This window comes from Candidatus Methanoperedens sp. (genome assembly GCA_027460535.1).
GTDB lineage: Archaea > Halobacteriota > Methanosarcinia > Methanosarcinales > Methanoperedenaceae > Methanoperedens.
The window spans coordinates 169,825-284,686 of the sequence record JAPZAR010000027.1 but is presented as its reverse complement, the minus strand read 5'-3'; the positions used below and the strand labels follow the sequence as shown (position 1 = coordinate 284,686).

The following is a 114,862-nucleotide window of genomic DNA, read 5'->3' as shown; positions in this document are numbered from 1 at the left end:
CGGGGGCATAAGCCACCGACGCTGTGGCAATATAGGGAGATCCATGAGCCGCTATGATAGCAGGCATATTTTTCTTATGCTGGGGATTGCCGAACGATACCTTTCCAGAAGGGCTGGTGGTCGTGCTGGCATAAAGCGGGGTCGCACTGCTTCTCTGGATACCGGTGTTCATGTAGGCTTCGTTATCCACGCAAATATAAGTGAAATCATGCCCGCGCTCAAACGCTCCGGAGATGGCCTGCAGGCCAATATCCAGTGTTGCACCGTCACCACCGATCGCGATTATCCTGGTATTGTTCTTTTTACCCATTGCCTTGAGCGCCGCCTCAACGCCAGATGCAACGGCCGCAGCATTCTCAAAGAGAGAGTGTATCCAGGGCACGCCCCAGGCAGATTCGGGATAGGGGGTGGTGAAGACCTCCAGGCAGCCTGTGGGACTCACAATAATACAGTCCTCGCCGATAGCATCAAGAACGAACTTCCCTGCGAGGGCATCGCAGCATCCAGCGCACCCGCGGTGACCGGGTTTAAGAAGGCTCATATGAAATCCTCCCTCAGGTCTGCGAATTCGCTTTCAATGAATATCCCCTTTTCAACCAGCTTGGCTTTATTTATGATCTTCTTGATGGTATTCATGGAAATATCCCGTCCTCCATGCCCGAGCATGAAACCGATAACAGGAGTGCGAAGATCGGTATTATGGAGGCATGCCTTGACCTCGGTGCACAGTGCGCCTTCGTTCTTTCCTATGGAGATATTCTTATCAAGGGTAACAACGACTTTGGCGTTCTTCAAAGCCGCGCGAATAGCATCTGCGGGGAAAGGCCGAAATGCCCTTACTTTGAGAAGGCCGACCGATTCCCCCTTGCTTCTGAGCTCGTCTATCGTGTCCTTTATCGTACCGATGACCGAACCCATAGCCATTATAACTATATCGGCGTCATCAAGCGCATAACCGTCGATCAGCCCGCCGTAATATCTCCCATACACGTCCTTGAATTCACTGGCGACTTCCTCTATTTTCTTAAGTGCAACACCCATGGCTTTCTCCTGATTGTACCTGAACTCCGTGTATGTGCTCGGGTCTGCGAAAGCCCCGAATGACATTGGGTTTTTGGGGTCAAGCACGAATTCCGGGGAATAAGCTGGCAGGAATTCATCCGTCAGGCTCTGCTCAAGCAGGATCACGGGCTCATAAACATGGGAAAGGATGAACCCGTCCATGCATGACATCGCAGGCAACAGAACCTCAGGGTCTTCCGCGATCTTATAAATCTGTGGTACCATATCAGCAGACTCCTGGACATCCTCTGCATAGAGCTGGATCCAGCCGGCATCTCTCTGCGATATTGAGTCCTGCTGATCGTTCCATATATTGATGGGGGCACTCAGCGCCCGGTTCACCACGGTCATAATAATAGGCAGTCTCATGCCGGAGGCATTGAATAGCGCCTCATGCATCAGCGCAAGTCCCTGCGAGGTCGTTGAGGAATAGGTCCTTGCCCCTGTGGCGCTGGCTCCTATCAGGGCAGAGATCGCTGAGAACTCTGATTCCACGTTCATGTACTCGCAGTTCATTTCACCGTCTGCAGCGAACTGTGACAGGTCTTCCACGATATGTGTCTGAGGGGTTATAGGGTAGGCTGATATCACATTGGGCCTGCACACCTTGACCGCGTGCGCGACTGCGTAAGAGCCTTCCACGACTTTCATCCTGTTCCTCATTTTCCCTCCAGCACCATTTTTATTGCTTTCTTAGGGCACTCGTTCGCACATATGCCGCAGCCTTTACAGTATTCATAATCAGGCTCAAAATAGCCGTTCTCCAGTTTGTACACGATCCCCTCCGGGCAATACATGGCGCAGATGCCGCACTTACTGCAGAGCTTATGATCAAAAACAGGCATGAATGAACGCCATGCTCCGGTCTTGTTCGCACGTGTGCTCCCGGGTTTGACAACAGTCTTAATAATAAGTTTCATCGCTGCGCCTCCATGAGATCGTAAGCCACCTGAATAGCCGCGGCGTTCTTTTCTCCAACTTTTCCCGGGAACCTCTCCATCACCGCGTTTTTTATGGACTCCGGATTTATGAGACCAGAGACTCCGGCAAATGCTCCGATCAATGTAGTGTTAACAATTGGTTTCCCGATGAAATCCATTGCCAGTTTCGTAGCATCAAGTGTCTTAACGGCTGCCTTTGTCTCAAGGTTGAATGATTCAGGGCTTTTTTCAGTATTAATGAGAATTATCCCTTCAGGTTTGGCTCCCGCCGCAACGTTGACAACATCGACGAGTGTCGCGTCCTGCACTATGACATAATCAGGTTCGTATATCTGGCTTCGAAGGCGTATCGGTTTATCGCTCAGGCGCACGAAGGCCGTTACAGGAGCGCCTCTTCTTTCAACGCCGAAAGCAGGGAATGCCTGGCTGTATTTCCCGTCTTCAAATGCTGCCACTGCCAAAAGCTCGGCTGCGGTAACAGAGCCCTGCCCGCCGCGGCCGTGTATTCGAATTTCCTTCATTTATCTTCTCCGGAATAACTGTTTAATATATATTTTATTTTTTTAATAATTAATCGTGATGGATGCAGTCCACAATTGCATTATGGTATTTATTCTTTGCGGGAGATGACCGTATGAAACATAATTTCCAGCACGCGTCTTGAATGGCTGGCTTTTGCCGGCGCTGAAGGCCGATTTCTCATGTCCACGGGGGTAGTGCATTGAGCGAGAATCAATGCATGGAATTGGGGAAAAATGAGGATAATAAATTATTTCTTGAATTCAGTATAACCGCACTTCCCGCATGCGTACCTGTTATTGTGCTCTCCGAGAAATACGCCCGGACCGCATCGCGGACATGACTGCCTGATCTTTTTTGCTTTATTTCCACTTACTTCGTAAAATTCATGTACTGCCATTGAAATCACTTCTTTTCAGGTTCTTTCTTTGCTTCAGCCTTTGTTTCCTTTTTGGCTTCAGGTTCCTTCTTTGCTTCTGGCTTCGCTTCCTTCTTGGCTTCAGGTGCTGCTGCCTCTTTAGGTGTGGCCTCTGCTGCGGCACCCTCAGCAGCTTTGGGCATCCCTCTTACAACGAGATGCTGATGTGCCAGTTGCTTCAGTCTCTCTTCACTCTGATAAATGCTGGCCGCCCCAAGAACTTCATGTCCCCCGAATTCCGTGTCAAGATGCTCTATGACAATCAATTCGGGTTTGGAATTAGCTAATGCGGCAAGCTTATTCTTTACTTCTATCCTCGAGGGTGTTCCCTTGTTCTTAATTCTTAAAGAGATCTCTCTTCTGTTCAAAAAGGGATTTGTCTTGTCTTTAATGATTTGAAGTTCCATTATTTTTCCTCCTTGCATTTCATTCTATCAAGTAATGATTGGATTTCTTTTTTCTTTTGATCTGTTACTCTGACCAATACCGCCCCTTCCTCCGGCAACCCATATATAACTACTGATGAAATGGGTGCCATCGCAATCGCGGGTAAAGCAGCCAGATCCTCCTCGCCCTTGACAAATATTCTTACGGGATTTTCGGATTCCATAGCTTTTGATACTTCCTGCAATAGTTCTTCCGTTATCGTTCCCGGCGGGTTTTCGACCATAATGGTTTGAAAACGGGGATGCTTCGTACCATGCGTTACTTCATCGGAAGCGCGGCTTCGCTTTGTCCTGTCATCCACGAAGGATATATTCGGAACCAGCCCCGCGTTCAGGAGATTGAACGTCACGATATCTCCAACAGTGATTATTTTAGTGGGGTGTATCAAATCTCCGATGATCCGTCTTGCGGTTTCGATCCCATCCCCCCGGTAAAGTTCCCCATGGAGTTTCCGGAGTTCGGTCCTTAATTCGCTCGGGAGGCAGTATCTTTTCAAACTATCGCACCTTTAATGCGTACTTCCCTGGTAACGTAACACTCAGTCTTTTTGCGATCTGGGATTTTGCAGGGTCGATGATCACTACATAGCCGCTCCAGTCTGAGGTCAGGGATGTTGAATTGCAGACCTGGCATACCTGCCCTGTGACTATCCTGTGGCATTCTTTGCAGACGTTCTCGGCCATTATGCTTCACCCTTTTTGGACTCTTCCACTTTCTTTATCTCTGTTTCTTCTTTCTTTTTCTTCTTTGGTTTTGCTTTTTCTTCAGGACCTTCCTTTGGTTTACGTGCTTCTTCAAGCCAGTCCAATTTTCCAAGGGCATGCTGGCGCATGGTGAGACCGATCTTGCTGTCCCTAGGCTCACGCTCGTTGAGGCTCACTGCGACTATCCTTGCTCGAACGCGATCCCCAACGGTAATTGAGCGGCCGGATTCCTTGGTTATCAGGCGGGAATTTTTCTCATCGTAGCTCACGAACTCATCTGTAAGCTGGCTGACATGGACAAGACCGTCAAGCGGACCCAAACCCACAAATATGCCGAACTCAACGACCTCGAGAACGCTTCCTTCTATGATTTCCTGAAGTTCGGGCATGAAGGTCACTGCATCGAAGACCGTATCATAATAAACTCCGGCATCCCCGCCCAGTATATGCCCTTCTCCCACTTCTATGACATCTTTTATTGCCACTATTGCCCCGATTTTTTTATCCACGAGGCCTTCAAGTTTGTCGCGCAACGCGAGCTTGACTGCTTCCTCTACAGGTTCACCAAGTAATTCAGGTGCAATCCTAACCGTGTCTGCCAATCTCATTTTTTTATACATTTGAATCCTCTTAATAAAAGATATTATAAACTTAAATGCGTCTTGTCCCGAAGGTGTACAATAGTAACTCCCTTACTACATAATCTTTTCTTTAATTCTGCATCACTGGTAAGACAGGCGGCTTTTGTTTCAAGGGCCATTTCAAGAATCACTTCATCTGCAGATCCTTCTTTTTCAATAATCGTACACCTGTCCAGCAGGGAAAGGCCGATCTTGGCCGCGGCCCTATCCTTTCCTCTGGCCTGTGCATGAATTCCTTCAAGCTCTCTGACCGCAGCCCGTGGGACAAGATACGAATCGAAACCCAATCTTCCCAGTTCCGAAAAAATGTCCACCCCGAACTGGCCAGGGATCATCAGTCCGTTGGTATCCAGTATCACTTTCCTCTTCATTTAAATTCTTTCAACGTGCCTGAACCGATAAGCCTCCAGCGTGCCCCAACACGGCGGCTGATGGCTATCTTCGCACCTTTGTCGGCACATACGGGTCTTTTGAGTTTGACCTCGGCGTCATTGGGCCGGGCGCTTGTGACAACCCCTATGGTCGTGGCCGTGCCAATATTGAGCATCAATGGCTCATTCGAACGTATGGGATCGACTTTGTATTCATCGCTCACCCCTACAACTCGGGGGAGGAGTTTTGTCTCCATGACGAAGCCTTCTATAGTGGGCGGGATCTTGCCGGGGATACCCGCGACCTGCCCCACAAGGGCATCGCTCTTAGTTAAAAACGGATCAAGATTGGTTCCGACACCGATGAGCCCGCCCGGTATTGCTTCATCCACTTCCTCGCTGCCGGAGAGTATCGTTGTGACTTTGGTTTTGATCGGTACCCATTTTACTGCCCCACCCGCTTCGACTTTCCTGCCAGGGCGGAGCTCTATCGCATCACCGGGATGGAGACGGCCGCAGTTTAATGTACCCCCGATAACTCCGCCAACCAACTCGTCCGGCGTGGCACCGGGTTTGTTGACATCAAAGGAACGCGCCACGAACATCAGCGGCGGTTTTTCCAGGTCGTGTTCAGGTGTGGGTATATATTTTTCGATAGCCTCTATGACAAGATCTATGTTCGCATTCTGCTGGGCTGAAACCGGGATTATGGGAGCATCTTCAGCCACAGTCCCTTTCACGAAGGTTTTTATCTGGTCATAATTTTCAAGCACTTTTTCGCGTGTAACAAGGTCTATCTTATTCTGGATGATTATGATATTTTTTATGCCAATGATATTCAATGCCATGAGATGTTCTTTGGTCTGGGGCTGCGGGCATTGTTCATTCGCTGCAATGACAAGAAGGGCGCCGTCCATGAGCGCTGCCCCCGATAACATGGTGGCCATCAGTGTCTCGTGACCCGGCGAATCAACGAAAGAGATCGGTCGAAGGACTTCGGTTTTCGCCCCGCATTTTTCACAGATCTCTTTTGTGGTATATGCATCGGGTTCGGGGCAGCTGGGACATTTTCGGAGGACGATATCTGCATAGCCGAGCCTTATCGAAATTCCTCTTTTTATCTCTTCGCTGTGCCTGTCCGTCCAGACACCCGAGAGTGCCTTGACAAGGGTGGTCTTTCCGTGATCAACATGTCCTACGATGCCTATATTTACAACAGATTGCAATTAAATCCTCCGAAAATAATGTGCTTACATTAGACTCTTTGTATTTAACCGCTTTGCGCATGAATCCGACGTTCAAGAATGGCGAAAGTAAAAGGGGATTGGGCAATGGTGCCGGATCATTGTGGGTGATGAGCGCCCCGACTGGGACTTGAACCCAGGTCTTAAGATCCGCAATCTCAAAGGATATCCGCTACCCCATCGGGGCCCGGCTCAAAATTCATTTCCAAGCTATTAAAGGTTATTGGCCTTCCTTTCCTCAAGTTCGAGCAAACGGGTCTTGATATCCAATCCTGCGGAATAGCCTCCGATTCCGTTTTTCGCCACCACCCTGTGACAGGGAATAATGATCGGTATGGGGTTATTTGCAAGCGCATTGCCCACTGCGCGGGCAGCCCTGCTGCCTATCCTGTTCGCGAGCTCTGAATAGGTGATCGTCTCTCCATACCTGATTCTTGCTGTTTCGCAAAGCACTCTCTTTGAAAACGTCGATAGCTCCGATATGTCGAAACCGCACGAGAACTCGGTCCTCTCTCCCCTGAAATACTCATCCAATTCAAAGCTGACCTTCAAAGTTTTCTTCACAGGTATGCCCTTTTTGCCCCTGACAAATCTTATTGAGCTCAATCCGGTATTATATTCAATTTCAACATAACAATCAAGCGGCTCTGCAAAGATAATATCCATGGTCATTTTTCAACAAGAAGGACAGGAATTTCCAGGTTCTTAAGCAGCTCTTCTGTTATGCTTCCCATTTTGGGTCTCTTAAATCCAGATTTTCCATGCGAGGACATAATTACCAGGTCGATTTTTTCTTTATTGACCGCCTCCTTCAGAACATTCACCACTGTCTTGGCGGAGATCCTCTCATCCCGCAGGACACTTTTCACGCTTATTTTTTGTTTCACGATGGCTTTCTTCAGGATCTCATGATATGTTTGCATCAGATATGTCAAAGGCATTTTTGATATGTCCCCCGCCAGTTTCGGGTTCATTTCCTGAATTCTTTTCTTAAACAGGCTGTCTTTGTCCTTTGATGAAAATACCGATACAAGCACAATACCTGCACCATACTTACCGGCAATGCTCACCCCATACTTTAGTGCGTTCTCTGAAATCTTTGATCCATCGAGCGGGATCAATATGTTCTCGAATTCCCAGAGTGAGTCTTTTTCCATTGTGGTCAATATTGGCGTCTGTATATTAAAAAGTTAGCAGGCTGCCCACCAAAGCATTTATCGGGTTTGTTACCAAATCTAGTGTGGATGTCAGACCAATTATACAATATCCTCACGGAACTGCTTTCGCAGAAACAGATGTCCATCAGCAGCATAGCGCGGGAGTTAAAGAAAAGCGGCTATGACCACCACAGGTTGATCCTCACGGGATACCTGCGAGCGCTTCACGATATGGGATTTCTTGAGGAGATCGATATACCGCCTTCAAAAGTATATACCTTCAAGGCAGGAATGAAACGCGATATATACGGTATCGTGAAAGAGCACCTTAAAGATGTTGATATCTCTGAGAGGCTTGAACTTGCTGTTTTTATCCTGTCATCGCTTTTCCACAGGCCATGCTTCAAATATGAACTCGCACTTCTGGGGATAGAGGCGCAAAAGACAAAAACTGTTAAAGAATCAAAGGACGCAAGGCTCAAAGAGCACAGGAATGCAGTAACACGCATTAAGATACCACCTGATGACCCTGCTTATGAGATCAGCGGAGATGAGAGCAGTATTCTGGGTCGGGGAACAGAGATGCTGATTGATATTATTAATGAATTGATCGACCTTGATGGGTTGAAGGCAAAATTCCAGCAGACCAAACTTGCCTGAATTTTAAATACTATTAATAACAATAATTCATTGGGTGTATTTATGGAGTGCATGGAAGCTATCAAGGAGAGGCGGTCTGTCAGAAGATTTAAAGATAGTGCCGTTGGAAGAGAGCTAATCGAGGAATTGCTGTACGCAGCGCAGATGGCACCATCTGCGGGTAACCTTCAGGCACGGGATTTCATAATCGTTTCGAACAAGACCACAAAACAAAAGTTAAGAAAAGCCGCCCTTGACCAGCCCTCCGTAGAGCAGGCCCCTGTTGTTATCATTGTGGTGGCGAACATCGAACGTTCGTCCCGCATATACAAGTCACGGGGGGAACTCTATGCCCTCCAGGACGCCACGGCCGGCGTGATGAACCTTCTCCTTGCCGCACACTCAAAAGGGCTTGCCACGTGCTGGGTGGGTGCATTCGATGAATATGCGGTAAGCGACCTTCTCGGGATTCCTTACAATACAAAGCCGATAGCCATTATTCCCGTGGGATACCCTGACGAAGAACCGGTCGCACCGCCCAGGATGGGGATGGATAAAGTCGCCCACTGGGAAACCTGGTGACTATTGTTCAACCTGGTCAATCCAGCTGATCTTCCCGGGTAAGAATTCCTGCGGGGTATTTCCGGCTTTTAGAGATTCTATTATTGAAATGACGGATTTTACAACAGACTGAAGATTCCTGTCAGTTGTATCAACCTCAAAGACATTCGTGTTCCTCTCAACAGATTCCACAAGTATAACATCCAGGGCCTCGGCATTGGCATTCTCCTTTACTTTTTCAAAAGAATATTCCCTTCTTTTACCGAGGCGTTTCCTCAAAGCCACAGGATGAGCCCTCAGCACAATAACAGCATCTGCAGGAAGGAAATGCGAGAGATGCCCTTCCATTATGATATCCATTGATCCCGGCATCTGGCTGATTATCTGTTCAACCCGCTCCTCCAGTTTTTCAAGGTCTGCCTCATACGAATTCCGTTTCTCATCCTTCCCGGTGTAGAGCTTCTCATCCATAACGAGTTTATTAAGGTTGATAATGCTGTACTGCTTCCTGTACCTTGAATGCTCACTTATGAAGCCGCAGACTGTGGTCTTCCCTGTCCCCGGTGTTCCTGTCAAGGCGATTATCATGAGCCCACGCTCTGTACTTCATGGTGTTTCATCGTAGGATCGAACCCATAGCGGCTATGACTTTTTCGTTCTGGAGTTCAGTGCCCACGGTTATTCGTATAAGCGAGTTCCCGGCACCCCTGAAGGATGTGCAGTCGCGTACTATTATTCCCTTCTCCAGGAGCAATTCAGAAATCTCTTTGGCCGTACGCGGTGATACGTCTATCAGGATAAAATTCGCATCCGAAGGATATACTTTGCACAGGGATTTAAGGCCCCCGGCAAGCTGCATTCTCCCTTTTCTCACGGTCTGTATGCTTTTCTGAAGATGTTCTTTGTCATTGAGAGCCGCGAAACCGGCAGCGGATGAAAGCACGTCCATCGAGAAAGGTGTCATGACCTTCAAGTATTCCTTGCATATCCATTCGGGCGCGAGCGCATAACCCATACGCATCCCGGCTAATCCGAACGCCTTTGAGAAGGTTCGCCCGACTATGATGTTGTCATATTCCCTGACCAGTCCGGTCAGGCTTGTTTCGGAGAATTCCACATACGCTTCGTCTATGAACACAATCGCATCAGCCGATTCCAGGATGTTTCTTGCGGTTTCCTCGCTGACACTGTTACCCGATGGGTTGTTTGGCGAGCACAGAAAGATCATTCTTGTATTCCCATTAACATTTTTGAGGATCTTCTCGGTATCGATACTGAAATCAGGCTCCCTTTCCACAAAAACGGGTTTCCCGCCGTTCGCGAGCGTGGCGATTTCATAATACGAGAATGTGGGTATCGGTATCACCGACTCTGCCTCCTGCGACATGAATAGCCTCATCACAGTATCAAGGATGCCGTCCATGCCGTTACCTGAGACTACGATATTGTTCACAGGATAGCCCGTGTATGAGGAGATCGCATTTCTCAAATCGCGTGCACCTGGATCGGGGTATATGTGGATCCTCCCTGCCTTTTCCTTGATCGCTTTTACCGCAAGGGGAGAAGGGCCGAGCGGATTCTCGTTCGATCCGAGTTTTATTATTTTGTCCGGGTCAAGTCTGTATTCTTTGGCGATCTCTTCGATGGATCTCCCCGGCACATACTCCTTGATATCTTTGATACGAGGACGGAGCAGTTCTTCAAATCTCATCCAGCACCGACACCGCCCTGTCCAGCTGTTCTTTCGTGATGGTGAGGGGGGGAACAAATCGCAGAACGGATTCGGATGTGCAGTTAAGCAGCACCCCGCGTTCCCTTGCCCCGTTCACGATATCATCGCACTTTATGGAAAGTTCCATTCCAACCATCAATCCTTTGCCGCGTATCTCTATAATATAATCCTTATCGAGTGCTGCGAGTTTTTTCATGAGGTAATTACCAAGTTCGTCCGATCTCCTGACCAGCTTTTCTTTTTTGATCACATCTATGTTCGCAAGCGCCGCGGCGCATGAGAGTGCATTACCTCCAAAGGTTGATGCATGGTCGCCGCGCTCGAATCTCGCTGCAACATCCTCCCTTGCCAGCATCGCTCCCATGGGGAAGCCCCCGCCCATGGCCTTGGCAAGTGTCATTATATCAGGTACGATGCCCGAGTGTTCTCTTGCGAACCATTTTCCCGTTCTGCCAAAGCCGGTCTGGACCTCATCAAGTATCAGCAATGTTTCATTTTCGTCGCAGACCTCACGCACTTCCTTCAGGTAATCCTTTGAAGGTATTATCACGCCGCCTTCCCCCTGAATGGGTTCCAGTATCACGCCCGCAGTATCCTCATTGATCGCCTCTCTTATGGCATTTGCGTCATTGTAAGGCACGAATATCGCCGGAGCAAGCGGTTCAAAGGGTTTTCGGTATTTCTCCTTATGAGTGACGGAAAGCGCTCCCCGCGTTCTTCCATGAAAGGCATGTTCTGCTGCGATGAACTCCTTTTTGCCGGAAGCTTTGCGTGCAAGTTTCAAAGCGCCTTCGACCGCCTCAGTTCCTGAGTTGCAGAAAAAAACGCGATCCATCCCGGTGAGGTTGACGAGTTCTTCTGCAAGGAGCGCCTGCTGCTCCGTGTAATAGAGGTTTGAGACGTGTATCAACTCTTCAGCCTGCCTTTTGATCGCGGAAACTACAGCAGGATGGCAGTGCCCCACGTTATTAACAGCGATCCCAGCCACGCAGTCTATGTATTCTTTCCCGTTCACATCTGTGACCACGGCCCCGTTCGCTTTCTTTATTGCCAGGGGCTGGCGTGTGTATGTCGAGAATATATATTTCTCGAATTTCCCGACTATCTCATCATAATTAAGAGCCATTTCAATCCCTATTATCATTTTGCGTTCGTGTTGAAAAGGCTTATCTCATCGTTCATCACGGTTTCGGTCGGATGGACAATGATACCCTTTTCCTGGATCTCATACGGATGCAGAGTTTCATCATGCTTGACGCCTCTCATCTTTAATATTTCTATTGCTCTGATGCGGCTCCCCCCCACCCTGAACACATGGAGCCTGACCACACCAGATGAAAGGTATTCTTCCACGCTGAACGCTTCCTTCCCGTATATCTCGCTTGTCATAAGGGTTGTGCAATCAAGATATTCCAGGTTTTTGATGAATTCGGAAACTATCTGCCTGACCTCTTCGGATTTCTCAGCGGACATTTTAAGCGATGTTATGGAATCGATAAATACCCTTTTTGCTTTTATTGCCTCTACATCCGTCTGGATTTGCTTGAAGATGTCACCGACATTTTTATTTGCAGCGATAATACTGACGGGGCCTTTGTCCTCTGTTTTCACGAACTTTGTGTATTTGAAGGGATTCGCATATATTATTTTGATTTTTTTCTGGGCTACCAGTTTCTCTATGTCCCAGCCGAATCTCCACGAGTCCCTGATTATCCTTGAAGGGGTTTCTTCCATCACCACAAGAACCCCGGGTTCGTTAAAATTCATCGCCCCCCCTACAAGGTACTGTACCCCGAACGTTGTTTTTCCTGCACCCGGGCCTCCGGTTATAAGGATTACATCGTTCTCGATGTAACCACCTTCGATTAGCTCATCTAGTCCAGGAATCGCAGTCTTTACTTTACCCATTCGTTTCTAACGAGAACATTATGAAAGTATCAATATATATAATTGACTGTAAAAAATATCAGGGATGCGCAAGGAATCTATTTTTTGTGTACTCATTGCGAACCAGCTCTTTTGCCGGGATATCCTCCTCTTTGCATTTTTCCTCTTTCCATGCTTCTATAGAGCGGAAAATAAAGAATACCCCGTCCCTGTCCTTCGATGCTTTGAGATTTTCGTCATCGGATTTTTCAAGGAATGTCCGGTATCCGTCCAGTACTTTCATCACAGGATAAAGGGTCTGAATATTAATGAAACTTCCGCTCTCTTTGCCTGTAAATTGCATGGGAGGACATTGTTTATCAGCATACGAACAGAATATGCAGCAGTCCCCAACTTTAGGTGTCATCTGCCGGAAGGCTTCGCGGCTCGAGTAACCGCACTTCGGGCAGTATGGCTTCATAAGAGATTTCAGTCATGTACAGGGTCTTGCCATATATATCCCATCCACCACCCTTTCCATCCTCACAAATACCTCGGCCCCGACCGGGATTCTTTCAGCGTTCACGATCGTGATAACCCTGTCATGCGCCACTGCAAGTTTCTCTCCCTTCATCCAGCCCGGGCCGACCACATTGACTTTCACTTTTTCATATCTCTTGAATACACGAGGCAGGGGCTTGCATTCAAAACTCCCGAAATCCTCTGGTTTCAGGATAAGCTTTGTTTCATATATCCTCTCCCATTTTTTGAGCTGCGAATAGAAGAATTCCCAGCCCATTCCCGTGATATCTGGTTTCCTTCCATACTTGTGGGGCAGGAATTTCTGGATCCCGAGAGCAGGCCATTTTTTTCCTGCGCCTATCCTGAGAGCGAACTCGATCAATCCGGGAATCTCGGCATCGTTAATACCTGGCAGCCAAACGGGCGCAATGAGAAGGTCGATGTCCGTGCTCCCGGCAATATATTCAGCGCTTTCGATGATCCTTTCTATGCTGTAACTTTCAGTACCCGCTATCCTTTTCGCGAGGTCAGGGTCAAGCGATTCGATGGATATATTGATGCGTGAAAGCCCTGCTGCATCCAGTTCATCTATGAGTTTTCTGTTCAGCAGAGTCCCATTGGTCTGCATGGAAACGGTGCTCACGTGCTTATTCCCCGATAACCTCTCCACAAGTTCCGAAAGTTTAGGGTACATAACAGGTTCCCCAACCGTGTCGATATGAGCTTCTATTTCATCTGTTTCCTTGTATGCTGCAGCCCATTCGAATGCGGAAACCAATTGCTCGAGGTCTACCATATACTCAGATATCCTCCGTCCCGAGCGTGGCCCGGCGTCCGTGGAACAGAAAATGCATGACAGAGGGCACTCACTTATTGGGCGGACCTGGAGCACATTCGTACCTCGGTCGATGATACCGAACGCGATGCAGCCAAAAAGAGGTATATTCCTTATGAGGATATTGTTACGTTTTGCCATTTTCTACCGGTTACCCAATAATATTTCAATCCTTTTTAGACGGGTTCATCAAATATGCACTCATCACATCGTTTTTTCCCGCAGAACTGCTTTCCGTACTCGACTATGAGGGCGTGGAATTCCTTGTACAGGGGAACTTCCTGCGGGATGGAATTTTCAAATATGGATTGCAATTTCATATAATCGCCTTCAACTCCCACGCACCTGCATAACCTCTTTGTGTATGCATCGATAACGAATTTCGGCTTGTCTGCAGCATACAAAATGATACTGTCCGCCGTCTCTTCTCCAATGCCGTTCAATGCAAGGAGAACATCCCTGAGTTCATCTTTCGGTTTTCGGAGTATATCGGGATTCTCCGAAAAAAATGCTGAAATATCCTTCAACCTTCTTGCCTTCTGCCTGTAAAATCCCGTGCACCTGACAAGTTCTTCCAGTTCTCCTGATTCAATCCTGGAGAGGGATTCAGCTTCGAGAAGCCCTCTATCCTTTAAATTCTTAATCGCCCTCTCGACGTTCTCCCACTTTGTCTGCTGTGTAAGTATGGCGCCTAAGACCACTTCAAAAGGAGTTTCAGCCGGCCACCAGTTCTTAGGACCGAGTTTGTCAAGTAATTTATTATATATATCTATCATAAAGGCCCCTTTATGACGTATAGGGGATGTGAAACATCCCCTTCCCGAGTCACGCCTCGGGAGGGCGTGTCCGGGTATGGCGTGCCATACCCGTCGTTTGATAAACCTTTTTCAAAGGTTTTTGATAAAACTTTCCTAAAGTTTTTCATAAAGGGTTACGCCCCTTTATGACGTATAGGGGATGTGAAACATCCCCTTCATTTGATAAAACTTTCCTAAAGTTTTTCATATGAACTTTACGCCAAGATCGGAGAGGTGGTTCCTGATCGCGAGGTTAATCAAAAAAGGCGTCAGGGACTCGATCATGTAAGACGAAGAAAGGCCTCCGCCGTCCAGGGGGCGCAGGTTCTTGATCTCCTTTGTCAGTTCCATCACAGTGCTCTTTGCATCTTCATCATCCCCGCATACCACGACATCATAATCAAGGCTCAATTCGATATTTGCCAGCTTCTTCGCGGATACATTATGGTATGCTGAAACCACTTTCACGCTCGCGGGAAGAATGTCTTTGATCTCAAGGGCCGCGCTTCCCTGCTTAGGTGGCGTGTATTCAAACCAGCGGTTCTTTTTCATGGGTACCACCAGTGAGATCACGATCTGGTCTTTAAAATAAGGCTTGAGATTTTTCAAGAGGTCTATTACGCCATGATACGGCACGGAAAGCACAACAACATCCACATCCTTAATTCCTACCTCGTTCGTGCATCCGGTAATTCCGCAGCAAACCATACTTTTGCTCAAAAGCGTGTCGGTATACTCACTCGCTGCGCTGACGGCCCTGTCGACTTCACGCGAACATAACGATATGTCGTGTTTTTCCGCCCACCGGAGTGCAAATCCCTCCCCGATGCTGCCTGTGCCTCCCAGTATTGCTATTTTCATAAATTCTCCTTTTCCTTCAGGACCTTGCGCATCATATGCATGTTCTCTTTGTGCACAGAAACGATCAGGTCGCTCAGGATTGCGAAAATGAACATCTGGATCCCTATCACAATGAGAAGCGTGGCAAGGATGGTCAGGGGTATATGAGTTATGTCTCTGAGCCATTCATCCACGACATAGATACCAACGGCCACGCCGATGATCAATAAGAATGCACCAATAATGTTAAAATAAAAAAGGGGATTGTGCGTCTTTGCGAGCAGGTATATAGTTGATGCTATCCTGAAGCCGTCCCTTAAAGGTTTGAGCTTTGTCGCCGCCCCGCTGGTTCTTGCCAGATAGGTTATCGGGACTTCGATCGTTCTTATATCTTTTTTTACACACTCGACCGTAATTTCCGTTTCGACCTCGAACCCTGTCCTGTTCAGTTCGATCTGTTTGACAGCTTTGCCTTTGAACGCCCTGTAACCTGAAAGTATATCTTGAAGCCAGACACCGTATGCAAATCCGAATATCTTGTTCAATATCTTGTTCCCGAAAAGGTTCAAGCGGGTGAATGCACCTTTCTGGTAATTCGCGAACCTGTTCCCTATAACGTGATCTGCAATGCCCGTGGTAACGGGTTCTAGAAGCTTATAAATCTCTTCCGGAAGATACGTCCCGTCGCCATCGATCATTACGATATATTTACTGGTGATGGACTGGAACGCCTGGCTCACAGCCTGTCCTTTTCCGGTGCCGCTCTGTATTATCACCCTGGCACCTGCGCTTTCCGCGTTCTTTGCGGTATTATCGGTGCTGTGACCGTCGATGACCAGGATATCAGAAAAACCCATGGATTTGAATTCTGTGACCAACCCACCTATTGCTTTTCCCTCGTTAAGGGCGGGAATTAATATGCAGACGTCCTGTTTATTCATTTTCTGTCCTTATTCTCTTGTCTATATTTAAGAGTTAGCGAGCCTTATTTGACTCCTGTGTAAACCGTGACTATTCCGAATGTGAGGTCGTAAAATCTTATATCTCTTAATCCTGAATCTTTCATGTATCCCGCGAACTCATTCCTGTTAGGGAAAGCCATGACAGAAGAAGGAAGGTAGCTGTACGGGCCCGTATTTTTCGATATCAACGCACCTATGAAAGGTAACATTTTCTGGAAATAGAGATAGTATGCCGCTCTGAAAACCCGGTTTTCAGGCTGGGAGAATTCCAGTATAACGACCTTCCCATCTTTCTTGACAACACGCCGCATCTCAGACAATGCCTTTTTTATATCAGCAACGTTCCTGATGCCAAAAGCAACGATAGCACCATCAAATGTTTCGTCCCTGAAGGAAAGGGTTTCGGCATCGTTCTGGATGCATTGGACTTTCTTATTATCCAGCTTTTTGAGTTTCAAGGTGCACAGTTGCACCATCTCTTTGCAGAAATCAGCAGATACGACCTCGCTCTTGTTCGAAACTTCGATTGCCACATCTCCGGTTCCCGAACATACATCCAGGATGAGACCTGGCGGCAATTTAGAAACTGCGAACCGCCGCCAGCGCATATCACGCCCCAGGCTCAACAGGTGATTGAGAAAATCATAGCGGCGTGAAATGCCAGCGAACATCTTCTGGATGTATTCTTTTTTCATAATATAAATAATGAGTAAATAAGGATATGGCGAAATGCTAAGCGTACATGCCGATCTAACTATAAATAATTCGTGTAGAAGCGAGAATGCACATCAATTCCTCAAAATTTTCAAAAGTGGAAAGAACCTGAAGAAAAAGGCGAAATGCTCGGTACGGAGCCATGGGGCTTACAGTAGCATATATTTTAAAAATTGAGCAAAACTAGTATCTGAGCTTTAAGATACCATTTTCAGTAAACAACTCCAATATCACATTGCCTGCCCTGTTTTCTTTCTGCTCTTTCTCTCCCTCCATTTTCACCTTTATTTCCGTTTCATCTTTCTTGGCATTGTACTTTGTCTCAGCTTTCAGGAGTTTATCGACTTCGATCTTCTGCTCCAATTCCTTGAACATGCCATTCTTCTCTTCAGAGTACTGAGCCTGTATCGTATTCTTTGCTGTCTCGATTATTGCTTCGCTGTTGTACTGCATGCTGACGATTTCGATCTTTGTTTCCTTTCCCTCCGTCTTGTGTTTTAAAACAAGCACAAGCGAGTTATCGGAAATATCTTTGAGCGTATACTGTCTCAGTTCCCAGCCTTTATCATCGGCCTTATCCTGTTCTTTCTTATCATTCTTTTCTTTCTTCGATGGCAATATGACGTAGCTTACCTCGCTTCCAGTTCCGTTGTTATACACATTGATATCCTTCGATGCCGTGTCGAACATGATGACCGCTTCTGCATGCGCCTCTTTTGGCAGTGTGCTACCAATTATGAAGTCAGTCGATGCTGAACCTGTATTTCCCGCCGAGTCCATTGCATATACAATTAGTCTATGGTTGCCGTTTGTCAGGTCTGTTAATAGACTACTTCCGCTGATCGTTACATTCTCTGCGCCGTCCAGGCTATAACCTGTCCACTCTATATCGCTTGTATCTTCTATGCTAAAGATCAGAGGTACTGAACTCGTTGTGTATTCAATATTCTGAGGCGAGGTTATTGTGATCAAAGGAGGCACATGATCCACTACATCAAAGTACTCTTCTCCAGAGGCGAGGAGTACAAGAGAATGACCTGGTATATCGGCATACACACCATATGCTACTGAGTGAATGCCAGACCAGCTTGTATTTAAAGTCCTGTTAACCTCTACCCTGTTCTCACCTTTTACAAATTCCCTGCTGAACTCAAAGCTGTCCTCAGCGCTATTGCCATACACCCACATCTTTACAGTGCCTGCGAAGTCCTTGTTCGCATCCACAAGCATTTTCATGTTCATGGTATCGCCGATATCATAGATTTCTTTATCCAGAGTGAACTCAAGTATCTTTGCTGAATAGCCGTCAACATCAAATGGATAGGATGAAGAGAAGTTTCCAAATGTATATTCGATGTAGTATGTGCCAGACTTAAGCTCAGGCAGGGTAAAGCTAATTACTGTAGAATCGCCTGCTGTCAATGACCTTGTGGTACTGAAGCCCGGTGCTGTCATGTTTAATGTACCGTCTCCGGTGACGTTGACAAACACATTTACAGTTTCACCTGTTAAGTATACCTGCTTGTCTGTATAAAGGGTTATACCGCTGTCATCTTTTGGCTTTTCATAGGCATACATGGAATTGATATAGAGAGATCTTCCCGAAGCCATGTAAACGCTGTAGAATATCTTATCTCCAGTGAAATGAACGGGAACATTAAAGGTCAAAGTCTCGCTGCCTGAGCCTGAGAGCTTGAAATAGGTGATATTATCATAGTCATTGAATTTCACTCTGGAGAATAAAGGCAAGTCAAAGTCCTGGTTGTTCTTAACAGGTAATGTTAAAACCGCAGTATCGCCTTCGTTATAAAAAGGCTTATCAAGCGCAGCTTCAACCGAAATGCTGGCGCCCTTGACAAAGAAGCTTCCTTCCTGCATGTCACCGTTAAAGCCATATAAGAATTTGTAGCTCTTTTCTTCAAGGTCTTCAGGCAGGATGAAGCTAAAGCTCAAGTTCTTCACTTCACCGGGCGCGACCCAGGAATTATTGTTATTCTCGTAGATGCCCGGGATAGTCAGGTTGAGTCCTGCTGTACCTTCCATACCTCCGGTGTTTAAAACACCAAAGCTCATAGTTACATTCTCCCCAAGCCTGTAGTTCAGGTTTGTGGGCGCGCTTGTTACTGTAAATTCAGGGCCGAGAACTTCAAACTCTCCAACTTTTTCCTCTATGATATTGCCATTGTGAAGCAGTCTTACAGTAGCATTGAACACGCCCGGGATTAATGTTGGAACTTTTAAAATCAGACTTCGTTTCTCACTGACATTGAGGACCAATAAACTATTATTTGAATAAAAGCCTGTGTCTATCTCAATATTTCCTGTAAAGTTGTTGGCACCCATATTAGAGACATTAACCACAACAGCAAGAATATTCCCGATTGCCTTCTCAGGAATCGTAGCATTCATTCCTGCAATATCCATCTTTGCAACTCTAAAGCTGACGTTTCCTGTCTCGAAGGGCGTTGTATAATTTAAAATATAATTGCCTTCAGAAAGATTAAAAATCAGGCTTCCTGAGAAGTTTCCACCCACAGGAAGATATACTGCTTTTTCAATTATTTTATCTTCAAGGCTGAAGTTTGCATTGAACTCTGTCTCCAAACTGCCAGTATTCTCAATATTGTAAGGCACCTCAAAATGTCCAGGGGAATATATTTCTGGTGATACCTTCAGGCTTGCATTTTCCCCGAATATTACGAATCGGGAAAGTGTGAGATCAACATCGCCAAGCAAAGTTATGTTGATTGTTTTATTCTTGTTTATAATAAAAGGAGTTTCTATTAGTTTACTCTCTCCTCCATGAATGCTTACATTGTAGATATTTCCTTCAACGTCCAGAGTCTCATTAATGACCAGTTTGCCGGGATTCTCAAGGAGAGCGGCAACAATAAATTCCCCTCTGCCAGCGACATCTGGCGAAGTGATGTTAACCACAAGAAGAGGCGCTTCAACCTCAACAGGCTGGGATATTTTAATATCACCAATGCCTGCATTGATATTAAATGAAGTATTAGAGGAATAAACCGAACTGAAACTTCTTGTTTCCCCAGCAGCGAGCAGGAAAGTTTCAGTGAGAAGTTCATTACCATCGGCATCCAGCACAAAATTTAGATTGGATGTAGGAGCATCTGCCCAGTTCTTGATCTCCCCGCTGATAACCACAGATTCCCCGGGTCTATAAACTTCTTTATCTGTTTCAAGCGATATTGTGGTATTTGTATCGAATACGTAAAAAGTGTAATTGGAAGAGCTTAATACCTGGCTGGAATTAGAATATAGCACTGCCTCCAGCACAAGCCTGCCAGTGGTTTTATTCAAAGCTGAAGCAATATTTACACTTACCGGAATGGTCATGCCTTCAGGTGGGATGTCAACGGGGATGGTGGTATTCCAGACGAAATAACTTTGGTTTGGATTTGTACTGGGGGGAACTGTAATTCTTTCAACAATACCTCGACTATTGCCTTCTTCTGGTAAATCATTCCAGCTATCTCCGTCTGTACCCCAGTTCATAACTGCGGCATTTTCTCCTACTCCATTATTGTTTGGCTCTCCTTGAGCCCAGTTTGTATAAGTTACAGGTTCTCCGCTAACCCATTCCCAATTCCCCTCTCCCTGTATGTCATTAAACCCTATCCAAAAATCCTCCTCTCCAAACTGATTTTTCAACCATAATTCCTCTTCTCTGTCATTTATAGTAACAAGATGCCCTCCCCATGTCACTGCCTGGGCTTCTGCTTCTGACCAATTCATGGACGTTATTATTTTATAATAGTGCTCGTTCGCAGGATTTTGTATCCAAACGTCCGCTGGTGGTGTTGGGAGGGGTGTATAAGTAGGTTCTGCCGTTGAGTATTCGCCTGGTAATGTCGGTTCATGTGAGGTATATTTACGAATCCTGACATTATCTACATAGCGGGGCGCAGATTCATATCCTGCAAGGTCTATTTTTAACTTTCCTAAGTATGAACTTGCTGGATAATCGTCTGTGACCAATGAAACGCCATTTAAGTCAGTGTATTTGAATTTATAGTTCCCCCCTTCTGCAAATAAAGTTATATTTCCTTTGTTTGGATTAGAGGCAGGAATATTATATTCATTCCCACAGTTATTACCAATACTTATTCCATCAACTCCATCTTGATCGAATCTTAACGCACCTTGTGCATTATTACCATTCCATTTGAGATGAAAGTCCCAGCACCCACTATTCGCGATTGAAACTTTTTCAACATCTACTGTTACTGCCAGATTTCCTGAAAACTGTTGTAAAGTCTCTATAAAATCACAATTGCTTGTTGATTTAACTCTTCCTTGCTCGACAGTTATTGTATTGCCATCACATATATCACCTGAAACCCATGTATCATTCAGATTACCATTCTCGAAATCATCAAAAAACACAAATGTGGCTTTTCCATTACTTGAACTCGTTGCGACTGGATTCTCATACCACATTCTTATGGTCGTGCTTCCACTCGCAGGTATGCTCGTGACATTCACCCAGATTTTGGCGCGTTTGTTTGCATAATCCCAGCTTTCAATCCAGTAGCTCAACTCAGCACCGTTTGCATCTGTGAACCTGATGTCTGCGCCGCTGTTCTGCACATTTGTTGGGAAACTGCTGCCGTTGAGACTAACTGGCACCTGGTAAGCGCTCAACGCACCGCCTGTGTTGTTTATCGTTATATCTGCATAAAACTGCCAGGTACTGCCACCGGAGTTGGAGAGCGCGGCGGTGAGTGTTGGGGTTGATGTCGATCCATAGTACGTAGATCTCACAGTTTCATGATCCGTATTGGGGAGACTTGTTCCTATTGTTGTTGTTCTTGCAACACTATTGAGCCATCCGATAACTTCGTAGTCATTGACCCATATACTCTGCCACGAATTAAAGATGTTTGTTGATGCAGAAATAGAACTTACATGCTCTGGAAGCATAGAAGAAGGTATTTCTGCAGTAAATCCCAATCCTCCGGGTACATTGACATGGGAATAACCCATATCGATATTGAATGATGGTTTATAGAATACTACTGTCCTCTCGTTTGGAGGCTCTACTCTAATGATAACGGAGAAGTTGTATGTAACTCCAGTTTCGATTCGTTGTTTATCGAACTCAATCATGACATTATTTTCCCTTTCAACGACGTTGCGTACAGGGGCATCAGTGATGAATGTACCGGGAACAATAGATGCATTTACTCCCCAACCGACTCCGGGCCAGATATTACCATTAACCCACATAAAGTCAGTATCCTCAAAAGTAACATTAAACATCGCAAGCTGATAGCCAGTTGAACTAAATTCTGTCTGGTTCATCCATCTACCCATGTTGACATTCAAGTATTTCGATTCTGGATAATTAACATCAAAACCCGTGCTAAAACCATCGTTTTCCTGTATGACTTGGTCAGGAGGAAATATCCAGTCCACTGATGTCTCATTCCATGTTGCATACTGCTGCGATCCGACATTCGTAATATTATCTGCTCGCACGCTGAACCTGAGACCAGACAGAATTGTGTCGCTGGAATCGTCGATATTGTTCATATAAATATGATAATTAAAATTGCGATAATACCAACCGCTACTCAATGTGTCATTATCAACTTGTACTATGAAATTCTTGTTGAGTCCGATGTCAGCGGATGCTGAATATGGGATTGGAGTAACTATTTTATCAGGAGAATATATCCTGAGATTCAGCGTACCATTAATGTTAGTCTTATTGAGATTTGTAAGATTTGAAAGTGACTCAATAACATTATCAGTTAAATAAATTCTTCGATCATTTGAGACTTTTACATCTCCTTCAACCCCATTTACATGCACCTGTTTTTTCAAGTAATCCCATGTTCCGGTTCTTGAATTCTTATAAGTCAAAGCAAAGATATAGTTTCCATTTTTCAGACCCGAATGAAGTGGTAAATTAACATTACTTGAAACATTTGCCAAAACCGTGATACTGCCGTTTGTAGAGTTGTAGTAGCCATTTCCATTCAAAGTAAGAGTATAATTTACAGTAGTATCCACGCCTCCGGTATTCTCTATGTTTACGCTCAAGTTTTCTCCTGCGGACACATTGAGGACTTCAAACGATGCTTTCAGGTTAGACTCAGGTATATTAAAAGTGAAGGCTTTAGAGAATGTATTATTGAGGGCAAGTGTGACATTTACAGGATAGTTTCCAAGTGTTAAATTATCTGGCAGTGTCAGATTTAGATCATTTGTTAAAGTCTTGCCCGGCTGAATTTCGAACGATTCATTTTTTGAGAAATTGGCATCAGGTATCGAGATGTTCACGGAAAGATTCTGGTAAAATAACCCTTTATTAACTATGCTTAAAACTGCACCGAGATCATCTCTTATTCGATAAGATGGCTTATCGAAATTAAGTGTAATGATGTCGGAATTTTGCAGAGGTATTTCACCTTTTATGTCCAGTTTTTCTTGATTCAACGAGTATTTTAATACATATTTCCCGAAGTCAATTTCATTCACAGGAACATCTATGGAGTATATGACGCTCTGATTTATCGAAATATTGAGAAACGTGCTGTTGCTGAAAATAGCATTTCCAGCAGGATTCAATAATGTTATATTCAGCCTGCTATCAGATGCATTTCCTAATCCAATGTTGGTTATATTGAAGAAAAAGGTGTTGATTGCCCCTGGAACTATCATCTCAGGCTTTGAAATATTAATTTTTAAATAAGCAGATCCAACCTCAAAATATGTTGAGCCGTATCCGATCTTTTCGTTATTCCTGAAGACCTCAACGTTTATCACATGAAAACCTGATTTTGATTTATTTGGAAGAGAATAATTAAAATATAATGATTTTGTTTCATATGAGGAAAGGTTCAAATCAGTAGTATTTTCAAAAATAATACTATTATCCGGATCAAGAATCTTGAAATTGGCAGATAAGTTATAATCAGAGCCTTGCTTATTAATGAAGTCTGAAAATATAAAAACCTCATCTCCTTTCCCGTACTGGCTCATATCAGTTCGCAATTCAACATCAACAAGCGGATTAAAAACCCATACTCCTTTTTCACTCGATGCAATTGAACCTGAATGGAACCACTGGTTTTCATAGTTAGCGCCCTGCCTGTAAAGCCCGAAATAAAAGCTCGTGGACAACATGATATCATATGTATAGGTAAACTCCCCAACAGAATGAGGAGGTACTGAAATGTCGCGCAATGCGGTGTAATATCTCCAGAAGAGACCTCCCTGTTCATGACCGCCTATAGCGATATTTCCTTTGAATTCAGTTTCTTCATCATTTCGCACATATATGCGGAATAATATCTCAGACCCTTTTGCAGCTTTTTCAGGCGCATTTGCCCATATCTGGAGTTTACTGCCCTGATTCGTAAAGCCGGATGGATTGGATTTGAATTTTGAAACTGAAAAGCTGGCTGCGTCAAATTCTTCCTGCACCATCGCTCCTGATTCATTGCTCAGCAAGTAATCGATAGTGTAAATTCCAAGTTTAGAAGGCGCAATGTAGGTGAAGTTAACAGGCACGGTATCCCATGATGCTATAAAAACAGAAGCATTGACTGTCCCGACAAATTTTCTTTCAGGATCGATCAATCTCAAGCTCACATTGCTGACATTTGAATCCAATCTATTTGTAACATTTACAGTTATGTTAACCATGTCAGAAGGCGCATAATCTACAAGTTCCACAGGATTTTTCGCCCAGGTCACAACGTCCCTGATAAGATTCATTCCATCATTTGTGGCTCCTGATGTGCCATATGCCCAATCATCATACATTGCTGACGCAACGACATGCCCTCTTCCATAGTCGTACATTATCATTGCAGGCATACCGTTTTTAGTTCTTGTGAGCAGTATTTTGGAATTATTAGGCCATTTTGTGAAGTAACCATCAATGTTGATGCTCGGCGTGGTTGATTCCTGACCAGAGAGTACAGAATGATAAGTGTTCAGAGAAACCGACTGGTATTGACAGCTCTGATCCTCGTTCCACCCATATCCCGAAACCTCCCCGCCCGGCAGCGCATTGAACTCATATCCGTTCTGGCTCGTAAGCGCTACAAGCGTGCCTCCGTTATCGACAAAGTCTGCAAGCTTCTTCCTGAAAGTTGGAGAACTATCAAGACCGGTGAGACCTGCTGAGCCGACGAGCAGCACTTTGAGATCATTAAGCTCGCGGTATGGCTCATTAAGGATTGTGAGATCTGGTTTGACAATGGCAGTGCTGATGTTATATTTGCCCAGCACATGACCCATTCCCTCTCCCCATCCGGTCTTGAGGATGCCTGTGCTGGATTCGGTGTCAACAAGCCAGGGTGTGGGGTAGTTGGAACCGGAGATTATGAAGCTGTCGTCGGGGTGGTCGGCGATGTGGTCAGTGGCAGGGGTTCCATCGTATAATTCATATGTGCATGAGAAGCCGTTGGCATCTCCTTTGATTGTCATATCAAGGTCGTGCGATGCTCCATTGTTTGTTACAACGATAGGATATTCTTGGGATTCTTGACCGATAGGAATGTTTACTTGCTGACCATTAACTCCGTCAATTACAGTCCATTGACCGGCATTATTGATGACTGTACTAAGAGTTATGGGCAGTTTTGCTGAAGGAATCCCTTCATTTTTAACTTTTATATGATGAGTCTGAGTTTGACCATCTGGAATATTATAAAATGGATGGTCTATTTTTATTGTACAGGTAGAGGTTTTAAATTTAAACTCATATGATGGACCTTCGTTTCCATTCTTATCCCCATCAATACTTTTACTCACAGTATCCTTGCCATCCACTTTCACAGTATACTCAGTTGCTGGTCGGAGTTCTACAGTTGGTTCGAAAACCAGATTTCTATTATTATTGCTCCAACTGAAAGTTCCAGCAATGTTGGGAGAAATTGATAGAGATATCGAATTTTTATCCATTTCTTCATCAAATGTTATTTTAATATCTGCATCAACAGGAACATTGATTTCATTTGAATCTGGATATGTATTTTTTATTTGAGGTGGAAAGTTATCCACTCTTTTTTCGATATTATCTACATCATCCTTCCCACTTATATCCCGTGCATCTACCCATATCCAATAGACGTCATCAGGAAACTTAGCTTCCTGATTATTTTGGGCATCATCCGTTTCGCTTCCGCTCAATTTTTGCTTTGTATTCCAAAATTTGTTTTCATAAGGAGTGTTTGTTACCCAATAAATATATTTAGAACTAGTAGATCCACTATCATAAATTAAATCAAGGTTATAACCAGATATTTTATCAAATTCAATATTGTATGTCCAATCCTGATTGATTTGATATGTATTGGAATTCTGAATAAGATATCCAATCTTGTAAACACCCACTGTTTGACTGCCTCCACTAATTGAGTCCTTAGCATCTGCTTTGATGTCAACTTTGCCATAAATTGAATTTCCAAGAGCATTACCACTCCCTTGTTCTACTATCTCAATATTATTGATTTTGGGTTTTGAAGTATCTGAAAAAGATTGTAATCCCCCAATCCTTAATGGATTTAATCCCCCTTCGTTTTCTTCAAAATGTAGATGATCTCCTGCCGAGGTGCCCAGATTTCCATTTGAATCTGGATAATCTCTGGTTACTGCAATAGGTTGAGTAATTGGAACATAAAAAATCTTATCTGATTCATAGAGAGTTGGTAAACCTTTTTTGAGTAATCCAGAATTAGCGGCTACAATTTCCACGTCATTTTTATGACTCGAATCAGTTTGTATTTTTATCGATGTTCCAATATGATATTCCTCTTCACTTCCATCCGATAAAACCTCTACAAAATCTTTATAAATATATTCTTTAATATGTTGATATTTGAAATTGCCTATTGTGATATATGAGTTTTTATCAGCACTAATCGATACTTTTGTAACTTTGCCAGTTTCTACAGAATATACTTCTGTACCTTCAGCTCCTCCAATATCAATTCCCGTATGCAAATGTTTAGGAGGTCCAGTCCTATACTCTCCAAGAACAGCAGTTATTGGATGAGCATTCTTAATAGGCCAGTCATAACCGTAGGCATTTCCAGAACTTAATAGAATAATCGTAAATATCAAAAATAAAATATATATTATTTTAGGAAATCTTTTAGTTACGATTTTCCTATAATTTTTAGATATCATTAACTTCAAACTTAATTTCATCGACCCCTTATTTCCTCCCATCATCTCAGCCCCCCGCATACCCATCCCGCGCCCCAGCCCCGCGCATAATATTGCCATCACCCTTATTCTTAAGCTTACGCCCACTGAGTATGTTATTAGTTACCGTTATTACCACCATAATCCACTGCACGGCTCGCTCTTTTTGAACGATTACAATTCATGACGAGTTTATAACAAATATAAAAACATTTCTATTTTATCCAACACAGATTAATTATAATTATTAATTATTTGAGATACGTAAACCAACCCTGCGCCACCTCCCTACATCCTTGCGATCGCTGCACTTATCTCCGTCCCTCTCGTCAGTGTAACTAAATCTGCTAGTATGCAAGTAATGTCATCAAATATCGATAGTTTCTTTTAATAAAAAGCCAATAAGTATTCCCATGGCAATCCACCCTATCGAGTACCGCTACGGGCATCCTGAAATGAAAGCGGTATGGACCGAAGAGAACCGCCTCCAAAAAATGCTTTCTGTTGAAGCAGCACTGGCAAAAGCTGAGGCGCTCGCAGGTTATGTCCCCAAAGGAATAGATGAGAAAATAGCCCCGGGCGCAGGAAAAGTAAAACTTGAGAGGGTGAAAGAGATAGAGGATGAGATCCACCACGACGTGATGGCGGTGGTACTCGCGCTGGCAGAGCAATCCGGGGATGCGGGGAAATGGGTTCATTTCGGCGCCACTTCCAATGATATCCTGGATACTGCCACGGCTCTTCAAATAAAAGATGCAGTTTTGATCCTTAGAAAAGAGACGGTAAAATTACGCTCGCTGCTTCTTGATATGGCGTTATCCCATAAGAACACGGTATGCGCAGGCCGCACTCACGGGCAGATCGGTATTCCTACCACCTACGGCCTGCGTTTTGCGATATGGGCATCCGAGATCGACAGGCACATCGAGCGCCTTGACCAGTTAATGCCGCGGGCCACAGCTGGCAAGATGAGCGGGGCCGTGGGAACCCAGGCAGCTTTTGGGAAAAAAGGCATTGAGATACAGAAAAAAACAATGGAATTCCTGGGGGTCCATGCCGCGGATGTTTCGAATCAGATAATACAGCGGGACAGGCATGCGGAATTCGTGATGTGGATGGCGAATACTGTCACAACCCTTGATAAGATATGCATCGAGATAAGAAGCCTTGCACGGAGCGAAATAGCTGAAGTGGAAGAGAGTTTTGGCAAGAAGCAGGTGGGTTCTTCCACGATGCCGCATAAGCGCAATCCCATAAAGTCGGAACAGGTCTGCGGGCTGGCAAGAATTGTGAGGGCGATGGTAGAACCTGAACTCTGCAATAACACCCTCTGGGATGAACGGGATCTCACCAATTCCTCGTGCGAGCGTGTGGTATTTCCTGAATCCTGCATCCTTACTGACCATGTGATACGCCTGACTTCAAGCATTATCCAGAACCTGCGCTTCTACCCCGGGAATATCAGGAAGAACCTGGACCTGCTCAACGGCCTGAACATGGGTGAGGCAATAATGATGGAACTGGGCAAGAAAGGCGTGGGAAGGCAGGAAGCCCATGAGATCGTACGGCAATGCGCCATGTCGGCCCGTGAAACGGGAAGGCACATGAAAGATATTCTGGCCGAAAATGAAACTGTGTCGAAATACATGTCCGGGAACGATATAATCAGGATAATGGAGCCGGATAACTATATAGGTACGGCAGTAGAACAGGTGGAATCCCTTGTCGAAAAGCTTAAAAAAAGAGGATAATATTTGTTAAGAAAAGCCACCATCAAAGACGTTGAAAAGATATGGAAACTTGTCAACAATTACGCCGATAAGCGCATAATGCTTCCCCGCTCACTTAGCGAATTGTATGAGAACCTGAGAGATTTTTACGTGGTCATAGAAAATGACCAGATGGTGGGCTGCGGGGCGCTTCATATAACGTGGGAGGATTACGGTGAGATCCTCTCCCTTGCGGTCGAGCCTTCAAAGGTGAGGCAGGGGATAGGTTCAAAGATACTCAAAGCATGCGAGGAGGAAGCACGGACCCTTGGATTGAATAAACTTATCACTTTGACCTATGCGCCGGAGTTCTTTGAAAAGCAGGGTTTTGTAAGAGTAAAGAAGAGCACGCTGCCGCATAAGATTTGGAGCATGTGCATCAAATGCCCCAAGTTCCCCGAATGTGATGAGATACCTCTCGTGAAGAAAATAAATTGACAAACGAACTGAGACTCTTTTTATCCTGGTGATCGATGCTGGAAAAATTTCTTCATTTCAAAACACTTGCTTCATCCCAGAACCAGAGAGATGAACGAAGGATGGTGGAAGAACGCGGGGAATTATCCCAGATAGTGAACGGGGAATGTTTCAGGCACCTGGTTTTTATAGATATCAAAAAAGGGTTTTTCAGGGGGAAGCATTATCATATCAATCACGAGGAAACTTTTTACGTTATCAGCGGGACTGTTAAAGCGGTATTCGAGCATACCGGCACAAAAGAACGCCTGATAAGAATAATGAAAGCAGGCGATAAGGTCACAGTGCTCCCGGAATGCGCCCATGTGATTTTAGCACTTGAGTACTCACAGCTCGTTCACTTTTCCAGGGATGAGTATGACCCTGCAGACACATATCCTTATGATTTCGAAGGGCTATGACCCCTCTGATACGATCCGTTCAGATGTTTTGCCGTACAGATACAGGGAAAGGAAATACGTTATTATCAGGACAGCCGGTCCTCCTATAAACCAGATCGAGCCGGCGATAGCGAAAAAGTTGTTCAAAAGATGCAGTAACGCGGCGATGAGATAGAATAACATCGGTTGTCTTGTGGCTATCCCGTAGGCAGTAATGGATGTGCTGGATGCATGGAACAGTACGGCAGGTAATCTGACATATACCGAAGCCCCTGAACCGAAAACATAGAAGAAAAACTCTGTGATTCCGAATCCCAGGCCGGTCAGGAATCCAAGAGTAAAAATTGATCTTTCGGTTTCCCCATGGCGGTAGAAAAGAGGGTAAGCTTTTGCAAATTCTTCAATAAATGGTACGAAAATGGAAGATGTACAAATTTCAGAATAAATTATTGGGATAAAGAAGCATAGATGGCTTGAGAATGCATCAACGAAGAGTGTGAGAGGTATGCTCACGATAATACCTGAGAAAACGAAAAAAAGTTTTTCTTTAAGACCGGGTCTGTGAAGTGGTATTATAGCTTTGTCATTTCCGACCATTTCTTATATCCCCATTATACACTTATTAATGACTATTATTTCCGGGTAACATTGGAGGTTGCATTCCCACTCGCATTGCCAGGTGATATTGGACCCGATGGCGGGGCAAGGAAATCCGCGATATTATAGACCAGCCTCTTATTATCCATTACATCATAAGGCTCGGACATAAAGGTTGCATCCCCTATTGCAAGGACATTCTTTTCATCGTTCATTGCTGCGACCGAGTATCTCCCCTTTTCTCCCTTGCTAGAAGAATACGTGTTGTTATCAGTAAATATTATACCTTTCCCGAAAACAGAACCCGACGTGAAAAAAACGACCTTATGCAGACCTCTCGTGATATTGTTCCCTGCGAATTCCGTGAGATAGATATTTTTGAAATTCCCTTCATTCTCTTTCAGATTGTACAGATAATCGTTCCAGAACAACATACCGAATTCGGTGGCGAGAGAGTTTATTTCACTTTTCTTTATCGGTTCTGAGATCATAAGCATCCGGCCGCCTCCGGCTACGAAGTCTTTTACCGCCTTTACATCTGACGATGAAAATGGAGTTGAGGGTGAGATGATCACAAAGGAAGCGGAATTCGACAGGTTCTTTGCCAGGTTGGAACCATCTTTGACATATTCAATGCTGTATCCTCTCTCTATTATCCCGGAAAAGAGAAGATTCAAATCCTCTGCATTGAGGTTATTTCCGTGGGATAAATCTATTAGAACTGTCCCGCTGCCTTTCGTGAAGTTCTCCTTTATCTCGACCGGAATGGAAGAAATCACATTGATGCTTAAAAAATCAGGTTCCTTGACAGGGGGCGGGAGATATATGCCCCTGTAGAAGAACAAAAGCTGCGCCAGGAATACAACAGCGATAACCACAAGGGCAAAGCGTGTCTTATTCATGACTCCTCTGTCTCCTCATATATGTAGTAATTAACAGGAGTTACGGTTTTATTCAGTCCGGCAAGACCGTGGAAATTCCCGCTGAAAGAGATGTTCATAGCCTTGTTTATGTTCAGGGTATCGTAATTTGCGATGCCTGCCATGCTTGCGGCTTTCCGGATTGCGTCTGACCCTGTTCCAAGCGAATCAGCGAGGCCGTATTTTACTCCCTCAGATCCGAGGAATATCTCGGCGCGGGATAAGCGCTCCGAATCAACGTGCAGTTTATCCCCGCGCTGCGATATCACCGCCATCAGGAATCCTTGTTTTATGGTCTCCACCTGGGCAGTATAATCTTTCTGGGACTTTCCTGATATCTTGAATGGGCCTGTGGTTATTTGCACACTGTCGGGTTTCCAGGGCTCAGGCAATGTCGAAATTACGCCAATGTTGCCTATCTCCGATGACGGTTTGACATAGATGAAGTTTGCCGCAGATGAAATATAATATCCTCCGGACAATGCGCTGCTGTCCACAGAGACCACAACTGGTTTCTTTGCCCTTAATTTCAGGGTCTCAAGATATATTTCCTCGATCTTAGAAACTTCGCCCCCCGGAGAATCCATGTTAATAACTACGGCTTTAATAGAAGGATCGTCCCCCGCGTACTTCAGCATACTGACTATATCGCTCTTTGTATCTTCCGCCATGAATGGAGTGTTGAGTGTGATTATTCCCACTTTTGGGATCCCGATGAATATATTGAATAGAACAATGCCCACAACCACAGAAATGACCAACAGAAAAGGCCTTGAATCGCTCAATTTTCCGGCATATTCACGGATTTGCATACAGATAGTTATAGTTCTTGAATATTATATACCTATCAGCGTTCTCGCCCAATCATTTGAAACATTATTATTAATAAGACGTTTATTGTGGCTCTCCAATGCGTTCCCGCAGATGGTGCAAAGACCGCAAAGATGGCGGTGCGAATTTTTGTAGAAAAGTATATAAAAGATAAAATTATCTCATTACTTATGAGTGAAAATATCAAAATCTACGAAAAAGATAAGCACGTATTCGATATGCTTCAAGCTGAATTAACGCTCAAGACTGGTAAGAAAATAACCCAGCAGGAGTTGTTCTCGTGGCTCATCGAATTTGTGAGGTCAAAAAAGGATAATTTCTTTGGCAGGCTCTCTAAACTACCTTTATCAGAGAAAGAAAAAAAGAAAATAAGAAGTCTCCAGTGCGACATGGGCGTCGAGACGAGTGAAGAAGAAATAGACATGGTAGTTTACGGGGCCAAAAGATGAGCATTTTCATCGATGCAGGCATATACATTGCCTATGTAAATGAGAAGGACAAGCTTCATTCTGAAGCCTCTGACCTTATTGACGGTATTATGGAAAATAAGCATGGAGCTGCATTTACCTCGAATGCGGTTTTTGATGAAGTCGTGACTTTCCTGCTTTACAAAACGGGAGATGTCAGGAATGCTTCAAGAGCCAGGGATTTGATACTGGGAGATAAAGAGAAGGGCATGCCGCAATTCATGAACTTGCTTTTTGTGGATAAAGAAGTGCTTAACAAAGGATGGAATATTTTTGTGAAATATGCCAATAAGAAGCTGAGTTTTACAGACTGCACAACCATAGAACTGATGAACAGCAGGGATATCGAACACCTGGCAAGTTTCGATGGCGGGTTTGATGGGATAGTGGCCAGGATCATAGAGTGATTTTCGAAGTCCCGATCATTATTTTCTTTTCCCTGACTGCCAGCTTTATCTATAATTTGGTTTATTTCAAAAAGCAATTATACCATGACCTACTCTAAGCTTCCTCGATACTTATGCCAAACAGAACAGCAGTATTGGAAACAGTAAAAGGAACGATAAAATTCGAACTTCACGAAAAGGAAGCCCCCATCACCACAAAGAATTTCATAGACCTGGCAGAAAAAGGTTTCTATAACGGCCTTATTTTCCACCGTGTCGAGCCGGGATTCGTTATTCAGGGCGGCGACCCGAAAGGGAATGGTACCGGAGGCTCGTCGAAGACGATTCCTCTTGAAATCTCACCCTCGCTCACGCATAAGAAAGGCGCTGTGGGCATGGCGCGATCGCAGGACCCGAACAGCGCAAGTTCGCAGTTCTATATCTGCCTCGAGGATGCAAAGTTCCTTGATAAGAATTATGCGGTCTTCGGACAGGTTATCGAAGGCCAGAGCGTTGCCTCGAATATCAGGAAAGGCGATAAGATCCTGAAAGCTACGATACAGTAGCTAATATTTTTTATTGAATAGAGGATAGGCGAACTCCCATGTTGTGGGGTCTTTGTCCCCGGCATCATCGAAGTAACGGTACACAGTAACTTCTTTGACATTTTCACCCAGATTCCGGTTGAGCACCTGTGAAAGCGTCTCCGGTGTCATCAGTTTATTGGTCTGAGGTTCAAAGAAATACCACGAGGTTGTTCCGAAGACAGTTGATTTGAACGATACAAGCGCATGTCCCGTGCCATCCGAAAATGTCACCGCTGCGAAATACGCCACAAAGCCTGCTTTTTCTGAAGCGTTAATCATGTCTACAGTATACTGCCCGCAGACATATTCTTCCGGTGTATAAGCCCTGATATTTACATTAATATGAGTGAACCAGTCGACGTAATTTCTGTAATTGACTTCTGCCGCAACGGAATTATTCTTGAATCCCTGGACCGTCTCGTCAGGTTTTGGAACTGTCGTAGTCGGCTGGACAGTCGCGGGTGGAAGGTTGATCGAAGTTGGAGATGGGGCGGGGGTTACTTCAGTTACCTGTTGTTCAGCTACCGGTTGAGCGACATTGGCCTCATCTATACATCCTGAAAACAGCAAAAAAGCCGAGATTACCAGAATATAATACTTTCCCAAATCCTATTCACCAAGCATTTTCGCAGCGTCTTTGGCGAAATACGTCAGGATCATATCCGCTCCTGCTCGTTTTATGGACAGCAACGACTCAAGCACAGCCTTTCGCTCATCCAGCCAGCCCTTCGCAGCGGCGGCTTTTATCATGGAATATTCACCGCTGACATGATAGGCCGCAGTCGGCATCCTGAACTTCTTTTTCACACGGTAAACAATGTCCAGGTAAGGCAGCGCTGGTTTGACCATGATAATATCTGCGCCTTCTTCGATATCAAGCGCGACTTCACGCATTGCCTCATCCGCATTCCCGGGGTCCATCTGGTATGATGCCCTGTCCCCGAAGGAGAAGCCCGAGCCGGCTGCTTCCCTGAAAGGGCCGTAGAATACAGAGCAGTACTTTGCTGCATAGGACATTATGGGCGTGTTCGTGAAACCATTCCCATCGAGTGCACGGCGTATGGCACCCACCATGCCGTCCATCATTCCGGAAGGTGCGACGATATCCGCGCCCGCTTTCGCATGGCTCACTGCGGCCATCCCCAGGATCTCAAGCGTGGGGTCATTGAGGATCTCATGCGTTTCGCTCACCACTCCGCAGTGACCATGCGATGTATATTCGCACAGGCACAGGTCGGTCATAATAATAATATCCTCCCCGTCCTCCTTCCTGATGGCACGGATCGCTTTCTGGATTACGTCATTTTCGCCATAGGCATGAGTCCCGGTCTCGTCTTTCTCTCCGGGTATGCCAAAAAGGATGATTGACGGAATTCCCAGATCCAGGATGCATTGAGCCTCATCCGCAACCATATCAAGCGGAAGGCGATAATAGCCAGGCATGGAATTTATTTCAGATGGTTCCGTTATGGTCTCATCCACAAAAACAGGGCATATCAAATCCTTGACTTCAAGCTGCGTCTCCCTCACAATGGGGCGGAACTTTGATGAGCGCAATCTTCGCATGCGCGTTGTCGGGAACATACCTGATTTTATTGGATGGATAGTACTTAATGATTATCCAAAGACCGGATTCATATTTTTAAAAAATATTCCTTATTTTTCATTAAACTCATCTAAATTTGCAGTAATCAGTTCAAATTCAAAGGAGATAAACCGTGATGTAATTTGAGCAAGCCAGGCATAGAAAGGCAGACTTGCTGAATCTTGAAGTTTAAGGCAAAATTCAGGAATCCATTGTATCAGGTGTCGTTCCAGAAAATCCTTCTGCGCCATAAGATATCCTTTGAGTTTTTCGCCCTTGCCTTCTCCTAAGGCTTCCTTAAAGGTCAGGAAATGCAGGAATTCAAGCTCTGCACAGATATGATCGGGAAATTCCCGTTTACCTTCTTCCTGGCTCATGTGCAGGCCGAAAAAATTGTAGAATTCACTTACCTCAAGCATGACCATGCTCCTTGGCTTATCGCAATAATGGCCCTCGTACGGTGAACATAGGGGTATGGGTGTACCAGCGTCGAATGTCCGGGTAAATTTTATCTCGAATTCAGCCAGGGTCATTCCTTTCATAGCATCTTTTTCACGACCTGCCATGGGAGAGCTTTCCAGGATAAGGTTATTGAGCCCGGGAATTGAGGATATGTTATGCATGAGTTCATCTAAGAATCTTCCATTCTGAAACGTTTTGAAGAGTAGGGGCGTAGGATAACGGAAGCCGATCGAGAGTAATTTGTATACGTTGCTTCGAATAATGGGGTCTGTATGGGTATTAATGGATGTCTGAGACATATTGATCGAATCACTGGATAGAAAGATTTTGCCACTCCGAAACTATTTTGTGCCCGCCCCTTTCTGCATACACTCCGCCTTTCCAATTAGCAAAGGCTATCCTGTAACTTCTCCCGCGGATAAAGGAGACCTGGTTTTCTGAAGCTTGGGCCATCGGCCGGGTTATGATCAAGCTCCAGGTTTCATTTTCCCATTTCTGGTAATGCCTGATGTTCTGGGAAGCTTCATCAGGGCTGATTTGGGTGGTCCCCATTCCGCCGGCGACAATATTCTCGGGCCTCGGCAGATCGGCTCTCCAGAAAATGATGTTGACAGGTTTGTCCATGGCACCCATCCAGAGAGGACTATCTTCTGTGAAGAGAGGGATCTCCATGGCAAAAGCATCCGCAAAGATGGGATAATCAGCTACTGAATTATTTTCTGTAACAGCGTTCCATTGATAGAAGAAAAAAATATCAGTTCCGTTATGCACCGCTTTCACTTTTGCATGCCTGATCTCATCCGGCCCGAATGTGGTTCTTGCACCAGCTTCGTTGAGCCTCCTGCTGAAATCTATTGTGGCTTCAGGAGCAACTGCCCAGGCTGGATCCACCGGATCAAGAGCTTTCGACCCTGATACAAATGCGACCGTAATTGTTGAAGATGTCTCGCCTGGCGGCATGAACCTCCTATGGATTTCTAAATGAAGGATAAATTTTCATATTTCGTTCACACCTGGATCCTATCAGCTTCAGAATGCGGAATTAATAGGTCTATCAATTCCGAACTTTCACCTTTTGCCACTTTTTCCCGTTCGGTCTGGATGATGTAAAATATCTCTGTAATTCTCTCTGCGCGCTTATCGAGGGTCTGGTCTGGCGTGTCACCGAACAATTTTGCAAGCATCTCAACAGGAATGCGTGGCTCTTCTGCAAGCTTGCCTGCCCTGGTATAAGCAGGCGGAGAAAGAGGTGGAATATAAAATACGTTAGGTTCGGTTTTAAATTCAGGATGCAGCCTCAAAGCCACTTTCCATGTATTCACAAGTTTATACACGCTGCTGGCAGTATCGTCTGCAAAGCCTACATAATGTATCCGTCCAACACACTGGGTTGCGCATAAGTTACCTTTATGCTGCTCGATCCTGGGATAGCAGAATATGCACTTCTGGGCTATTTTTTCATCCGGATTATAGTATATTTTTTTATAGGGGCATCCTTTAATACAATAACGGTAACCCCTGCATCGTTTCTGATCAACAAGGACGATCCCGTCTTCCTTGCGCTTGTAGACCGCCTGGCGCGGGCAGGCATCCACGCATGGGGGGTCGCTGCAGTGGTTGCATATGCGCGGAAGGTAAAAATAATAGGAATTGGGGAAGGTTCCATCGCCCACATCCTCGTCCCAGTTGCTTGCGTATCCTGAAGGTTTGGGTTTTGGGATCAATGCCGATGCTGAGGCATCTCCTCCATCGGTTTTCAATACATCGCCATAGTTATATTCCCAGGGCGCGCCGTAGCCTTCGTTAATACTTGGAAGCGGTATGCTGTTTTTGTCCTTTGTATCAAACCATCCTCCCTGGGTTTCCCAGTTCTTCGGGTAACCATTGCCGGGCCGGGTTTCCACATTGTTCCAGTACATATGCATCTGGCCGCTGTTCCTGTCAGTCCACATGGTCTTGCATGCCATGGTACAGGTATGGCAACCAAGACACTTGTTAAGGTCAGCCACCATCCTTATCTGTTTTTGTACGGGCATCACTGAACCTCCATGGATTTTCGGATTTCCACGCGGGTATCCTTCTGGTTCCCGGTAGGCCCCCAGTAATTTGGCTTAAACTTTAGCTGCCCGTAACCTCCCACAAGCTGGGTCGGCTTGATGCGGATAGTCATGGGGCTCTGGAAGCCGCCCTCATTGAATGTGTAGCGCTCCCAGCCCTGATACATTAATGCCAGGCCTTTCGGCATCCGCGGCGAAATGCACAGGTGTGCAATCATTGTCCCGCAGTCGTTGTAGATTTCAACAGGATCGTTGTCCGAAAGTCCGCGGGCCGAAGAATCATCCGGGTTTAAGTACACGATGGGATAACCCCTCTGCAACCTCAGCTGATATTTTGCATCCCGCCACAGGGAATGAATGCTCCACCGCCCGTGCGGGGTGAGAAAGCGAAGCGGGTATTTTTTCCCGTCCACAGGCGGTTTGTATACGGGCAGTTCCTCATGGAACTCTCTCAAAAACCAGTCATGGTCGATATAGAACTGCTGCCGTCCCGTAAGTGTGCTAAGAGGTCGTTTCAATTCGTACATCCTCTGGAAAGCGTAGTAGGCTTCCCCTTCTTTTATATCGCTCGTCCACCCTTTATCAGTAGCCACAAAACGCCTGGGCTGCTCGTTCAGCATATCCATTGTCATACCTTTTGTTTCCAATGAATTATCCAGGATGAACTGCCCTGCGTTCTTGTCTTCCGCAAGCGTGTCATTTGCAGTGAAATCATTCACAAGTGATGAAAAATCACGATTGGTGATGGAACCATCGGGCATCGTATCTGTAAAAGAGAATTTTGTGTCAGAAAGTGCACGGGCAAGATGCGAAAATATCTGCCAGTCTGTTTTGCTATCAAGCTGCGGAGGTATTATTGGAGTGAACGGGTTGATGTAGGAGTGAAGGTCAGTTGTACTCAGATCCCATTTCTCGAACATGCTTGCAGAAGGCAGTATCACATCCGCATATAAACCTGTCGTGTTCATGCGAAAGTCAATATCCACTACAAGGTCAAGCCTGGGCCAGAGGTTGGCCAGTATGGATTCTGCACCTTTGGCCTGGTTAAGAAAGTTGGCCCCCCATACGATAAGGACGCGGGGAGTGTTACCGTTGTCAAGAGTTCCTCCGGGATATAACGGCATCCAGCCATTATCCACACTTTCGCGTATGTATTCTTTGATGGGGCGCGGCCAGAGGTCATGGCTTTCCGGGTCTGCTTCTATGTTCGAGTGTACGTATGTCCACAGTGTGGTTGGCTGGAATCTTTGCTTTTTATTGCCAAGAGGAAAAGCAAGTTTGAAAAATCCCTCCTCGCACCAGAATTTTTCCTGGCCTACATAGTGATCAAACCCCCCGCCGGGGATGCCGACATTACCTGTTAGGGCAGCAAGCAGGATCATGCTCCTGTTGATAAGATCATTGTGATAATAGTGGTTTACACCTGCACCCTCGATGATCCTGGCAGGTTTTGCACCTGCAAACTCGCGGGCCACCTGGATGATGAGGTCAGCGTCAACTCCTGTAATGCTGGAAACGCTTGCGGGTTCGTAGTCATTGAGTTTCTGTTTGAGAAGTGAAAAAACAGTTGTTACTTCTACATTCCCTGAAAGTGTATCTACCATGAAAGTTCCAACAAGTGCAGGATTTATTGCGCCAAGGTCAAGGGTTTTTTCCAGGCAATCAACTGTACCGGGAGCCAGTTCAGGTTTTTGTGTGTTTTCATCCCAGAAATAGAAATTACCCGTCTTTCCACCAGGTACGACGTCGCTCTCCCTGAGGAACTTCCCGTTATCAGTCCTCACAAGCATTGGCATGTCGGTGAACCGTTTCAGGTAGTTCTCGTCATATAACTTCCCGTTCACTATGACATTTGCCATGCCAAGGGCCAAGGCGCCGTCAGTTCCGGGTTTTACCGGGATGAATATATCCGCATGTATCGAGACGGGATTATATTCAGTAGAGATAGAAACTATCTTTGTCCCATGCATTCGTGCTGCGGTCACAAAATGAGCATCAGGAATCCTTGTCTCGAGCAGGTTTGAACCCCAGATTATGATATATTTTGAATTAAACCAGTCTGCTGCTTCGCAAGAATCGGTTTGCACACCCCATGTCATTGGCTCGCCGGGCGGCAGGTCGGAAACCCAATCATAGAACGTGCATACCACGCCGCCGATGAGGTTTGCCAGGCGCGCGCCTGCGGCATAGGAAACCAGGAACTTTGCGGGATTGGCTGAATAGAAAGTCACTGTATCGGGGCCGTGATTGGATATGGCAGAAACAATCTTGTCCGCAATGTAATTCAGAGCTTCTTCCCATGAGGCTTTTCGCCATTTTCCTTCACCTCTTTTGCCTGTCCGTATCAGGGGATACTTCACCCGCTGCGGGCCGTAAACATATTCTTTGTAATTTGCGCCCTTCTGGCATCCTCTCGGGTTGTAGGTGGGAAGAGTTGAGTTGATATCCGGATAATCAGCGTATTGCTCCTCCTTGAATGCAATGTTGTTCCTGACATAGACCTTCCACGTACAGGAACCTGTGCAGTTGATCGAATGTGTGGTCCTGCCAAAAGAATCGTATTTCCACTGCTCACGGTGCAGCGTTTCCCATCCCCTGTAGGGATATTCACCAACAGGGTCATGTACCTTTTCCAGAAGGTCAAGTGACAATGCATGCTTTGCTGCCTGCGCCCCCCGCTCAAGGAGAGCTCGGGCACGATCGTGCCTCGCCGCCAGGGTTTCTGTCGATGGTGCTGATGATGCCTTTTTTAGAGATTCGGGCTGGTCATCTTTCCCCGGTTCTTTTGCTATCACTTTACTTGACATTATGACCAAAACCTGAATACAAGCGTCATGCGTTCGTTTGGGGCAGGAGTTCAGTGGCAATGTTAATAATAATATCCTTTCCGACCAGAAACCCGCCTGTTTCCCGATTCAATTCGGTCATCAGGCCAAAGTCTTTACGGCTAATCTTTGCGTTCCCGATGAAAGCAATTCGGGTGTTGCCCCAGGGATCGTCAACGATGCCATTAAAAACTACATCAAGGGGTACCGGCCTCGTGACATCGCGAACTGTCAGTTCACCTTCAACCGTCAAATGCCCTCCGGGTTCAGCTGTAGCACTGGTGCTGTGATAGGTCATTGTTGGAAATTTCTTCACGTCCAGGAAACTTGCACTGCGGATGTCCTCATCGCGTTTTGGGTTGTGGGTGCTGATACTCGCTGTGTCAATACTGATATCAAGAGATGACAGTGTTGGATCGTCTTCTATCACGATCTTTCCTTTGAACGAGTCAAAGCATCCCCATATCTGCCCGACCATAAGATGTTGTGCAATAAAGCAGGTGAAGCTGTGTATGGGGTCAATTGCATACTCCCCTGGTATCGGAAAAAGCAGTCCATTAAAAATCCGTGATTTTATTTCGGTTTTGTTCATAAAGATCTTTTGTTATAATGATGCACCATTTAACCCAGTCCAATCTGCCTCATCAATCCCACCAGATCGTAGAAGAGCTTCTCCTCGATGATTTCCCCATTCTTCCAGTGGGCGACCGTGCAAAACTCTACCCGGAATTTTTTGTTCGTGGATGGAATCATTTTGCCGCCGGGACCCTTCATGGGTCCTTTCATTGTGCCTGTAAATTCAGCTACTGAGCATGTGTAGTCACCCTGACCGAAAAGAATCTTATAAGGGTTGTTCACGATATGGTTATCAGGAAATGTCTTGAAAAACTCCACAGCCTCATCGTGATGTGCCTTTCGTCCTTTTGTTGGATTTGGTTGACCTGGCCAGTATACTGCGACATTTTCGGCATGACGTTTGCCAAATATTTCCCAGTCCTGGGAATTCCATGCATCGTCCAACGTTTTCATTAATTGGAGGTTATCTTGCTGTACCATAATTTTTTCACTCCCATTTTAATATAGGAGTGCACTTCATATAAGACTTATGGACATCGTCCGCATGGATTACTGAAAATGTTTATCGCGTCATATTCTGTGTTGAAATGTTTGCAGCGATTGAAACTCTCTTATTTTTGCGGGCTCAATAAATTTCATTCACAATCCTTCTCACCATCCCGATAAAAGTAACGAACCATGCAAGTAAAGCCGCGTATATGAAATACCGGGAAATCAGGTATAACGGCGCCAGTCCTGTAGCCTCTGCAAATACGTAAGTGCTCGCTGTGTACATGCCCAGAGGAAATACAAGGCTCCAGTATTGGGGGTCATAGCTCAGGGGGAACCGTTTGTACAGGTGGCGCCATGAGCTCAGGATCAACAGGAGGGGTATCCACCATGTTGCTGTGGCCCAGAAAAACAGGGTAAATCCTTTAAGAAATGGAAGGATTTCCTGCAAAAATGCCCAATTCCCGGAGGCAAGGATAAGCCTCCCTCCCGTCAGTGTGGTAATAGCTGCGGCGCCCATATCTACCCAATAAAGAGGTATGAATGATTCGGGAGTGAGGTTAAAGAATGTAAGCCTGTAGAAGACAAGAGTTATAATAATTATGTATAGCATGGAGCCAAGAAGGAAAAGGCCAAGCGAGAGAAAAAGGAAATATTCCTGCCATGGAAAAAACCTGGAGGCGACCAAAGCTCCAAGAACCGAAACGGATTGAGTAGCTACGATAGAAATGAACCACCCCCCGTGGATCCCTGCTTCCAGATCGGGTTTTGAGTCCCGTACAATGACAGCCGTAAAGAACCCGTATATCAGTATAAGCCAGAGAAATGTTCCGATAATCAGGAGAAAAAATGCAGTGGTCAAATCCTGTGAAATGAGCACGAACTCGTTCCCAAGAATGCACGTACCCGCTACCAGTGTAAAAAATCCCGGGCCGCGGATATGGGAAATTAAATCGGAAAAGAATTTGGGAAAGTGCCAGAAGAGGCGAAGCAGAGTGAGAATCCACAAAACCACGTAACCCAAAATATTGATGAAAAAAAGTGCCCTGGCCAGCGAAGACATTCCCTGTAAATAAGATGCAATGGAGACTATGCCGGTTGCCATGATAAAGGCAAAATAACCCGGGTAAAGGTCACTCACCTCATTTTTCAAAATTTCTTTAAATTTTAGTATCAAGTTTTTCGCTTTAAAATTTGGAAACATTCTTATTCGCGTTTCTCTAAAGGCATGTACTTGCATCCTTCAAGCCCGCAATATCTTCCGATATATTCAGCTTCCGGCCTGTAAATGACGGCTTTTGGCTGCGCTTCGGCAAATTTCTCTTCAATAATATGCGCGCACCATCCTGCGATCCTTGAAACAGCAAATACCGGGGTAAAGAGGTCAGGATCAATCCCCATTATGCAGTAAATAGAAGGACTGTAAAAATCCACATTCGGATAGATTTCTTTTCCTTTGCGCTTTTTAAATTCCGCTCTGGTTACACTTTCAATTTTCCGGGACAGATCGAACCATTTTGTATTTCCTGTCCTTTCCGCAAGTTTTTCTGAAATGCCAGATAGTATCTTTGCACGAGGATCCCAGGTCTTATACACCGCATGGCCCATGCCCATGATCTTTTCTCCAGCATCCAGTTTTGAATTTATCCACTTCTCGACCCGGTCCAACCTGTCGATATCAGAAAGCATTTTCATTACCTGGGCATTGGCTCCCCCGTGGAGTTCACCTGAAAGCGCACCAAGTGCAGCCCCGGCGCACGCATACATATGGGCGTGTGTCGATGCCACCACCCTCGCAGCGAAAGTAGAGGCATTAAAGGAGTGTTCGGCATGAAGCACAAGACAGATATCAAAATCCTTTGCGGTCTCCTTATCAGGTATTTCCCCGTTCAGCATATACAGGAAGTTTGCTGCCGCCCCCAGTGTTTCATCCGGTTTCATTATATCAAGATTCTTACGGATCCTGTCCCAGTACGCAACCACAGTTGCCATTTTGGCTACAAGCCGTACAGAGGTTTTTATCTGGGCGGCTTTTGTGCTTGCCCTTGTAGTATCATCGAAATCTGCAAGCATTGGAATCACGGATTGGAGAACATCCATTGCATGGGCAGTCTTTTTCCTCTTTTTCAAATGCCGGATGATCCCTGCCGGAAGCTGCCTTTCGGAAGCGAGGGTCTCTTTAAATATTTCTAATTCTTTCCTTGTGGGAAGGGTCTCATAGAGCATCAAATAGACTGTTTCTTCATAGGTTGAATTTTCAGCAAGTGCCTCGATCTCATATCCACGGTAGATCAATCTCCCTTTTTCCCCATCCACTGCACTTATTTTTGTATCAGCAACAGGGACACCCCTTAATCCGATATCTTTGGTTTCCGGCATGTATGACCACCCCTGCTTTTTAGAAGGACTCGGCAGATAATAAGTTTTATCATACGGAACAGAATCTATTTAATTAACACGAAAATAACACGTGTTAAGCGGAGGTTGGAATACATGGCAGGGAAAACACTTTCCGAAAAGAAAACCCGGGGCATTTGAAATCGCGGACAGGTTTTTTTAATTATTTTTTCACTTCCCTGCTCTCCAGAATACGCTTTTTGACTTCGAATATCTCTTTCGTAACAGGTATCTCCTTGGGACATACTCTTGTGCACATCCACTTTGTCTGGCATCCCCACGCCCCGTCCTTATCGTCCAGCAGGGCGATCCTCTCTTTCGAACCTTCATCCCTTGAATCGAAAAGATACCGAAATGCCCGGACAAGCGCAGCAGGACCGATATACGCCTGCGTGGCTTTATCCTGATTGACAGGGCAAGAAGCAGTGCAGCAGGCGCACAGAATGCAGCGGATGGCATCCTCAAACTTCTGGTGCTCTTCAATGGACTGGGGCCGCTCTTTATCCGGTGGAGGAGTTGCTATGATAAGATAAGGTTTGATGGAATTGTATCTTTCAAAGAATGGATCCATATCCACAACCAGGTCCTTTAGCACCCTGAACACCTGTAAGGGCTCGATCAGCACCTCCTCATTCTCTTTAAAATCCTTGACCAGCTTCTGGCATGCGAGGGAGCTCGTGCCATTTATCCTCATCCCGTCAGACCCGCACACCCCATGACCGCAGGACATCCTGTATGACAATGTGGGATCCTTTTCCACTCGAATGCGGTTAAGGCAGTCCAGAATTCGTTCCATTGGATCGGCTTCCACCTCGAAATCCTGATAATAGGATCTCTCATCCTTCTCAGGGTCGAACCGGAAAATCTTGAATTTCATTTTCATCAATACACCCTCGCCTCAGGCTGGAATCGTGTTATTTTCACAGGTTTATAGGTAACCCCTTCCCGGGTTGGGAAGACAAGGGTATGTTTCAGATAGTTATTGTCATCCCTTGCAGGGAAATCTTCCCGGAAGTGGGCTCCACGGCTCTCTTTACGGTGGAGGGCGCTTGAGAGGATAACCTCTGCCAGGTCAAGCTGATGTCCCAGCTCAATCGCTTCCATGAGTTCATAATTGAAATTCCTGCCTTTATCCGCGATCTCTATGTCACGAAAGCGCGTTTTTAGTGATCGGATATCCAGAAGCCCTTTCTTCAGGCTTTCCTCATCCCTGAAGACGGAACAATAATCCATCATCAGCGATTGCATATTCCGACGGATTCCATCGATGCTTTCCCCGCCCTTATGGTTAAGCAAGCCCGCTATCATCTGCCCCGCTTCTTTCAATGGCTCATCAGAGATGGGGTAATATTCAATTTTTAAAATATCCTCCTTCATTGCCAATCCGCACCTTCGCCCGAACACGAGCGTATCAAGAAGGGAATTACACCCAAGCCTGTTTGCACCATGCACGGATACACAGGCGCATTCTCCCGCAGCGTACAATCCCTTTTCGGTCCCGCCTGAACCGTCATGAAGCACCCTTCCTTCAGTATCAGTTGGGATACCTCCCATAAGGTAATGGCATGTTGGGTACACAGGGATCGGGTCGCGTACTGGATCGATGCCCAGATATATCCTTACAAATGAGGTTAATTCCCACAGCCTCTCAAGGATCTTTTTTTCTCCCAGATGAGTCAGGTCAAGATGCACATAACCTCCTTCAAAACCCCTGCCCTCGCGCACCTCGGTGAGAATGGCCCTGGAGACCACATCCCTGGCTGCCAGATCTTTTACTGTAGGAGCGTATCGTTCCATGAATGGCTCACCCAGGCTGTTCCGTAAAATCCCGCCCTCTCCTCTTGCCGCTTCGCTCAACAGGATACCCAGGGGATAAAGCCCGGTGGGATGGAACTGGACGAACTCCATATCCATGAGGGGGATCCCTGCCCTGTGCGCCAGATTAAGACCATCCCCGGTCGATGCAAATCCATTGGATGTGGTCCTAAAAATCCTGCCGCAACCTCCTGTTGCCAAAAGTACTGCTCTGGCTTCAAGGAGATTGAGGTCGCCCGAGGAGAGGTCATAGGTCACCAGCCCCGAACACTTCCCTTCTTCAAGGACAAGAGAAAGGACATAATGCTCAGCGTAGAACTTTACCTGATGCCGCAGGCACTGGTCGTACAGCGTGTCCAGGACCACCCTTCCAGTCCTGTCAGAGGCATAGCAGGCTCTTTTTACAGGTTTTTTGCCGTAATCCCTGGTATGCCCTCCGAAATTTCTTTGGGAAATTTTGCCTTCTGCATTTCGGCTGAAAGGAACACCCATATGCTCGAGCTCATAGATCACACGGGGAGCATCCCTGACCATTATTTCCACAGCATCCTGGTCTGCAAGGTAATCGCTTCCCTTGACAGTATCGAACATGTGCCATTCCCAGTGGTCTTCTTCTTCATTGCCGATTGAAGCTGTTATCCCGCCCTGGGCTGCACCCGAATGGGATCGCGTTGGAAGGACTTTGCTAACTATTGCAACATCTGCTTCCTCCACACACTCAACAGCCGCCCGAAGCCCGGCAAGACCTGAACCTATTATAACGATATCATGCTTGAAGTTCATGCTTATCACCTTTAATCAACGCCCGCTTTATGAACCCCTTGATATGTATGTAATTTTGCAAACTTATCTTTAACGGTTGAAAAATTAAAAAAGAACAGGAACATAAATTATACAGTGACCGTTTAATAACATTTATACCTCTGTTATCCCATATTATTCATCATAATAAGGGGTGGCAAAGTTATGAGTTTAGATAGAAATACCGAACAGACAAAAGACAAATTTAATAAAATGGAAGTAGGGTTGAAATGTCTCAGGGATTTGAACCTGCTTGATGATTTTTTTGATGAAACCTGGAAGAAAGGGACAGATAAGTTCCTGGATAGGTATGAAGACAAGAAATCATTTTATGATCTGCCCCTGGAAGAAACCGATAAAGTCATAGAGCAAGTAACTGAATGGTTCGGGGATGATTACGGGCTGGCTGTAATTGATGGAGAATTCTGGATGGTTTCCGTGGGCAGCGTGGATGAAGGCGGCAACAAGTGGTGGTTCAAAATGAGACTCAAAACGGATGATATAGAGACTGCCAGAAAAGCCATTCTGCTGGATAAGTGCCGGCCGAGGAGATATTGAACCCTTTCAGAGTTCATCCATTTTAATCTTTTACTAGCCGTTTTGTTGATGAGGGTACTTGCATGAATAAAGATATTCAGCTCCTCATATTTACAATAGGGCATGGCTCATTCGATAACTCCATGGGCTCTCGTAAATGGGATTTCCATCACATATCCACGGCCAGAGACCACGGAGGAAATAATCAAAGAATGAAATAATTATCCTCACTATCATAAATTATTATGACTATGATTATTGGAGGGGAAAGTTTATTAGTACTCAGATGTTATGTGATATTGCAGTGGTCAATGTGAGGTTAAATGGCTATGGCCATGGTCAATGGAATTGTTGATAAAAGTCAGGTACTTATTGGATTGGAACAAATCTATAGAGTTACAGATGAGCTATCCTGCATATGCCCACATGGCTGCAGGTTGTGTGAAGATAGAGAAACCCTGATGCTCGTGCCTTATGAGGATGAGCTTATGGGCATTGAAAACGAGCAAAGCAGGACGTTTTTAAGGGATGGATGCGGGTATTGTTACCAACCCAGGGGATATTCCTGCAAAAAATTGCATTCTTCCGGAATCTGTACTATTCATAAGAAACGTCCGTTTGATTGCCGAAGTTTTCCCATAGTTCCGCGGTTTCGATTAGATAAAGGAAATATAATTGATTTTTATCTGGTTGATGATTATTGTCCGATGTTGAATGAGGTATCCGCAGGCTTCATAAAAACTACGATGGAATGCTGGCAGTCGATTATTGAACATTTGCCCTATGATTGGAAGGTAATGTACAATCACCTGAATCATAATTGTTATCGAAAAAAAATCACTGCTGTTTCCGGAGACTTAAAATTATGAAAAGAATTACTCTTACTGGTTTGTTGTATGCTCTATTGGTTCCTGTACAGGTATGGACGGGGTATGAATTGGGCACCGGGAGATATAATAATGCTGCTGTCCTAGTGGTGGTGATGATGGTTATAGAAGCTTTCACGGTGCGTCTATGGATTACGGCCCAGACCGAAGAAGTTAGGAATTTAAATACACAGCATTCTTAAAATCTTATTATAGATGTTAATCAGGGCATCCTTATAAGTGCATCAACCTTTCTTTTTCGCGACCATCCTACCGCCTATTGAATAATACGCCTAATAATTTACCGAGGACGGAAATAGGACCTGCATGCTTCATTTTCACCATAATGCCCGGCTCACTCCCGTAAGCCTCACTATGAACGATACTTGCGAGAGGAAGCCTTGGAGGAACAGATGCATTTCCAATCTCATATCCCAGGGTGATCAGTGCTATTATGACCAGGTTCGAAGGTATACCCAGGATTTTTCGCACCGTCTCTTCTTCGAATCCGCCTATCCAGCACGAGCCTATGCCCAGCGATGTTGCCATGAGGGTCATATTTGTCCCTGATATCGCTGAATCCAGACCATAGGTCATGCTCCCTGCATCAGGGTCTGCGCAGATCACCACCACTGCGCCGGCCTCTCCCACCTGGCGGGATTTGAATACCTTATAGTAACACGCTTCTCCTAGGGAGGAGAGCAATTCCTTCCGGGTTACGATGATGAAACGCCAGGGCTGGGCATTCGCGCCCGAGGGAGCCCACCTGCCCGCCTCCAGTATCAATCCCATATACTCCTCTGGGATTTTCATGCTATTAAAATGCCTGACGCTTCGACGCTTTCTAATTACGTCGAGCAGGACATCACTCTCTTTCATCCTTTTTTCCCTGCCGCACATCAGTTACGATTTTCCCATCACGCATAGATATCGTCCGCGATGTCCGTTCTGCCACAGCCGAATCATGTGTCACAACAAGGATCGTCTGACCTTTTTCGCAGAGCTCGGTCAAAAGGTCAACTATTTTATCGCGCGTCTTTGTATCCACGTTCCCCGTGGGCTCATCTGCAAGGATGATTGCAGGGCGGTTTGCCATGGCCCTCGCTATGGCAACACGCTGCTGCTCTCCCCCTGACAATTCAGAGGGTTTATGGTTCATCCTGTCGCGAAGTCCCATCTGTGTGAGGAGTTCGACGGCTCTTTCTTTTCGCCTGCTTTTCGATACTCTGGCAAAACGCATTGCGATGTCAACGTTCTCTACTGCAGAAAGCGTAGGAATGAGGTTGAAGTGCTGGAACACAAAACCGATTTTTTCGCGGCGTATCCTGGGGGCTTCGCTTTCCTTTGCCATTGTGATCTCTGTGCCATCAATGAAGACTCTGCCGCTCGTAGGTTTATCCAGAAGTCCTGTCATTGAGAGGAGGGTGGACTTACCGCTCCCTGATGGGCCGACTATACTCAGGAACTCTCCTTTACCAACATCAAAACTCACATCATCGAGCGCATTGACCGGGATCTTACCCTGCATATACACTTTTGAAAGGTTCCTGACGCGCAGTATCGGGACGCTTTCCGATAAACCAGCGTTCCCCGCGGATCTTTCATTCATATCGCAAAGCCTCCATGGGGCTCATTTTCGCCGCCCTGTAAGCCGGATATGTCCCTGAGAGGATGCCAAGAAGAGTGGCAAAAACAACAGCGATAACCAGCAGCCTCGGGGTGATAGTGAAAAGTATGGTCCCTTTGGAAGCCAGGTAGTCGTTCATTCGATAGACAAACGCCGCACCGCTGATAATTCCAAAAATCCCCCCAAGTATTCCCATAAGCGCAGCTTCTCCCATTGTCATGAAAAGAATATCCTTTGTCTCGGCGCCTAGCGCTTTCATGAGACCGAATTCCTTTGTCCTTTCCGAAACCGACATCAGCATCGTGTTCATGACACTGAGTCCTCCTATTATCGCCGCAAGCGCCGCAGCGCTAACCGTGATCAGACTGAAGACTACCAGCGACTGTTCGATCTGTTTTCTCAACTGCTCGGGGGAAAAGGTGGTAACCCTCTCGACATTCAACTCTATCCTTTTTGCAAGGTCTTCAGGGTTCGTATCCGGGCCCGGGATGGCCAGAATGAATGAAACTGCATTTTCCTGGTTATAGAATTTCTGGGCCTTATCCAGGGGTATCTGCACACCGTTATCAAAAAAGGAACCTGTATATTCCAGTATCCCTACAATAGTAAAATTTCTGGTATGTGTTATGGTCGCCGTGCGCTGTACGCGTTTGCTTTTTATCTCAAGCTCATCCCCCACGTTAAGATTGAACTCTCGAGCAACGCTGCTGCCGATGACTGCCCGGTAACCGTCTCCCGTAACCAAAAAGCGACCTTGCGTAAGCTTTGTATCCTTCATCGCTTCCTCCTGTTTCTCGGGGGGAATACCAATGATGACGTCCCCCCCAAAAATTCCCAGGTTTTCCGGATCGAGAGGGGCCTGCAATAACCCATACGCATCTGAAACTCCTGGAACCCTTTTGACCTCCCGGACTTTAGATTCATTAAGTGCACCCCCAAAGAACCCTCCTTCAGGAAGCACCCGGATCTTATCGGCTGTAAGGCTGATGGACCGGTCAAAAGTGATATTGAAATGTTCAGACATCCCGCCCATAACTATTACTGCAAATATGCCAAGGGCTATGCCGAATACTGTGAGTCCTGTCCTGAGTTTTCTCTGCGTGATATTTTTCAGTATAAGATCAAACATACCTGCCTCTCCACGTGGCAGTCAACAGCGCCAGGATCAAAAGGAACCCTTCGAACCCGGGAGTGCTCTTTGCAGATACTGCTTTGGAAACATTTGAGTATTCGGGAATGCGCACAGCAGTTTCATACTTATCTACGGTTGCGTTTTCCTGGTTAACAGCCAGTATCTCCACATCATATGTACCCGGCTCAAGCCCTTTCCATACAACCCCGGCCGTATCTTCTTTACCCGAGACAAGTATCTCTTCAACCTGCGTGCGGAATATGTGCGTTTCGTTTGTTACCCTGTTCCTTGCAGAAACGACTATGGACCCGTCAAAAGGCACCTGGGATTTACCGCGAAGGGTTACGCTGGCCCCATATTCATCTACCTGGACATCGTCGGGAAGTATCTCAACATCATCACCTGCCGTAAAATATGCGATATAGGTATTTGTGAGGGGAGGCGCGTAAAGCCTGTGAGTGAATATCTTTGCACGGACGGTGTATTGCTTGTTGTTGGCAAGCATGAAAGGCCAGAGCAATTCAATCTCGGTGTTCTGTACGAGAGAAACGTCTTCTGTTGTCTTTGTGTATACGATGTCGCTATTATCGATAAGTTCTATTTTTATGTCTACGGCGCTCGGGTTAAAAGGCTGGAGCAGTAATTGTACCCCTCTGTTCGTGGGCGAGAAATCCACGACATGAAACGCAGGTAGCGCGACTGTCCCATAGGATACCTGATATGAACTGCTGGCCAGGAGTCTGCTGTCATTGAATAAACCAACTTTTGCAGTATAGTAATCATACTGGGGCTTTCCTTCCCAGATCACTACTTTGGATATGGATTTTCCGGCTTTTGCCTCAACCGGTATTTCATGGGATTCCACAAGGTTTCCTTCATACAATAGCTCAAAGACCGCTTTTCCCTGAAAGTCCATGGTGGAATTGACAGTAATATCGGTGCTTGTAAAATCAGAAAAAAAATTTGTAATCTCAACTCCTGCAGAAACTGGAATAACAAGCATAAATAAAATCAATAGAATGGCTACCGGTATTACTTTCATCTTATTAAAATTCATAATGTTCTATTCATCTATTTGCATCTTAATATATTTGAATACATGAGGTGTTATACTTTACTCCCGTATTTCCTTACATGCTCCCAAGCCCTGTGATATTTCTCAAATCTTTTATCATCTGAATAGATGGACATTTTCTTGCGCCCGAACAATTCCCTGTCCTTCCCCACGGGGCAGACCTTGATGCAGATGCCGCAAGGTGAGCGGTATTCATCCCGCAGTTCCGCACTCCTTGTCGCACAGAGCTTCTTATCAACAGGCGGAGGGAAATCCCCTTTTCCCGGTATTGCGCTCACAGGGCAATTCTTAACGCATAGAAGGCATCGCGTGCACAAATCCTTTATTTTAATAGCGTCTGGCTCCACTACAGCGGTAGTGAAAATGGATGTGAACCTCACCCTTGGCCCGTATTCCGGTGTCAGGAGAACATTATTCTGCCCGAAAGATCCCATGCCGGCAAGGTATGCGGCATGCTTGTGCGAAAAAAATGCGAACGGCTTTTCGATCAATATTTTTATGTCCCCGTAGGCATCCCTGGGAAGATAGATCGCGCCGTAGCCTTTCTCGACCAGGAAATTCGCTATTTCATAAGCTTTCGCATCAAGCATTGAATTCACTGTTTTGTAAAGTTCATGATAATATATCGAGGGCGCTGTTTCAACTATTGGCAGCGGCACAGGCAGCCCTATAACTATCACGGTTCTCGCTTCAGGGTATATGGAATGCGGCCAGAATTCCCTCGGGATCCAGGGTGAAAGCACGTTGGGAAGCTCAGCAGGTGGGGCTTCCCATCTTTTTACGGGAGCTATACCCACCAGTGATATTCCCAGGCTCCTGCATTTCTCCAGCAGCTCTTTCTTCAGGGGTTTCATTCAGAATACAAGTATGTTCCCCAATCCCTTATTAATATCCATGGGTATATTTATTATTTTTTTATCTTATCTGCAATCTGTTTTCCCAGCTTCCTGCACTCCTCTATGCCTTCTTCTTCAGGAATGCGTTTTATCCTCAACGGAGGCTCAAGCACGTTCATGCCATAACCTTTGAGCATATTTGTTATGACTATCGGTCCCTCACCGCTCCATCCATATGACCCGAAAGCGGTTCCCACCTTACCTTTCAGCGGAACTTTCGCCAGGCTTTCCACGTATTTGATGACCGTTGGCATCCCGGCACCCTTGTAGGTGGCCAAACCTATTGCTACTGCATCTGCCTTCTGCACGTCTGCCGGTGAAGCCTCGTCCACTTTCTTGATCATGACATCAATACCTGCCTTCTTTGCCCCTTCCTCAATGGCTTTTGCCATGATGCCGGTATTGCCGAACCCTGTCCCGTATATTATCGCGAGTTTTGCCATAATCTTGCCTCAATCCACTTTCCTGAACATCTCTTTAGGAGCGTTACATATCGGGCACCGGTCAGGAGCGCCTTTTTCAACGGTGTTGCCGCAGATTGAGCATACATAGTAATCCACGTCCTCGTTCCTGCCGAGGTTATCCAGGGCATTCTTATAAAGACCGGCATGGATTTTTTCGACCTTGTTCGCCACGTCAAAGCTGAGGATAGCGGCGTCAGATGCTTTCTCTTTTTTAGCAGTCTCAATGAATTTAGGGTACATCTCCCTGAACTCCGCAGTCTCACCCGCAATGGCATCCTTCAGGTTATTTGCCGTTTTGCCAACAGCTCCCATTACGCGCAGATGGTTGAGAGCATGGACGGTCTCTGCGGCCGCGGCTGCACGGAATAGCTTTGCGACCTGGCGATAACCCTCCTGGTCTGCCTTTTCCGCAAAACCAAGGTATTTCCTGTTCGCCTGCGATTCCCCGGCAAATGCCTCTTTCAAATTATCCTGTGTAGTCATATTTTCACCTGTTTACCACTCAAACAATATTGAACTTCAATAGGTGATATATCTTACCATTTGAACCATGCGCCGGCTAGATAATCTTTACATCAACCTTCCGGGAAGCTTCTGCCTGCCTATCAGGTCGCCCACATCCTCGGCGCTCCTTATTATGTCAGATTTTCCGTCCTTTACAAGTATTTCCGCACATCTTGGCCTTCCATTATACTGGCTGCTCATGCTGAACCCATATGCTCCGGCATCCAGCAGTGCTATGATATCCCCTTTTTCCACCATTGGAAGCCCCCTGTCCTTTGCGAATACGTCACCTGTCTCACATATGGGGCCTGCGATGGTGTATGTTTCCACAGGCTTCGAGGCGGCTTTGTTTGTCACGACTGCATGGTGGTAGGAGTCGTACATCGTCGGGCGAACGAGGAGATTAAAACCCGCATCCACGCCAACAAAATTCTTAGCGGCTCTTTTCACCGTGTTGACACGCATGAGAAGAATGGTGGTATCGCCCACGATGTAACGCCCCGGCTCAAGAATAAGTTTTGGTGATATGCCAAGTGCTCTGGTTCTTTCCCTGAACACAGGGAGGATAGCTTCTGCATGGTCTTGCGGGGTGGGAGCAGTTTCATCCTTCCTGTAAGGGATACCCAGACCCGAACCCATATCTACAAATTTGAGTTCGATCCCCAGAGCGGTCACCTGTTCAACAAGGTCCATCATTTTCTGTGCAGCCTCGGTAAAAGGGGCTGTATCCAGTATCTGTGAGCCTATATGGCAGTGTATGCCGCAGGGCGAGACCCCGGGAAGTTCCGAGGCTTCGCGGTAAACATCCACCACTTCATCGGAAGGTATGCCGAATTTGGAAGTGCGAAGCCCGGTTGAGATCTTGGGATGGGTCTTAGGGGAGACATCCGGGTTCACACGAAATGCTATTTCAATGGTTTTCCCAAAGCTTTCCGCTATCTCAGATAAGGTATGCAGTTCATCACGCGAATCGACAGAGACTTTCACTCCTGTCTCGCAGGCTTTTTGAAGCTCAAAATCCGTTTTTGAATTGCCATTGAACAGGATATTTTCCCGAGGCATCCCAGCAAGGAGAGCCATATACAGCTCCCCATAGCTGAAGACATCTGCACCCGCTCCCTCCCTTGCGAGAATCCTCAGGATCGCCAAACTGCCGTTGGCTTTTGCGGCATAGTAGATATCTGCTTCTGGGAACGCTTTCCTGTAAGAGCGGAAATTCTCGATCACGCGGGATTCGTTTGTGACATATAAGGGAGTCCCGTATTTTTCTGCAATCTCTGTGGTATCCACGCCGCCGATTATGAGGTGATTATTCCGGATTTCAAGATGATCTTTTATCGTGAACATAGGTGCACAATTAACAGATGTCATATTATATCTTCTCTTACTTGGCAGCCTGATGCAGATCAATATGGTTGGCGAATAAAAAAGGACTGGGTTTGCATTTGCCGCCAACCTCAACGATAATCTAGCTGCACAATTGCATAACGGATGTCAGCAGTGTCAATAAAGAACATCCGGAAAGTATTATTTACATTTGTATTGGGTTCAAACGATCGCGGAATCCAGAGCCATATTTGATAGCTCATCCGTATACGCGTTCTCCTCCCTCTTTACCCATCTGAAATCTAATTTTTCAAAATTCCCGCACAATTTTTTCGCTTCATTAAATAAGGGCATGAGATTTTTGCTTTTGACCATGTATTGCCCGGTGACCTGCTTGATGATCAGCTGGCTGTCCCCACGCACCTCAAGTTCCATGCACCCATGGCTGCTTGCCAGTTTCAGCCCTTCGATCAGCGCGCGCCACTCCGCGATATTGTTAGTTCCTTTACCCAGCTTTTTTGAGAGTTCTTTTACTTTCTTCCCGTTTTCCAGTAAAACAGCACCTATGGCCATAGGGCCGGGGTTGCCCCTGCATGCACCATCAAAGAACAATATGCAGCCCATAAAATCATATGGGAATATCCCACAGTGGGAACCACCGCTCCGTGTCCTTTTCGATGGGCAGTTCCTTTTCCATGATGGCACGGAGCCTGAACTCATAGGAGGAGTCCCTTTTTTTATCAGGGAGGGGCGCAAAAGGGTAAAACTTTGCCTGCTTGAAATTATAGATCCAGAAAATCTCTGATTCTCCCCTGAATTTGAAAACCGCGCATAACAGCTGCTCACCAAAGTCTTTTTCCTTCAGGGTCTCACTCACCATGTACAGCGTTGTCACAAGGTCCTCGAATTCGGTATCATTCAAAATGACCCAGGTGTATCCGAATGAATCCTTCTTTATGCTGTACTGGGTATTCGTTTCCTTGCAGCTCTGCTGGAGCAACTCCCGAAGCTCGATCTCGGCACTTGCGAACCTTGAGGCTTCCAGGGGCCTGAAACATATTCCGGCGCCCTGCGAATTCAGTCCCAGGCTGGTATTCAGGGTAATATAGGCTGTGGACATTGCAAACAGCTTGTCAGCTTTTGGTTTTGGGAGCTTGCTTTTGCCCAGGAGGGAATCGAGGAATCCCATCTAAAACTCCATCTTGCGCTCCATTTCCTCAAGTGCCCTTATGCGCGCCTCAACCGTGGGGTGGGTCGAGAAAAGATTCATGACCGAATCACCTGATATCGCAGGGATGATGAAGAAAGCGTTCATGCCCTCCACTTCCCGCAGGTCCTTCTCCGGTACGCGTTCCATTACACCGCTGATAGCCATGAGGGCTGATGCAAGATGCGAAGGCTGACCCGTAATTATTGCGGAACCCCTGTCTGCGGCGAACTCGCGGTACCTTGAAAGGGCGCGGATGAGAAGGAAACTTATTATCCATACCAGTAATGAGACGATCCATATAATTATAGCGGCGCCGGCGCCCCTGTCACGGTCACGATTGCCGCCCCCCATTCCGAAAAACAGCATGTACCGCACAAGGAAGAATGCGACCGTGGAAAGGAAGCTTGCGATGGTGATGACAAGCATGTCACGGTTCTTAACATGGCTCAGCTCGTGGGCAAGCACGGCTTCAAGCTCTGGCTGGCTTAATTTCTGCTTCAAAGACGTGGTGACGGCTACAACCGCGCTGTTCTTGCCCCTTCCTGTAGCGAATGCATTGGGAACACTGCTTTCAACGATAGCGATCTTTGGCTTGGGCAGGTCTGCGATGGCGCAGAGCCTCGATATTGTTTCATGAAGGCGCGGTTCCTCCTGCTCGGTGACGATACGCGCACCCATGCTCCAGAGCACGAGCTTATCGGAAAAGAAAAACTGTATTAGCATGAAGATCGCTGCGATAAAAATCAAACCTGTTGTATCGACCCCGCCGAAGGTCGCTAAAATAACAAGAAAGATCAGATATACCGCCGCAAGCAGGAACATTGTCAGCATCATGCGGGCTGCAAGTCCGTAATCACTGTACCATTTTCTCATTTGAAACACCTGCTCATTCTTATGTAGTTGCATCTATTAAATATTGGCGTTGGCATCGCAAATCGAAAATCCCATTCTCTTCTCGCTCTTCACGAACCCGGTCTCAGTGATTGTAATATCAAAAGAGGCGACCGATTTTGGGATTTTATTATTCGGATTTTTAAAAATTTAGCAATATTGTTCCTCCTCGACGCCAGCAAAAAACCCCCGCTTTTTTTTGGGAAATATTCCTTGACTTCCATAAAATCATAACATTTATCCGTTACAAAACCAATCCCCCGGTTCATGCCCTCAGTAATGGAGCTTTACCAGCTCTTGCCAAGAACGAACTGTAAGATATGCGGTGAATCTACATGTATGGCTTTTTCTGTTGCATTACTGTCAAGAAAAAGGAAAATAATGGAATGCACCCCCATACTTTCTGAGGATTTCAAAAAACAGAGAGAACGGCTCGAGGCACTTCTTTTACCTTCCGCGGGGGCAGAGGAAACCGGTATGATAGTGCATCCCGAACTCTGCACGGGCTGCGGCAATTGCGTGGTCGCGTGCCCCGTGGATGTAGCGAACGACCCGAAAGGCGCAGCAGTAGGGCACGCCCCGACCAACGATAAGGTGATATTCAGGGTGATTGATGGCAAGGTGGTCGCCTCCAATATCAAGGAATGCCGTCGCTTCGGGAAGAACAGGGTGCTCTGCTACGCCTGCATAGACCCATGTCCCGTTGGCGCCATAGAGTTCGTTTAGGTGTTATTATGGTGACATGCCCGGGATGCGCACTGTTATGCGATGATATTGAGGTCATCGTAGAGAACAACAGGATAAAAGAGACGCACAATACCTGCAGGCGCGGCTCCGCGAGGATGAAAGGCTGCATGAACAGGCTTGCGCCGTCCATCGATCAAAAGCCCGCCGATATCGATGCTTCAATAAAAAAAGCTGTGGGGCTCCTGCGCGATGCCAGGTCGCCCATGCTTTTCGGATGGAGCAACTCTACATGCGAAGCACAGATGAAAGGCATCCAGCTTGCGAAAAAAATGGGTGCAATGCTGGACGACACATCATCATTCTGCCAGGGCATCCTGATTGAAAAGGTTCTCCAGAAAAAGTTCAGGACATGCTCGCTTGAAGATGTGAGGGATAAAGCGGATGTTCTGGTGTACTGGGGTTCAGACGCACAGGATTCAGAGCCGCGGCATCTATCGAGATTTTCATATTTTCCACGCGGCCAGATGCGCCAGCGAGGGTACGAGGAGGACAGGCTTGCGGTAGCGATCGATGTGCGCGAGTCCAATACTGCAAAGATATGCAAGGGGCATTTTTACAGGATACCTCCAAAGGGCGACAGGGAGTTCATTCTTGCGTTGATGGATGCGCTTTCCGGGAAGGTGCCGTCATACGAGCCAAAGAAAATGCTTGAACTTGCAAGTATATTTAAAAAAGCGGAGTTCGGTGTGATATTCGTTGGGATCGGGCTTACCTATTCCATAAAAAATGACTTTGATATTTTGGTTACCCTGGCAGACAGGCTTCCAAATTTCAATATCATGCCCATGGTAGGGCATTACAACATGCGCGGCTTCAACGAAGCGCTGTTCAGGGAGACAGGATTTGTGAACAGGGTTAAGTTCGATGGAGTGGCGAACCAAAGCAACAAATATTCTATTGTAGAGGCGCTGCGCGCAAAAAGCATCGATGCACTTCTTGTGGTGGGTTCTGACCCGCTCTCGAGCCTTCCGCGTTCCCTGTTATCTCATCTTGCATCCATACCCGTGATATGCATCGACCCGTGCGTCACAATGACATCAAAAATAGCAGCAGTGACCATCCCGTGCGCGGCGTCGGGAATCGAGGCCGCAGGTACTGCGGTAAGGATGGATGGAAAAGTGAATGAGCTTTCGAAGATCCTTGAAAGCGATCATCCAAGCGATGAGCAGATCCTGGCAAGACTTATGGAGGCGCTCTGATGGGAATCGATGTGGGGAAGTTCTTGAAGTCTCCGGAATTCGATATCAAGATCACTACTTACAGGGATATTTTCCAGGTGGAAGCGCTTGAGAGGGACAGGTTCGGTGAGGAGTACAGGAAACTCTCAGCCTGCATAATCCTTAGCAAGAATGATATGCAACGTATGGGATTCAAGCCGGGGGACAGGGTGAAGGTATCCAGCAGCAGCGGTAGTATCGTGGTCGAGGTAAAGGAAACCAAAAGAGATGAACCTGGAGGACTTGCGTTCATGGTAAACAGCCCATGGTCCAATGCGCTTGTGTCAGAAGATACCGGCGGGAAGGGGATGCCGGAGTTCAAGGATATTATTGCAAAGGTATCGCTGGCGAAGGAAGAGGTAACGCATCTGGATAGGTTGATAAATTTCTGAGGAAAATTCTAAATCCATAAGAAATACGAATATCGTTTCTAAAAATGGGGGACAAATCCAGTTATTTGTCCCTTCTAATCTGTAACTTATCTTCGTTGTGTTATCTGGATTGGTCGGCGTCCTCTTCGTCATATTTTTCAGTATGTTTGGGCTTGTTCGTGAAATTATTGTTCATTGAATTCTCACCCTGTGCCAGCGTTACGCTCTTCACGGGAGGACTCGTAGGGACAAAGCCTTTCTTGTGTACTTCCTCCACAAGATATTTACCTGCCGGAAGTTCATCGAACCTGTAGAATCCCATGGCATCAGTGGTATTTTCTTTCTCGATATCCCTGGTTCCTGCCCCAATGCCTTTCAGCTTGATCTTCCACCCCGGCAGACCCGCCTCGCCCGCATCCTGCTTTCCATTCCCGTTAGTATCGTTGATCGTAAACCCTTCGATACTGCCTCCGGGCGGCATTACCAGCACCTTGCCTACCATCTTCATTTCATCGTGAATCAGGCATAGATAACTGTAAGTGCCTGGCTTTGTGAACTTCAGGGTGTAATTCTGCCCTGGTGGAAGTACACCCGAGCTGGCGTTCCCGGTGCCATTGTAGCTGCTTCCGCCTGACGGAGCGGCAGCATCAGGATTTATCATGAATCCACCAGCTATCGGTATTACGAATTCTAGTGGCTTTTGGCCTGCAGCCAGGAAGGTCACCGTATGTATCTCCATAGGATCCAGTTGAGTCCAGACCACCTGATCATCGGTATGTATCTTCAACACCCTGGGTGTAAAACGCATGTATGATGCTTTGTGTTTTGCATCTACCGGCAATGGTATATCAATAGATGCCTGCCACACGGTTGTGCCGTTTGGCCCGGGATTTGAGGTCAATCCCAAATTTTCCACCAACATCTTCCCCGTTTCCAGGTCTTCTTTCAGTTCCTTCCTGCCCTTTGCATTATACTGACCCTGTGTGAACGGGTAAGGGCTGCCAGCATTCTGCACCATGACCGCACCTGCCATGCCGGAATGGATTAGGCATTGATATGAATAATTCCCGGCTGTTGTGAAAGTCAGCGAGTAGCTCATCCCGGGAAATATCAGGCCGGAGCTAACGATGCCCGTGCCGTCGTATGTGGAGCCGCCAGCTGGCGATAATGAAGCCGGGCTACCCGGTATAGGGGTTGGACCACCGCTAAGGAAGCTGACGGTATGAAGATTATGTCCCCCCAGCGTCCAGTTAATAGTATCACCTTCATTTATGGTGATGTTGCCGGGATAGAATCCCATACCCTGGATCGCCATGTCTGGTGTTTCCCCGCCTGCCAGGACATACCATGTCTTCCCCTGCACTGCGGCGCTTCCGGATAGCAGCATGAATGCCAGCATTCCAAGCGCTATTCTGAGGGCATACCCTCTATTGACTTTATTTCTTAACATATTACCACTCCATGAGTCAGGAAATTTTAGAATAACCCGATCATAAATAGTTATTTCAAGGAATATAAAAATCTTTCTGAGACTGCCAGTTCCTGTCAACGATCTTATTTTAAATCCCCGTTTCACCCGTTAAATATAATGTTTGGGCTGGCGATGATGTTACTTTCGCTCCTCATTTTCAATCAGAGAATAAAGCAATCGCATAGCTTCCTTCTCGCGCGCTCCGCCGCATTTCTGGACTATTGTATTGTAATACCCAATGCGATCAAGGTATTTCCTTTCTTTCAGGATCACATATCGCGTAGCGTGGATCGATGCCTCTATGACTGCATTTAAACCGCGGTTCACCGGATGAATCTTTCGGGTATTTATTTTTCCATTAATTGGAGATAATTCCACCACTGAGATTTTCTCACCCTTTTTACATCTGCAATCAAAAACAAGCCATCCCATTGCCTCTTTCAGAACAGGGAAACCTTCAAAAAATTCGAATCTTTCTGGCTCGATATCGGAAAGCGAGGCCTGCACGAATATGGTCGGGTCGTCCGCGATATTTGCTGCTGCCATGGGCCTGCCCAATATATTCTCAAGCGTCTTTGATTCATAGATCCGGGCAAAAAGCCTGCTGTTCTCTCTGTGTAAACCCATTGGCGCGGCATTTGGCATCCCATCGGGAGATATAGTCGTGAAAATTACCTCTGATATCCCTTCCTGTATCCCGAACTCGTCAATGTCGATCAGAATCTCATCCCCTCAAATAGAGAAACAAAAAGCCCTGCAATGATTAAATCCGCGGTCGAGCCGGGATTGATTCTTTCCTTTAATAGGTCATCGTCAAAGGAATGTATTTCATCCATTATCTTATCCATGCCGTTCCCCCTCTTCAGTATCTTTTTTGCCCTCAAGGAAACCTCTTCAGCTTTTTTAATGTCGAATTTCGTCTGGATGAATGTATCCTTGCTGCTGGATAAGAGCTCCATGAACGTAAGAACCACAGCATCATTGATACCGCACTTATTGAGCTTGTCACGGATCGATGCTGCGCATTCGAAGGTTTTCTGGAAACCATTCACCCATTCAGCCGCTATCATATCATAACTGCAGGAGATCTCCATCAGGTCATAAAGTGTCAATCCCTGCGCTTTTATTTTGTCGACAGATGATTCATCACCAAGGCCAAGCTGTTCCACTGGTTTGACTTTTACCCGGGCCAGGGAGAAGGCGCGATAAAATTCGATGGCGTCTTCCACGGTTGTTTCTCTCACTATCTTCTCAACCCGCTCCCTCAGGCACTTCTTATCCTCACACTTACCCGCAGCCATGACTAGCGGGATGAGAAGAATGAATGCCCCAAAATGAGTATTGCCTCCCTTCTGCCATTTGCTGCTCTCCGCAACAGCTTCGCGGATGAGCGCTCCTACGCCGGATTTCGAGCCTGCTGCTTTCTCCATCACAGGATACACACCTACGGCGCTTGCCAGGAAATGCTCAAAACGGGTATCTGTGTAGTTATGGTCCCTGTCGATGTTTCCTGGCTTGGGCGTGGCTGAGACCTCGAGAAGCATGGCGAGCTGCACGCATCGGGCGATGTAAGTAGGTCCCATTGGTTATACCTGAATTTTATATTTTTTCTTCAGAAAAGGCAATAATATCTCAAAAACTGTTTGCATCCTCTTTTCACTCATTTGTGCGTTATCAACAGTGAATTGTTGGGATGGAATCCAAATTGGCTTATTGCTCCAGTCTGGATATCTCGAGAGCGCCCAATTTTCTTCAAGTGGAATGACAGCATCTTCGAGTTTTGCCATTTTCAAGTTGTCTATTTTATCCTTAAACTCATTCAGGAAAAACGAGAAAATTTCATGTTTAAATATGCCGATTTTACCTTCTGCTGCAAGGCATGATTTTAGCAATTTTTCAACTGCTTGTTGTGCATGATATACTGCGATGCTGAATTTTTTACTTTTAATAAGTATCGATACAGTATCATAATCATTTTTAGCTTCTACAAAATATGCTTCAGCAATATCCAGGTTCCGCGTCAAGCAACCACTTCCCAGTAATCAGCGTGCCTCAGAACGTCCGTAGATACTTTTTGCTCAAAATGTTCCTTTAGTTTAGCGAATGCGCCATTATCGTATAAAATAATACCAGAATCCAGGATATTAAGTATCAGTGGATTTAGAGCATCCAATGCAGCCTCCAATTCTTTGATAGACCCGGTCTTTGGAGAGACCTGACCTATTGTTCGATATAGCCTTTTTCTGAGTCCTATTTCAAGATCTCGCCGCTCCATCCAATTTCCGAATTTCCTGTTCAGGATAATAAGGATATCAATATCAGAATATGTCTGGGCAGTCCCTTTTGCATAGGAACCGAATAAAATCACACTGCAAAGATCCTTCTGAAATACATCTATCAGTTCCGATACAATTTTTTCTGAAACTTTGCGTGAAAGCATATACTCAGCTTTTATTATTATGAGTTTAAATAATTAGTCTTGCCATATATTTTGCAATCTTCAAATATTCACCCCACCTTCTTCAATATTCCCCGCCCTGCGATCACTCCCGTGGCCGAAGCATTCACAATATCCCTCGAAAGCCCCGCGCCGTCCCCCGCCGCGAACAGGTTCTTGACATTGCTTTCCATGTTCCTGTCAACCAGCACCTGCATGGAATAGAACTTGACCTCGGGCGCGTACAGGAGCGTTGAATCCGATGCCACACCGGGTATGATCTCGTTCAATACCTCAAGACCTTCTCTTATATCAGTGACGATACGGTGAGGCAGAGCCATTGAGATATCCCCTGGCGTAACATCCTTCAGGGTATTTATTACCACATTCTTCTTGAGCCTCTTTTCGGTACTGCGCCGACCCCTGCGCAGGTCACCCATCCTCTGCAGTACGGGTTTCCCTCCGCCGATGGTTGTGGCAAGTTTGGCAATGCTGCGCCCGTAGCGCACGGTATTCTCCATGGGCTCAGTGAGCTCAACTCTCACGATAAAAGCAAAATTTGTGTTCTCGGATTCCATATTCCTCATGGAGTGGCCGTTCGTGGCTATGAACCCTTCGTACTCTTCCTTGACAACGAAGCCGTGCTCATTTGTGCAGAACGTCCTGACAAAATCATCGTAGGTCTTGGTCTGGATGTGGAACTTAGGGTCGCGGTTTATTTTGGTTATGGGGTCCATAACTATTGCGGGTACTTCCACCCGCACACCGACGTCAATGGGTGCATATTTCGCCCCAATTTTGTGCCTATTCACGATCTCGTCCACCCACGAGGCGCCAACCCTTCCCGGCGCTATCAGGGTAAAGCGGGAGCGTATCTCTATTCCGTCATTCAAAACAACACCATTGCATGTTCCATTCTCTATGATGAGATCTGCCACCTTTGTATTGAGGAGGAATTCAATCCCTCTCTCTTCCAGGTCTTTCTCGAAGTTGCCTATCACCTTCGGGGCGTTATCTGAACCCATATGTCTCTGGATGATCTCAATGAATCTCGCTCCCACGGCAGCGGCACGGCGTTTCAACTGCTCCACCTCGTTTCCTTTCGGAATATACAATTGTTCGGGCGCTCCGTATCTCACGAACACCTTATCCACATGGTCCACAAGCTGCCATGCATATTCGGTGTCACCTGTCTGCTCTGCAAGGTCCCCTCCGATATCGGGGCGCAAATTCAATGTTCCATCGGAGTACGTCCCCGCACCTCCCACGCCGCACATTATATCGCACGGGTCGCAGTGGGTGCAGATGCCCCTGCGCTTCATCTTGCATTCCCGCTCTTTGATATCGCGTCCCTGGTCTATGATAAGCACGTCCAACTTTCCCGCAAGCTCATCTGCCGCGAACATGCCAGCCGGCCCTGCACCCACGATCACAACGTCGTATTCCGTTTTCCGGGTCATGAGATCACCTCCGAAAGCATATCCGTGTCCCGGGCGATCTTGATCTCCCGCGCTATACGTCTTCCCATGGAGAGTTTTTCCTCCACAAGATCCGAATACGGAGAACCGTTAATGAAAAGATTCGTTCCGGCAACGATGCGTGCTGAGATCTCAAATACTTTCAACTCGAGCGAGTCCGTCACCACGGCCTCAAGACAGAACGGTCCGATCATGCCCCCGAACAACTCAAGTGATTTTTCCACTACTTTTTCACCCATATCAAATATCCTGGGAAGGAGCGATTCCCTCACTATGAGAGGAATGTTCCCCGTGACCACGAACGTGGGATATATCCCGGCTTCGGCAAGTTCCGTGGGTGAACCGATCCTGAATATCTCATCTGCGTTCGATTCCACGCGCCTGTCGATCCCCAGCAGTTCAAGCGTACCCTTGCTCAAAGCATATCCTTCCTGTTTGATAGGCGAGTAAAAATAATGCATGTAATAACGCGTTCCGAGAACGAATTCCTGAATGGTATATTTTTCAGAAATGTTGATCCTTTTTTTGAAATCGGAATAATTCTTTACAACAAAGAAACCCATCCCGCCTTTTGCCCCGTAGTACTTTACCATCATGGGCGAGTCGATATCCTCCGGGTTTTTTATCTGCCTTGGCATTTTTATTCCTGCGGATTCAAGCCAATTCCGGCTCATTTCCCTATCTGATTCCCATTCAAGCACCCGGCGGTTTCCGTAGGTGGGTAGGTGCAGTTCCTGGAAATTGGTGGCACCCAGGTATTCCACAAAAGAGCCGTGAGGGATAATTATGGCGTTCTTTGCTCCAAGTTCTTCTGTCTTTGAAAGGATTTCCTTATAATCTTTGACGATGAAAAATTCATCGGGCTTTGCCTTTGGAAAAGCATCATAGAACTTGGGAGGCGCGCCCATGCATATGCCGATAGTCTTGAAACCTTCTTTTCTTGCGCCATCGAATATCTGGAGGCTGCTGTGCGAACAGACAGTGGCGATAGCCAGATCATCCTTATCGTAACCTTCCAAAATATCAAGAATCTCCTGTTTAGTAATCATTTCGCCTCGTAGTACCCATGTTATATAATTTAGTTGGTTAATTAATCTTGTGGGTACGTCTAAGATTGTAATTCTATATTCCTAAAATTCACCAAGCGTCCTCTGGCCTTTCTCTTCCATCAGATTCGCAGCTTTTACCCCAACCCTTCGAAGTGCTGCAGGATTCTCAGTAAGGAAGGCTCTGGCAAGCTCGCGAGCTTCCGTCCTGATTGTATCAAGATCTTTTGCCGGCGCGCTGAGCGTGTGTGTCTTGGAGTGGGTTTTAAAATCGCTTGTAATCGCCACGAACGAGATGGACTTGAAGCCAAGCTTTCGCTCAATAAGTTTCCTGTACACATCCTCTGAAAGCTCATCTATGGCACTAAAAATAATATGCACATCCTTTGTATCCTCCTTCAACGTGGTTATCCGTCCTATCTGCTCCGTGCCTTCCCGCTCTATCACAGGTGAATCATCTATCCCCCGCGATGCCTGTTTCAACCACATTCCCTTGGCCTGCCCGAATTCCCGGGTGAGTTCTTCTGCCGAAACCATTGAAAGCTCTCCGATGGTCCGGACTCCCAGCTCATTCAATCTCTCCCCCGTCTTCTTTCCCACGCCTGCAATGTCAGTGATCTTAAGCGGTGCGAGGAACTTCTGGATTTCATCCGGTTTCACGACGGTCAATCCATCCGGTTTCCTGAAATCCGAAGCTATTTTGGCAACGAGTTTATTCGGCGCCACTCCTACCGAGCATGTCAATCCCACTTTCTTCCTGATTTCCTCTTTGATCTTCACAGCCAACAATCTTGCTTCCTCATAGTCAGGAACCATTCCGGTGATTTCACAGAAAGCCTCATCCACGCTCTCCTGTTCAAACGTCATGCAATGCCCTCGCAGTATCTCCATCACCTCATCCGAAATGCTGCGGTAAAGTTCCATATTTACCGGAAGAAATACCGCATCCTTAACCATTTTTTTTGCGCGGCTGATTGGAATCCCGGCTTTTATCCCTAATTTTCGGGCTTCGTAGTTGCTCGTGCTCACAGCGCCGCTGTCCCCTCCTCGCCCCGAATATACGCATACCACCACAGGCCTGCCTTTAATCTCAGGGTGTTCCCTTTCCTCGCACTGGGCAAAGAAATAGTTCATATCCGCATGGAGGATTATTCTCTTTTTGGATTCTGGATCAGACATTCGAAGGTAAATAATTTTGAAATACAAAAGAACTTTCGCTGCTCTGTTGATTAAGAAGACCCGGGCATTTCAAGGAGGCCAAAATAAACAGCATCCTGAATGAGCCACAATTTTGCCGGATCTTCATGGATAACTTTGCATTTAAAAGGATATATATTTATCTATTTAATCACGATAATTCATTATGATTCCTGCAGAGATTCTACCCTCCGAAAATCAATTCCAGATGTTCCCTTTCTTTTATCAGTTCCATTATCTTGTCCTCCCTTGAAAGGGGTTTTGAATATACTTTATCATCGATCTCCATCGTAAGGTCTCCATTATAACCCGTATCTCGAAGCGCACTCAGGACCTTGTCCAGTCCTTTTACCATGTGGGAAGGGTAATGCGGCTTTCCATCATGCGGCCCCCCTATATGCACATTGATTATTCTATCGCCCAGTTCTTCAATGAAGGATAGGGCGGTATTGGAGGATTGGATGAAAGCATGGGTTATATCCAGAGTAAAAGAAAGCCCCGGAAAATCGTCCAGAACCTCTTTCATTTCGTCGGGGGTGGAACACATGCTCGATATGCCCGGCATGCTGTTCTCCAGCGAAAGATCCAGATCAAGTGAATCTGCCCTTTTCCCGGCTGTCACCAGGTATTTCAAGAACTTGTCCCAGTCTTCATTTGTGGGAGTGCGATGAACGGTCCTCTTGCCGGGATGGATCGTGACCAGCCTCGCCCCGAGCCTGCTGGCAAGCTCAAGCGACCACAATGTTTCCTTTATCGTGGCCTCGTACACCAGGTCATTATATGACGCCGCGTTCAAATCCAGTATCGGTGCATGGAGCGTGCATCCTTCCGGCATCATGGATATCGCTTCTTCAAGTATCACGATGGACGTTCCATCGTTCCTCACTGCCCAGAAATCAGGGGTCTCTGCCCAGAATTCGACCCTTTTTATCCCGGCCTCCAGCAGTATCTCCATTATTTCATAGACACTGTATTCCCAGAGGAACAGGGATGAACACGAGAGCCTCATTTCAGAAACCTACAATATCATTGGAGACAAGACTATATATTGATTTCAGTCTGCCTAGTTTAATGCATTTTGAGACCTGATAGAAAAATTATTGGAATATTTTAAATATCAGCTTGAATATGATATTATCGGAGGTTAATTTTGATTAAGCGAGGAATGGGATATATCTTAACATCTATTAGTATCGTATTATTGTTAGTAGTTTCAGGTTGTGTGAGCACGCAGCCGATCCCTACAACACCGCCGGGAACACCAGCGCCAGCCACACCAGTGCCCGCCCCTAGAATAGATCGCGTGGGTTTCCCTGAAGGCTATCAGACAAACTTTAAATTATTCTATGTGTTCGACAGGCCAGATAATAAACGGGTGCTCGTGGTTTACGCCAATGACAATGCTTCCTTATTGAAACCAGGCCAGCTATTTCCTTATGGCAGCATCCTGGCCATGGAGACATATAGCACCAAGCAGGACGCTTCGGGCAATATACAGAAAGATGCTGACGGCCACTATATACGCGATCAACTCCAGGGCGTTCTTGTGATGCGTAAAGAACTGGGCTTTGGCGCAGAATATCAAAACGTGCGCAATGACGAATGGGAATATGCGGCATACCGCCCGAATAAAACCGTCCTCGTACCGCCTCAGAATACCTATGCATGCGCTGCCTGCCACCTGGCTGCCCACGACAAAGATTATGTCTTCCAGAAGGACTTGTTCTTTGTCCCTGGAAAGTATGGCGCCTTGCCTGTAGCAGGTCAGAACGAGGTTTTCATCTCCTCGATGAGCTTCAGGCCAGCTACGCTGCAGGTTAAAGCCGGTACCACAGTTAGATGGGTCAATTATGATGTGATAGCACATTCTGTGGTTGAGAACAATCAGTCGTTTGCTTCATCTATACTTAATCCCGGGGATTCTTTCAATCAAACTTTCAGCCAAGCCGGGACTTTCGACTACGTTTGCGGAATTCATCCACAGCTTATGAAAGGTAAGATCGAAGTAAAGGAGTAGAAACGATTATTCTGAGCTGCAAATTTGCAGCTCTTCCAATCCTTGTTACCTGTGTATTCCTCACAACATCTTATTTACGAGCTTTACATGGCGAAGCTCAACTGCGATCCCCCTTGCGCTCTCTTTCATCTCCCAGCCGCTCATCAAGGCTCGCCCAACCCCGAAGACTTTTTCACCCTCCACAATCACTTCGTCGCCGGGACGGATATGAGGATCTGCATCCTGTACGCCGGGCGCGAGGATACTGCTGTGCGGCACGAAATCACCAATCTTCACTCTGTAATAGGGATGATCGCGCAGCCTTAGCCCACCTTCCACCGTCAGGGCGAGAGTGCCGTATTGAGGGATCAAAGTTGCCAGCTGTTTTTCTGCGAATAACTGGAATTTGGGAAAGGGTGCTCTGACAACGGCATTTTCCACAAGCATAACTCCTGCTCCTTTCCCAAACTGGTAATCAGCTGTGGCGCGAATCAGATCAAGCTTTGTTTCCTCTGATGAGCGCTTTCTTGCATTCTCCAGACTGGAAACCGCCTCATTGAGTTTTTCCAGAGAAACACTGGATGTAACCCCTTCATCTGCCGTATAAGCAAATTCCATGCCCAGCTCTCTCTCCACAGATTCGCAAATCTCCCTGTATGCGCCATAGACATGAGCGATTATGTTCTTATATCTGTTTTTCAGAAGATACGACTTCAGACAGCTTCCCACCCACGCCCTCTCCTCAAGGTCCCAGTGCCCTGTAACTGGCGTATCGTAATGTGCAGCCGGGTACATCAGTTCAAGTTCCCGGGGCACCACACCCATGGGCGAGGTGAGGATGACCTCGTGCACGAACTTTCGGTATTTTCCTAAAGCATTTATGAATTTCTGATGGCTGAGGGATATTGAATATGGTTTTTTCGCAGAGCAGGGCAGCAAGACGAGAGTATCAAGTTCTGGCGCATTGTAGCGCTCCATTATCCTTTGGGCAAACCTTCGTATCTCCACTCTGTTAAGCGATTCAGAAGTATTGGCATACAGCGTAACTGACCGGAAAATCGGTGTACTTTTTTCAAGGAATGCCTGCTCGGCATCAATAAGCCGGAGCGCCGCTGTGAGCCAGGGGCGTGCCCTGCATTGGCGCTCTATGTACTCGCGAAGATGCCCGGCCCTGATATGCTCACGGATGGTGCGCATTTCCTCGACGAGTTTATTTGAATTATGCTGCGATAGCAACTCGGCGCGTTCTTTTTTTGGTAACCTGATGAGAACCTGCGGTGTATTTGCATAACACGCAGGGCAGACGCACGGGAATTCATGCAACCTGTCAAGATGGAATTCGCCTGAGTTCGTAAGGTAAATGTCCTGGTATGCCTTGATTATCGGCAATGTTCCATCCACAAGATCAACACCCAGATATACCAGCATCGATAGATTTTCAGGTGTGGCCAGGGCAGGGGCATAGAGCAGGGAGTCGGCGCGCGTATTTTCTTTGAGCCTGATTATTGTCTCAACGAGTTCGCGAGGTCTGTTCTCAAGTTGCTTTGCCGCGCCTAATGCGTACAGGTCTGATATCGGATATTCAGTAGCGGAGGGATGGATGACAATGCTCTGGTGAGTGAAGTGCGGCGCACCCGAATTCTGAAGCTCTCTTACGATTTCCTCCCGGGTATGCAGGGGCACTGACTTATGAGGGATAATGATTATCTTCTTGGCATCCGGTTCAATGGGTGCGGTCTTATTCCACAGGGAGCCGGAATCGAATATGGGGCTGTCTGCTTTGCCAGGATCGATGATTGCGGGGGTTGAAAGCTCCCTTTCCAGAAACAGTTTGCCAATCCTGGCTGCTGTGTCGCGATGTGTGATTTCGAATATTTTGGTCATAAATTTTAAAATCGATATCAACCGCGGATGAACGCGGATGAACGCAGATATTTGTTAATTGTGGTGCTGTTAAGGTGAGGGCTTTATTTAAATCTGAGCTTGGGTACTAATAAATTGAACACAATTTGACGGGTCATAGGATTAATGAATGTCTGCCATATCGTCACACTATTCAAATTATTGGCCGGCCACCACAATAAGGAGTGAATAAGGGCATGAGGCATGCGAATTGAAAATTTGATTGAAGATCAACATTACCTCTTGAGCTTAGCAAGAAATTGCTTGCGAAATTTGGCTACCTTTGGGGCAATCACTATGCGGCAGTAGGGTTGGTCAGGGTTGTGCTCAAGATAATCCTGGTGATACTCCTCTGCTGTGTAGAACGATTTGAACGGCGTGAGCTCGGTTACGATCGGCGCATCCCAGATTTTTGCAGCCTCGACTTCTGCAATCACCTCTCTGGCAACCTTTTCCTGTTCCGATGAATGATAGAATATCACCGAGCGGTACTGGGTGCCAATATCCGCACCCTGGCGATTCATTGTAGTTGGGTCGTGGATCGTGAAGAAGACCTCCAGAAGCTCTCTGAACGAGATAATCTGGGGATCAAACGTGATCTGGACAGCCTCGGCGTGGCCTGTTGTTCCGGTGCAGACCTCGCTATAGGATGGGTTGGGCGCACTGCCCCCGGAGAAGCCTGATACCACTTTCTCCACACCACGCAGTTCGTTGAAGATGGCCTCCAGACACCAGAAACATCCGCCGGCCAGGGTTGCGATTTCGCTTATGTTGCGTTGATGCATAGATGAAGCCTCATTTCGCTATGTGTTATTACCAACTTCATCTATGCCCCAGGTTTCAATCCATGAAGGCAAGGTCTACTGGCCTCCATTAGCGAGCCGCCAGACCATTGGCTCCGCCGGGTACACTAACCGTCGTCACCGGTGTAAGGCTGCCATCTGGATTAACCCGGAAGCCAGCAATTGTGCTAACTCCGAAGTTCAGGCTATACAGAAACTTGCTGTTCTTACTTAAGGCCAAGTCAATATTTCCTGTGCCGGGTGTGCCTGCGATCGAATCGAGAAGGGAAATCATCCCTGTTTTGCCGATTTCGTAACTCGAGATAGTGCCGCTATGTGCATTATTTGTATAGGCGAACTTCCCATTTTTAGTTACTACAACCCAGCAGGCCGCAATCTGGAAATCCGGGATGGAGCCACTTATTGTGACCAGATTGCCATGATCATCCACAGCGTACGAAGAAAGAGCATTGGAAGCAGCTTCACTAACAATTAGATGTCCTTTTTTATCAAATGCGAACCCAAATGGTGTTGCGCCATTAGAAGCATGTGTCATAGGTCCATTCGCAATTCCTTTTTTATCTACAGTATACGTATCGATGATGTTGGAGGATTTCTCCGTGACCACTAACACTTTTCCATCGGGATCAAAAGCTATCTCCGCAGGACCAACAGCTATGCCACTCAAAGGTCGGGTAGATCCGGGAATAAGTGACAGCTTGCCTTTATTGCTCAGATGGAAACCTGCAATATTACCGGATGCTCCAGCATTCAGGACGTACACCAAATCTTCATGGATTGCGATGCTGATTGGCTGGATTCCACCTGAACTAACCTTGTCTGTAAGCATCAAGCCTTTGGGTTTCACCCGGAAAACAGAGGTATCATTGCTTCCTGCATTGACTACTAAAAGCAAATCGCCTTCTTCGCTGAGTACCAGTCCGCCTTGGCTACCAAGGCTGCTTCCCGTCCCCATACCATTAGTTGAGAAGGTACCGGAGAAGATTAATGTACCATCGGCCGCCCGGTCATAACGTATCACCTCGTTGCCTGCTGCCGCATTAGTCATGGTATACACAGCTCCATTTCCGTCGTCTGCCGCGGCAGCAACCGGAGAAAGAAACGCAATCGTTCCGAGAGCCAGCAACGCCAAAAATGCCAACGCTACTGCCTGAGATATTGACCATGCACTCTTACCCCAATTGGCTCGAGTCTTATTTCCAGGTATACAATGCTTAGAAATTTGGATGTTAGATAATTCCAGCTTTTCTATATATCTTTCATTACTAACCATATTCTCACCCAAATGACATCGTTTTTAATCATGAATAAAGCTTTCGTCATCTACCCATAAATTCTTAATTACCAGCATTCGCCACAAAGTTTTAAGTAGCAATGCAGTCAATAAATTATTGTTAGTGTATGGTCGAGATTTCAATTGTTGTTGCGTTCATCGGGGGATTGATATCCTTCCTATCCCCCTGCATGCTGCCGGTCATCCCAGGATTCCTGGCATATCTGGCCGGGGTGTCGATTGGCGAATCGAAATCGAAACGCAGAGATATTTTTCTCAACAGCGTATTTTTTGTTCTGGGATTTTCAGTGATATTCGCAGCCCTTGGTGTTCTGCTAAATTCTATCCTGGCGAGAGCTGCATACGATGTCCAGATATGGCTTGCACGGATCGGCGGCAGTATCATAATCATCTTCGGACTTTACCTTGTCGGGCTCATTGAGATACCATTTCTTGAGAGAGAGTATAAATTCAAAGTCGGGAAATTCAAATCAAAATATCTCACATCTTTCTTATTTGGATCTGCCCTTGCAGCCGGATGGACACCCTGTGTAGGTGTCGCATTCGGCAGCATCCTGGGCCTTGTTGCTATAGAGCCGGGACTTGCATTCTATCTTCTGCTTTCGTATTCGCTGGGGCTTGGTGTTCCTTTCCTTATTGTGGGGTTATTCACATCGCAGGCATCCAGTTTCATCGCCAGCGTAACAATTCGCCATGCAACATTGTTCAAATATATCAACGTGGTTTTCGGGATCATACTTATCATTCTTGGCATCCTTGCCTTTACCCAGAACCTGAATCTTATTGCTAATTTTGAGCCTCTCAATCGCTACATCTTACGACAATGAAAACAAAAACAATCACTCTCATCCTGGTTCTTATTGCGATTGCCTCGGCGATCACATATTTAGAGTCGCTGAAACCTGTGAGGATATCACCACAGGAAGCTGTGATCCGGCCTAACGTCGCAGCAGGAAACTTATCGAACGCCGCACAGGAAGAAAGAATTCTCAATAGAGATAAGCTGGCAAAATATCCATTCGCCAAGGAAATTGTTAATCCTTCCGGCTATATCAACACGGATAAGATCACGGTGTCTGAGCTTATTGGCAAGAAGGTCATTCTTATCGATTTCTGGACATACAGTTGTATCAACTGCCAGCGGACCATACCCTATCTCAACAGCTGGTATGAAAAGTACGGGGATAAAGGGCTTGAGATCATTGGAGTGCACACCCCTGAGTTCCTCTTTGAACAAAAATATGAAAACGTGCTTGCTGCGGTGAACAAATTCGGCGTTAAATATCCTGTGGTTATGGACAACAATTATTCAACATGGACCGCTTACGGCAACCTCTACTGGCCTCATAAATATCTCATCGATATAGATGGGTTCATAGTCTATGACCATATTGGCGAAGGGGCATACGATGAAGCGGAGCAGAAGATCCAGGAACTTTTGCAGGAGAGGATGGCGGTTTTGAATATAAATGAAAAGGTTACCACTCAAATTTCAAAGCCTGCAAGCGCAGTGGATGTTGATTTTACAAAAGTGGGAAGCCCAGAGGTTTATTTTGGTGCGGCCAGGAATACATATCTTGGCAATGGAATGCCTAATATGGTTGGGATTCAAAACCTTTCCGAACCCGCAGAAATCAATATCAACACCCTCTATCTCGTGGGAAGCTGGAATTTTCAGGAAGAATATGCTGAAAATGAAAATCCACAGGCAAAGGTCATTTTCCACTATAACGCAAAGAGCGTTTATTTTGTGGCAAGCGCAAAAGACGGTGCGATAATCCAAATTTTTCGTGATGGCAAGCAGCTTGGAAATGAAGCCGGAGCAGATGTTATGAACAAAAATGGTTCAAGCATCGTTAATGTGACCGAATCCCGTCTCTATAAACTCATTGAAGACCCCACAGGTTATGGCGAACATACGCTTGAGATCGTTATAGAGAACCCCGGTCTTCAGGCATTCACTTTTACTTTCGGTTGAGCGCCTTAAAGAATAGAGAAACAGAAGGGCGCAGGCATCATGCATGCGCCCCGGCAGTCTAGTTGTAGACTGATGTCTGATTGATCACGTCAGAATATCTTCTATCTTCCCTATTATTTAAGTATTTGCTTGGAAATCCGATAATACTTTCACACCGCTAGGAGATTCTTTAGAAATACTGAAAGCATGGTAGAAATCGTGCCGAGGTAGTCTAGCCAGGTAAGGCGTCAGACTGATAATCTGATAGATCACGTCAGGTCATCGCGGGTTCGAATCCCGTCCTCGGCGCAGTGATCATCTTATTAGAATATCAGATAACATAACAAAAATATGCGCAATTTTAATTGACAAGGTTTAATATGCTAATTTACACAATTATCTTATAGTCGAAAAATAATTGTATGGTTGAATAGGAGTAACTATGGACAGTATAGAAATAAGTACCATCGTTCTTGCTATTGCCACGGCGGTACTAGCCGGCGTTACAATATGGTATGCCTATTCTACAAATGAAATTCTTGAAGAACAGAGAGTTGCTAGAAAAGCAACGGTAATTCCAAAAGTATTTGGAAAATTAGAATTCCTTGCCCCTACTTTTTTAGTGCTGAGAATTGAAAATGTCGGGAAAGATTGAAGACTACATTAAGAAAATAAGCGAAACTCTTGAACAAATAAAACAGAAATTAAAATAACCATCACCGTGTTACAACCTCTTTGCATCAGCCCTAATACCCCTCACTCCCTCACCAGCCAGCACCACAGCGGCACAAACCTCACCCTCTTCCCCTCCCTCTCCTCCTCCCCAAAATAATCATCCGTCACAACAATCCCCTCCTCAACCTCAACACTCCTCATAGCCTCCACAAGCCCCGCCACCTCCCTCTCCTTCGTCTTAGCATCATTGATATCCCAGCATACCTGGATCAACTGCTCCACCTTCATGCCTTCCATTACAACAAAATCAACTTCGCCCTTTCCCTTCCAGTAATAAACCTTCTTCCCCCTTCTCCTGAGGTCAATAAAAACAAGGTTCTCGCAGAGCCTCCCGATATCCTGTGAAAACCTGAAAGACACGGTATTTCTCATCCCCGTATCGATGAAATAAACCTTCTTTGGATTTTTTATTTGCTCTTTCAGTGAGTATGAAAATTTAGCAACCTGAAACGAAAGATAGGCTTTTTCAAAATAAGTAAGATATTCCCTGACTGTATTCTCATGGGTTCCTGCAAGTTCCCCGATATTATGGTAGCTCACAGCGTTTGAAATATTCCCCATTACAAAATAGGCTATCTCTTCAAGTTTATTAGCGTGCCTCACCTCAAAGCGGGGAACGATGTCCCTGTATAGGATATCCTTATAATATTCTTTTAAAACAGCCTCCCTCTGCGATTCATCAAGAAAAACAACCTCGGGGAAACTACCCCATTTAAGCACCTCGTCAAGATGATGCCTCAGTGTGTCCTTTATCCCGTAATTCCTCACATAAATCTCTCTGGGGTCAGGCGATACGATTATATCTTCACCCTTTGCTTTCAGTATTTCCCTGAAATTAAAGGGAAATACCTCAAACTGAAGGTTTCTTCCAGTCAGGAGCGTTGAGAGTTCAGAGGATAACAGCGTAGCATTCGAGCCTGTTATTATGAACCTTATACCTTCCTCCATATCGTAGGATGCTTTTATCCACTTCTCCCAGTTTGGAACGTTCTGGATTTCATCAAACAGCAAATACTTTATCCCTTTTGGGTTTTTAAGCTTTAAGTAATCCCTGTAGAGGGTTTCGATGCCATTAGGATCGGTTATTAATCTCAGGAAAACGGGATCATCGAAATTCACATAGAGCACGTTTTCGGGCGGTAATTTTTTTAAGAAAACGTCCACAAGTTGAAAAAGTAGATAGGATTTACCTGACCTTCTGACCCCTGTTATTACAAGAACGTATTTTGTTTCAAGAAATTTCAGAACCTCGAACTTGATATCCCTCTCTATGCCTGTGGGAAATTTTTCGCCCCTCCAGTGCCGGTTCTGCCTGATAATTATCTCTTCATAGGTCATTATCAACAATATAGTATTGATAATTCTTAAATCTTTCGCACTATATTATATATAGCCCTCAAATGCGCCCATCTTCTCTTTTTGTTATCAACATAGCTCTTTGCGCGATTTCTTCCATCAGTGGATGCTCCCTCTCATACACGAACGTGAACTCAGCCTCATGATTCGCCTCAATCAGTTCAAGAGTATTTTGAAGCGCGACCGTCAGCGCCTCATAGTCCGGTTCATCGATCACCTCGGCATTGAAGGGATACGTTTCCTTGAGTTCAAGCGGATATGCGCCAAAGGGTGCTTTGAATTCAAGTACCCAGTCGAAATCTTCCTCTTTTTCAAGCCTGTGTTCCCTGATCAGGACTTTCCCCCTGAGATCGAGATTCCTGAGCTTTTTCCTGCACCTTGATATCTCAGGTCTCTGCGCCGATTCCGGCCCCCCGTAAAAGAAGGTGGATCTCGATACTGGCTGGAACTGTTCTATCCAGTCCGAGTAATGGAGCGCGCGCTTAAGCCCGTTGAGGAGCTGGGGATGTGACCTGCACCGCTGCTCCACAAGTTCCCAGAGGCTCCCTTCTTTTATTGCCTGCTTGACTTCGCGCATCTCTTCGAAGGTCGCGTAGAGATTATGGCGCGCGAGCAGTTCTTCCCGCTTTTCGCTTTTCATCAGCTTCCCCGCGTCATGGGAAATACATACAGGGCATGAGCATGGCAGGTACTGGAGCTTATCCAGATGATACGTGCCCCTTACTGTCATGTACCGCCCCTCTTTGGCATAGAGGGCATATGAGGCAGAATCGAATAGATCACAGCCAAGCGCGACCGCCAGGGAGAACATCGCAGGGTGTCCAGCACCAAAAAGGTGGACCGGAGCTGAAGGTGAGAGTCCTTTTTTCGATGCCACGATAACGTCCACGAGGTCTGAATAGCGGTAATTTTCCATCAAGGGAACAACTGCCCCAAGCGGATAAATGTCGAAATCAAGCTGGCTCAACTCCCGCGCAGCGCGCTCACGCAAATCAGGGAATGTAGATCCCTGCACAGGTCCGGCCAGAAGCATATCCTTTTTTAAACCCAGGGCTTCTTTTGCTCTCTTTTGGGTTATTTCAAGTTCCGATTCGGCCCGCTCTCTGGATACATCCGGAGGCGTGGGAATATCCAGCGGAACGCCGATATCAGAGCCTATCTCCTGCTGGAATTGGACTATTTCCTTATTATTCACTTCCACTTCACCATAAACAGATAACTGGTAGGACCCAGAATCTGTCATTATCGGGCCGTCAAAACCCAGAAGAGAGTGCAATCCCTCTCTCAGGGCGCGCTCCCTGAGCTCCGGTTTTCGATAAATGATATAGGAATTCGTTATTATGATTTCAGCACCTATGTCCCGGAGTTCATCGGGCCTGATAGTCTGGATATTGGGATTGACAACCGGCATAATAACAGGTGTTTCCACCGTGCCATGCGGCGTTTCAAGGCGCCCGATGCGACCGCAGATGTCCTTGTTTATAATTTCGAATATTGGGGGCATATCTGGGCTCATCAATGATGGAGAACTATATTAAAATGCGGTCGAACAGGAATTAGCCGAATCAAAATCGCATTATTTCATAGAGCCTTTAATAAATTGACCGGGATCGATGTATGAACCGCATGCTATCGTTGCACCCACATTTATCATGCTGTTTATGCCGGTGTGAACATTGTCTCCCATAATCGCGCCCAATTTTCTCCTCCCTGAATCGAATCTCTTTCCTCCCAGTTCCACAAGTACAGTCCTTCCATCGTGCCGCAGATTCGCCACCTTTGTCCCTGCACCAAAATTGCAGCCCTCTCCGATGATGCTGTCCCCCACGTAGCTCAAATGCCCTATATGGGTTCTTTTCATCACTATGCTGTTCTTCACCTCTGCGGCGTTGCCGATCCTTGCGTAATCTCCAATGCTGGTAGCCGCCCTGATGTAGCAGTTGGGACCTATATCGCAGTTATCTCCGATGACCACGGGGCCCTCTATATATGCGCCGTTCCTTACGATGGTATCCTTGCCTATGGCTACTTTACCATTCAGTGTCACGTAACGTTCGACCTCGCCCCTTATCTCCCATTGTACTTCCTCTCCATCCATCAGGATCTTTTCATTGGCTTCGAGCAGGTGCCAGGGAAACCCTATATCCTGCCAGTGTTCAAGAGGCGTATAGCATACTTCTTTTCCTGAATCGATAATGAACTGGATGGAATCCGTGATCTCATATTCCCCGCGGGGGGAAGGAACCGTAGAATCAATAGCATCAAAGATGGACGGCTCAAAAACGTAGATACCCGCATTTGCAAGGTCAGAGCCAGGGTTTTTCGGTTTTTCGATTATTTTTTCCACTTTTTTCCCTTTAATGTACAGTATTCCGTAAGCTTCAGGATTTGCCACTTTCTTCGCAGCCAGAATAGCTTCCCCCTCAGCGTTAATGATTTTTTTGATATCAGATATTCCTGCGATCACATCACCATTGCTTACGAGAAACCTCCCATTAATGTGCTCTCTTGCTGTTTTTATGGCATCGGCAGTCCCATTTTGACTCTGCTGTTCGATGTATTCTATATTCACACCCAGACTTCTGCCGTTATCAAAATACTCGATTATTTTTTCCTTATGATATCCAACAACTATTAAGAAATCAATTATGCCAGCAGCTTCCAGGTTCAGGATTATATGTTCCAGAATGGGTTTATTCGCAATGGGCAGCATGACTTTGGGCATGTTCTCCGTGAGAGGGCCCATCCTCGTTCCTTTCCCCGCAGCAAGGATAACTGCCTTCAATCTATTGCCTCCTTTACGATTTTCTCTGCAATGGCATACAATTCATCGCACCGTGTCTCAGATTCAACCATCATTCTTATTTTTGGCTCGGTACCGCTGGGACGCACAAGGATCCACCCGTCAGGAAGGTCCACTCTTACGCCGTCAAGAGAACTAATATTGCCAAGCCCTCCCAATCCTTCAGCTATTCTTGCCATGGCCTCTTTTTTATCCTTGCACAGTAGAGCGCCCCTTTTTACAGGATACTCGGGTATAGAGGCCAGAAGTTCGCCGAAATCCCCTTCGCTCTCCACGATATCAACAAGCCTTGCGGCTGCATAGATACCGTCAGGACATAAGGATATCTTTGGAAAAATCCATGCCCCCGAGGGTTCACCGCCGAATTCCCCCTTTATCCGATTGAGTTCTTCCGCGACATATACATCCCCGACCTTAGTGCGCGAAATCCTTATCCCTGTGAGGAGGTCGTCAAGGACCCGTGATGTATCGACCGGCACTGCAATGGACTTTTTGGCTTCACGCACTGCAAAGAAGGCAAGCATCTTATCCCCGCTGACAAAAAGCCCTTTATTGTCAACGGCCATCATTCTGTCCGCATCTCCATCATGGGCGATGCCCAGGTCTGCCCCGGCAGATTTGACTGTGGATTTCAGCGTGCCAAGCGTCTCGTCCACGGGTTCGGGCTCCCTTCCCGGAAAATGCCCGTCTGGCTGGGAATTAAGGGTAATTACCTCACATCCAATCTCCCTCAACACATACGGAGTGATGACTGAAGCTGCGCCACTTCCACAATCAACCACGACTTTCAAACTCGAACTCTTAATATTTTTTAGTATAATCTTGCTGTGGTCTCTCAAAGCAGTTCCGATTTCTCGCAGATCGCCCGTTTTCTCCCAGCTTGCATACTTGAATCTTTCTTTCTTCAGTATGTCTTCGATTTCAGCCTGCTCTTTTGTCCCAAACGACATCCCTTTCTTGAAGATCTTCATCCCGATATACCGTGCGGGGTTATGCGAAGCTGTGACCATTATGCCGCAATCATGATCCCTTGAAGCAATAGCAAGTGTGGGTGTGGGGACCATACCTATCCTGGTCACCTCGCTTCCCGCCGAAAGCAAGCCAGATACAATTGCATTTTCTATCATCTCGCCCGCTATTCTTGGGTCATGTCCTATCACCACATCAGGGCAGATGCTACCCACCGCAAGCCCGAAATTGAGAGCCAGTTGTGGGGTTATTTCCCTATTTGCAATCCCTCGTATTCCTGAAGATCCGAACATCATTTCATTCCACTGTTACGCTTTTCGCAAGATTTCTGGGCTGATCTATAGAACAATTGCGTGCTTTTGCAATATAGTAAGAAATCAGTTGGACCACTACTGTTGAAAGCATGGGATAAAAAACCTCCTCAGTTGTTGGGACTCTTATAATCCAATCCACGAATTTCTCAATTTCGCTATCTTTCTCATCTGCAATTGCAAGCACTGAAGCTTCCCTTGCTTTTACTTCCTTGATGTTATTCACCATTTTATCGTAAGTCAACCCTCTGGTGGCTATCGCCACGACCGGTGTGTTTTTCGTTATCAAGGCAAGTGGACCGTGCTTGAGCTCCCCGGCAGGATAACCTTCTGCATGGATGTAGGAGATTTCTTTGAGCTTCAAAGCCCCTTCAAGTGCTATCGGATAATTCAGTGTGCGCCCTATAAAAAAGAAATCCAAAGATGATGAAAAATGCTCAGAATATTTTATTATGTTCTCCTTATTATTGAGGATTCGCGTTATCTGTCCTGGAATCTGTTTCATGGAGCCAAGCAATTGTTTCATCCTGTCTCTGCTGATATTGCCTTTTATCTTCCCGAAATAAAACGCCAGAAGATATAGCACCCCAAGCTGGGAGATAAAAGTTTTTGTCGCGGCGACACCTATTTCAGGCCCTGACCTTGTATATATAACGCTGTCCACTTCCCTTGTGATCGTACTTCCCATAACATTCGTAATTGCCAGGGTCTTACATCCTGAACTCTTGGCTTCACGAAGAGCAGCAAGTGTATCCGCAGTCTCTCCTGACTGGGATATGACAATGACCAGTGATCCGGGTGAAGAATGGGAATACCTGAACTCGGAGGCTATTTCAACATCTACATGAACCTGAGCAAATTGTTCGAACAGGTTCTTTCCGAGCAATCCTGCATTGAAAGATGTCCCGCAGGCAATAATGCTGATTCTTGATATTTCCATGATCTGAGTCTCTGTCAAATTCATACCTTCCAGAGAGATGGCCCCCTCCATTTCCGATATCCTGCCCGCGAAAGTCTCATGAAGTGCCCTGGGCTGTTCATGGATCTCCTTCAGCATAAAATGCTCATAACCCGATTTTTCAGCCGCCTCCAGATCCCAATGTATGATATGCTCCATTTTCTGAACAGGATTTCCACTGCTATCGATAATAGATACGCTTTCTGGGGTGATGGAGGCAACCTCCATGTCATTTAGATATATCATCTTACGTGTGTACTTCAAAATGGCAGGTACATCGGAAGCAACAAAATTCTCATTTTCACCCACCCCTATTACAAGAGGGCTGTCCTTTCTTGCAGCGACCAGTTCAGAGCCGGAAATGGCAGCTATAGCATAGGATCCCTTAACTTCTTTGAGTGCTGAGATCACTGCATCCGCAAGATTATTCTTATAATTATGGTTAATGAGATGCGCCAGAGCCTCGGTGTCTGTCTCGGATACAAACAAATATCCGGATTGTTGGAGTTTTTCCTTCAATTGCTGGTAGTTTTCAACAATTCCATTATGGACGACAGAAATATTTCCAGAACTGTGAGGATGTGCATTTACTTTATCAGGCTTGCCATGCGTTGCCCATCTGGTGTGCCCTATTCCAACGGTCCCATGTAAATCTGGTAGGCTCTTTTCAAGTTCAGAGATTTTCCCTTTGTCCTTGTACACCTCAATGCCACCTTTGTTAAGAATGGCAATTCCTGCAGAGTCATAACCCCTGTATTCTAATCGTTTCAAAGAGTCAATAAGTATGGGAGCAGCTTCCCTCCTGCCGCTGTATCCTACGATTCCGCACATATCAGACCACGATAGAACCAGGTGGAATATCTTTATGGATCGTTGTCCCGGTTTCGACACAACAGTTATTTGCTATAGTCTTCCCTGCTTTTATTGAGACCCGATTTGCTATGATATTGTCGTCTCCAATCACGGTCCCCAGCAAATCTGCCTTGTGTAACGTCCCTTTCAACTCGATCAAAAGGTCATGGCCTACTTCGGTTGAGAAATGCGGGCTAATATTGTTGTTAGCCCCTATAATGGAGTTGGATATGTATGAGTTGCTCCCAACACGTACATCATTCATTATTATGCTATTCTGAATTTCGGTTGATGAACCGATTGTGGTATTATCACCTATGGCCGTTGACGGCAAAAGGACGGTGTTGGGACCTATATCGCAGTTTCTCCCGATGATCACAGGTCCAATGATGTAACAACCCCCCCGTATGATACTGTTCACCCCCAATATCACATTTCCCTTTATAGAAACATTATTTTCAACGGTTCCTTTTAAGTCCCTCTTGCATTCTTCCAGAACTATAGAATTGGCTTTAAGGAAGTCCCATGAATGAACCGCATCTATCCACATGGATTTTGAGACTACCATGCTGACTTCCTTTCCATCAATTATCATTTGCTGTATCGTATCTGTAATTGCATATTCCCCCATTTCAGATAGCGGTGTTTTGTCTATCTCCTCGAAAATCCAGGGAGTGAATAAGTATGCACCAGCATTCACAAGATGGCTTACAACTTCTTTTGGTTTTTCCATTATTTTGGAAACCTTCCCATTCTTGGAAATTATAACTCCGTAGCCGTATGTCTGTTCTCGTTCGACGGCAAGCAGCGCGAATTCGCCTTTCTTTCCTGACAAAAGATCTGAAATGGTATCGGCATTAATGAGGTTATCTCCGTTCAGAACCAGAAAATCGCCGTCTATAGATTTCCGCACCTGTTTTATAGCATGAGCGGTGCCGAGTTGGGCATCCTGGGCCACGTAATTGATCTTCACGCCAAATTCAAGGCCATCTCCAAAATAATCCATTATCCTCTCCTTCTTGTATCCCACCACCAGGATAATTTCCTTTATATCATTTTCAAGAAGCGCTTGAATGATATGCTCTAGCAGAGGTTTATTTGCAACAGGTAACATGACCTTGGACCGGCTCGAAGTAAGCGGGCGGCAGCGCAGACCTTCCCCGGCTGCCAGAATTACTGCCTTCATGATTTTGCTTTCGCTGTTCATTTAAGATCCCTTATTATATAGTAAGTGCTGATTAGTTCAAGTACTTTCAGGCAAATAAATATTTCTCATTTATCATAAATTAAAAGAGATAACAGCCTGAATATGCATGACTACTTCAATTCGGTTTGGGAAGCATGCTGATAGTGTTTTTCTTCATCATTATAATAATAACCATTATTATTTTTTAACAGAGATAAATCTATATAGTATGTGGTTCAATTATTGATTGAAGGATGTTGTTAGTGGCATCCGTGTGGACGGCGATAATGTGGAATCTATGAATAACATTGCCATTATTCCTTCAATTGTTGAATCGTTTACAAATGGAAAGAGGATAGGAGGTACGAATGATGGAACTGCTTGCAATTAGATGTGCGAACTGTAAAAAAGAAATTTACGTGCAAGAGAGCTATATAAGAGAAAAGATGTTCTGTACCCTTGATTGCATGGATAATTATAATGGGGAAAAACCAGACAGCAGGATACTTAGCTGAATATCTAAGCATGGGACTGGATCTGATTTAATTCTCTGGGGAAGAATATTGGATCAGACCAGTTGATATATTTACCCTGTCAGGCGTTTACATGGGAGGAGCCTTTTTCTACTCTCTATAGCCCAGGCTTTAACATTCACAGAATAGCTCAAGCCTTTGCATGCATCACCATCCGCGATCATAATACCTTTTGATAGATATTCACAGTTTCTTGCGCACGCTTTTTCCAGTCATATTCTCGAAATGCCAAAATCCGGGCATTATCTCCGAGCTTCTGTCTCTCATTTTTATTATTTATCAGGTATTCCAATTTTTTTATGAAATCATCTAAATCTCCTGCCCGGGCAAGGAGACCGCCATTTCCGATGATCTTTTTCACTTCATCAAAATCGAAAGAAATAACCGGTTTTCCCATGCTTAGATATTCAAAAAGTTTCAAAGGATTCCACCAGAACCCGAGTTTATCAAAGTATTCGAATTCGGAGGCATCAAAAGGTGCCACACAGATATCAGACATGCTCAAATAGGCCGGTAATGAATTATAATTAACCGATCCCAAAAAGATCGTATTCTTCATCCCTGAATTTCTGATGTTTTCATATAGATACCCTGAACCGATCATTAAAAAATATACATCGCTGTATTTTTCCATGAGTATTCTGGCCATTTTCGGGATAAGATGCACACCATGCCACTTCCTGAAAGAACCGCTGAAGGCGATCACTATTGCATTTTCGGGTATACCGAGCCTTTTTCGGAGTGAGTGCGAATCAATTGGTCTGAATTTTGTGGTATTTACGCCATTTGGAACTACATATACGGGGACGTCAGTAACATTTGAGATTACTTTTTTCAATGTCTCTGTTTGAGTTATGATTGCATCAGCATGCTCAAACTGTCTTTTCCTGTCCTTTTCTGCTATCTTTATTAATGTCTTGCTTTTATAGGCCTCATCCTCTATGTATGGGCTGTTCACTTCCAAAATCCTTGGCGCACCTATCTTTTCCGAAATATGATATCCAAACGGGTTAGGCGAATGGAAACGTTCATGGATAATATCCGGATGAAACTCCTTTGTTTTATTATATACGGAATAGTAACTTAAAAAATTAAAGGGAACAAAAGGAATTAGGTAAGGTTTGAACCACAGGGTGAATCTCGCATAATCTAACTCCAAACCCTCAACTCGTTCGTTCCAGAGAAAAGGATTCAAAGCTCTCTTGATAGATGGTGCAACAAACAATTTTAAATCCACCAGCGATTTCAAATTTTTTGCCATTTCGATCGTATGGACAAAACCAGCTGTAGCCGAGGGTGAAAAAATATCAAATGCAAAAAAGGCAACTTTCATAATACTGATGTAAAAAGAGTCCTTTTCCTATAATAGTTTCTGCTTTGTATGGCTGTATTTGCATTTTCAATAGCCATGGCAATTATCAATACGGAATAGAATACTCTTGCTGTATTTTAGGGGATCAATTCCATGATATTGGCGGTGAATGAGGTTCCATAAGCCAAAAAATTCTATAATATCATTAAAATCATGAAGTGTAGCAATCGCTCTGTCGTCTGGCAGAATCTGTTGAACTTGTGCCCGTTATTTCGGCCCCGGAGCCATACTCAGGAAAGACCTAATATATTTGGAAATCAAATGAGGAGAAATGAAACTTTGTCTTATTAATCCCTCATGGACTACCGTGAAAGGTTATGAAGACAGTATTCGAGTACCTTTTCCACTCGGATTGGCATATATCGCTTCTTTTCTGCAGAGTCAAGGGATTGAGGTAAAGATTATCGATGCTCTGGCAGATGGTTGGCGTTCCAGGAATTATGAGCCAAATAATATCATAAGGGTAGGCCTTACGCATAATCAGGTCGTTGAAATGGTTTCAGGGTTTGCGCCTGATGCAGTGGGTATTTCGTGCATGTTCACGTCCCAATCCAACAATCTTCATGAATTGGCCGGTGCGATTAAAAATGAAATGCCGGATGTGCCAATAATAGCAGGGGGTGCACATGCTTGCGCAGTTCCACAAGATGTTCTGGGGGACCCCAATATAGATTTCGTGGTCCAGGGGGAAGGCGAATATACGATGCTTGAGCTCATGCGCCATCTGGAGGGAAGCGCTGATATCATGGAAGTTAAAGGGGTTCATTTGAAAAAAGAAAACAGGATGATTTTCACGGGGCCACGGCCGCCGATTCTGGACCTGGATTCACTCCCGCTGCCAGCTTATGAACTCCTCCCGATGAATGAATATTTCAAATCAGGAGAAATGGGACTTGCACCCAGGTCAGTCACCAATAAAAGATGGATTTCTGTAATTACCAGCCGGGGATGTCCCTACAGGTGCAACTTTTGTTCAGTCCATCAGGTAACAGGAAGGAAGTGGCGCTCAAGATCACCGGATAACGTTCTTGATGAAATTGAACATGTCACAGGAAAATATGGTGTTAAACATATTTTCTTCGAGGATGACAATCTTACGTTTGACACATCGAGAGCAGAAACCTTATTTAAAGGATTAATTGATAGAAAGATTGACATAACCTGGGAAACCCCTAATGGCGTCAGAGCCGATAGGCTTACCCCCAATCTCGTTGACGTTATGAAAAGATCTGGATGCACAGGACTGACAATAGCAGTGGAATCCGGAGACCAGGATTTTCTATATAATACCATAAGGAAGAATCTCGATCTTAAAAAACTGGAAACCGCCGCAAAAATCATAAAAGATAAAAAAATTGATCTGTGCGCATTTTTCATAATAGGAATTCCGGGGGAAACGGAAACTACTGTTAGGAAGACAATAAATTTTTCGCGGAAACTGGCAAGGAATGGTGTCCGTCCGTATTTCAATATCGCTGTTCCCCTGATGGGGACAGAGATGTATTTGGATGCAATGGCTAAAGGATATTTGGTGAAAGAGAAAATTGAACCTGCAGATTACCTGATGGCAATGCAGAAGCCCTTACTCCATACAAAAGATTACGACCCGGCAAAACTACTGGCATGGAGAAAAGAAGCAATGATGGCTGCTGCACTGGAATTGGTAATACACAACCCGTCTTCCCTTTTCGCATCGGAAACATTCTTAAGGCTGAAAAGACAACCTTTTACCATACTAAGAAATATCAAAATACTATTCCGGGGCACTTGCTAACATCCCGCAGATCGATTTTCAGGCTGAATATATTTTTATGAGTTTGTCTGTAACATCATCCCAATCCGGCATTTCTCTCGGAGTTATTTTTTTGCTGCTCTCGATAGCCTCTGCCAGGGCTTTCATGTCGATTGGATAGCTTAGTCCCACGCAACCTTTCCCATCAACAAATTCTTCCAGTGCTCCTCCAATCGCCACGATACAGGGGGTACCGCATGCGAGTGCCTCAGCAACCGTTATCCCGTAAGCCTCAAATATAGAAAGATTAACAAAAACATCAGCCGATACAAAGTGCGATAGCAGTTCATCTCTTTTGATGTCCTTTAGCCAATCAATCCTGTTATTTACGTCAAATCTCAGGGCTAATTCGCGCAACTTTTTCTCATATATCCCCTTCCCTATCAACTTGAGACGATAATCTTTCAATAGGGGCAGCACTTCTATTAGATATTGTACACCCTTGTAGGATTCCATTCGTCCCACATAGAGAATAATCTTTGATTGTTTTTTTAATTCTCCTATAATTTTAAACTCTTCCCGGTTTAATCCATTGGGGATATGAACGAGCTTTGAAGGTGAAACTTTAAAATCATTCTCAATAAGTTTCAATTCGAATTTTGACACGCATATTACTTTATCCGCCTTTTCAAATATAGATCGTCCAACCCAAAGGTAGGGTTTGAGGAGCAGGTTTCTAAGATAGGAATAGCTGCCACCGTGGTAATGAGGTGTAAAAATGAATTTTCCCCTTGAGGCGGCGGATGCAAAGAGGGCCGGAAATGCATGATAATTATGGGCATGCACTATGTCATAGTGCCGGTTCTTCAGGTACCAGTACACTTGAGGCGCAAAATAGAAAGCATTCCTTGGTGCAAACGACTTGAAACGCGTAATTTTTATCCCGTTATGATTTTCATGCGTTGGATATTTCCATGCTGGATCGGTACATATGACCTCAACGTCAAAACCACGCTTCGCAAGACGTTCACTGATTTCGCTGACATGTGTTTCCACCCCGCCGATATCAGGATAGTACCTGTGGCATACCATAGCGATTCTAATCATGTTTCAGGTATGCACCCCTGAGTTCCTGGTCTATCTCCCAGGTTCCATTGGAATCCTTTCCGAATATCAGGCTCAATCCGCCCACAAGAAGCGATATCTGTGTATCAAGAAAAGAATAGATGGGTTCGAGAATTGAAAGTCTGTTGGCCTGACCAAGATAAATAAAAATTAGAAATAAGATCAATGCTGTTGCTGAGAATATCGGGTCAAAAAGGTAGAGCATATATATCGTGATCAAGAAAAGCAGCGATATCAAATATGGGGAAAATATCATCATGAAATAATTCATCGGGAACACGAGTTTTCCGTAATTTCCAAATCTTGGATTGAAAAGCACGTCTCTGTGGCGCAGCAGCAGCCTGATAAGCCCTTTCCCGCGCCTGTCCTTTTGCATCCTTCTTTTGAAAAACGCACTCTGGCTGGCCTCATAAAATATGATTTCAGGGTCGATGATAGTCCTGTACCCCTGCTTTCGCACCTTAATTGCGAGTTCGCTGTCATCTGCCACTGAATCCGCATCTACGGATTTTATGAGTTCCTTCCTGTATGCCGAGAAAGGGCCGTGGAAGATTATTGTGGAGTCGATCCAGGATTCCGCGATCTGCACCCTGGATTGGAGCGACCTGTAACCCACCTCGACCTTGGATTCATTGATCACTTCCTGCTTACCTGTGACACCGCCTATTGTTGGATCTGCAAAATCGGCCGCAACTTTTAGGAGTGCATTTTTTTCAAGCATACTGTCGCAATCTGTTTTGATCACTATTTGATTCAGTGCTGCAGCATAAGCAGTGTTCAGTGCCGTTGCCAGGCCTTGTCTTTCCTGAGTTATCAATCTTATGCCGCTGGACCTTTTTCGATATTCTTCTATTATTTCACGTGTTCCATCTGTGGATGAATCGATTATTACGACCTCAAGTAATTCCTGAGGATAATCCATTTTGAAAATATTATCCAATTTTTTGGCTATGAGCACTTCTTCGTTGTATGTCGGAATAACGATGGATATTGTCGGTCTATTGTCTTTGCGTTTGGCCGGTGAACCACAGCGTCCGTATTTGAGAATAAATCCTATGTATATTAAATAGGGTATCGCGATTAAGATAAACAGCACAATTGGTATTGTCAGATTCATTTGAATATTCCCTTGTTGGTCGTATTTATCTAAAAGGTTACTCATTATTCAGGAATGGCTACAAAAAAGACACGATTTGTCAAGTTCCTGCAACAACCATTAATATTATCTCTCTCCTTCTGGGAACAAATGAAAGATGCTTTAAGGAAGACCAGTGATGGCGTCATTCTGGACCTTGAAATATCTCCGGGCGCCAAGGAGACTTCGGTGCATGGGTATAATCCATGGAGGCGCCGCATTGAGGTTCGTATTTCAGAAAAGGCGCAGAAAGGAAAGGCCAATGCCGAGCTAATTTCGTTTTTCTCAAGGTTGTTCAAGGTTAATACAGGCAACATCCAAATAATCAAAGGCTTAGCGAGCAGTAAAAAATCCGTGAAGATCATCGGGGCAGAGGCTCCTGAAATTCTGGAGATTCTGATTCAAAAATGAATATCAGGATACTTGAAGACATAGAGCGTCTTGAACAGCTCGATAAGATCTTATCAGACCTCAGGGAGCGTGCTGACAACGGGGCCGTTATCATAGTGGAGGGCAGGAAAGATGCGGAATCGCTCTCGCGCCTCGGGTTAAAAGGGGACATAATATTCGCTTCACAGCAGCCCCTGCTTGAGTTGACAGAGAAGTTATCCAGGAAAGATAAAGAGATCATTTTGCTGACCGACTGGGATAAAAAAGGGGGCATGATAGCGCGTAAGATAATCAAGTACCTTCTCAACTATGGCATCATGCCGAACACGGAAATTCGCGGGAGGATAAGGGCTCTGGTGAAAAAAAGGATCAAGGATATCGAAAGCCTCAGCAATTATGTCAACAGGTTGAGAGACGAACTTCATGGTACATTTTAAAAAAATTAAGACCACAATGTTTTTAAAGGTATTCATACAATTTAGTATTGACTTGCATAGATGCAATAAGATATCCATCCATGCAAATAATCATCCATAGAAAAGTAGTTAGATACTCATAATCATAAGGACTCACGAATCAGACAGTGACCCTAATAACAATGTTGACTTTCATTACCGTCATGGGACTAAAAATAATAAATGCTGATATTGACAGCTTTGGTTAGTTCTACATAAAAACCAGATCCCGACGAATGAAATTCTTTTCTAACTGCTATTCACAGGGAGGGTACTATATATGCAAAATTCAGACACGACAAAATATATCATTCATGCTAAAATAAAGGCAGACGGAGTAATAGAGCGACCTGACGTTATCGGGGCAATATTCGGACAGACCGAAGGTTTAATAGGGGCAGATCTTGACCTCAGGGAACTTCAGAGGAGCGGACGGATCGGAAGGCTTGAAGTCAATATCAAATCGAACATGGGTAAATCATTGGGAACGATAGAAATACCATCGAGCCTTGATAAGGTCGAGACTGCAGTGCTCGCAGCGAGCCTTGAGACTATCGACAGGATAGGACCCTGTATCGCTAACATTAACATCGCTAAAATCGAAGATGTGAGGACATCAAAAAGGAAAAAAGTCATAGACCGTGCGAAACAGATCCTTTCTGAAATGTTCGACGAAATGCTGCCGGAGAGCCAGGAAATCACTGACGAGGTCAGGCAATCCCTCAGGATAGAAGAGATCACGACATTCGGAAAGGAAAATATCCCGATGGGGCCGAATGTTCTTAATTCCGATGCGATAATCGTGGTCGAGGGACGTGCAGATGTGTTAAACCTGCTGCGATACGGTATTAAGAACTCTATCGCCGTAGGAGGCACGAATGTCCCCCAATCAGTAGCAGAGCTCTGCAAGAAAAAGACGGTCACGGCTTTCACCGATGGGGACAGGGGTGGAGAGCTCATAATCAAAGAACTTCTCCAGGTTGCGGATGTTGATTTCATTGCCCGCGCTCCCGATGGCAAAGGTGTCGAAGAGCTTGTGCAGAAGGAGATCATGAAATCGCTAAGGCAGAAAATACCTGTCGAGCAGGCGTTTGATTATTATCAGGTCAGCAAGAAGAGAAGAGTTGCTATCATGGAGGCAACCAGGAAAAAGACTTCAGGGAAGGGCGAACCCTCGGTTTCCGAGGAATTAGAAATGCAGCCTTCAAGGGAAGAACCGGTTGAACAGGCGCCTGAGCCTGAAAGGCCAAAGATAGCCGAAGAACCTGAAGTTAGGGAAAAAGAGAGCAAAGGAGCTTTCCAGGAACATATAGTTCAATTAAGTGGAACTCTGAGCGCCAGGTTGCTCGATGAAAGCAACAATATTATAAGCGAAGTGCCCGTTCGTGATCTTGCAAGCGCGCTGAAAGAATTCAACGGCAATATCAGAAGCGTTGTATTTGATGGCGTGATAACCCAGCGTATAGTGGATATCGCCTCGGAAAAGGGTATCACGAATCTTGTAGGTGCGAAGCTTGGAAATGTCGTAAAAACCCCGGCATCATTGCATATTGAAACCTCAAGTGACCTGTAGGGATTTAGATGTGGGTAGAACCCTATCCAGATTTTACCCCTGAAAAACCCCTGTTTGTGTGCATACTGGCAAATACGGAGACGGCTAAAATACCGAATATCTCCGCGGCAGGCAGATCCCCCGAACTCACGGATTATACGCCTGCAGCGGATGCTGAACTCGTGGAAACGGGTAACGCTATCAGTATCACTGAACCTGCTATGACGCCCTCGGGCGCGCCCACGCCGGCTGTATTGACCAGGGCATCGATGCTGCTAACCGGAATCCCTTCTATTTTTATAAATTCAGGACTGCGCATCAGGCCGAAAGTACCAACGATTGACCTTAATGCACTGCCAGGCGGAGATATCCGGAAAGGACACGCTGTGGCCGATGCCTTTGACATCTATAAGAAAGCAGAGGCTCTGGGTAAAAAATTCGGAAAACTCTCGGATTTTGTGATAATAGGAGAGAGCGTGCCGGGTGGAACAACGACCGCCATGGGGGTAATGAATGCCCTGGGCTATGACGGCAGGGTATCATCAAGTTTCCCGGATAATCCTCTCGGCATTAAAGAAATGGCAGTGAACGAAGGTATGAAAAAGGCAGGCATATCATTTGGTGATTTAAGAAATAATCCGCTTCGAGCCGCAGAGTGTCTTGGTGACCCGATGATGCCTGCTGCTGCCGGACTCGTGAAAGGCCTCGGGGTAAAAGCAGTCCTCGCTGGTGGAACACAGATGGTCTCGGTGTTGAGCATCATTAAATCACTTGGCTTGAAAAGCGATGTCTCCATAGCCACCACATGTTACGTTGCGCGAGACCCAACCGCAAATTTCAGGGAAATGACTGAACTTTTGGGTTACCAGGCATTTGCAGCCGATCCTGGCTTTGGGAGTTCGAGAATTGCCGGACTTCGGATGTACGAGAACGGTGATGTAAAAGAGGGAGTAGGCGCAGGTGGCGCCATGTTCGCGGCTGGAATGATGGGATTTACCCAGAAAGAATTCAGAGAAAAAGTTGAAGAGGTGTGGGACAGTATTTTTACGGTTTCATGATTTCCCTATCGATCTCGGAAACCAGTTTCTTCATTTTTTTGCACCATTCGTCGATATTCCCGAGGATCTGCTCTTTCATCCTGGCCGGCTCAAGTGCTATATACTCATAAAAATATCCACCTGTGTGGATGGTTTTGGTTTCACGATGGACGAGGCCGCATCCTATTAAGTTCTGCAGCGAACGATAAGCTGTGCTTCGCTCTCTTTTTAAAATTTCTCCAAGATGCTCTGCCGTCATTGGGCCCTTCGTAACGAGCGCCTTGTATGCTTCTATATCGATGTTCTTGAGTCCGAGGATACACTTTGCGATGTCGTCGCATTTGAAATCCCCCCGGATCATTTCAGGGATTGACCGTGGCATAATGATCACGTGTTTTGTACATTTAGTCCAAAACCTATCTATACCTGTAAGCATAAATAGATTGTGAATGCCAGTTGACGGTTTTATAACAGTAATGGGTTGTATGAAATGCGGCAAATGCGACAGCGTGTGCGATGCAGAAGCTTTGGACCGGATCGATGGCATTGCCAGGATAACCCAAGATAAATGCAATCTATGCATGCGTTGTGTTGTAATGTGCCCGAACAAAGCCCTGCGATTTCTTGATTGAAGGCATCACAATAATTTTATAACACCCTGTTACCATTATACAGACTTGCGCTTTAAGCGTGAGGTGAGAATATGGAAATAATAAATGCAGTTGTAGGGATCATACAATTAGTTATTGCCATTATACTTGCAGTCGTTGCATTGTATATTGGGTTTTCAGTGCTGGGAAAAATAACTAAAGGAATAGATGAAGAAAAAGAGATAGCTAAGGGCAATGTCGCGGTAGGCATTCTTGTCGCATCAGTCTTTATCGCCATCGGTATCGTGGTGCAGTCAGGTGTTTCAGGTATCTCGATAGGGATATCCCAGGCCCTGAAAGCAGGTATAATGTCGGGCGCGGGCATAGCGATAATTATTGTTAGCATTGTCCAGTTGATACTGGGAATAGTGCTTGCAATAGTTGCAATATATCTTGCATTGAATATCCTGGACAAATTGACCAAGGAAATCGAGGAATTCGAGGAACTCAAGAAGGGCAATGTCGCAGTTGCGCTTGAAATGGCTGGTGTAATAATCACAGTTGCGATTATCATTCAGTCGGGAGTACTGGGTATAACGGCAGCGTTGATCTAAGTTATACCTTTTTTTCTTTTTTTTATTCAATAATATTTAACTTCAACGATATATTTTTCTGCCAGCGCAAGTATCCTTGCGGTCAATTCATCACCTTGCATACTGATTTTCTGTCTACCTTCCATCAAATTCTCAGATAACTTCTTCCCCACGATGTCGTCGAACCCTTCTCTGACGCGGATGATAACAGAACCTGCAGGTACTGCCGCGTCTTCAAGTATGCAGTCCAGGTCCCCATCCGTGATCCCGATGACCGGTATCCCAAAGCGGGTCAGAATGTCGGAAGCTATCGATGTGGTGTCATCTCCAATGGTTATGACAAGATTTGCATCCCTTATCAGCTCGAATGTAGATTCAGCACAATGGTCGATAATGACTGCCACACTTTCTGATATTCTACGCGGGACTTCTTTGATCCTCGGACTATGCCGGGTTCTCCTTATGTATCCTGTCTTCACACGCGCAGTGAACAGGTCTGTACTCCTGTTCTTTAGCTTTTCAATACCGTGAGGCTTTATTTTACCGGCGCGAAGCTCAACGACCTGGCCATCCCTGCATACTATTTCCGGGTCTTGTCCGGTTACCTCGCCTATCACTATCCCATCGAGGCGGATGTTCTCCCCTGGAAATGCCCCGCAGATTCGCCTGACTATTGTATTGCCTTCGGCTCTGACATACAGCGGTGTGATGCTTTCCTTCTCGACCGTGAGGTCGTAATTTCCATCGTGGAGGATTTTTCTGGCGTATTCGGCGCAATATCTGGCCCGTGAATCATGATAGAATACCCTCCCGCTGCTGTCGGGGCGCTCAATATGAATGAAAGGAATCGACGGTTTCAGTTTCGACGCCACCAGCCGGCCGAAATGCCTCCCGGTCTCCAATGTTTTACCGTGGTTGAGCAGGATCGCAAGATCGATGCAGTGCGCCAGGTCGTTTATTGTCTCACTCGGCGTGAGTCCCTGGGAGATGTCGATAACATCTTCAAGCTCTGCATCAAGCACAGCCGTTCGCCCCATGGTGCCGCCGAGCTTCGCTATCACATTATGATCTCTCTTGAATATGTCTATTATCTTCTTTGCCGAACCTACATCAACGATCTCAGGGCCGTGCAGGACTATACCTATGCGCATATTATTATTGATTTGATTTTGCAGGATAAAGATTTAAGCATCAAAAAAGAATTATTGATCATGAAACTCACGGATATTCTTATTGCGATCATCGCCCTGGTTCTTGCTTATTTTATAATACAAATTTTATGGGTTTTATTGACCCTAACATTTTTTGTCATAAAGATAGTGGTGATATTGATAGTTGCTTACATAGTTTATTTATTTATAAAAAAGGTATTGTGAATTTATCCCGGCTTTATCGATGGTTTTAATGAAGATTATAGTTAAAAACTAAACATTTTATACTTATCTTTGCGACCTTTGCGCTCTCTGCGGTGAATAAAATCAGAACCGCAAAGCACGCCAAGAACGCAAAGTGTTTCATAAAATAAGTATCGAAAATTAGGTTCTTAACCATAATTAGATGTAAAATAGTGTTTTTTGACGATTTTTTTAATTATCAATGCACTCATTGAGACAAAGGTAAACGAATTATTGAAGAAAGGGTACCCGGAAGTCCGAAAAGTGTCACCAGTTTTCTCCGAAGATGGTGTTTAATACCCTGCGTTTTTCCAGCTTATCTTTCATGAAAGCGGTGCAATAAGTTATCGTTCAAAATAGTTGGGAATATTGATCAAAAATCTTATCCATAGTTCGAGCGCAACTGTTATATATTATAATGATTTAATAATTAAATTAGAGGGGAAAAACAAGTGGAGGTTGGTATGCAGATAAGACCAGTATCGGGTTGTGCGATAGGCAAAGGCATGTTTGCTTCATTTGCCGGTTATGAAGAGACCGACATATTGCCTATAAGCCTGGTGACCGAGTGCAGGCAGAAACTCACAAAAAACTGCGGCATCAATACATGCCCGAGATTCCGGACAGGGATTATGGGTTCGCATAAGATATCCTGGCGGAAGGAAGGGGCAAAAATTTAACAGGAAACCGCAGATTATTGTATGGCCATGCGCGCATTGAGGAGCGTAGGGACTGTCGCCCAACCTCACGCACTAAGTACGCCGTCTGCCCTTAGGTGGTGTGCGAGATTGTCCCGCAACCTGGAGGGCGGCGTGCTTATGGCGGCGCACGTCTAACTTCTATGATTCCTTCTTAGAAAAACTATATCTATGTATGAATTATTAAAGAGATTCTGTGCAATTATTTATTGGCGAATTATTAAAACAATTAAATGGAGAATTTCCAGAATATGTTACTGTAGGTGTTCTTCGCAAATCAAACAACGATATTGATAGCACAATTCATGAAGCGAAAAGAAGAGATTTGATAGTATATCCTAACTATAAATCTGTTTTCAATAATCAAGATAAAATTACAATAAGCATCAAGGGATTTGAGTTTCTTAATCAAATATTGATTAAAGAGACATTAGAAGAATTAAATAAATCTGTTCGAAATTTTGAAATGTCCAGTAATAATTCTTCTAAAAACATAGAGACTGCAATAAGTAACTTAAACGATTCGATTAAAAAATTTAATGAATCGAGTGATAATTTCTCAAAAGGTATTAGCTTTCTAACTGTGATTCTTATAGTTTTTACCATTGTTCTGATACTTTTAACACCAGATACCTCTTTCTCCATTTGGAAGAAGACGGAAATAATGGTATTAGTTGTTGTAATAGCTTGTTTTGGGTTCTATTTTTTTGTTGTTAAACAGCAACCATTCTTATGGTTTAGAAGCAAAATGCGAAAATTGAGTGAATTAGGAAAAAAGGAATTTGATTATTATTTGAATTTAGGACTTGTGCTTCTTGTTTCGTACTTTGCAGTATACCCATTTTTTATGGATTATTTTGATAAGGAACGACAAGCTAGAGCTGTATGGGCTGCTGCATTTTCGGTCGTTTTCGTTGGTCTCGTTCTTATTGTTATGCTTTTTATTGTTAGAAATCAAGTAACAAAGGATTCAAAAAACTTGGAGAAATGAAGTAACAAAAAGAAAAGTTTTGAATTAAATTGAAACGGCCACCAAATTTCGATAAGTATATTTGCTTAGGATTCTTATTACCCGCCAATTCCAAAAAAGTGGATAATTTCTAAAAAAAAGGATAATTCTCACTAGAATTGCCTGCAGTAATAACGATTATCCACTAGTGGAAAGAACCGGGCTCGTGGTCTAGTCGGTTATGACGTCGCCTTGACATGGCGGAGGTCCGGAGTTCGAATCTCCGCGGGCCCATTATTTTTACAGTAAGGTTCCCTTACTTCGACAGCTTTCCTGAGGAGTTCTTTTATTTCAAATACTGTCGCTCCCTCATCTATTTCGATAAGGTTATCATTCCGCATCAGGCATGTCTTCAACTTCCCGCTTGATGTTACCCTCAGTCTGTTGCAGTTGGCGCAGAATTTCGAATTGTCTATAGGCCTTACAAGCTCGACCTCGATCCCGTCCACAAAATATTTTTTCCTGCGGTGCAATTCACGCTCCCTGACGGCAGATGCCCTTGATTCCAGCATTCTCTCCACACTATCAATATCAACCATGAATTGAGCCAGATTTTTAAAATTCATCAGCTCGATGAGCTGCAGGATAACATTTCCATCATAACCCGCCGCAAACTCAATAGCATTTTCTATCTCATTCTCATTGATGCCTTTCAATAGAACCATGTTGAGCTTGATCGGGGTCAATCCGGTATCTACAGCCGCATTGATCCCTTCAATTACCGCGGGAAGCCGCGATGACCCCGTTATTGCCCTGTAATGTTCCTCATTCAACGAGGGAAGACTGATGTTCACCCGGTCAAGGCCTTTATCCGCTAACGAAGCTGCTCTCACTGAGAGCAATACTCCGTTTGTTGTGGCGGATATGTCCTTCAAAGGAGGCAATCCCGCAATAATATCTTCAAAATCGTTTCTCATTAAAGGCTCACCTCCCGAGAATTTTACTTTTCCCACGCCGAATTCAGTTGCGGCTCTCACGATTTTTGCCGTAGTATCAGGGGATATTTCCCGGAGAGAGCTCTCTTTATCCCCTTCTTCGTGGCAGTAAATGCACCCCAGGTTGCATCTCCGGGTTATTGAAATACGAAGGCTTGATATGGTCCTGCCGAAATGGTCTGTGAGCGTGGCATTCATGAATGTTCATTTCCAATGTTCATTGGAGTAATAATCTTTTCTTTTAATCGTGATTGTAAAATCCTTGGTGTTACAATATAATAGATCGCAAATAAGCTATCATGAATCTGCGTTCATCTGCGTTTATCTGCGGTTTTTTATTTTCATATATTTCATGATAGCCCCAAAACCAAACTTTTTTATAGTCTCTTTTAATCCGGCAGGATTCGAACCATTGCCGCGAAGGCCTTGCATGAATTCGATCTTTGTGCCAATCATTGACAATTCGTCAGTTCCCCTGATACTCATGTTATCAATTCATTTGCTCAGGATAAAAGTAGCCCGGGCAGGATTCGAACCTACGTCGCAAGGTCCAGAGCCTCGCATGATTGACCGCTACACTACCGGGCTTCGGGGCGTAAATAATAGCTTTTTACGTATTAATCTATCGGAAATGCCAGAATTCCGACTGGACTTTTTTTACTTCATCTATCCTTTCTCTTACCCTGGCGCCCGGCATTGCTTCTTTCCTTTCGGGTTCCTTTCCCAGGAACACTTCGAGCACAGATGCAACTGAGCGTGCCAGCAGGTCGAGATCGTATCCTCCTTCCAGCACCGCAGCAAGCTTCCCATCGCATGTTTTTTCGGCTATGGATTTTACGATAGAAGCAAGAACCGCAAAACCATTCACACTCATCCTCATCTGGGCCAGACCGTCATTGGAACAGGCATCCTGTCCGGCTGAAATAAGCACCATATCGGGTTTGAACTCGAGCGCCGCAGGAAGAAGTATTTCCTCAAATGCGGCAATGAATCCGGAATCATCCGTGCCAGCGGGCAGAGGCACGTTGATGTTGTACCCTTTTCCTTCCCCTATCCCGACCTCATCCAGCCATCCTGTTCCAGGGTAGTGGGGGTACTGATGCGTCGAGAAATAAAGCACCGTGGGGTCGTCGTAGAAAGACTCCTGCGTACCATTGCCGTGATGCACGTCCCAGTCCACGATGAGCACGCGTTTTTTCCCTCTTTTCTGAGCATGGCGCGCTGCAATGGCAATATTGTTGAAAATGCAGAATCCCATTCCCCTGCCGGGTGTGGCGTGGTGGCCGGGAGGACGCACGAGCGCGAATGAGCTATCTAACTTATCAAGAACGGCATCCACTGCCGTGACGGCGCCGCCTGCGGCCAGCAATGCGACATTGTATGAGGCTTTGCACAGGACGGTATCCGGGTCAAGCGGGATCTCAAGTTCAGAATACTTTCTGGCTTTTTCTATATAGTCGGGAGAGTGAATATACTGGATTTCAGAAGGTGTTGCACTCCGTGGCTCTATCAGGGAGAGTTGTTCTATCATCCCTGTTCTTTCCAGGTGGGAAAGTATTGAAAGAAGCCTCTCTTTTCTCTCGGGGTGCGTCCCTGTATCGTGGTTCAGGTAATCCGGATGGTAGATTATCCCGGTGCGGTCCATAATTAATTAAAAACAGTAAAAAATCTTTGCGTTCTGGTAAACGCCTGATGCATTGAACACGGATGAGATGGATTTCCACGGATAATTTTAATCCATGTCATCTATGCGATCCCTGTTTTATCGTAATTGTTCAGGTATCAACGCCATAATTCGCACCAGGAACGCCAAAAAGATAATTACGCTAACCGCTCACCCGCGCGGGGCCCATAGGTAGCATCGTAGATCTCTTTCACGTGGAATATGAAGGCCGCTTTTCCGGGCAGCTTCTTGGAGTCAGCCATCTCTTTTGCAGATGTGAACTTTGCGCCTTTGTTCTCGATATCCACGGTCCCTTTTATCTGGTAGGATTTCTTGGCATCGCCATCATATGCTACAATGGCCATATTGGGATTGGCTTCTATGTTCTTTCGTGTTTTGTTGAAGAAATTATCCACGAACAGTATGGTCTCGTCATCCAGGATCTTCCACATGGTAACGAACACAACATTCGGTTTCCCACTCTTATCCGCTGTGGCTATGGGCAGCGGTTTTTGCTTTCCGACAACTTCCTTTATTTCAGGAGGCATTTTCACCATAATTTATCACCTTTTTTCATTTTAGTATGCTTTTGGTATAAAGGTTTTGATTTTTTTTTCATTCGAGGTTATTTTCTCATTTCGCTCTACATTTTCAGTGTACGACGCCAATATCGCTGACCAGATACTCAAAGAAAGCACTTCCTTGCTCTGTATCTCCCTTGTATTTGATCGATGCTTTTTTCGGCTGGAAAGCCATGAAATCAACAAACCCGGCCAGATTAGAGGGACTTGATTTATTAAAATCTATTACACTTTCCGCATTCAGTGCGACCTTCAAATTTGGAGTTGAGAATACGACTGTTTCAGGCCTTTTTCTGTTAAACGCAGACTCATTGACCCAGCCAGTTTCTGATATGGTTATATCCTTCGTCGAGTACTTCGCAAGCACTTTTCCATTCTGCTTGTCAAGCAACGTGAGGTGCTTATACGAATAATTCTCGTAGCCATCATCAAGACCTCTCATGGCATACCCGACCACCTGATAATTTTTCGTTGTCACTTCGAACCAGTTCCACCCATGCATGTCCATTGCCCATGGCCCCCTGCTCACGGGTATCATGTGATCCATATATCCTTCGGCGCGGGTTACCGTGTACCTTTTCCCGTTTATGGTTATTGAACCATGAAGGGTGCCGTATGAATGTTCGTATGTAGTGAAGTTAAGAGGACTGTTTGCATGGTACACTGTCTTCTTTACATTTGTCTGAAATAAAAGATCCATATCCACATTTGTTTGAACAGATGCATATTCCAGATTGTACCCACCAAGTGGCGAACCCTTTATTTGCTTTAAACCGTCAGGGTACCTGTAATACACATAAGGCGTATGAAGTGAGATGAACTGGCTGACGTTATCCCGCGGAACGAATGTCTCAACATAATTGAAGACGGGTTCGGATTTGTTGAAATAAAGCCCATGAAAAGTCAGAAGTTGAGAGTACCCCCTGAATAGTGGAGACTCCTGGTGTGCGAGTACTGCAAAGAACCCCGCATCCTTTATTTCCCCGTCTGATGAAACTAACGTAGCCTTCCCGTTCAGGTACCACCATTCGGCCATAAAATTTACCCCGAAATCTGTTTCCAGATGCCCGCCCTCTGTAAAGTCCACTTTTTCCACATCAGCAGATGCGGGTACGGAAAGCAATATGCTCATTGCAAATATTGCCAACATGATCTTACTTATTTTAGTTTTCATTTTGTATCCCACCATATTATTTCCAATGTGCGCTGCCACGCCAGGCACGCATCCTGGATCTTAAGAATCTTCTTTATTTTTTTGGAATATTAATTTTTCCGTCCAAAAGAAGCGCTATTGAATACAATAATGAGTTATAAAGATCAAAAGATAGGGGGTATTAATACACATCATCCGGTAATTGATATGAAGAATGTTTAAAGAAGATGATTTCGATAAAAAAATATCCATAAAGTTCCTGCAGACCCTGAACAGGCATCTTCCCGTTAAGAGAAAGACCCTGAAAGTGCTGCTCGCTGAAAATAAGCCGGAAGTAAGGAACCTTGACGGTACCGTACATTTTTTCGATAAAAAAGAGCTTGCGAAACTTGCCTCTATTGTGCCGGAATGGGAGCATGACAGGCTTCGGCTTCCAATCTATCTTGAGATGAGTTCTGCGATGGAGAGAGGGTCTATCAGGGTTTCTGGAAGGATTGAGTGCATGATAATTGCGGGACTTCTGGAACAGGGGAAAAAAAGTACAGAGGAGAGGGATTCCATGACGATTTATTATCCACATTTGTTGAAGATACGGAAGGAGCTCTCTACAACGACGCAGTTTATGTTTACAATATAAGTTAATGTAGGACCGGGATGAATTACAATCGTTGGATTAGAAAGTTATAAATATTCACATAAATATATAGTTATAAGAAATAACATTCCAACTTGGTAAAGAGGTCTAATATGTCCGGAGGTAAGGCAGGAATTCTCGTGATAATTGCAGAAATAATCGCAGCTGCAGCAGTTCTGGCAGTATTCTATTATTATGTAATTCCAGAATTCGATATCATAAAAGCGGTGTGGCCTTGAATTATTTTCCTCTTTCCTTTAACATCCCCACAAGAGGCGGTACCATTCGCCGCGATCGTTTCAAGGGAAGTATAGACCTGCGTGGCGGGACTGAATCCCCACATGCCCATCGCATCCCAAGGGAACCATTCAAAAAATAATCGGTATAACCGGACCGGAAAAGACAGCAGCTATGTCAAAACTTTTATACTCTAACGAGGAGTAGCATAATTTGCTGAGAGGTAAATATTGTTGCTTAATAACCCGAAAAAAAAAGCCCAAAGCATAATCAGAAAGATCGAAAGAGGCACGGCAAGTGGAACCGATATAATCAATCTCAGTGAAATACTCAATAAAGAACCATCTCTGGTGCCGGAAACAGCGGGGTCACTCATATCTATTTTAAAGAAATTTGATACAATATCTTTCAAATCTGCCATCTCGGCCTTAAATGTTGTCGCTGATAAAGACACAGGAATAATATCAGACTCCGTAAATCTAATTGCGAGCTGCCTGCAAAAAGACCTCCATACAGGTGAAATCCTGAAGACCCTTGAAATCATGCACAAGATCTATCAAAAACATCCGGAAAAGATGAACATTGCAGTTCCTGGATTGCTTTTAAGTCTTCGAAATATGAACGTAACTGTTAGAGAAAATGCTTATTATCTCCTCGGATCTATTGCCATACTTCACCCTGAATTCTTTAAAGGCCATACAAGAGAATTGAATCTGGCTTTAAATGGTCTCAATCTGGACGAAAGAATCTATGCATGCAAGATAATAAAAAATATCGCAGATAAAGATCCAACAATCGTTGAAGATGCGTACGATATTTTATCATACCTTCAGAGCAACCATCCATCCCATGAATTACGTATTAAAGCTGCATCTGCGATGGATAAATTGAAAATAAAGGAAGAGGTGCCCAAAGTCAGGGAAGATGTGATAGGACCGGAGGATAATAAAACAACACCGGATTTGGGTGGACTTTTATTAGGTATAGGGCAACAGGTGAAATCTGAATTTGCCGGGATCCTGGAAACAGAAAAAAAAGACAAAAAAGAGATGCTCAATGCACCGGGTCTTGAATATTTCATCCAAAGGAAAGAAAATATGAATATATCGAGCCAAGTGGAGAAGATAATATCGGGCGCTGATATTAAATCTCCTGTTTTAGAGTCTGTTTTCAATATTGCTGTTGAGATATCCAGAGAAGGAAGAGAAGGAAAACCTGTTGGCACTGCCTTCATAATTGGAAACTCAAAGGACGTACTGGCCAGATCAAAGCAGTTGATCCATAATCCGGTTGAAGGAATCCCTAAAAAAGAGCGAATGATTACCGATCCTGAATTCAGTAATACCATCAAGGAACTGGCTCAATTGGATGGTGTCTTCGTGATAGGTGGTGATGGTTTAGTGGAAGCGGCATGCCGGTTCCTAACGGCAGATGCGAGTATGGTCGATATCCCCAAAGGTTTAGGAACCAAGCATTTTTCAGTGGCAGCCATGACAATGGCAACAAAAGCGATTGGAATAGTAGTGTCCGAGAGTGGGGGAAGAATAACACTATTCAAGAACGGGAAGATATTGAGTTCCTTTTCTTGAACTCGAAATGCCGCTATATGTTGTTGTACAATCCTTTTCAATCTTTCCGGGATCCAAGTCTGAATTAAGCTGGTAAAAAGCCATCTGGAACAAGAGTTGGATGGCAGATAAAGATTGATTAGGCCAAAATCTTTAGCTTGCTTTCTCTTAAATCTCTTTCAGTACTTACCTTCATGAGATTGAGGTGACAGCATTCTATTCTTTCTATCAATATCAGCATATAACAATTCAGAGATTCGTAATCCTGAGCTTGCAATGGCTAGTAATATGATTTGATATTTCAAGGCTCATGATCTCTATGCGAGAGCATGTGATAATGCGAAAGATCATTGGATGTTTCCGTTCAGAAAATGGAACTGAGAATTATCAGTATATTGCATCATTACTGGGCATGTGCAGGTCGCAGGGAAAGAATTGATTGAAAAACTTGAAACGGTACTCACCACAGGAAAATGTCTGATCTATACAACTAAATAAATCGAAACTTTTATCAATGTGATTGCATTAGTAAGTCTGGGGCAAGTATTTTTTATTAAGATAGTTGTCTTATTAAAAACGGGTTTGAAATTGGTTAGAGGAGGAATAAATTTGAAATTTAATTTGCGGACTCACTGTATAAACTTTGGCATAATATATTTGCTTTTGTTAGTAATCAGTATCCCAGCACAAGCTACTGAAATTACATCAACTTGGAATTTTGTGACCATTCCCGGTTTGCCTGAAGGGGCAACGCTCGGAAAACTCTGGACAGACCAACCAGACAATCTCTATGTTTGGGTGGAGAGTACGACGGGGTCTTTCCTTTACCACTTGAATGGGGGAATATGGAGCCAGGAGCTTAACCTTCCGGGAATTAGCAATGGACGTATATTTGGAACAGGTCCTTCGGATATATTTGCTTCGGGTTATAACTCTGCTTTAAATAAACCTATTATATACCATTATAATGGGTTAAACTGGATCGAACAGTCTCCTCCTGGAGAAATTCAAGGGTATTTTTATGATTTTGGAGGAGAATATGGGAATGTATATGCGACATTTATTACTGGAACTGGCATTCGTACAATTCTTAGATATAATGGAACTGCCTGGAAAGTCGAAAGTGGTTCTTTTGGCGATAGCTGGAGTGATCAATTAGCTTATGTCAGCAGGAATGAAATCTATGTAACTGATTGTTGGGGTCACTGGCTTTGGGACGGAAATACGTGGACTTTTTATCGAGGTTTTGATTTCTGTGATATTTACGACGCTTGGGGAATGAGAGATGATATGGGATTACTCCATCTCTATGCAGCCGGAAGCAATAATTTCGTAAATGGTATCCGTGTCTGGCGATTCAATGAAACTTATCCTGGAAGTAAAGTTGGTTCATGGGGAAGTAAATATGGAACAGTCCTTAGCGATCCACCAGGCTACGGGAGTTCTTATGCCGGGACAGCATTAGGGATATGGGGATCAAGCAAGAATGATATTTATGTCGTTGGTTGGCGTGATCGGTGGACAAGCGGGCGTGTTTATCATTTTGATGGATCGATCTGGCAGAATATCACAGCATTTGGGGCTATTCCTCCAGCTAATGCAGTTTGGGGGAGTGGGTCCGATGATGTTTGGGTGACACTTAGCGATAATCGTCTTCTTCATTATGGACAGTTGCCTCCCTATGTTGTTTCGATCAATACAGATAAATCCAGCTATTCTACAGGCGACACAATGATGGTCACTCTTAATATAACCAATCCAACAACCAATCCTGTGGCATTCGAGTGGTACATAGGAGTTCCTCAATCTAATAAATGGGTTACTAAAGCAAAGGCTTCATTACCAGCCGGATATAACAAGACACATACAATTCCGATCCCGGTAGGTAATTGGGGTTCGTCACCTTTTGCTCTTGTGCACTATGTGCAATTGCTGGATCCTGCTACTAAAGACATCCTGGCTCAGGATGCAGCGGTAATTGCATATAGTCCCATTACAATGAACGCGCCAAGAGTGGACATAGAAGAAGAACTGATGAAACAAAGAGTAAAGATAACAAATTAGAAGACTTTACTCTTTTTATTTTTTATTCAGGTTATATAAATTAGGCTAAGTTAAGATACAGGCAAAAAATTATTCAATCAATACGTTGCCTTGCGTCTGATGGAAAAGAAACAATCAATTTATCTGAATAATACAGCCCTCTGAGCATCTCCCCGATTCCCTGGAATTCCAATCTGGCTGGTTCATGACGAATATATATTTTTAAGAAAATTGGGTATAATATGTTTAATTTAGATTTTTAAACTCAGAGTAATGACTGGTGGAAGAACCCAGGGATTTCAGTTTCCAATTGGCTTCTTCATGAACGTGGTTAATGACCAGCATTATTATATAGCAAACAAGCGGATATAAACTATTGGCAGGTCGAAAAACAATGGTAAAAACAAAAATTCAAACACGAGTGTTCACTATTTTCATCGCTGTATCGTTTATATTACAGGTACTCATTGCAGGAGTCCCAATTGCCACAGCCTCGGAAAGCCATTCAAAAGGAGATGCGCCACGGATATTGCCAGATGTGTTTCCACATAATTGGTCAGCGCAACCACCAGTCCATGTTCGTGGAGGTCTTAGCCCAGCAATCGCTTCACCTCTTTCCCCGGCGCAAATTAAAACAGTATATAATCTTCCTCCATCAGGAGGTAGCGGAACAATTGCAATTATTGATGCTTTTGATGATCCGAACGTTGAAAGTGATTTAAATGTGTTCAGCAGTGCATTCGGTCTGCCTCAATGCACGACTTCGAATGGTTGTTTTGAAAAACATATGATGTCGCCAAGTATTCCTACAGACAGTGGTTGGGGACTTGAGATAGCACTTGATACCCAATGGGCTCATGCAATTGCACAAAATGCAAAGATACTTCTGGTTGAAGCAAATAGTAACAGCGGAAATGATCTTCTCGCGGCAGTTGATTATGCCCGGCGCCGCTCGGATGTTGTGGCAATATCAATGAGCTGGGGTGGAGGAGAGTTTTCCGGAGAATCCAGTTTTGATCCATATTTTACGAGCCTTAATGGAGCACCAATAACATTCTTTGCCTCCTCTGGAGATGGAGGAGCGGGTGTGCTATGGCCTGCTGTCTCATCAAACGTAGTCGGAGTTGGTGGAACCAGTCTCACTTTCAGCGGTGGCTCGCTTGTTTCAGAGACTGCCTGGAGTGGAAGTGGAGGAGGCCTGAGCGTATATGAAACTGAGCCGTCTTATCAAATCAACTTTGGCGTACCACGTACAAATGGCAAACGTGCTGTGCCTGATGTTTCATACAACGCTGATTATCAGAATTCACCAGTATCGGTGTATGATACATATGGTTACGGGGGGTGGTTGGCGGTTGGTGGAACAAGCGCAGGTGCACCTCAATGGGCAGCAATCCAATCTGTAGGACTTTCTACATCAAATAATAACTTTTATCAAAATGCAAAATCAGTAAATTATCCATCTTATTTTAGAGATATACTAAGCGGAACAAATGGACTTTGTGGATATTATTGCACTGCAACGACGGGTTATGATTATGTTACTGGTCTAGGCAGTCCTCTCACAGTTAATTATAATGCGGCCGCAACGGCTGACTTCTCAATCTCAGCCTCGCCGTCTACTTTGACAATCCAAAATGGGGCCCTGGGAACTGCGAATATAATTGTAACATCGCTTAACGGATTCAGCGACACGGTTTCATTAACACTATCTAATCCATCTGATTTAACCACTAATCTCAGCCATTCTTCACTTGTAATACACTCAGGAGGTCTTAACACATCAGCACTATCGATATCAGTTTCCTCCACTGCTGCTGCCGGGATTTATACAGTTACAGTGACCGGCGCAAATAGTTCATTCACTCATAATGCAAATATAACAGTTATAGTTCCAACTGTTCCAACTCTGGTATCAATTTCAGTGACTCCGGCAAATCGCACAATATCGATAGGCTCCAAACTATCGTATCGAGCAACAGGGAAATATTCGGATGGAACGACAGTAGATATAACAAACCTTGCCACCTGGGCAAGTTCAAATCCTGGGGTAGCCACAATATCTGCTACTACTGGTTTAGCCAGAGCCTTGTCATCAGGAACAACTATAATCAATGCAACCTATGGAGGAATGAGTGGCAGTACAATGCTGACGGTGAGAAGACATTAAATCCCAAAGGTTATATAAAATTAATGTCCGGCAAGTTATTTTTTATTTTTTCTACGCATAGGAAATTATCCCCAAATGTTAGCTGGAAGTCCACTTATCCTTTTTAATCGAATTAACAATAGATATATTAGTTCATCTCCTTTTTTTGATTTTATCATGTATCCAGGAAAATGCTGCGGGTGCTGTGTTATCTCTCTTTTTCCGGCGAATTTAGAAAAGGTGTTTAGCAGCTGAGATTGGTTTTTATTATCCTTTCGGTGGAGATATTTCAATCTTGGCAGTCTCTCAAAAGCATCTATACTCATTCTCTATTCTCTTTGAATAGTTATCTGAAAAATCAATAGCGGGCTGGGAGGGATTTGAACCCACGGCGGTCGGATTATGAGATGAAGTGCTGGCTGAGCCCAAAAAAAACCGTTTTAATTAAATACAGCATAATTTACTAATAATATGGAAATAAGGAAATAGAACAATTCAACGAATAGTGGACCACAGGCAGGTTGCAATTGTTAAAACAATGCTTTTTCCGTCCTTCAGATTGTTTTCCCTCAACCATGTTCTTGTTTGCTCTTTTGTGAATATTTCGTCACGTCCCCTCAACTCCTATAATATTTGTTTCACATTATAGAAGTTTCAGCAAATTCGTTACATTCCCTTAGATCCAAGAATTTTTTCTCGAAAAGATTCATAGTTATTTTCTTTAAAGTAATCGATCATTGATTTCGCTACATTATCCCAAATCATTTCATGAAATCTTAATGACCTTGGTCTTAGAGTTAAATGACCTGTTACATCATAATTAGCAGCCATACAGCCACCAGTGCAATTACCATGAAGACTACATATATCACATTCAATGTCACAACCCAGCAGTAGGTTTTTTTTCATTCTTAGGAAGGGGATCCGTTTTATCTCGTCAAGACCGTTAATTATGTTACCTATAGGATATGCTCCAGAAAAATTATTATGAGATGCAAATCTGTGGCATGGGTATATGGTTCCATCAACGCCAATTCCTACGTAGGTTCGTCCTGCTCCACACATTTCATTATTCAAAACTTTGGTATCTTCATTTAATAATGATTTTAATCGATTTGAGATAGGATTTATAATTAAAGTAATATTCTTTTCAAGAGCATTTACCAAGAATTCACCTGTTTTGTAAAAACTTTCTTCGCAGGCAAGTAAGTCTTGATCAGTCCATTTCATTTCTTCGGAAGGAAAAACGGAAATACTTTCAAAACCGCAATTGCTCAAATATTGCACTCCATCAGCTATATATTTACATGTATGAGGAGTATATGTCATCCTAACCTCTTTTCCCTTGTTTAATGAAAGTACATTATCAAAGTTCTTTTCAACAAGATCAAAAGATCCCTCTCCTGACTGAGACTTTCTGCTGATATCATGAGCTTTTTTTATTCCATCACAGCTCAAAAGTATCCCAAGGTTATTTTCAATCCAGTATTCTGCAATTTCTTTATCAAAAAGAACACCATTTGTTGTCGCTGAAAAGTTGGCTTCTTTTCCGATTAATTCAGCTTTTTCACGAGCATATATAATTATCTCCTTAATTGTGTTCATTTCGAGTAGAGGTTCTCCTCCAAAAAAGGAAATATCTACCTTACTGACAGGCCCTGAAACATCATTCCGAAATAGCCAATCGATTGATTTCTTTGCAGTATCAACCGACATAGTCAATTTGTTCTTTTTACCTTCAAAGCAATAAGAACAATTTAAATTGCAATTATTAGTTAAACCAAGACTGAGGGATTCTATATACACGCATTTAACTCTCCCTATCAATTGGAATATGCTTGCTAAGAACTTTTAATATTTGAATTAATTGAAGCCTGGCTAAATAATCTGCAGGCCTAGGAACTCCTTCAAAAATTCCATGTGCTTGTAACTGACAAGTGTTGCACGAATTACATGTCTGGCATGTATTACAATTTTGGCATAATTGGCAATGTTGACACGCTTGACAACCTTCCTTAGCAATATCAACTAATCCGAGTGCATCAATTATTTCAAACGGAGTAAGAATTTTATCAAGATTGGGAAAAATATTGCGAACAGTTTTTAAAACATCTTCGTATTTATTTAATTCATCCATCTTTAATTCTTTCAACATAGCTTTGGCTTCTTCTATGTCCTTATTATTCTCAAGTTGTTCAGATATTGATTCATCATTTTTCAATTTTTCTTCTTTCATATCACACCACTCCGTGATTGTTAAAATAATTAACAGCTTAATGTTATTTTATTATCATATATTAAGCTGTCGATGGAACGAAAATAGAGAGATGAGATTTTAGATGAACAAATTAGAAAATGTTCATGAACCATTGTGCTGAAGAAACAAACAATTGTGACCAGAACTTATTGGAGCCTTTTAATACAAAAACTGCGTCCTCATTTATTTTGTAATACTTCCATTTGGATATAGGAGTATCGATACTCATCTTAGTTGATTTTTCGTAAAAATCAGCGGGCTGGGAGGGATTTGAACCCACGGCCGTCGGATTAAGAGTCCGACGCTCTGCCTGTCTAAGCTACCAGCCCATGAGAGGGCTTTCTTCTAATAATGTTCTCTCAATATATACATTTCGAAACTCGAAAACTGCATGTCGAGTAATCGGAATGCCACTATTAACGAATCTGCTCTCACCGTTGTTCATCTTTGGCCCGCCTTTGACTGACCAAATGATAAGATCACCAGCCGAAAATCTATTTATACATCTCCGATGTTTTAATTCCATTTGAGGGTATTATGACCAAAACTTCCAAAATTTCAGGTTTCTATAAGCTAAGCCCAAAGGAAAGACTCAAGCTCGTATCAGAATTTGCAGAACTCACAGGCGAGGAATCATCATGCATCAGCGCCACAGGCGCCCTTTCACTGGATGCGGCTGACCGCATGGTTGAAAACCTCATCGGCGTCATGGAAGTGCCCATGGGCGTGGCTGTCAATTTCCTGATCAATGGGAAGGATTACCTCATTCCAATGGCGATCGAAGAACCTTCGGTGATAGCCGCTGCCAGCAACGCCGCCAAGATGGCGCGCGAGTGTGGAGGGTTCACCACGAGCAGTACGGGCCCTGTGATGATCGGACAGATACAGGCCGTGGAAATCGCCGACCCCAACGGTGCAAGGATGAGGATACTTGAGAAAAAGGATGAGATAATAAGGCGCGCGAACGAGGTGGACCCAGTGCTCGTGAAGTTCGGCGGCGGCGCAAAAGATGTGGAAGTAAGGGTTATCGATACACCGGGTGGGAAGATGGTTATCACCCATCTGATAGTGGATTGCCGTGATGCCATGGGCGCCAATGCCGTAAATACAATGGCTGAAACAGTGGCGCCTTATCTGGAGGAGCTGACTGGAGGGCGCGTGTATCTTCGGATAATCTCGAATTTTGCTGACAAAAGAATAATGCGGGCAAAAGCAGTGTTCACGAGAGAAGCCATAGGTGGCGAAGAGGTCGTTGATGGCATCCTTGCAGCGTATCATTTTGCGGCAGGCGACCCGTATCGTGCAGCCACGCATAACAAAGGTATAATGAATGGCGTGAGCGCTGCAGTCCTTGCCACGGGCAACGACACACGCGCAATCGAGGCCGGGGCACACGTCTATGCATCGCGCAGCGGAATTTACAGGCCGCTTTCAGCCTACGAGAAAAATGAGGAGGGCGACCTCGTTGGCACGATAGAGATGCCGATTGCAGTGGGTCTTGTGGGAGGCGCCACGAAGACCAATCCGATAGCGAGGGCTGCAGTAAAGATACTCAACGTCAAGACTGCCACGGAAATGGGCGAGGTATTCGCGGCGCTTGGCCTAGCCCAGAATTTCGCAGCCATGCGCGCGCTCGCAACTGAAGGAATCCAGAGGGGGCATATGGGGCTTCATTCAAGGAACGTGGCGATACAGGCAGGGGCTACCGGGGATCTGGTTGATAAGATAGCTGAGATAATGGTGAAGGAAAGAAAGGTCAGGGCTGACAGGGCGAAGGAATTGCTGGAGGAGATGACGGGAAAGGCTGAATGATTTCTATTGACAAATAGTGATACTTTTATCACTTTATCTCCATCAATATCCGTGCATATAGCTCCGTGGAACATCTCCAGCCCATACGTATCATCTCATTGAGACCAGCGACAGCCTCCTCTTTCGTGAGCAATTTCAGTTTCCTCATTCTCAAAAGCAGATAGATAGTCCCATGATGCTCTATTCCCTCTATTTCTGCCATACCTCTTGCTTCTTCATCATCCATCAGCGCGATGCCCTTTAATTCATAAGCTAATGCAAGAACATCAACATCAGCTTCATGGATTTTAGGATTTTCTTTTAGATGTTCTACAAATTTTTTATTGGAAGGGTCTTTTATTTTAATTTCATCTTTTTTGAAGAGAGATTCTATCAAAAAAACCTCCGGTTTTCCACTTTTTTTTCCTTTCTCCACAACCTCTCTATAAACAGATTTCGTTGTATATTTATCTTCAGGAAAACGTTTCACTTTTTCAATGAGGTTCGCCTTCCCATGGTAAATCAGGGGTGTGGCATCAAAAATCAGAGGCTTCATTGGAGCGCCTTTTTAATGTCAGAGTCCACAAATTTCTCTGATTTGACCCAGACTACCCCCTTTTCACGTACAAGATCAGCGAAATCCCATACAGAAAGTCCTGCCATTTGCGCAGCTTTTAAAAAAGTCACTTTTCCCTCCTCCAATAATTTCAGCGCACGCTCCTCTTTCCAATGCTGCAACCCTTCTGCAAGCAATTTCCTTATTGAGGCAGATTTTTCAAGGGATTCTTCTTTCATAAAGGATTCAAGTTCTTTAAATACGTCATCTGGAATCCTTGCAGATACGCTTACTTCTGTCATGTCTTATTTGTATGCAATGCATACATAATAAAGCTTTCTTGAGTCAATGAAGAAAGCCGATCAGACAGTTTCAATCTTGTGCAGATACCTTAAAATACATCTCTTCTCAAAATATACATTTGATGCCTCAAAATAAGGTCACAAAAGTACTCCTTTTCCTCAAGAACATGGTCTATGAGAGCACAAGCCCCATGGAAATTCTGCGCTTTGCCAAATATTACCGAAAGAAGGATCTTGACGTCGTCGTGGTGCTTTGGGGTCCGATGGGAGTAATCCTTGGCAAAAAAGGGAAGCGCGGGGCGCCTCCGTATGACGAGCGCGTCATGGAATGCATGGAACTTGGAGTAAAGTTCAAATGCTGCGAGCTGGCATCTGCAATGATCGGTTTTGAGCAGAACGAACTGATCGAAGGAGTGGAAATGATACATTCCTTTGAAGTGGCCGACATGATGCTGCAGTACTGCGAAGAAGGGCAGCTCGTAATCACCCTTTGAATATCTTTTAACCATTTCTGGCAAAGGCTCACGCTGAACCTGGAAGATAATTGAACCTTATCTAATTATTATCCTATTCAGATAATTAAAAAATGTATTTATCTTGGAATCCATAACTTAAATATGGGAGGATAATTATGGAAAAGAAATTAGTCATTGGATTTTTAGTTCTCATTGTATTGCTGAGCGGGTGCGCGGGACCGAGTACAACAACCACGCCTACGTCACAACCGACAACAACGCAACCAGCGCCAACACAAACGTTGACCGCCTCACCTACACAAACCTTAACGGCCTCACCAACGCTGACAGCACAGCCAGTGGCTGTTGAAATCAAAAGTTTTGCGTTCGTTCCTGCTACGGTGACGATAGCAATAGGAACAACTGTAGTCTGGACGCAGGAAGACAGCGGGGTATCACATACTGTAACAGGCACTGGTTTCGATTCAGGGCCGCTCAGCCAGGGAGAGACATTCAATCACACATTCGATCAAGCTGGGACATTCAATTATGGTTGTTCGATCCATCCAACCATGACTGGAACAATAATCGCGAAATAATATTGTTAGAAAAAGAACAGAATTTTTTAAAGAAGGATGGCATTTTTGCCATCTGTTCAATCTTTTTTAAGCCATGGCATCATGGCGCGGAGTTCTTTCCCGACCTTCTCCACCTGATGCTCGTTCTCC

At 45.0% G+C, this 114,862-nt stretch carries 121 protein-coding genes, 5 tRNA genes and 1 pseudogene (2 of these 127 running past the window's edge); 40 read left to right on the top strand and 87 right to left on the bottom strand.

All coding sequences use genetic code 11. The features are described 5' to 3' along the window. From porB to O8C65_12790, 14 genes are all read right to left on the bottom strand, one after another. Positions 1-541, bottom strand: partial view of a pyruvate synthase subunit PorB gene (gene porB / locus O8C65_12855; protein MCZ7357811.1) — the 5' portion only. The gene continues 332 nt to the left of window position 1, outside the view; the window shows 541 of its 873 coding nt (coding positions 1-541); it begins with the start codon at positions 539-541; the stop codon falls past the left edge of the window. Next, a complete protein-coding gene (porA, locus tag O8C65_12850) occupies positions 538-1,725 on the bottom strand; it encodes a pyruvate synthase subunit PorA (GenBank protein ID MCZ7357810.1) in 1,188 nt (395 codons plus the stop codon). The genes porB and porA overlap by 4 nt, the downstream gene beginning before the upstream one ends. Beyond that, the gene (gene porD, locus O8C65_12845; GenBank protein MCZ7357809.1) at positions 1,722-1,982 is read right to left on the bottom strand and encodes a pyruvate synthase subunit PorD; all 261 of its coding nucleotides are present in this window, start codon (positions 1,980-1,982) and stop codon (positions 1,722-1,724) included. Before porD ends, porA begins: the two co-directional genes overlap by 4 nt. Beyond that, positions 1,979-2,524: a pyruvate ferredoxin oxidoreductase subunit gamma gene (locus tag O8C65_12840; GenBank protein MCZ7357808.1), complete on the bottom strand. Its 546-nt coding sequence runs from the start codon at positions 2,522-2,524 to the stop codon at positions 1,979-1,981. Before O8C65_12840 ends, porD begins: the two co-directional genes overlap by 4 nt. Before the next feature lie 248 nt (positions 2,525-2,772). Next, a complete protein-coding gene (locus tag O8C65_12835; protein ID MCZ7357807.1) occupies positions 2,773-2,922 on the bottom strand; it encodes a 30S ribosomal protein S27ae in 150 nt (49 codons plus the stop codon). A gap of 5 nt (positions 2,923-2,927) precedes the next feature. After that, positions 2,928-3,347, bottom strand: a complete 420-nt coding sequence (locus tag O8C65_12830; GenBank protein MCZ7357806.1) for a 30S ribosomal protein S24e — start codon at positions 3,345-3,347, stop codon at positions 2,928-2,930. After that, positions 3,347-3,883, bottom strand: a complete 537-nt coding sequence (locus O8C65_12825) for a DUF359 domain-containing protein (protein MCZ7357805.1) — start codon at positions 3,881-3,883, stop codon at positions 3,347-3,349. Before O8C65_12825 ends, O8C65_12830 begins: the two co-directional genes overlap by 1 nt. A 1-nt stretch (position 3,884) precedes the next feature. Further along, complete coding sequence (locus O8C65_12820) at positions 3,885-4,070, bottom strand: DNA-directed RNA polymerase, subunit E'' (protein ID MCZ7357804.1); 186 nt, start codon at positions 4,068-4,070, stop codon at positions 3,885-3,887. Further along, positions 4,070-4,711: a DNA-directed RNA polymerase gene (locus O8C65_12815; GenBank protein MCZ7357803.1), complete on the bottom strand. Its 642-nt coding sequence runs from the start codon at positions 4,709-4,711 to the stop codon at positions 4,070-4,072. Before O8C65_12815 ends, O8C65_12820 begins: the two co-directional genes overlap by 1 nt. Before the next feature lie 23 nt (positions 4,712-4,734). Continuing rightward, the gene (locus O8C65_12810; protein ID MCZ7357802.1) at positions 4,735-5,103 is read right to left on the bottom strand and encodes a DNA-binding protein; all 369 of its coding nucleotides are present in this window, start codon (positions 5,101-5,103) and stop codon (positions 4,735-4,737) included. Next, positions 5,100-6,329 (bottom strand): translation initiation factor IF-2 subunit gamma, encoded by a 1,230-nt coding sequence (locus O8C65_12805; protein ID MCZ7357801.1) that lies wholly within the window; start codon positions 6,327-6,329, stop codon positions 5,100-5,102. Before O8C65_12805 ends, O8C65_12810 begins: the two co-directional genes overlap by 4 nt. A gap of 133 nt (positions 6,330-6,462) precedes the next feature. Then, positions 6,463-6,534, bottom strand: a tRNA-Arg gene (locus tag O8C65_12800). Positions 6,535-6,560: 26 nt separating this feature from the next. After that, positions 6,561-7,013, bottom strand: coding sequence for a methylated-DNA--[protein]-cysteine S-methyltransferase (locus O8C65_12795; protein ID MCZ7357800.1), 453 nt, complete (start codon positions 7,011-7,013; stop codon positions 6,561-6,563). Between the two features lie 2 nt (positions 7,014-7,015). Next, positions 7,016-7,504, bottom strand: a complete 489-nt coding sequence (locus O8C65_12790; protein MCZ7357799.1) for a universal stress protein — start codon at positions 7,502-7,504, stop codon at positions 7,016-7,018. An 87-nt stretch (positions 7,505-7,591) separates the two neighbouring features. On the opposite strand from O8C65_12790, the gene O8C65_12785 reads away from it, so the two are divergent. Further along, complete coding sequence (locus O8C65_12785; GenBank protein ID MCZ7357798.1) at positions 7,592-8,164, top strand: hypothetical protein; 573 nt, start codon at positions 7,592-7,594, stop codon at positions 8,162-8,164. Between the two features lie 42 nt (positions 8,165-8,206). Then, entirely contained in the window at positions 8,207-8,725 is a 519-nt protein-coding gene (locus O8C65_12780; GenBank protein MCZ7357797.1) for a nitroreductase family protein, read from the top strand. Here the strand turns inward: O8C65_12780 and O8C65_12775 are convergent, their stop codons facing one another. The 11 genes from O8C65_12775 to O8C65_12725 all read right to left on the bottom strand — a co-directional run bounded on the left by O8C65_12775 (position 8,726) and on the right by O8C65_12725 (position 27,241). After that, positions 8,726-9,292 (bottom strand): adenylate kinase family protein, encoded by a 567-nt coding sequence (locus O8C65_12775; GenBank protein MCZ7357796.1) that lies wholly within the window; start codon positions 9,290-9,292, stop codon positions 8,726-8,728. A gap of 28 nt (positions 9,293-9,320) precedes the next feature. Next, the gene (gene hisC, locus O8C65_12770) at positions 9,321-10,415 is read right to left on the bottom strand and encodes a histidinol-phosphate transaminase (GenBank protein ID MCZ7357795.1); all 1,095 of its coding nucleotides are present in this window, start codon (positions 10,413-10,415) and stop codon (positions 9,321-9,323) included. Further along, the gene (locus O8C65_12765) at positions 10,405-11,562 is read right to left on the bottom strand and encodes an acetylornithine transaminase (protein ID MCZ7357794.1); all 1,158 of its coding nucleotides are present in this window, start codon (positions 11,560-11,562) and stop codon (positions 10,405-10,407) included. Before O8C65_12765 ends, hisC begins: the two co-directional genes overlap by 11 nt. A 14-nt stretch (positions 11,563-11,576) precedes the next feature. Further along, positions 11,577-12,344 (bottom strand): AAA family ATPase, encoded by a 768-nt coding sequence (locus O8C65_12760; protein MCZ7357793.1) that lies wholly within the window; start codon positions 12,342-12,344, stop codon positions 11,577-11,579. A gap of 58 nt (positions 12,345-12,402) precedes the next feature. Then, positions 12,403-12,783, bottom strand: coding sequence for a hypothetical protein (locus tag O8C65_12755; protein MCZ7357792.1), 381 nt, complete (start codon positions 12,781-12,783; stop codon positions 12,403-12,405). Between the two features lie 12 nt (positions 12,784-12,795). Then, on the bottom strand, positions 12,796-13,800 hold the full coding sequence (locus O8C65_12750) for a radical SAM protein (protein ID MCZ7357791.1): 1,005 nt from the start codon (positions 13,798-13,800) through the stop codon (positions 12,796-12,798). 35 nt (positions 13,801-13,835) lie between these two features. Continuing rightward, a complete protein-coding gene (locus O8C65_12745; GenBank protein MCZ7357790.1) occupies positions 13,836-14,435 on the bottom strand; it encodes an endonuclease in 600 nt (199 codons plus the stop codon). Positions 14,436-14,660: 225 nt separating this feature from the next. Further along, positions 14,661-15,317, bottom strand: coding sequence for an NADPH-dependent F420 reductase (gene npdG, locus O8C65_12740; protein MCZ7357789.1), 657 nt, complete (start codon positions 15,315-15,317; stop codon positions 14,661-14,663). Continuing rightward, positions 15,314-16,237 (bottom strand): S-layer glycoprotein N-glycosyltransferase AglJ, encoded by a 924-nt coding sequence (gene aglJ / locus O8C65_12735; GenBank protein ID MCZ7357788.1) that lies wholly within the window; start codon positions 16,235-16,237, stop codon positions 15,314-15,316. Before aglJ ends, npdG begins: the two co-directional genes overlap by 4 nt. A 44-nt stretch (positions 16,238-16,281) precedes the next feature. Next, positions 16,282-16,953, bottom strand: a complete 672-nt coding sequence (ubiE, locus tag O8C65_12730; protein MCZ7357787.1) for a bifunctional demethylmenaquinone methyltransferase/2-methoxy-6-polyprenyl-1,4-benzoquinol methylase UbiE — start codon at positions 16,951-16,953, stop codon at positions 16,282-16,284. Positions 16,954-17,155: 202 nt separating this feature from the next. Further along, entirely contained in the window at positions 17,156-27,241 is a 10,086-nt protein-coding gene (locus O8C65_12725; protein ID MCZ7357786.1) for a DUF2341 domain-containing protein, read from the bottom strand. A 332-nt stretch (positions 27,242-27,573) separates the two neighbouring features. Between O8C65_12725 and purB the strand changes: the two genes are divergently transcribed. The 3 genes from purB to O8C65_12710 are packed head-to-tail and all read left to right on the top strand — an operon-like array spanning position 27,574 to position 29,807. Next, positions 27,574-28,911, top strand: coding sequence for an adenylosuccinate lyase (gene purB / locus O8C65_12720; GenBank protein ID MCZ7357785.1), 1,338 nt, complete (start codon positions 27,574-27,576; stop codon positions 28,909-28,911). A gap of 3 nt (positions 28,912-28,914) precedes the next feature. Then, positions 28,915-29,367, top strand: coding sequence for an N-acetyltransferase (locus O8C65_12715; GenBank protein MCZ7357784.1), 453 nt, complete (start codon positions 28,915-28,917; stop codon positions 29,365-29,367). A 35-nt stretch (positions 29,368-29,402) separates the two neighbouring features. Further along, complete coding sequence (locus O8C65_12710; GenBank protein MCZ7357783.1) at positions 29,403-29,807, top strand: WxcM-like domain-containing protein; 405 nt, start codon at positions 29,403-29,405, stop codon at positions 29,805-29,807. Here the strand turns inward: O8C65_12710 and O8C65_12705 are convergent. From O8C65_12705 to O8C65_12695, 3 genes are read right to left on the bottom strand one after another with little or no spacing between them, the layout of a single operon-like run. Then, positions 29,802-30,383: a PrsW family glutamic-type intramembrane protease gene (locus O8C65_12705; GenBank protein MCZ7357782.1), complete on the bottom strand. Its 582-nt coding sequence runs from the start codon at positions 30,381-30,383 to the stop codon at positions 29,802-29,804. The genes O8C65_12710 and O8C65_12705 overlap by 6 nt on opposite strands. Positions 30,384-30,418: 35 nt before the next feature. Further along, positions 30,419-31,285 carry a hypothetical protein gene (locus O8C65_12700; protein MCZ7357781.1) on the bottom strand — a complete coding sequence of 289 codons (867 nt, stop codon included), beginning with the start codon at positions 31,283-31,285 and terminating at the stop codon, positions 30,419-30,421. Then, the gene (locus O8C65_12695) at positions 31,282-32,115 is read right to left on the bottom strand and encodes a S49 family peptidase (GenBank protein MCZ7357780.1); all 834 of its coding nucleotides are present in this window, start codon (positions 32,113-32,115) and stop codon (positions 31,282-31,284) included. Before O8C65_12695 ends, O8C65_12700 begins: the two co-directional genes overlap by 4 nt. 189 nt (positions 32,116-32,304) lie before the next feature. Here O8C65_12695 and O8C65_12690 point away from each other — a divergent pair, with 189 nt between their 5' ends. The 3 genes from O8C65_12690 (at position 32,305) to O8C65_12680 (ending at position 33,553) form a co-directional block, all read left to right on the top strand. Further along, positions 32,305-32,583 (top strand): hypothetical protein, encoded by a 279-nt coding sequence (locus O8C65_12690; protein MCZ7357779.1) that lies wholly within the window; start codon positions 32,305-32,307, stop codon positions 32,581-32,583. After that, the gene (locus tag O8C65_12685; protein MCZ7357778.1) at positions 32,580-33,008 is read left to right on the top strand and encodes a PIN domain-containing protein; all 429 of its coding nucleotides are present in this window, start codon (positions 32,580-32,582) and stop codon (positions 33,006-33,008) included. The genes O8C65_12690 and O8C65_12685 overlap by 4 nt, the downstream gene beginning before the upstream one ends. Before the next feature lie 113 nt (positions 33,009-33,121). Further along, positions 33,122-33,553, top strand: coding sequence for a peptidylprolyl isomerase (locus O8C65_12680; GenBank protein ID MCZ7357777.1), 432 nt, complete (start codon positions 33,122-33,124; stop codon positions 33,551-33,553). On the opposite strand, the gene O8C65_12675 is transcribed toward O8C65_12680, so the two are convergent. The 12 genes from O8C65_12675 to sdhA form a co-directional block, all read right to left on the bottom strand. After that, on the bottom strand, positions 33,554-34,180 hold the full coding sequence (locus O8C65_12675; GenBank protein MCZ7357776.1) for a hypothetical protein: 627 nt from the start codon (positions 34,178-34,180) through the stop codon (positions 33,554-33,556). 3 nt (positions 34,181-34,183) lie between these two features. Beyond that, a complete protein-coding gene (gene hemB / locus O8C65_12670) occupies positions 34,184-35,158 on the bottom strand; it encodes a porphobilinogen synthase (GenBank protein ID MCZ7357775.1) in 975 nt (324 codons plus the stop codon). Positions 35,159-35,230: 72 nt separating this feature from the next. Beyond that, a complete protein-coding gene (locus O8C65_12665) occupies positions 35,231-35,782 on the bottom strand; it encodes a molecular chaperone TorD family protein (protein ID MCZ7357774.1) in 552 nt (183 codons plus the stop codon). A 148-nt stretch (positions 35,783-35,930) separates the two neighbouring features. Continuing rightward, positions 35,931-36,581: an ethylbenzene dehydrogenase-related protein gene (locus O8C65_12660; protein MCZ7357773.1), complete on the bottom strand. Its 651-nt coding sequence runs from the start codon at positions 36,579-36,581 to the stop codon at positions 35,931-35,933. Between the two features lie 47 nt (positions 36,582-36,628). Continuing rightward, complete coding sequence (locus O8C65_12655) at positions 36,629-37,657, bottom strand: respiratory nitrate reductase subunit beta (GenBank protein MCZ7357772.1); 1,029 nt, start codon at positions 37,655-37,657, stop codon at positions 36,629-36,631. Next, positions 37,657-40,485 carry a molybdopterin-dependent oxidoreductase gene (locus O8C65_12650; GenBank protein MCZ7357771.1) on the bottom strand — a complete coding sequence of 943 codons (2,829 nt, stop codon included), beginning with the start codon at positions 40,483-40,485 and terminating at the stop codon, positions 37,657-37,659. The genes O8C65_12655 and O8C65_12650 overlap by 1 nt, the downstream gene beginning before the upstream one ends. Before the next feature lie 25 nt (positions 40,486-40,510). Next, the gene (locus O8C65_12645; GenBank protein MCZ7357770.1) at positions 40,511-41,095 is read right to left on the bottom strand and encodes a YceI family protein; all 585 of its coding nucleotides are present in this window, start codon (positions 41,093-41,095) and stop codon (positions 40,511-40,513) included. A gap of 29 nt (positions 41,096-41,124) precedes the next feature. Then, the gene (locus tag O8C65_12640) at positions 41,125-41,532 is read right to left on the bottom strand and encodes an ester cyclase (protein MCZ7357769.1); all 408 of its coding nucleotides are present in this window, start codon (positions 41,530-41,532) and stop codon (positions 41,125-41,127) included. 172 nt (positions 41,533-41,704) lie between these two features. After that, complete coding sequence (locus tag O8C65_12635; protein ID MCZ7357768.1) at positions 41,705-42,721, bottom strand: tellurite resistance/C4-dicarboxylate transporter family protein; 1,017 nt, start codon at positions 42,719-42,721, stop codon at positions 41,705-41,707. Positions 42,722-42,774: 53 nt separating this feature from the next. Continuing rightward, positions 42,775-43,947 carry a citrate synthase gene (locus O8C65_12630; GenBank protein ID MCZ7357767.1) on the bottom strand — a complete coding sequence of 391 codons (1,173 nt, stop codon included), beginning with the start codon at positions 43,945-43,947 and terminating at the stop codon, positions 42,775-42,777. Positions 43,948-44,128: 181 nt separating this feature from the next. Next, the gene (locus O8C65_12625; GenBank protein MCZ7357766.1) at positions 44,129-44,848 is read right to left on the bottom strand and encodes a succinate dehydrogenase iron-sulfur subunit; all 720 of its coding nucleotides are present in this window, start codon (positions 44,846-44,848) and stop codon (positions 44,129-44,131) included. Further along, complete coding sequence (gene sdhA, locus O8C65_12620; protein MCZ7357765.1) at positions 44,848-46,563, bottom strand: succinate dehydrogenase flavoprotein subunit; 1,716 nt, start codon at positions 46,561-46,563, stop codon at positions 44,848-44,850. Before sdhA ends, O8C65_12625 begins: the two co-directional genes overlap by 1 nt. A 183-nt stretch (positions 46,564-46,746) precedes the next feature. Between sdhA and O8C65_12615 the strand changes: the two genes are divergently transcribed. The 4 genes from O8C65_12615 (at position 46,747) to O8C65_12600 (ending at position 48,187) form a co-directional block, all read left to right on the top strand. Next, positions 46,747-47,139 carry a hypothetical protein gene (locus O8C65_12615; GenBank protein ID MCZ7357764.1) on the top strand — a complete coding sequence of 131 codons (393 nt, stop codon included), beginning with the start codon at positions 46,747-46,749 and terminating at the stop codon, positions 47,137-47,139. A gap of 62 nt (positions 47,140-47,201) precedes the next feature. Further along, the gene (locus O8C65_12610) at positions 47,202-47,339 is read left to right on the top strand and encodes a hypothetical protein (protein MCZ7357763.1); all 138 of its coding nucleotides are present in this window, start codon (positions 47,202-47,204) and stop codon (positions 47,337-47,339) included. Between the two features lie 102 nt (positions 47,340-47,441). Continuing rightward, positions 47,442-47,987 carry a hypothetical protein gene (locus O8C65_12605; protein ID MCZ7357762.1) on the top strand — a complete coding sequence of 182 codons (546 nt, stop codon included), beginning with the start codon at positions 47,442-47,444 and terminating at the stop codon, positions 47,985-47,987. Further along, complete coding sequence (locus tag O8C65_12600; GenBank protein ID MCZ7357761.1) at positions 47,984-48,187, top strand: hypothetical protein; 204 nt, start codon at positions 47,984-47,986, stop codon at positions 48,185-48,187. The genes O8C65_12605 and O8C65_12600 overlap by 4 nt, the downstream gene beginning before the upstream one ends. A gap of 67 nt (positions 48,188-48,254) precedes the next feature. Here the strand turns inward: O8C65_12600 and O8C65_12595 are convergent, their stop codons facing one another. The 11 genes from O8C65_12595 to htpX all read right to left on the bottom strand — a co-directional run bounded on the left by O8C65_12595 (position 48,255) and on the right by htpX (position 57,091). Then, positions 48,255-48,863 (bottom strand): nitroreductase family protein, encoded by a 609-nt coding sequence (locus O8C65_12595; protein MCZ7357760.1) that lies wholly within the window; start codon positions 48,861-48,863, stop codon positions 48,255-48,257. Further along, on the bottom strand, positions 48,850-49,593 hold the full coding sequence (locus tag O8C65_12590; protein ID MCZ7357759.1) for an ABC transporter ATP-binding protein: 744 nt from the start codon (positions 49,591-49,593) through the stop codon (positions 48,850-48,852). Before O8C65_12590 ends, O8C65_12595 begins: the two co-directional genes overlap by 14 nt. Continuing rightward, positions 49,586-50,740, bottom strand: a complete 1,155-nt coding sequence (locus O8C65_12585; protein ID MCZ7357758.1) for an ABC transporter permease — start codon at positions 50,738-50,740, stop codon at positions 49,586-49,588. The genes O8C65_12590 and O8C65_12585 overlap by 8 nt, the downstream gene beginning before the upstream one ends. Continuing rightward, positions 50,733-51,800, bottom strand: a complete 1,068-nt coding sequence (locus O8C65_12580; protein MCZ7357757.1) for a hypothetical protein — start codon at positions 51,798-51,800, stop codon at positions 50,733-50,735. Before O8C65_12580 ends, O8C65_12585 begins: the two co-directional genes overlap by 8 nt. Before the next feature lie 50 nt (positions 51,801-51,850). After that, positions 51,851-52,672, bottom strand: a complete 822-nt coding sequence (locus tag O8C65_12575) for a 4Fe-4S binding protein (GenBank protein ID MCZ7357756.1) — start codon at positions 52,670-52,672, stop codon at positions 51,851-51,853. A gap of 53 nt (positions 52,673-52,725) precedes the next feature. Beyond that, entirely contained in the window at positions 52,726-53,157 is a 432-nt protein-coding gene (locus tag O8C65_12570) for a flavodoxin domain-containing protein (GenBank protein MCZ7357755.1), read from the bottom strand. 9 nt (positions 53,158-53,166) lie between these two features. Continuing rightward, a complete protein-coding gene (locus tag O8C65_12565; GenBank protein MCZ7357754.1) occupies positions 53,167-53,661 on the bottom strand; it encodes a rubrerythrin family protein in 495 nt (164 codons plus the stop codon). A gap of 87 nt (positions 53,662-53,748) precedes the next feature. Then, the gene (gene lysA, locus O8C65_12560; GenBank protein ID MCZ7357753.1) at positions 53,749-55,029 is read right to left on the bottom strand and encodes a diaminopimelate decarboxylase; all 1,281 of its coding nucleotides are present in this window, start codon (positions 55,027-55,029) and stop codon (positions 53,749-53,751) included. A 201-nt stretch (positions 55,030-55,230) separates the two neighbouring features. Then, positions 55,231-55,632: a ribonuclease HI family protein gene (locus O8C65_12555; GenBank protein ID MCZ7357752.1), complete on the bottom strand. Its 402-nt coding sequence runs from the start codon at positions 55,630-55,632 to the stop codon at positions 55,231-55,233. A 4-nt stretch (positions 55,633-55,636) separates the two neighbouring features. Continuing rightward, entirely contained in the window at positions 55,637-56,197 is a 561-nt protein-coding gene (locus O8C65_12550; protein ID MCZ7357751.1) for a hypothetical protein, read from the bottom strand. After that, on the bottom strand, positions 56,198-57,091 hold the full coding sequence (htpX, locus tag O8C65_12545) for a zinc metalloprotease HtpX (protein ID MCZ7357750.1): 894 nt from the start codon (positions 57,089-57,091) through the stop codon (positions 56,198-56,200). A 285-nt stretch (positions 57,092-57,376) separates the two neighbouring features. On the opposite strand from htpX, the gene O8C65_12540 reads away from it, so the two are divergent. The 3 genes from O8C65_12540 to O8C65_12530 are packed head-to-tail and all read left to right on the top strand — an operon-like array spanning position 57,377 to position 59,465. Continuing rightward, the gene (locus O8C65_12540; protein ID MCZ7357749.1) at positions 57,377-57,835 is read left to right on the top strand and encodes a 4Fe-4S binding protein; all 459 of its coding nucleotides are present in this window, start codon (positions 57,377-57,379) and stop codon (positions 57,833-57,835) included. Between the two features lie 8 nt (positions 57,836-57,843). Continuing rightward, the gene (locus tag O8C65_12535; protein ID MCZ7357748.1) at positions 57,844-59,055 is read left to right on the top strand and encodes a formylmethanofuran dehydrogenase subunit B; all 1,212 of its coding nucleotides are present in this window, start codon (positions 57,844-57,846) and stop codon (positions 59,053-59,055) included. Further along, positions 59,055-59,465 carry a formylmethanofuran dehydrogenase gene (locus O8C65_12530; GenBank protein MCZ7357747.1) on the top strand — a complete coding sequence of 137 codons (411 nt, stop codon included), beginning with the start codon at positions 59,055-59,057 and terminating at the stop codon, positions 59,463-59,465. Before O8C65_12535 ends, O8C65_12530 begins: the two co-directional genes overlap by 1 nt. A gap of 100 nt (positions 59,466-59,565) precedes the next feature. Here the strand turns inward: O8C65_12530 and O8C65_12525 are convergent, their stop codons facing one another. The 9 genes from O8C65_12525 to O8C65_12485 all read right to left on the bottom strand — a co-directional run bounded on the left by O8C65_12525 (position 59,566) and on the right by O8C65_12485 (position 68,082). Beyond that, on the bottom strand, positions 59,566-60,894 hold the full coding sequence (locus O8C65_12525) for a plastocyanin/azurin family copper-binding protein (protein MCZ7357746.1): 1,329 nt from the start codon (positions 60,892-60,894) through the stop codon (positions 59,566-59,568). Positions 60,895-61,053: 159 nt separating this feature from the next. Beyond that, positions 61,054-61,587: a DUF447 family protein gene (locus O8C65_12520; protein ID MCZ7357745.1), complete on the bottom strand. Its 534-nt coding sequence runs from the start codon at positions 61,585-61,587 to the stop codon at positions 61,054-61,056. 44 nt (positions 61,588-61,631) lie between these two features. Next, complete coding sequence (locus O8C65_12515) at positions 61,632-62,498, bottom strand: triphosphoribosyl-dephospho-CoA synthase (GenBank protein ID MCZ7357744.1); 867 nt, start codon at positions 62,496-62,498, stop codon at positions 61,632-61,634. A 3-nt stretch (positions 62,499-62,501) separates the two neighbouring features. After that, a complete protein-coding gene (locus tag O8C65_12510) occupies positions 62,502-62,939 on the bottom strand; it encodes a HEPN domain-containing protein (GenBank protein MCZ7357743.1) in 438 nt (145 codons plus the stop codon). Then, on the bottom strand, positions 62,936-63,355 hold the full coding sequence (locus O8C65_12505; GenBank protein MCZ7357742.1) for a nucleotidyltransferase domain-containing protein: 420 nt from the start codon (positions 63,353-63,355) through the stop codon (positions 62,936-62,938). Before O8C65_12505 ends, O8C65_12510 begins: the two co-directional genes overlap by 4 nt. A 68-nt stretch (positions 63,356-63,423) precedes the next feature. After that, entirely contained in the window at positions 63,424-64,812 is a 1,389-nt protein-coding gene (locus O8C65_12500) for an NAD(P)/FAD-dependent oxidoreductase (protein MCZ7357741.1), read from the bottom strand. Further along, positions 64,809-65,879, bottom strand: coding sequence for a formate--phosphoribosylaminoimidazolecarboxamide ligase (locus O8C65_12495; protein MCZ7357740.1), 1,071 nt, complete (start codon positions 65,877-65,879; stop codon positions 64,809-64,811). The genes O8C65_12500 and O8C65_12495 overlap by 4 nt, the downstream gene beginning before the upstream one ends. 81 nt (positions 65,880-65,960) lie before the next feature. Then, entirely contained in the window at positions 65,961-67,055 is a 1,095-nt protein-coding gene (gene dinB, locus O8C65_12490) for a DNA polymerase IV (protein ID MCZ7357739.1), read from the bottom strand. 202 nt (positions 67,056-67,257) lie between these two features. Beyond that, positions 67,258-68,082, bottom strand: coding sequence for a sugar phosphate isomerase/epimerase (locus tag O8C65_12485; GenBank protein MCZ7357738.1), 825 nt, complete (start codon positions 68,080-68,082; stop codon positions 67,258-67,260). A gap of 141 nt (positions 68,083-68,223) precedes the next feature. Between O8C65_12485 and O8C65_12480 the strand changes: the two genes are divergently transcribed. Then, a complete protein-coding gene (locus O8C65_12480) occupies positions 68,224-69,090 on the top strand; it encodes a cytochrome P460 family protein (protein MCZ7357737.1) in 867 nt (288 codons plus the stop codon). Positions 69,091-69,150: 60 nt separating this feature from the next. On the opposite strand, the gene arcS is transcribed toward O8C65_12480, so the two are convergent. From arcS to O8C65_12465, 3 genes are all read right to left on the bottom strand, one after another. Continuing rightward, positions 69,151-70,953, bottom strand: a complete 1,803-nt coding sequence (gene arcS, locus O8C65_12475; GenBank protein MCZ7357736.1) for an archaeosine synthase subunit alpha — start codon at positions 70,951-70,953, stop codon at positions 69,151-69,153. A gap of 254 nt (positions 70,954-71,207) precedes the next feature. Beyond that, positions 71,208-71,756: a peptide-methionine (S)-S-oxide reductase MsrA gene (msrA, locus tag O8C65_12470; GenBank protein MCZ7357735.1), complete on the bottom strand. Its 549-nt coding sequence runs from the start codon at positions 71,754-71,756 to the stop codon at positions 71,208-71,210. 88 nt (positions 71,757-71,844) lie between these two features. Next, positions 71,845-73,047, bottom strand: a complete 1,203-nt coding sequence (locus O8C65_12465; protein MCZ7357734.1) for a beta-propeller fold lactonase family protein — start codon at positions 73,045-73,047, stop codon at positions 71,845-71,847. 128 nt (positions 73,048-73,175) lie between these two features. On the opposite strand from O8C65_12465, the gene O8C65_12460 reads away from it, so the two are divergent. From O8C65_12460 to O8C65_12445, 4 genes are all read left to right on the top strand, one after another. Continuing rightward, entirely contained in the window at positions 73,176-73,895 is a 720-nt protein-coding gene (locus tag O8C65_12460; protein MCZ7357733.1) for a hypothetical protein, read from the top strand. Next, on the top strand, positions 73,892-75,046 hold the full coding sequence (locus O8C65_12455) for a redoxin domain-containing protein (GenBank protein MCZ7357732.1): 1,155 nt from the start codon (positions 73,892-73,894) through the stop codon (positions 75,044-75,046). The genes O8C65_12460 and O8C65_12455 overlap by 4 nt, the downstream gene beginning before the upstream one ends. Before the next feature lie 200 nt (positions 75,047-75,246). Next, positions 75,247-75,334, top strand: a tRNA-Ile gene (locus tag O8C65_12450). A 133-nt stretch (positions 75,335-75,467) separates the two neighbouring features. Next, the gene (locus tag O8C65_12445) at positions 75,468-75,680 is read left to right on the top strand and encodes a hypothetical protein (GenBank protein ID MCZ7357731.1); all 213 of its coding nucleotides are present in this window, start codon (positions 75,468-75,470) and stop codon (positions 75,678-75,680) included. Between the two features lie 101 nt (positions 75,681-75,781). On the opposite strand, the gene O8C65_12440 is transcribed toward O8C65_12445, so the two are convergent. The 6 genes from O8C65_12440 to O8C65_12415 form a co-directional block, all read right to left on the bottom strand. Continuing rightward, positions 75,782-77,098, bottom strand: a complete 1,317-nt coding sequence (locus tag O8C65_12440; GenBank protein MCZ7357730.1) for an ATP-binding protein — start codon at positions 77,096-77,098, stop codon at positions 75,782-75,784. Positions 77,099-77,156: 58 nt separating this feature from the next. Continuing rightward, a complete protein-coding gene (gene tgtA, locus O8C65_12435; GenBank protein MCZ7357729.1) occupies positions 77,157-78,620 on the bottom strand; it encodes a tRNA guanosine(15) transglycosylase TgtA in 1,464 nt (487 codons plus the stop codon). Positions 78,621-78,692: 72 nt separating this feature from the next. Further along, positions 78,693-79,901 carry a sugar phosphate nucleotidyltransferase gene (locus tag O8C65_12430; protein MCZ7357728.1) on the bottom strand — a complete coding sequence of 403 codons (1,209 nt, stop codon included), beginning with the start codon at positions 79,899-79,901 and terminating at the stop codon, positions 78,693-78,695. Next, the gene (gene glmM / locus O8C65_12425; GenBank protein MCZ7357727.1) at positions 79,898-81,184 is read right to left on the bottom strand and encodes a phosphoglucosamine mutase; all 1,287 of its coding nucleotides are present in this window, start codon (positions 81,182-81,184) and stop codon (positions 79,898-79,900) included. Before glmM ends, O8C65_12430 begins: the two co-directional genes overlap by 4 nt. Before the next feature lies 1 nt (position 81,185). Continuing rightward, on the bottom strand, positions 81,186-82,988 hold the full coding sequence (gene glmS / locus O8C65_12420) for a glutamine--fructose-6-phosphate transaminase (isomerizing) (GenBank protein ID MCZ7357726.1): 1,803 nt from the start codon (positions 82,986-82,988) through the stop codon (positions 81,186-81,188). A gap of 1 nt (position 82,989) precedes the next feature. Beyond that, positions 82,990-84,216, bottom strand: a complete 1,227-nt coding sequence (locus O8C65_12415) for a sugar phosphate nucleotidyltransferase (protein MCZ7357725.1) — start codon at positions 84,214-84,216, stop codon at positions 82,990-82,992. Positions 84,217-84,442: 226 nt separating this feature from the next. Here O8C65_12415 and O8C65_12410 point away from each other — a divergent pair, with 226 nt between their 5' ends. Further along, positions 84,443-84,586, top strand: a complete 144-nt coding sequence (locus O8C65_12410; protein MCZ7357724.1) for a hypothetical protein — start codon at positions 84,443-84,445, stop codon at positions 84,584-84,586. Beyond that, entirely contained in the window at positions 84,564-84,710 is a 147-nt protein-coding gene (locus tag O8C65_12405; GenBank protein MCZ7357723.1) for a hypothetical protein, read from the top strand. The genes O8C65_12410 and O8C65_12405 overlap by 23 nt, the downstream gene beginning before the upstream one ends. Before the next feature lie 178 nt (positions 84,711-84,888). Here O8C65_12405 and O8C65_12400 read toward each other — a convergent pair whose 3' ends face one another. Continuing rightward, on the bottom strand, positions 84,889-86,061 hold the full coding sequence (locus O8C65_12400; GenBank protein MCZ7357722.1) for a glycosyltransferase family 4 protein: 1,173 nt from the start codon (positions 86,059-86,061) through the stop codon (positions 84,889-84,891). Between the two features lie 310 nt (positions 86,062-86,371). Between O8C65_12400 and O8C65_12395 the strand changes: the two genes are divergently transcribed. After that, complete coding sequence (locus O8C65_12395; GenBank protein MCZ7357721.1) at positions 86,372-87,874, top strand: radical SAM protein; 1,503 nt, start codon at positions 86,372-86,374, stop codon at positions 87,872-87,874. Between the two features lie 18 nt (positions 87,875-87,892). Here O8C65_12395 and O8C65_12390 read toward each other — a convergent pair whose 3' ends face one another. Next, complete coding sequence (locus tag O8C65_12390) at positions 87,893-88,939, bottom strand: glycosyltransferase family 4 protein (GenBank protein MCZ7357720.1); 1,047 nt, start codon at positions 88,937-88,939, stop codon at positions 87,893-87,895. Further along, positions 88,932-90,074 (bottom strand): glycosyltransferase, encoded by a 1,143-nt coding sequence (locus O8C65_12385; GenBank protein ID MCZ7357719.1) that lies wholly within the window; start codon positions 90,072-90,074, stop codon positions 88,932-88,934. Before O8C65_12385 ends, O8C65_12390 begins: the two co-directional genes overlap by 8 nt. A 129-nt stretch (positions 90,075-90,203) precedes the next feature. On the opposite strand from O8C65_12385, the gene O8C65_12380 reads away from it, so the two are divergent. The 4 genes from O8C65_12380 to O8C65_12365 all read left to right on the top strand — a co-directional run bounded on the left by O8C65_12380 (position 90,204) and on the right by O8C65_12365 (position 93,547). Further along, positions 90,204-90,503, top strand: a complete 300-nt coding sequence (locus O8C65_12380) for a DUF167 domain-containing protein (protein MCZ7357718.1) — start codon at positions 90,204-90,206, stop codon at positions 90,501-90,503. Then, on the top strand, positions 90,500-90,919 hold the full coding sequence (locus tag O8C65_12375; GenBank protein MCZ7357717.1) for a toprim domain-containing protein: 420 nt from the start codon (positions 90,500-90,502) through the stop codon (positions 90,917-90,919). Before O8C65_12380 ends, O8C65_12375 begins: the two co-directional genes overlap by 4 nt. A 298-nt stretch (positions 90,920-91,217) precedes the next feature. Beyond that, a complete protein-coding gene (gene dnaG, locus O8C65_12370; protein MCZ7357716.1) occupies positions 91,218-92,510 on the top strand; it encodes a DNA primase DnaG in 1,293 nt (430 codons plus the stop codon). A gap of 8 nt (positions 92,511-92,518) precedes the next feature. Further along, positions 92,519-93,547 carry a TIGR00303 family protein gene (locus tag O8C65_12365; protein ID MCZ7357715.1) on the top strand — a complete coding sequence of 343 codons (1,029 nt, stop codon included), beginning with the start codon at positions 92,519-92,521 and terminating at the stop codon, positions 93,545-93,547. Here the strand turns inward: O8C65_12365 and O8C65_12360 are convergent. Then, entirely contained in the window at positions 93,534-93,908 is a 375-nt protein-coding gene (locus tag O8C65_12360; protein ID MCZ7357714.1) for a TrmB family transcriptional regulator, read from the bottom strand. The genes O8C65_12365 and O8C65_12360 overlap by 14 nt on opposite strands. A 67-nt stretch (positions 93,909-93,975) precedes the next feature. On the opposite strand from O8C65_12360, the gene O8C65_12355 reads away from it, so the two are divergent. Then, entirely contained in the window at positions 93,976-94,158 is a 183-nt protein-coding gene (locus O8C65_12355) for a 4Fe-4S binding protein (GenBank protein MCZ7357713.1), read from the top strand. Between the two features lie 71 nt (positions 94,159-94,229). Beyond that, complete coding sequence (locus tag O8C65_12350) at positions 94,230-94,730, top strand: DUF350 domain-containing protein (GenBank protein MCZ7357712.1); 501 nt, start codon at positions 94,230-94,232, stop codon at positions 94,728-94,730. A 26-nt stretch (positions 94,731-94,756) separates the two neighbouring features. Here O8C65_12350 and O8C65_12345 read toward each other — a convergent pair whose 3' ends face one another. Continuing rightward, the gene (locus tag O8C65_12345; protein MCZ7357711.1) at positions 94,757-95,860 is read right to left on the bottom strand and encodes a DUF2117 domain-containing protein; all 1,104 of its coding nucleotides are present in this window, start codon (positions 95,858-95,860) and stop codon (positions 94,757-94,759) included. A gap of 707 nt (positions 95,861-96,567) precedes the next feature. Here O8C65_12345 and O8C65_12340 point away from each other — a divergent pair. The 3 genes from O8C65_12340 (at position 96,568) to O8C65_12330 (ending at position 98,044) form a co-directional block, all read left to right on the top strand. Continuing rightward, positions 96,568-96,783 (top strand): hypothetical protein, encoded by a 216-nt coding sequence (locus tag O8C65_12340; protein ID MCZ7357710.1) that lies wholly within the window; start codon positions 96,568-96,570, stop codon positions 96,781-96,783. Positions 96,784-96,997: 214 nt separating this feature from the next. Next, the gene (locus O8C65_12335) at positions 96,998-97,792 is read left to right on the top strand and encodes a hypothetical protein (protein ID MCZ7357709.1); all 795 of its coding nucleotides are present in this window, start codon (positions 96,998-97,000) and stop codon (positions 97,790-97,792) included. A 178-nt stretch (positions 97,793-97,970) separates the two neighbouring features. Beyond that, positions 97,971-98,044: transfer RNA gene (locus O8C65_12330), tRNA-Val, on the top strand. An 11-nt stretch (positions 98,045-98,055) separates the two neighbouring features. Here O8C65_12330 and moaA read toward each other — a convergent pair. The 6 genes and pseudogenes from moaA to O8C65_12300 form a co-directional block, all read right to left on the bottom strand. Further along, a pseudogene (gene moaA, locus O8C65_12325) lies at positions 98,056-98,943 on the bottom strand (GTP 3',8-cyclase MoaA). 123 nt (positions 98,944-99,066) lie between these two features. Then, positions 99,067-99,231: a hypothetical protein gene (locus O8C65_12320; protein ID MCZ7357708.1), complete on the bottom strand. Its 165-nt coding sequence runs from the start codon at positions 99,229-99,231 to the stop codon at positions 99,067-99,069. A 29-nt stretch (positions 99,232-99,260) separates the two neighbouring features. Beyond that, positions 99,261-99,333, bottom strand: a tRNA-Gln gene (locus tag O8C65_12315). Between the two features lie 34 nt (positions 99,334-99,367). Further along, complete coding sequence (locus O8C65_12310) at positions 99,368-100,390, bottom strand: histone deacetylase (protein ID MCZ7357707.1); 1,023 nt, start codon at positions 100,388-100,390, stop codon at positions 99,368-99,370. Between the two features lie 176 nt (positions 100,391-100,566). Beyond that, a complete protein-coding gene (locus O8C65_12305) occupies positions 100,567-100,965 on the bottom strand; it encodes a pyridoxamine 5'-phosphate oxidase family protein (GenBank protein ID MCZ7357706.1) in 399 nt (132 codons plus the stop codon). Between the two features lie 94 nt (positions 100,966-101,059). Further along, complete coding sequence (locus O8C65_12300; GenBank protein MCZ7357705.1) at positions 101,060-102,163, bottom strand: hypothetical protein; 1,104 nt, start codon at positions 102,161-102,163, stop codon at positions 101,060-101,062. 193 nt (positions 102,164-102,356) lie between these two features. On the opposite strand from O8C65_12300, the gene O8C65_12295 reads away from it, so the two are divergent. The 5 genes from O8C65_12295 (at position 102,357) to O8C65_12275 (ending at position 108,794) form a co-directional block, all read left to right on the top strand. Further along, positions 102,357-102,779: a DUF61 family protein gene (locus O8C65_12295; protein MCZ7357704.1), complete on the top strand. Its 423-nt coding sequence runs from the start codon at positions 102,357-102,359 to the stop codon at positions 102,777-102,779. A gap of 110 nt (positions 102,780-102,889) precedes the next feature. Beyond that, positions 102,890-103,015 (top strand): hypothetical protein, encoded by a 126-nt coding sequence (locus O8C65_12290; protein MCZ7357703.1) that lies wholly within the window; start codon positions 102,890-102,892, stop codon positions 103,013-103,015. 228 nt (positions 103,016-103,243) lie between these two features. Next, the gene (locus tag O8C65_12285) at positions 103,244-104,602 is read left to right on the top strand and encodes a diadenylate cyclase (GenBank protein MCZ7357702.1); all 1,359 of its coding nucleotides are present in this window, start codon (positions 103,244-103,246) and stop codon (positions 104,600-104,602) included. Between the two features lie 495 nt (positions 104,603-105,097). After that, entirely contained in the window at positions 105,098-106,645 is a 1,548-nt protein-coding gene (locus O8C65_12280) for a hypothetical protein (protein ID MCZ7357701.1), read from the top strand. Positions 106,646-107,018: 373 nt separating this feature from the next. Continuing rightward, a complete protein-coding gene (locus tag O8C65_12275) occupies positions 107,019-108,794 on the top strand; it encodes an Ig-like domain-containing protein (GenBank protein ID MCZ7357700.1) in 1,776 nt (591 codons plus the stop codon). Between the two features lie 65 nt (positions 108,795-108,859). Here O8C65_12275 and O8C65_12270 read toward each other — a convergent pair whose 3' ends face one another. The 4 genes from O8C65_12270 to O8C65_12255 all read right to left on the bottom strand — a co-directional run bounded on the left by O8C65_12270 (position 108,860) and on the right by O8C65_12255 (position 111,359). Beyond that, on the bottom strand, positions 108,860-109,099 hold the full coding sequence (locus O8C65_12270) for a hypothetical protein (protein ID MCZ7357699.1): 240 nt from the start codon (positions 109,097-109,099) through the stop codon (positions 108,860-108,862). 340 nt (positions 109,100-109,439) lie between these two features. Next, the gene (locus O8C65_12265) at positions 109,440-110,579 is read right to left on the bottom strand and encodes an SPASM domain-containing protein (protein MCZ7357698.1); all 1,140 of its coding nucleotides are present in this window, start codon (positions 110,577-110,579) and stop codon (positions 109,440-109,442) included. Between the two features lie 4 nt (positions 110,580-110,583). Further along, the gene (locus O8C65_12260; protein ID MCZ7357697.1) at positions 110,584-111,009 is read right to left on the bottom strand and encodes a hypothetical protein; all 426 of its coding nucleotides are present in this window, start codon (positions 111,007-111,009) and stop codon (positions 110,584-110,586) included. Between the two features lie 276 nt (positions 111,010-111,285). Further along, positions 111,286-111,359, bottom strand: a tRNA-Lys gene (locus tag O8C65_12255). A 208-nt stretch (positions 111,360-111,567) separates the two neighbouring features. On the opposite strand from O8C65_12255, the gene O8C65_12250 reads away from it, so the two are divergent. Further along, positions 111,568-112,842 (top strand): hydroxymethylglutaryl-CoA reductase, degradative, encoded by a 1,275-nt coding sequence (locus tag O8C65_12250; protein MCZ7357696.1) that lies wholly within the window; start codon positions 111,568-111,570, stop codon positions 112,840-112,842. 28 nt (positions 112,843-112,870) lie between these two features. On the opposite strand, the gene O8C65_12245 is transcribed toward O8C65_12250, so the two are convergent. Both O8C65_12245 and O8C65_12240 read right to left on the bottom strand, forming a co-directional pair. Further along, positions 112,871-113,377, bottom strand: a complete 507-nt coding sequence (locus O8C65_12245; protein ID MCZ7357695.1) for a DUF3368 domain-containing protein — start codon at positions 113,375-113,377, stop codon at positions 112,871-112,873. Beyond that, positions 113,374-113,679, bottom strand: coding sequence for a UPF0175 family protein (locus O8C65_12240; GenBank protein ID MCZ7357694.1), 306 nt, complete (start codon positions 113,677-113,679; stop codon positions 113,374-113,376). Before O8C65_12240 ends, O8C65_12245 begins: the two co-directional genes overlap by 4 nt. Before the next feature lie 122 nt (positions 113,680-113,801). Between O8C65_12240 and O8C65_12235 the strand changes: the two genes are divergently transcribed. Both O8C65_12235 and O8C65_12230 read left to right on the top strand, forming a co-directional pair. After that, complete coding sequence (locus O8C65_12235; GenBank protein MCZ7357693.1) at positions 113,802-114,173, top strand: DsrE family protein; 372 nt, start codon at positions 113,802-113,804, stop codon at positions 114,171-114,173. 137 nt (positions 114,174-114,310) lie between these two features. Then, positions 114,311-114,733 (top strand): cupredoxin domain-containing protein, encoded by a 423-nt coding sequence (locus O8C65_12230; GenBank protein ID MCZ7357692.1) that lies wholly within the window; start codon positions 114,311-114,313, stop codon positions 114,731-114,733. A 56-nt stretch (positions 114,734-114,789) separates the two neighbouring features. Here the strand turns inward: O8C65_12230 and ilvC are convergent, their stop codons facing one another. Then, positions 114,790-114,862 carry the 3' portion of a ketol-acid reductoisomerase gene (ilvC, locus tag O8C65_12225; protein MCZ7357691.1) on the bottom strand. The gene runs 923 nt beyond the window's last position, so 73 of the gene's 996 nt are visible here — the last part of the coding sequence; the start codon falls outside the window, past its right edge; the stop codon is at positions 114,790-114,792.

Bases quoted from the DNA above. Each gene is read 5' to 3' on its own strand.
- O8C65_12815 (MCZ7357803.1), bottom strand. From the start codon at position 4,711: ATGTATAAAAAAATGAGATTGGCAGACACGGTTAGGATTGCACCTGAA.
- O8C65_12305 (MCZ7357706.1), bottom strand. From the start codon at position 100,965: ATGGTGAAAATGCCTCCTGAAATAAAGGAAGTTGTCGGAAAGCAAAAA.
- hisC (MCZ7357795.1), bottom strand. From the start codon at position 10,415: ATGAGATTTGAAGAACTGCTCCGTCCTCGTATCAAAGATATCAAGGAG.
- O8C65_12270 (MCZ7357699.1), bottom strand. From the start codon at position 109,099: ATGAGTATAGATGCTTTTGAGAGACTGCCAAGATTGAAATATCTCCAC.
- O8C65_12810 (MCZ7357802.1), bottom strand. From the start codon at position 5,103: ATGAAGAGGAAAGTGATACTGGATACCAACGGACTGATGATCCCTGGC.
- O8C65_12615 (MCZ7357764.1), top strand. From the start codon at position 46,747: ATGAGTTTAGATAGAAATACCGAACAGACAAAAGACAAATTTAATAAA.
- glmS (MCZ7357726.1), bottom strand. From the start codon at position 82,988: ATGTGCGGAATCGTAGGATACAGCGGCAGGAGGGAAGCTGCTCCCATA.
- O8C65_12830 (MCZ7357806.1), bottom strand. From the start codon at position 3,347: ATGGAACTTCAAATCATTAAAGACAAGACAAATCCCTTTTTGAACAGA.
- O8C65_12240 (MCZ7357694.1), bottom strand. From the start codon at position 113,679: ATGACAGAAGTAAGCGTATCTGCAAGGATTCCAGATGACGTATTTAAA.
- O8C65_12755 (MCZ7357792.1), bottom strand. From the start codon at position 12,783: ATGAAGCCATACTGCCCGAAGTGCGGTTACTCGAGCCGCGAAGCCTTC.
- O8C65_12690 (MCZ7357779.1), top strand. From the start codon at position 32,305: ATGAGTGAAAATATCAAAATCTACGAAAAAGATAAGCACGTATTCGAT.
- dinB (MCZ7357739.1), bottom strand. From the start codon at position 67,055: ATGTCTGATCCAGAATCCAAAAAGAGAATAATCCTCCATGCGGATATG.
- aglJ (MCZ7357788.1), bottom strand. From the start codon at position 16,237: ATGAATAAACAGGACGTCTGCATATTAATTCCCGCCCTTAACGAGGGA.
- O8C65_12500 (MCZ7357741.1), bottom strand. From the start codon at position 64,812: ATGACCCGGAAAACGGAATACGACGTTGTGATCGTGGGTGCAGGGCCG.
- O8C65_12275 (MCZ7357700.1), top strand. From the start codon at position 107,019: ATGGTAAAAACAAAAATTCAAACACGAGTGTTCACTATTTTCATCGCT.
- O8C65_12485 (MCZ7357738.1), bottom strand. From the start codon at position 68,082: ATGAGGCTCTCGTGTTCATCCCTGTTCCTCTGGGAATACAGTGTCTAT.
- O8C65_12525 (MCZ7357746.1), bottom strand. From the start codon at position 60,894: ATGTTAAGAAATAAAGTCAATAGAGGGTATGCCCTCAGAATAGCGCTT.
- O8C65_12625 (MCZ7357766.1), bottom strand. From the start codon at position 44,848: ATGAAAATGAAATTCAAGATTTTCCGGTTCGACCCTGAGAAGGATGAG.
- O8C65_12260 (MCZ7357697.1), bottom strand. From the start codon at position 111,009: ATGAAAGAAGAAAAATTGAAAAATGATGAATCAATATCTGAACAACTT.
- msrA (MCZ7357735.1), bottom strand. From the start codon at position 71,756: ATGCATCAACGCAACATAAGCGAAATCGCAACCCTGGCCGGCGGATGT.
- O8C65_12760 (MCZ7357793.1), bottom strand. From the start codon at position 12,344: ATGGGTAAAGTAAAGACTGCGATTCCTGGACTAGATGAGCTAATCGAA.
- O8C65_12365 (MCZ7357715.1), top strand. From the start codon at position 92,519: ATGTGGGTAGAACCCTATCCAGATTTTACCCCTGAAAAACCCCTGTTT.
- O8C65_12455 (MCZ7357732.1), top strand. From the start codon at position 73,892: ATGAAAACAAAAACAATCACTCTCATCCTGGTTCTTATTGCGATTGCC.
- O8C65_12380 (MCZ7357718.1), top strand. From the start codon at position 90,204: ATGAAAGATGCTTTAAGGAAGACCAGTGATGGCGTCATTCTGGACCTT.
- O8C65_12610 (MCZ7357763.1), top strand. From the start codon at position 47,202: ATGAATAAAGATATTCAGCTCCTCATATTTACAATAGGGCATGGCTCA.
- O8C65_12775 (MCZ7357796.1), bottom strand. From the start codon at position 9,292: ATGATAATCGCCTTGACAGGAACACCGGGGACAGGGAAGACCACAGTC.
- tgtA (MCZ7357729.1), bottom strand. From the start codon at position 78,620: ATGCCCCCAATATTCGAAATTATAAACAAGGACATCTGCGGTCGCATC.
- O8C65_12505 (MCZ7357742.1), bottom strand. From the start codon at position 63,355: ATGCTTTCACGCAAAGTTTCAGAAAAAATTGTATCGGAACTGATAGAT.
- O8C65_12530 (MCZ7357747.1), top strand. From the start codon at position 59,055: ATGGGAATCGATGTGGGGAAGTTCTTGAAGTCTCCGGAATTCGATATC.
- O8C65_12645 (MCZ7357770.1), bottom strand. From the start codon at position 41,095: ATGAACAAAACCGAAATAAAATCACGGATTTTTAATGGACTGCTTTTT.
- O8C65_12695 (MCZ7357780.1), bottom strand. From the start codon at position 32,115: ATGCAAATCCGTGAATATGCCGGAAAATTGAGCGATTCAAGGCCTTTT.
- O8C65_12390 (MCZ7357720.1), bottom strand. From the start codon at position 88,939: ATGATTAGAATCGCTATGGTATGCCACAGGTACTATCCTGATATCGGC.
- O8C65_12555 (MCZ7357752.1), bottom strand. From the start codon at position 55,632: ATGGGCTGCATATTGTTCTTTGATGGTGCATGCAGGGGCAACCCCGGC.
- O8C65_12605 (MCZ7357762.1), top strand. From the start codon at position 47,442: ATGGCTATGGCCATGGTCAATGGAATTGTTGATAAAAGTCAGGTACTT.
- O8C65_12540 (MCZ7357749.1), top strand. From the start codon at position 57,377: ATGCCCTCAGTAATGGAGCTTTACCAGCTCTTGCCAAGAACGAACTGT.
- O8C65_12565 (MCZ7357754.1), bottom strand. From the start codon at position 53,661: ATGACTACACAGGATAATTTGAAAGAGGCATTTGCCGGGGAATCGCAG.
- O8C65_12835 (MCZ7357807.1), bottom strand. From the start codon at position 2,922: ATGGCAGTACATGAATTTTACGAAGTAAGTGGAAATAAAGCAAAAAAG.
- O8C65_12320 (MCZ7357708.1), bottom strand. From the start codon at position 99,231: ATGAGTATCAGGGGAACTGACGAATTGTCAATGATTGGCACAAAGATC.
- O8C65_12795 (MCZ7357800.1), bottom strand. From the start codon at position 7,013: ATGGATATTATCTTTGCAGAGCCGCTTGATTGTTATGTTGAAATTGAA.
- O8C65_12290 (MCZ7357703.1), top strand. From the start codon at position 102,890: ATGTCCGGAGGTAAGGCAGGAATTCTCGTGATAATTGCAGAAATAATC.
- O8C65_12250 (MCZ7357696.1), top strand. From the start codon at position 111,568: ATGACCAAAACTTCCAAAATTTCAGGTTTCTATAAGCTAAGCCCAAAG.
- O8C65_12765 (MCZ7357794.1), bottom strand. From the start codon at position 11,562: ATGGCTCTTAATTATGATGAGATAGTCGGGAAATTCGAGAAATATATA.
- lysA (MCZ7357753.1), bottom strand. From the start codon at position 55,029: ATGTTCACGATAAAAGATCATCTTGAAATCCGGAATAATCACCTCATA.
- purB (MCZ7357785.1), top strand. From the start codon at position 27,574: ATGGCAATCCACCCTATCGAGTACCGCTACGGGCATCCTGAAATGAAA.
- htpX (MCZ7357750.1), bottom strand. From the start codon at position 57,091: ATGAGAAAATGGTACAGTGATTACGGACTTGCAGCCCGCATGATGCTG.
- dnaG (MCZ7357716.1), top strand. From the start codon at position 91,218: ATGCAAAATTCAGACACGACAAAATATATCATTCATGCTAAAATAAAG.
- O8C65_12595 (MCZ7357760.1), bottom strand. From the start codon at position 48,863: ATGAAAGAGAGTGATGTCCTGCTCGACGTAATTAGAAAGCGTCGAAGC.
- O8C65_12465 (MCZ7357734.1), bottom strand. From the start codon at position 73,047: ATGGTTAGTAATGAAAGATATATAGAAAAGCTGGAATTATCTAACATC.
- O8C65_12575 (MCZ7357756.1), bottom strand. From the start codon at position 52,672: ATGAAACCCCTGAAGAAAGAGCTGCTGGAGAAATGCAGGAGCCTGGGA.
- O8C65_12705 (MCZ7357782.1), bottom strand. From the start codon at position 30,383: ATGGTCGGAAATGACAAAGCTATAATACCACTTCACAGACCCGGTCTT.
- O8C65_12745 (MCZ7357790.1), bottom strand. From the start codon at position 14,435: ATGATAGATATATATAATAAATTACTTGACAAACTCGGTCCTAAGAAC.
- O8C65_12230 (MCZ7357692.1), top strand. From the start codon at position 114,311: ATGGAAAAGAAATTAGTCATTGGATTTTTAGTTCTCATTGTATTGCTG.
- O8C65_12360 (MCZ7357714.1), bottom strand. From the start codon at position 93,908: ATGCCACGGTCAATCCCTGAAATGATCCGGGGGGATTTCAAATGCGAC.
- O8C65_12725 (MCZ7357786.1), bottom strand. From the start codon at position 27,241: ATGGCAATATTATGCGCGGGGCTGGGGCGCGGGATGGGTATGCGGGGG.
- porD (MCZ7357809.1), bottom strand. From the start codon at position 1,982: ATGAAACTTATTATTAAGACTGTTGTCAAACCCGGGAGCACACGTGCG.
- O8C65_12820 (MCZ7357804.1), bottom strand. From the start codon at position 4,070: ATGGCCGAGAACGTCTGCAAAGAATGCCACAGGATAGTCACAGGGCAG.
- sdhA (MCZ7357765.1), bottom strand. From the start codon at position 46,563: ATGAACTTCAAGCATGATATCGTTATAATAGGTTCAGGTCTTGCCGGG.
- O8C65_12780 (MCZ7357797.1), top strand. From the start codon at position 8,207: ATGGAGTGCATGGAAGCTATCAAGGAGAGGCGGTCTGTCAGAAGATTT.
- O8C65_12355 (MCZ7357713.1), top strand. From the start codon at position 93,976: ATGCCAGTTGACGGTTTTATAACAGTAATGGGTTGTATGAAATGCGGC.
- O8C65_12585 (MCZ7357758.1), bottom strand. From the start codon at position 50,740: ATGTTTGATCTTATACTGAAAAATATCACGCAGAGAAAACTCAGGACA.
- O8C65_12535 (MCZ7357748.1), top strand. From the start codon at position 57,844: ATGGTGACATGCCCGGGATGCGCACTGTTATGCGATGATATTGAGGTC.
- O8C65_12655 (MCZ7357772.1), bottom strand. From the start codon at position 37,657: ATGCCCGTACAAAAACAGATAAGGATGGTGGCTGACCTTAACAAGTGT.
- porA (MCZ7357810.1), bottom strand. From the start codon at position 1,725: ATGAGGAACAGGATGAAAGTCGTGGAAGGCTCTTACGCAGTCGCGCAC.
- O8C65_12580 (MCZ7357757.1), bottom strand. From the start codon at position 51,800: ATGAATTTTAATAAGATGAAAGTAATACCGGTAGCCATTCTATTGATT.
- O8C65_12700 (MCZ7357781.1), bottom strand. From the start codon at position 31,285: ATGAATAAGACACGCTTTGCCCTTGTGGTTATCGCTGTTGTATTCCTG.
- O8C65_12395 (MCZ7357721.1), top strand. From the start codon at position 86,372: ATGAAACTTTGTCTTATTAATCCCTCATGGACTACCGTGAAAGGTTAT.
- O8C65_12235 (MCZ7357693.1), top strand. From the start codon at position 113,802: ATGCCTCAAAATAAGGTCACAAAAGTACTCCTTTTCCTCAAGAACATG.
- O8C65_12385 (MCZ7357719.1), bottom strand. From the start codon at position 90,074: ATGAATCTGACAATACCAATTGTGCTGTTTATCTTAATCGCGATACCC.
- O8C65_12750 (MCZ7357791.1), bottom strand. From the start codon at position 13,800: ATGGCAAAACGTAACAATATCCTCATAAGGAATATACCTCTTTTTGGC.
- O8C65_12400 (MCZ7357722.1), bottom strand. From the start codon at position 86,061: ATGAAAGTTGCCTTTTTTGCATTTGATATTTTTTCACCCTCGGCTACA.
- O8C65_12245 (MCZ7357695.1), bottom strand. From the start codon at position 113,377: ATGAAGCCTCTGATTTTTGATGCCACACCCCTGATTTACCATGGGAAG.
- O8C65_12785 (MCZ7357798.1), top strand. From the start codon at position 7,592: ATGTCAGACCAATTATACAATATCCTCACGGAACTGCTTTCGCAGAAA.
- O8C65_12310 (MCZ7357707.1), bottom strand. From the start codon at position 100,390: ATGGACCGCACCGGGATAATCTACCATCCGGATTACCTGAACCACGAT.
- O8C65_12590 (MCZ7357759.1), bottom strand. From the start codon at position 49,593: ATGAATGAAAGATCCGCGGGGAACGCTGGTTTATCGGAAAGCGTCCCG.
- O8C65_12680 (MCZ7357777.1), top strand. From the start codon at position 33,122: ATGCCAAACAGAACAGCAGTATTGGAAACAGTAAAAGGAACGATAAAA.
- O8C65_12710 (MCZ7357783.1), top strand. From the start codon at position 29,403: ATGCTGGAAAAATTTCTTCATTTCAAAACACTTGCTTCATCCCAGAAC.
- O8C65_12685 (MCZ7357778.1), top strand. From the start codon at position 32,580: ATGAGCATTTTCATCGATGCAGGCATATACATTGCCTATGTAAATGAG.
- O8C65_12515 (MCZ7357744.1), bottom strand. From the start codon at position 62,498: ATGGGACCTACTTACATCGCCCGATGCGTGCAGCTCGCCATGCTTCTC.
- O8C65_12630 (MCZ7357767.1), bottom strand. From the start codon at position 43,947: ATGCCGGAAACCAAAGATATCGGATTAAGGGGTGTCCCTGTTGCTGAT.
- O8C65_12570 (MCZ7357755.1), bottom strand. From the start codon at position 53,157: ATGGCAAAACTCGCGATAATATACGGGACAGGGTTCGGCAATACCGGC.
- O8C65_12295 (MCZ7357704.1), top strand. From the start codon at position 102,357: ATGTTTAAAGAAGATGATTTCGATAAAAAAATATCCATAAAGTTCCTG.
- ubiE (MCZ7357787.1), bottom strand. From the start codon at position 16,953: ATGAAAAAAGAATACATCCAGAAGATGTTCGCTGGCATTTCACGCCGC.
- O8C65_12440 (MCZ7357730.1), bottom strand. From the start codon at position 77,098: ATGACCTATGAAGAGATAATTATCAGGCAGAACCGGCACTGGAGGGGC.
- O8C65_12375 (MCZ7357717.1), top strand. From the start codon at position 90,500: ATGAATATCAGGATACTTGAAGACATAGAGCGTCTTGAACAGCTCGAT.
- O8C65_12405 (MCZ7357723.1), top strand. From the start codon at position 84,564: ATGATGGAACTGCTTGCAATTAGATGTGCGAACTGTAAAAAAGAAATT.
- O8C65_12495 (MCZ7357740.1), bottom strand. From the start codon at position 65,879: ATGATTACTAAACAGGAGATTCTTGATATTTTGGAAGGTTACGATAAG.
- O8C65_12790 (MCZ7357799.1), bottom strand. From the start codon at position 7,504: ATGGAAAAAGACTCACTCTGGGAATTCGAGAACATATTGATCCCGCTC.
- arcS (MCZ7357736.1), bottom strand. From the start codon at position 70,953: ATGACCAAAATATTCGAAATCACACATCGCGACACAGCAGCCAGGATT.
- npdG (MCZ7357789.1), bottom strand. From the start codon at position 15,317: ATGAAAATAGCAATACTGGGAGGCACAGGCAGCATCGGGGAGGGATTT.
- O8C65_12650 (MCZ7357771.1), bottom strand. From the start codon at position 40,485: ATGTCAAGTAAAGTGATAGCAAAAGAACCGGGGAAAGATGACCAGCCC.
- O8C65_12445 (MCZ7357731.1), top strand. From the start codon at position 75,468: ATGGACAGTATAGAAATAAGTACCATCGTTCTTGCTATTGCCACGGCG.
- O8C65_12600 (MCZ7357761.1), top strand. From the start codon at position 47,984: ATGAAAAGAATTACTCTTACTGGTTTGTTGTATGCTCTATTGGTTCCT.
- O8C65_12345 (MCZ7357711.1), bottom strand. From the start codon at position 95,860: ATGCGCATAGGTATAGTCCTGCACGGCCCTGAGATCGTTGATGTAGGT.
- hemB (MCZ7357775.1), bottom strand. From the start codon at position 35,158: ATGTTCCCGACAACGCGCATGCGAAGATTGCGCTCATCAAAGTTCCGC.
- glmM (MCZ7357727.1), bottom strand. From the start codon at position 81,184: ATGATGTTCGGATCTTCAGGAATACGAGGGATTGCAAATAGGGAAATA.
- O8C65_12350 (MCZ7357712.1), top strand. From the start codon at position 94,230: ATGGAAATAATAAATGCAGTTGTAGGGATCATACAATTAGTTATTGCC.
- O8C65_12340 (MCZ7357710.1), top strand. From the start codon at position 96,568: ATGCAGATAAGACCAGTATCGGGTTGTGCGATAGGCAAAGGCATGTTT.
- O8C65_12550 (MCZ7357751.1), bottom strand. From the start codon at position 56,197: ATGGGATTCCTCGATTCCCTCCTGGGCAAAAGCAAGCTCCCAAAACCA.
- O8C65_12840 (MCZ7357808.1), bottom strand. From the start codon at position 2,524: ATGAAGGAAATTCGAATACACGGCCGCGGCGGGCAGGGCTCTGTTACC.
- O8C65_12665 (MCZ7357774.1), bottom strand. From the start codon at position 35,782: ATGCATAACATATCCTCAATTCCCGGGCTCAATAACCTTATCCTGGAA.
- O8C65_12415 (MCZ7357725.1), bottom strand. From the start codon at position 84,216: ATGAACAGCGAAAGCAAAATCATGAAGGCAGTAATTCTGGCAGCCGGG.
- O8C65_12660 (MCZ7357773.1), bottom strand. From the start codon at position 36,581: ATGCCGCCAGGCGAGACATCTTCAACAATTACGGTCGCATTTGTATCA.
- O8C65_12300 (MCZ7357705.1), bottom strand. From the start codon at position 102,163: ATGAAAACTAAAATAAGTAAGATCATGTTGGCAATATTTGCAATGAGC.
- O8C65_12640 (MCZ7357769.1), bottom strand. From the start codon at position 41,532: ATGAAAACGTTGGACGATGCATGGAATTCCCAGGACTGGGAAATATTT.
- O8C65_12460 (MCZ7357733.1), top strand. From the start codon at position 73,176: ATGGTCGAGATTTCAATTGTTGTTGCGTTCATCGGGGGATTGATATCC.